General features: G+C 50.9%; 114 protein-coding genes (2 of these 114 cut by a window edge). 61 read left to right on the forward strand and 53 right to left on the reverse strand.

Going from position 1 to position 114,566, the window contains the following annotated elements; translation table 11 throughout:
• A protein-coding gene (locus Ga0123461_RS05470) for a putative bifunctional diguanylate cyclase/phosphodiesterase (RefSeq protein WP_157819246.1) crosses the window boundary here: on the reverse strand, window positions 1-277 show its beginning. 1,466 nt of this gene lie to the left of the window's left edge; 277 of the gene's 1,743 nt are visible here — the first part of the coding sequence; its start codon is at window positions 275-277; its stop codon lies beyond the left edge, outside the window.
• Here Ga0123461_RS05470 and Ga0123461_RS12335 point away from each other — a divergent pair.
• From Ga0123461_RS12335 to Ga0123461_RS05490, 5 genes are read left to right on the forward strand one after another with little or no spacing between them, the layout of a single operon-like run.
• On the forward strand, window positions 270-560 hold the full coding sequence (locus Ga0123461_RS12335) for a hypothetical protein (RefSeq protein ID WP_157819247.1): 291 nt from the start codon (window positions 270-272) through the stop codon (window positions 558-560). The two genes, Ga0123461_RS05470 and Ga0123461_RS12335, sit on opposite strands and share 8 nt — an antisense overlap.
• Entirely contained in the window at window positions 557-1,150 is a 594-nt protein-coding gene (locus Ga0123461_RS05475; protein ID WP_100277408.1) for a response regulator, read from the forward strand. Before Ga0123461_RS12335 ends, Ga0123461_RS05475 begins: the two co-directional genes overlap by 4 nt.
• 8 nt (window positions 1,151-1,158) lie before the next feature.
• Window positions 1,159-2,580, forward strand: coding sequence for a PAS domain-containing protein (locus tag Ga0123461_RS05480; protein ID WP_198507139.1), 1,422 nt, complete (start codon window positions 1,159-1,161; stop codon window positions 2,578-2,580).
• A 16-nt stretch (window positions 2,581-2,596) separates the two neighbouring features.
• Window positions 2,597-3,508: a sensor histidine kinase gene (locus Ga0123461_RS05485; RefSeq protein ID WP_198507140.1), complete on the forward strand. Its 912-nt coding sequence runs from the start codon at window positions 2,597-2,599 to the stop codon at window positions 3,506-3,508.
• Window positions 3,508-4,128: a cysteine hydrolase family protein gene (locus Ga0123461_RS05490; protein WP_100277411.1), complete on the forward strand. Its 621-nt coding sequence runs from the start codon at window positions 3,508-3,510 to the stop codon at window positions 4,126-4,128. Before Ga0123461_RS05485 ends, Ga0123461_RS05490 begins: the two co-directional genes overlap by 1 nt.
• A 53-nt stretch (window positions 4,129-4,181) precedes the next feature.
• On the opposite strand, the gene Ga0123461_RS05495 is transcribed toward Ga0123461_RS05490, so the two are convergent.
• The gene (locus Ga0123461_RS05495) at window positions 4,182-7,070 is read right to left on the reverse strand and encodes a PAS domain S-box protein (RefSeq protein ID WP_100277412.1); all 2,889 of its coding nucleotides are present in this window, start codon (window positions 7,068-7,070) and stop codon (window positions 4,182-4,184) included.
• 780 nt (window positions 7,071-7,850) lie between these two features.
• Here Ga0123461_RS05495 and Ga0123461_RS05500 point away from each other — a divergent pair.
• The gene (locus Ga0123461_RS05500; protein WP_100277413.1) at window positions 7,851-9,230 is read left to right on the forward strand and encodes a MobA/MobL family protein; all 1,380 of its coding nucleotides are present in this window, start codon (window positions 7,851-7,853) and stop codon (window positions 9,228-9,230) included.
• A gap of 244 nt (window positions 9,231-9,474) precedes the next feature.
• Here Ga0123461_RS05500 and Ga0123461_RS05510 read toward each other — a convergent pair whose 3' ends face one another.
• The 4 genes from Ga0123461_RS05510 to Ga0123461_RS05525 form a co-directional block, all read right to left on the reverse strand.
• Window positions 9,475-9,801 (reverse strand): hypothetical protein, encoded by a 327-nt coding sequence (locus Ga0123461_RS05510; protein ID WP_100277415.1) that lies wholly within the window; start codon window positions 9,799-9,801, stop codon window positions 9,475-9,477.
• Window positions 9,802-9,958: 157 nt separating this feature from the next.
• Window positions 9,959-10,699, reverse strand: coding sequence for a metallophosphoesterase family protein (locus Ga0123461_RS05515; RefSeq protein WP_100277416.1), 741 nt, complete (start codon window positions 10,697-10,699; stop codon window positions 9,959-9,961).
• The gene (locus Ga0123461_RS05520) at window positions 10,699-11,913 is read right to left on the reverse strand and encodes an AAA family ATPase (protein ID WP_157819249.1); all 1,215 of its coding nucleotides are present in this window, start codon (window positions 11,911-11,913) and stop codon (window positions 10,699-10,701) included. Before Ga0123461_RS05520 ends, Ga0123461_RS05515 begins: the two co-directional genes overlap by 1 nt.
• Before the next feature lie 535 nt (window positions 11,914-12,448).
• Entirely contained in the window at window positions 12,449-14,077 is a 1,629-nt protein-coding gene (locus Ga0123461_RS05525; protein ID WP_100277418.1) for a recombinase family protein, read from the reverse strand.
• A gap of 85 nt (window positions 14,078-14,162) precedes the next feature.
• Here Ga0123461_RS05525 and Ga0123461_RS05530 point away from each other — a divergent pair, with 85 nt between their 5' ends.
• Window positions 14,163-15,221: an ATP-binding protein gene (locus Ga0123461_RS05530; protein WP_100277419.1), complete on the forward strand. Its 1,059-nt coding sequence runs from the start codon at window positions 14,163-14,165 to the stop codon at window positions 15,219-15,221.
• Between the two features lie 57 nt (window positions 15,222-15,278).
• On the opposite strand, the gene arfB is transcribed toward Ga0123461_RS05530, so the two are convergent.
• Window positions 15,279-15,692, reverse strand: coding sequence for an alternative ribosome rescue aminoacyl-tRNA hydrolase ArfB (gene arfB, locus Ga0123461_RS05535; protein WP_100277420.1), 414 nt, complete (start codon window positions 15,690-15,692; stop codon window positions 15,279-15,281).
• On the reverse strand, window positions 15,692-16,609 hold the full coding sequence (locus Ga0123461_RS05540) for a 3'-5' exonuclease (RefSeq protein ID WP_100277421.1): 918 nt from the start codon (window positions 16,607-16,609) through the stop codon (window positions 15,692-15,694). The genes arfB and Ga0123461_RS05540 overlap by 1 nt, the downstream gene beginning before the upstream one ends.
• A gap of 142 nt (window positions 16,610-16,751) precedes the next feature.
• Between Ga0123461_RS05540 and Ga0123461_RS05545 the strand changes: the two genes are divergently transcribed.
• The 5 genes from Ga0123461_RS05545 (at window position 16,752) to Ga0123461_RS05565 (ending at window position 20,427) form a co-directional block, all read left to right on the forward strand.
• Window positions 16,752-17,531, forward strand: coding sequence for a PhzF family phenazine biosynthesis protein (locus Ga0123461_RS05545; protein WP_100277422.1), 780 nt, complete (start codon window positions 16,752-16,754; stop codon window positions 17,529-17,531).
• Window positions 17,532-17,549: 18 nt separating this feature from the next.
• On the forward strand, window positions 17,550-18,146 hold the full coding sequence (locus Ga0123461_RS05550; RefSeq protein ID WP_472436457.1) for a DsbA family protein: 597 nt from the start codon (window positions 17,550-17,552) through the stop codon (window positions 18,144-18,146).
• Window positions 18,147-18,235: 89 nt separating this feature from the next.
• Window positions 18,236-18,646 (forward strand): glutaredoxin family protein, encoded by a 411-nt coding sequence (locus Ga0123461_RS05555; protein WP_100277423.1) that lies wholly within the window; start codon window positions 18,236-18,238, stop codon window positions 18,644-18,646.
• 88 nt (window positions 18,647-18,734) lie between these two features.
• Window positions 18,735-19,634, forward strand: a complete 900-nt coding sequence (locus Ga0123461_RS05560; RefSeq protein ID WP_100277424.1) for a D-hexose-6-phosphate mutarotase — start codon at window positions 18,735-18,737, stop codon at window positions 19,632-19,634.
• A 7-nt stretch (window positions 19,635-19,641) separates the two neighbouring features.
• Window positions 19,642-20,427 carry a dienelactone hydrolase family protein gene (locus tag Ga0123461_RS05565; RefSeq protein ID WP_100277425.1) on the forward strand — a complete coding sequence of 262 codons (786 nt, stop codon included), beginning with the start codon at window positions 19,642-19,644 and terminating at the stop codon, window positions 20,425-20,427.
• A 110-nt stretch (window positions 20,428-20,537) separates the two neighbouring features.
• Here Ga0123461_RS05565 and Ga0123461_RS05570 read toward each other — a convergent pair whose 3' ends face one another.
• Window positions 20,538-20,981: a glycine zipper domain-containing protein gene (locus tag Ga0123461_RS05570; protein WP_100277426.1), complete on the reverse strand. Its 444-nt coding sequence runs from the start codon at window positions 20,979-20,981 to the stop codon at window positions 20,538-20,540.
• Between the two features lie 186 nt (window positions 20,982-21,167).
• Here Ga0123461_RS05570 and tmk point away from each other — a divergent pair, with 186 nt between their 5' ends.
• The 5 genes from tmk to Ga0123461_RS05595 all read left to right on the forward strand — a co-directional run bounded on the left by tmk (window position 21,168) and on the right by Ga0123461_RS05595 (window position 25,796).
• The gene (gene tmk, locus Ga0123461_RS05575; RefSeq protein WP_100277427.1) at window positions 21,168-21,800 is read left to right on the forward strand and encodes a dTMP kinase; all 633 of its coding nucleotides are present in this window, start codon (window positions 21,168-21,170) and stop codon (window positions 21,798-21,800) included.
• Window positions 21,797-22,723, forward strand: a complete 927-nt coding sequence (gene holB, locus Ga0123461_RS05580; protein WP_232710387.1) for a DNA polymerase III subunit delta' — start codon at window positions 21,797-21,799, stop codon at window positions 22,721-22,723. The genes tmk and holB overlap by 4 nt, the downstream gene beginning before the upstream one ends.
• A gap of 58 nt (window positions 22,724-22,781) precedes the next feature.
• On the forward strand, window positions 22,782-24,320 hold the full coding sequence (metG, locus tag Ga0123461_RS05585; protein ID WP_100277428.1) for a methionine--tRNA ligase: 1,539 nt from the start codon (window positions 22,782-22,784) through the stop codon (window positions 24,318-24,320).
• Between the two features lie 74 nt (window positions 24,321-24,394).
• Window positions 24,395-24,919 carry a DUF2062 domain-containing protein gene (locus Ga0123461_RS05590; protein ID WP_100277429.1) on the forward strand — a complete coding sequence of 175 codons (525 nt, stop codon included), beginning with the start codon at window positions 24,395-24,397 and terminating at the stop codon, window positions 24,917-24,919.
• Complete coding sequence (locus tag Ga0123461_RS05595) at window positions 24,903-25,796, forward strand: fructosamine kinase family protein (RefSeq protein WP_232710389.1); 894 nt, start codon at window positions 24,903-24,905, stop codon at window positions 25,794-25,796. The genes Ga0123461_RS05590 and Ga0123461_RS05595 overlap by 17 nt, the downstream gene beginning before the upstream one ends.
• 118 nt (window positions 25,797-25,914) lie before the next feature.
• On the opposite strand, the gene Ga0123461_RS05600 is transcribed toward Ga0123461_RS05595, so the two are convergent.
• Genes Ga0123461_RS05600 through tldD form a run of 3 tightly spaced genes read right to left on the reverse strand, consistent with a single transcriptional unit; the run spans window position 25,915 to window position 29,154 of the window.
• Window positions 25,915-26,289 (reverse strand): hypothetical protein, encoded by a 375-nt coding sequence (locus Ga0123461_RS05600; RefSeq protein ID WP_100277430.1) that lies wholly within the window; start codon window positions 26,287-26,289, stop codon window positions 25,915-25,917.
• Between the two features lie 34 nt (window positions 26,290-26,323).
• The gene (locus tag Ga0123461_RS05605) at window positions 26,324-27,718 is read right to left on the reverse strand and encodes a TldD/PmbA family protein (protein WP_100277431.1); all 1,395 of its coding nucleotides are present in this window, start codon (window positions 27,716-27,718) and stop codon (window positions 26,324-26,326) included.
• Window positions 27,715-29,154 (reverse strand): metalloprotease TldD, encoded by a 1,440-nt coding sequence (gene tldD, locus Ga0123461_RS05610; protein ID WP_100278701.1) that lies wholly within the window; start codon window positions 29,152-29,154, stop codon window positions 27,715-27,717. The genes Ga0123461_RS05605 and tldD overlap by 4 nt, the downstream gene beginning before the upstream one ends.
• Before the next feature lie 58 nt (window positions 29,155-29,212).
• Here tldD and Ga0123461_RS05615 point away from each other — a divergent pair, with 58 nt between their 5' ends.
• The 5 genes from Ga0123461_RS05615 to Ga0123461_RS05635 all read left to right on the forward strand — a co-directional run bounded on the left by Ga0123461_RS05615 (window position 29,213) and on the right by Ga0123461_RS05635 (window position 32,437).
• Entirely contained in the window at window positions 29,213-29,416 is a 204-nt protein-coding gene (locus Ga0123461_RS05615; protein ID WP_100277432.1) for a putative signal transducing protein, read from the forward strand.
• A gap of 3 nt (window positions 29,417-29,419) precedes the next feature.
• Window positions 29,420-30,124: an EI24 domain-containing protein gene (locus tag Ga0123461_RS05620; RefSeq protein ID WP_100277433.1), complete on the forward strand. Its 705-nt coding sequence runs from the start codon at window positions 29,420-29,422 to the stop codon at window positions 30,122-30,124.
• A 120-nt stretch (window positions 30,125-30,244) separates the two neighbouring features.
• Entirely contained in the window at window positions 30,245-31,354 is a 1,110-nt protein-coding gene (hflK, locus tag Ga0123461_RS05625) for an FtsH protease activity modulator HflK (protein ID WP_100277434.1), read from the forward strand.
• Window positions 31,351-32,223 carry a protease modulator HflC gene (hflC, locus tag Ga0123461_RS05630; protein ID WP_100277435.1) on the forward strand — a complete coding sequence of 291 codons (873 nt, stop codon included), beginning with the start codon at window positions 31,351-31,353 and terminating at the stop codon, window positions 32,221-32,223. Before hflK ends, hflC begins: the two co-directional genes overlap by 4 nt.
• Window positions 32,224-32,251: 28 nt before the next feature.
• On the forward strand, window positions 32,252-32,437 hold the full coding sequence (locus Ga0123461_RS05635) for a DUF2065 domain-containing protein (RefSeq protein ID WP_100277436.1): 186 nt from the start codon (window positions 32,252-32,254) through the stop codon (window positions 32,435-32,437).
• Between the two features lie 54 nt (window positions 32,438-32,491).
• Here Ga0123461_RS05635 and Ga0123461_RS05640 read toward each other — a convergent pair whose 3' ends face one another.
• Complete coding sequence (locus Ga0123461_RS05640) at window positions 32,492-33,535, reverse strand: Crp/Fnr family transcriptional regulator (RefSeq protein WP_100277437.1); 1,044 nt, start codon at window positions 33,533-33,535, stop codon at window positions 32,492-32,494.
• Between the two features lie 138 nt (window positions 33,536-33,673).
• Here Ga0123461_RS05640 and Ga0123461_RS05645 point away from each other — a divergent pair, with 138 nt between their 5' ends.
• The 5 genes from Ga0123461_RS05645 to Ga0123461_RS05665 all read left to right on the forward strand — a co-directional run bounded on the left by Ga0123461_RS05645 (window position 33,674) and on the right by Ga0123461_RS05665 (window position 37,472).
• The gene (locus Ga0123461_RS05645) at window positions 33,674-33,928 is read left to right on the forward strand and encodes a YfhL family 4Fe-4S dicluster ferredoxin (protein ID WP_100277438.1); all 255 of its coding nucleotides are present in this window, start codon (window positions 33,674-33,676) and stop codon (window positions 33,926-33,928) included.
• A complete protein-coding gene (gene gmk, locus Ga0123461_RS05650) occupies window positions 33,925-34,473 on the forward strand; it encodes a guanylate kinase (protein ID WP_100277439.1) in 549 nt (182 codons plus the stop codon). Before Ga0123461_RS05645 ends, gmk begins: the two co-directional genes overlap by 4 nt.
• A 147-nt stretch (window positions 34,474-34,620) precedes the next feature.
• Window positions 34,621-34,878 (forward strand): DNA-directed RNA polymerase subunit omega, encoded by a 258-nt coding sequence (rpoZ, locus tag Ga0123461_RS05655; protein WP_100277440.1) that lies wholly within the window; start codon window positions 34,621-34,623, stop codon window positions 34,876-34,878.
• Between the two features lie 47 nt (window positions 34,879-34,925).
• Window positions 34,926-37,070 (forward strand): RelA/SpoT family protein, encoded by a 2,145-nt coding sequence (locus Ga0123461_RS05660; protein ID WP_100277441.1) that lies wholly within the window; start codon window positions 34,926-34,928, stop codon window positions 37,068-37,070.
• A gap of 15 nt (window positions 37,071-37,085) precedes the next feature.
• Window positions 37,086-37,472, forward strand: a complete 387-nt coding sequence (locus Ga0123461_RS05665) for a RidA family protein (protein WP_100277442.1) — start codon at window positions 37,086-37,088, stop codon at window positions 37,470-37,472.
• Window positions 37,473-37,560: 88 nt separating this feature from the next.
• On the opposite strand, the gene rpmB is transcribed toward Ga0123461_RS05665, so the two are convergent.
• Window positions 37,561-37,752 (reverse strand): 50S ribosomal protein L28, encoded by a 192-nt coding sequence (rpmB, locus tag Ga0123461_RS05670; protein WP_100277443.1) that lies wholly within the window; start codon window positions 37,750-37,752, stop codon window positions 37,561-37,563.
• Window positions 37,753-37,996: 244 nt separating this feature from the next.
• On the opposite strand from rpmB, the gene Ga0123461_RS05675 reads away from it, so the two are divergent.
• The 10 genes from Ga0123461_RS05675 to Ga0123461_RS05720 all read left to right on the forward strand — a co-directional run bounded on the left by Ga0123461_RS05675 (window position 37,997) and on the right by Ga0123461_RS05720 (window position 50,376).
• On the forward strand, window positions 37,997-40,015 hold the full coding sequence (locus tag Ga0123461_RS05675; protein ID WP_100277444.1) for an ATP-dependent DNA helicase RecG: 2,019 nt from the start codon (window positions 37,997-37,999) through the stop codon (window positions 40,013-40,015).
• Window positions 40,016-40,616: 601 nt separating this feature from the next.
• Window positions 40,617-41,621: an ABC transporter substrate-binding protein gene (locus Ga0123461_RS05680; RefSeq protein ID WP_100277445.1), complete on the forward strand. Its 1,005-nt coding sequence runs from the start codon at window positions 40,617-40,619 to the stop codon at window positions 41,619-41,621.
• A gap of 9 nt (window positions 41,622-41,630) precedes the next feature.
• Window positions 41,631-43,928 carry an ATP-binding protein gene (locus tag Ga0123461_RS05685; protein ID WP_100277446.1) on the forward strand — a complete coding sequence of 766 codons (2,298 nt, stop codon included), beginning with the start codon at window positions 41,631-41,633 and terminating at the stop codon, window positions 43,926-43,928.
• Window positions 43,929-44,084: 156 nt separating this feature from the next.
• Window positions 44,085-44,711, forward strand: coding sequence for an MEDS domain-containing protein (locus tag Ga0123461_RS05690; RefSeq protein WP_100277447.1), 627 nt, complete (start codon window positions 44,085-44,087; stop codon window positions 44,709-44,711).
• Between the two features lie 156 nt (window positions 44,712-44,867).
• The gene (gene arsS, locus Ga0123461_RS05695) at window positions 44,868-45,833 is read left to right on the forward strand and encodes an arsenosugar biosynthesis radical SAM (seleno)protein ArsS (RefSeq protein WP_100277448.1); all 966 of its coding nucleotides are present in this window, start codon (window positions 44,868-44,870) and stop codon (window positions 45,831-45,833) included.
• 18 nt (window positions 45,834-45,851) lie between these two features.
• Window positions 45,852-46,673, forward strand: coding sequence for an arsenite methyltransferase (locus tag Ga0123461_RS05700; protein WP_100277449.1), 822 nt, complete (start codon window positions 45,852-45,854; stop codon window positions 46,671-46,673).
• A gap of 57 nt (window positions 46,674-46,730) precedes the next feature.
• On the forward strand, window positions 46,731-47,936 hold the full coding sequence (locus Ga0123461_RS05705; RefSeq protein WP_100277450.1) for a transcription antitermination factor NusB: 1,206 nt from the start codon (window positions 46,731-46,733) through the stop codon (window positions 47,934-47,936).
• Between the two features lie 34 nt (window positions 47,937-47,970).
• Entirely contained in the window at window positions 47,971-48,900 is a 930-nt protein-coding gene (gene thiL, locus Ga0123461_RS05710) for a thiamine-phosphate kinase (protein ID WP_100277451.1), read from the forward strand.
• Window positions 48,893-49,378 carry a phosphatidylglycerophosphatase A family protein gene (locus tag Ga0123461_RS05715; protein WP_232710393.1) on the forward strand — a complete coding sequence of 162 codons (486 nt, stop codon included), beginning with the start codon at window positions 48,893-48,895 and terminating at the stop codon, window positions 49,376-49,378. The genes thiL and Ga0123461_RS05715 overlap by 8 nt, the downstream gene beginning before the upstream one ends.
• The gene (locus Ga0123461_RS05720; RefSeq protein WP_100277452.1) at window positions 49,375-50,376 is read left to right on the forward strand and encodes a CinA family protein; all 1,002 of its coding nucleotides are present in this window, start codon (window positions 49,375-49,377) and stop codon (window positions 50,374-50,376) included. The genes Ga0123461_RS05715 and Ga0123461_RS05720 overlap by 4 nt, the downstream gene beginning before the upstream one ends.
• On the opposite strand, the gene Ga0123461_RS05725 is transcribed toward Ga0123461_RS05720, so the two are convergent.
• Window positions 50,373-51,155, reverse strand: coding sequence for a TIGR01458 family HAD-type hydrolase (locus Ga0123461_RS05725; protein WP_100277453.1), 783 nt, complete (start codon window positions 51,153-51,155; stop codon window positions 50,373-50,375). The genes Ga0123461_RS05720 and Ga0123461_RS05725 overlap by 4 nt on opposite strands.
• Window positions 51,156-51,251: 96 nt before the next feature.
• Window positions 51,252-51,872 (reverse strand): hypothetical protein, encoded by a 621-nt coding sequence (locus Ga0123461_RS05730; RefSeq protein WP_100277454.1) that lies wholly within the window; start codon window positions 51,870-51,872, stop codon window positions 51,252-51,254.
• A 316-nt stretch (window positions 51,873-52,188) separates the two neighbouring features.
• Between Ga0123461_RS05730 and Ga0123461_RS05735 the strand changes: the two genes are divergently transcribed.
• The gene (locus Ga0123461_RS05735; protein ID WP_157819250.1) at window positions 52,189-52,899 is read left to right on the forward strand and encodes a class I SAM-dependent methyltransferase; all 711 of its coding nucleotides are present in this window, start codon (window positions 52,189-52,191) and stop codon (window positions 52,897-52,899) included.
• A gap of 141 nt (window positions 52,900-53,040) precedes the next feature.
• On the opposite strand, the gene kdsB is transcribed toward Ga0123461_RS05735, so the two are convergent.
• The 8 genes from kdsB to Ga0123461_RS05775 all read right to left on the reverse strand — a co-directional run bounded on the left by kdsB (window position 53,041) and on the right by Ga0123461_RS05775 (window position 60,485).
• Window positions 53,041-53,760, reverse strand: coding sequence for a 3-deoxy-manno-octulosonate cytidylyltransferase (kdsB, locus tag Ga0123461_RS05740; RefSeq protein WP_100277456.1), 720 nt, complete (start codon window positions 53,758-53,760; stop codon window positions 53,041-53,043).
• A gap of 1 nt (window position 53,761) precedes the next feature.
• The gene (gene rfaE1, locus Ga0123461_RS05745) at window positions 53,762-54,682 is read right to left on the reverse strand and encodes a D-glycero-beta-D-manno-heptose-7-phosphate kinase (RefSeq protein WP_100277457.1); all 921 of its coding nucleotides are present in this window, start codon (window positions 54,680-54,682) and stop codon (window positions 53,762-53,764) included.
• Between the two features lie 87 nt (window positions 54,683-54,769).
• Window positions 54,770-55,915, reverse strand: a complete 1,146-nt coding sequence (gene rffA / locus Ga0123461_RS05750) for a dTDP-4-amino-4,6-dideoxygalactose transaminase (protein ID WP_232710395.1) — start codon at window positions 55,913-55,915, stop codon at window positions 54,770-54,772.
• A 5-nt stretch (window positions 55,916-55,920) separates the two neighbouring features.
• Window positions 55,921-57,309 (reverse strand): ArnT family glycosyltransferase, encoded by a 1,389-nt coding sequence (locus Ga0123461_RS05755; protein ID WP_100277458.1) that lies wholly within the window; start codon window positions 57,307-57,309, stop codon window positions 55,921-55,923.
• 6 nt (window positions 57,310-57,315) lie between these two features.
• On the reverse strand, window positions 57,316-57,987 hold the full coding sequence (locus Ga0123461_RS05760) for a GNAT family N-acetyltransferase (protein WP_100277459.1): 672 nt from the start codon (window positions 57,985-57,987) through the stop codon (window positions 57,316-57,318).
• Complete coding sequence (locus Ga0123461_RS05765; protein WP_100277460.1) at window positions 57,980-58,909, reverse strand: glycosyltransferase family 2 protein; 930 nt, start codon at window positions 58,907-58,909, stop codon at window positions 57,980-57,982. The genes Ga0123461_RS05760 and Ga0123461_RS05765 overlap by 8 nt, the downstream gene beginning before the upstream one ends.
• 47 nt (window positions 58,910-58,956) lie before the next feature.
• A complete protein-coding gene (locus Ga0123461_RS05770) occupies window positions 58,957-59,580 on the reverse strand; it encodes a class I SAM-dependent methyltransferase (protein ID WP_100277461.1) in 624 nt (207 codons plus the stop codon).
• Entirely contained in the window at window positions 59,580-60,485 is a 906-nt protein-coding gene (locus tag Ga0123461_RS05775) for a class I SAM-dependent methyltransferase (protein ID WP_232710396.1), read from the reverse strand. The genes Ga0123461_RS05770 and Ga0123461_RS05775 overlap by 1 nt, the downstream gene beginning before the upstream one ends.
• A gap of 95 nt (window positions 60,486-60,580) precedes the next feature.
• On the opposite strand from Ga0123461_RS05775, the gene Ga0123461_RS05780 reads away from it, so the two are divergent.
• Window positions 60,581-61,741: an LptF/LptG family permease gene (locus Ga0123461_RS05780; RefSeq protein ID WP_100277462.1), complete on the forward strand. Its 1,161-nt coding sequence runs from the start codon at window positions 60,581-60,583 to the stop codon at window positions 61,739-61,741.
• A gap of 7 nt (window positions 61,742-61,748) precedes the next feature.
• Here the strand turns inward: Ga0123461_RS05780 and Ga0123461_RS05785 are convergent, their stop codons facing one another.
• The 13 genes from Ga0123461_RS05785 to Ga0123461_RS05845 form a co-directional block, all read right to left on the reverse strand.
• A complete protein-coding gene (locus tag Ga0123461_RS05785; RefSeq protein WP_100277463.1) occupies window positions 61,749-62,798 on the reverse strand; it encodes a glycosyltransferase family 4 protein in 1,050 nt (349 codons plus the stop codon).
• Window positions 62,795-63,568, reverse strand: a complete 774-nt coding sequence (locus Ga0123461_RS05790; protein ID WP_100277464.1) for a glycosyltransferase family 2 protein — start codon at window positions 63,566-63,568, stop codon at window positions 62,795-62,797. Before Ga0123461_RS05790 ends, Ga0123461_RS05785 begins: the two co-directional genes overlap by 4 nt.
• Window positions 63,565-65,259: a carbamoyltransferase family protein gene (locus tag Ga0123461_RS05795; protein WP_100277465.1), complete on the reverse strand. Its 1,695-nt coding sequence runs from the start codon at window positions 65,257-65,259 to the stop codon at window positions 63,565-63,567. Before Ga0123461_RS05795 ends, Ga0123461_RS05790 begins: the two co-directional genes overlap by 4 nt.
• A 38-nt stretch (window positions 65,260-65,297) precedes the next feature.
• Complete coding sequence (locus Ga0123461_RS05800) at window positions 65,298-65,897, reverse strand: methyltransferase domain-containing protein (RefSeq protein WP_100277466.1); 600 nt, start codon at window positions 65,895-65,897, stop codon at window positions 65,298-65,300.
• Between the two features lie 61 nt (window positions 65,898-65,958).
• Window positions 65,959-66,528 (reverse strand): methyltransferase family protein, encoded by a 570-nt coding sequence (locus tag Ga0123461_RS05805; protein WP_100277467.1) that lies wholly within the window; start codon window positions 66,526-66,528, stop codon window positions 65,959-65,961.
• Window positions 66,529-66,539: 11 nt separating this feature from the next.
• The gene (locus Ga0123461_RS05810; RefSeq protein WP_232710397.1) at window positions 66,540-67,310 is read right to left on the reverse strand and encodes a DUF3108 domain-containing protein; all 771 of its coding nucleotides are present in this window, start codon (window positions 67,308-67,310) and stop codon (window positions 66,540-66,542) included.
• 42 nt (window positions 67,311-67,352) lie between these two features.
• Window positions 67,353-68,387: a glycosyltransferase family 9 protein gene (locus Ga0123461_RS05815; protein WP_100277468.1), complete on the reverse strand. Its 1,035-nt coding sequence runs from the start codon at window positions 68,385-68,387 to the stop codon at window positions 67,353-67,355.
• A 9-nt stretch (window positions 68,388-68,396) separates the two neighbouring features.
• The gene (gene waaF / locus Ga0123461_RS05820) at window positions 68,397-69,377 is read right to left on the reverse strand and encodes a lipopolysaccharide heptosyltransferase II (protein ID WP_100277469.1); all 981 of its coding nucleotides are present in this window, start codon (window positions 69,375-69,377) and stop codon (window positions 68,397-68,399) included.
• Window positions 69,374-70,072 (reverse strand): class I SAM-dependent methyltransferase, encoded by a 699-nt coding sequence (locus Ga0123461_RS05825; protein WP_100277470.1) that lies wholly within the window; start codon window positions 70,070-70,072, stop codon window positions 69,374-69,376. Before Ga0123461_RS05825 ends, waaF begins: the two co-directional genes overlap by 4 nt.
• Window positions 70,069-70,956, reverse strand: a complete 888-nt coding sequence (locus tag Ga0123461_RS05830; RefSeq protein WP_100277471.1) for a lysophospholipid acyltransferase family protein — start codon at window positions 70,954-70,956, stop codon at window positions 70,069-70,071. Before Ga0123461_RS05830 ends, Ga0123461_RS05825 begins: the two co-directional genes overlap by 4 nt.
• Window positions 70,957-70,981: 25 nt before the next feature.
• A complete protein-coding gene (locus tag Ga0123461_RS05835) occupies window positions 70,982-71,152 on the reverse strand; it encodes a Trm112 family protein (protein ID WP_100277472.1) in 171 nt (56 codons plus the stop codon).
• Window positions 71,153-71,283: 131 nt separating this feature from the next.
• Window positions 71,284-71,946 carry a Bax inhibitor-1/YccA family protein gene (locus Ga0123461_RS05840; protein WP_100277473.1) on the reverse strand — a complete coding sequence of 221 codons (663 nt, stop codon included), beginning with the start codon at window positions 71,944-71,946 and terminating at the stop codon, window positions 71,284-71,286.
• A gap of 57 nt (window positions 71,947-72,003) precedes the next feature.
• Entirely contained in the window at window positions 72,004-72,456 is a 453-nt protein-coding gene (locus Ga0123461_RS05845) for an FxsA family protein (protein WP_100277474.1), read from the reverse strand.
• Window positions 72,457-72,741: 285 nt separating this feature from the next.
• Here Ga0123461_RS05845 and Ga0123461_RS12460 point away from each other — a divergent pair, with 285 nt between their 5' ends.
• The 5 genes from Ga0123461_RS12460 to Ga0123461_RS05870 all read left to right on the forward strand — a co-directional run bounded on the left by Ga0123461_RS12460 (window position 72,742) and on the right by Ga0123461_RS05870 (window position 79,141).
• Entirely contained in the window at window positions 72,742-73,983 is a 1,242-nt protein-coding gene (locus tag Ga0123461_RS12460; RefSeq protein ID WP_232710398.1) for an HD domain-containing phosphohydrolase, read from the forward strand.
• 440 nt (window positions 73,984-74,423) lie between these two features.
• Window positions 74,424-76,676, forward strand: coding sequence for a formate C-acetyltransferase (pflB, locus tag Ga0123461_RS05855; RefSeq protein WP_100277476.1), 2,253 nt, complete (start codon window positions 74,424-74,426; stop codon window positions 76,674-76,676).
• Between the two features lie 71 nt (window positions 76,677-76,747).
• Complete coding sequence (pflA, locus tag Ga0123461_RS05860; protein WP_100277477.1) at window positions 76,748-77,542, forward strand: pyruvate formate-lyase-activating protein; 795 nt, start codon at window positions 76,748-76,750, stop codon at window positions 77,540-77,542.
• 160 nt (window positions 77,543-77,702) lie between these two features.
• Window positions 77,703-78,761, forward strand: a complete 1,059-nt coding sequence (gene rsgA / locus Ga0123461_RS05865; RefSeq protein ID WP_100277478.1) for a ribosome small subunit-dependent GTPase A — start codon at window positions 77,703-77,705, stop codon at window positions 78,759-78,761.
• Window positions 78,762-78,895: 134 nt separating this feature from the next.
• Window positions 78,896-79,141 carry a hypothetical protein gene (locus Ga0123461_RS05870; RefSeq protein ID WP_100277479.1) on the forward strand — a complete coding sequence of 82 codons (246 nt, stop codon included), beginning with the start codon at window positions 78,896-78,898 and terminating at the stop codon, window positions 79,139-79,141.
• 48 nt (window positions 79,142-79,189) lie between these two features.
• Here the strand turns inward: Ga0123461_RS05870 and Ga0123461_RS05875 are convergent, their stop codons facing one another.
• Both Ga0123461_RS05875 and Ga0123461_RS05880 read right to left on the reverse strand, forming a co-directional pair.
• Complete coding sequence (locus tag Ga0123461_RS05875) at window positions 79,190-80,011, reverse strand: formate/nitrite transporter family protein (protein ID WP_100277480.1); 822 nt, start codon at window positions 80,009-80,011, stop codon at window positions 79,190-79,192.
• A 108-nt stretch (window positions 80,012-80,119) separates the two neighbouring features.
• Window positions 80,120-81,361 carry a DEAD/DEAH box helicase gene (locus tag Ga0123461_RS05880; protein WP_100277481.1) on the reverse strand — a complete coding sequence of 414 codons (1,242 nt, stop codon included), beginning with the start codon at window positions 81,359-81,361 and terminating at the stop codon, window positions 80,120-80,122.
• 175 nt (window positions 81,362-81,536) lie between these two features.
• On the opposite strand from Ga0123461_RS05880, the gene Ga0123461_RS05885 reads away from it, so the two are divergent.
• Complete coding sequence (locus Ga0123461_RS05885) at window positions 81,537-82,073, forward strand: GNAT family N-acetyltransferase (RefSeq protein ID WP_100277482.1); 537 nt, start codon at window positions 81,537-81,539, stop codon at window positions 82,071-82,073.
• On the opposite strand, the gene Ga0123461_RS05890 is transcribed toward Ga0123461_RS05885, so the two are convergent.
• Window positions 82,067-83,245 (reverse strand): M20 metallopeptidase family protein, encoded by a 1,179-nt coding sequence (locus tag Ga0123461_RS05890; RefSeq protein ID WP_100277483.1) that lies wholly within the window; start codon window positions 83,243-83,245, stop codon window positions 82,067-82,069. The two genes, Ga0123461_RS05885 and Ga0123461_RS05890, sit on opposite strands and share 7 nt — an antisense overlap.
• The gene (locus Ga0123461_RS05895) at window positions 83,242-84,369 is read right to left on the reverse strand and encodes a carboxylate-amine ligase (RefSeq protein ID WP_100278706.1); all 1,128 of its coding nucleotides are present in this window, start codon (window positions 84,367-84,369) and stop codon (window positions 83,242-83,244) included. Before Ga0123461_RS05895 ends, Ga0123461_RS05890 begins: the two co-directional genes overlap by 4 nt.
• A 152-nt stretch (window positions 84,370-84,521) precedes the next feature.
• On the opposite strand from Ga0123461_RS05895, the gene Ga0123461_RS05900 reads away from it, so the two are divergent.
• On the forward strand, window positions 84,522-85,421 hold the full coding sequence (locus tag Ga0123461_RS05900) for a recombination-associated protein RdgC (RefSeq protein ID WP_100277484.1): 900 nt from the start codon (window positions 84,522-84,524) through the stop codon (window positions 85,419-85,421).
• Window positions 85,422-85,430: 9 nt separating this feature from the next.
• Window positions 85,431-86,243, forward strand: a complete 813-nt coding sequence (locus Ga0123461_RS05905) for a symmetrical bis(5'-nucleosyl)-tetraphosphatase (RefSeq protein WP_100277485.1) — start codon at window positions 85,431-85,433, stop codon at window positions 86,241-86,243.
• Here Ga0123461_RS05905 and Ga0123461_RS05910 read toward each other — a convergent pair.
• Window positions 86,231-87,712, reverse strand: a complete 1,482-nt coding sequence (locus Ga0123461_RS05910) for a diguanylate cyclase (RefSeq protein ID WP_100277486.1) — start codon at window positions 87,710-87,712, stop codon at window positions 86,231-86,233. The two genes, Ga0123461_RS05905 and Ga0123461_RS05910, sit on opposite strands and share 13 nt — an antisense overlap.
• 277 nt (window positions 87,713-87,989) lie before the next feature.
• Here Ga0123461_RS05910 and serC point away from each other — a divergent pair, with 277 nt between their 5' ends.
• On the forward strand, window positions 87,990-89,072 hold the full coding sequence (gene serC, locus Ga0123461_RS05915) for a 3-phosphoserine/phosphohydroxythreonine transaminase (RefSeq protein ID WP_100277487.1): 1,083 nt from the start codon (window positions 87,990-87,992) through the stop codon (window positions 89,070-89,072).
• A 79-nt stretch (window positions 89,073-89,151) separates the two neighbouring features.
• Window positions 89,152-90,726 (forward strand): flavin-containing monooxygenase, encoded by a 1,575-nt coding sequence (locus Ga0123461_RS05920; protein ID WP_100277488.1) that lies wholly within the window; start codon window positions 89,152-89,154, stop codon window positions 90,724-90,726.
• Between the two features lie 112 nt (window positions 90,727-90,838).
• On the opposite strand, the gene Ga0123461_RS05925 is transcribed toward Ga0123461_RS05920, so the two are convergent.
• Window positions 90,839-91,348: a hypothetical protein gene (locus tag Ga0123461_RS05925; RefSeq protein WP_157819251.1), complete on the reverse strand. Its 510-nt coding sequence runs from the start codon at window positions 91,346-91,348 to the stop codon at window positions 90,839-90,841.
• A gap of 70 nt (window positions 91,349-91,418) precedes the next feature.
• Here Ga0123461_RS05925 and Ga0123461_RS12340 point away from each other — a divergent pair, with 70 nt between their 5' ends.
• Window positions 91,419-91,592, forward strand: coding sequence for a hypothetical protein (locus Ga0123461_RS12340; RefSeq protein WP_157819252.1), 174 nt, complete (start codon window positions 91,419-91,421; stop codon window positions 91,590-91,592).
• Between the two features lie 248 nt (window positions 91,593-91,840).
• On the opposite strand, the gene Ga0123461_RS05930 is transcribed toward Ga0123461_RS12340, so the two are convergent.
• Window positions 91,841-92,821, reverse strand: coding sequence for an NAD(P)-dependent alcohol dehydrogenase (locus tag Ga0123461_RS05930; RefSeq protein ID WP_100277490.1), 981 nt, complete (start codon window positions 92,819-92,821; stop codon window positions 91,841-91,843).
• Entirely contained in the window at window positions 92,818-93,807 is a 990-nt protein-coding gene (locus Ga0123461_RS05935; protein WP_418289132.1) for an NAD(P)-dependent alcohol dehydrogenase, read from the reverse strand. Before Ga0123461_RS05935 ends, Ga0123461_RS05930 begins: the two co-directional genes overlap by 4 nt.
• A 486-nt stretch (window positions 93,808-94,293) precedes the next feature.
• On the opposite strand from Ga0123461_RS05935, the gene Ga0123461_RS05940 reads away from it, so the two are divergent.
• From Ga0123461_RS05940 to hrpB, 8 genes are all read left to right on the forward strand, one after another.
• Window positions 94,294-95,466: a N(5)-(carboxyethyl)ornithine synthase gene (locus Ga0123461_RS05940; protein WP_100277492.1), complete on the forward strand. Its 1,173-nt coding sequence runs from the start codon at window positions 94,294-94,296 to the stop codon at window positions 95,464-95,466.
• Window positions 95,467-95,477: 11 nt separating this feature from the next.
• Entirely contained in the window at window positions 95,478-96,113 is a 636-nt protein-coding gene (locus Ga0123461_RS05945) for a MarC family protein (RefSeq protein WP_100277493.1), read from the forward strand.
• 220 nt (window positions 96,114-96,333) lie between these two features.
• Window positions 96,334-96,579 carry an RNA recognition motif domain-containing protein gene (locus Ga0123461_RS05950; protein ID WP_100277494.1) on the forward strand — a complete coding sequence of 82 codons (246 nt, stop codon included), beginning with the start codon at window positions 96,334-96,336 and terminating at the stop codon, window positions 96,577-96,579.
• Window positions 96,580-96,732: 153 nt separating this feature from the next.
• Window positions 96,733-96,987 (forward strand): type II toxin-antitoxin system Phd/YefM family antitoxin, encoded by a 255-nt coding sequence (locus Ga0123461_RS05955; protein WP_100277495.1) that lies wholly within the window; start codon window positions 96,733-96,735, stop codon window positions 96,985-96,987.
• A complete protein-coding gene (locus Ga0123461_RS05960; protein ID WP_100277496.1) occupies window positions 96,980-97,240 on the forward strand; it encodes a Txe/YoeB family addiction module toxin in 261 nt (86 codons plus the stop codon). Before Ga0123461_RS05955 ends, Ga0123461_RS05960 begins: the two co-directional genes overlap by 8 nt.
• Window positions 97,241-97,320: 80 nt before the next feature.
• Window positions 97,321-97,812: an asparaginase domain-containing protein gene (locus Ga0123461_RS05965; RefSeq protein ID WP_100277497.1), complete on the forward strand. Its 492-nt coding sequence runs from the start codon at window positions 97,321-97,323 to the stop codon at window positions 97,810-97,812.
• A 177-nt stretch (window positions 97,813-97,989) separates the two neighbouring features.
• Window positions 97,990-98,451, forward strand: a complete 462-nt coding sequence (locus Ga0123461_RS05970) for a VF530 family protein (RefSeq protein ID WP_100277498.1) — start codon at window positions 97,990-97,992, stop codon at window positions 98,449-98,451.
• A gap of 53 nt (window positions 98,452-98,504) precedes the next feature.
• A complete protein-coding gene (gene hrpB, locus Ga0123461_RS05975) occupies window positions 98,505-101,099 on the forward strand; it encodes an ATP-dependent helicase HrpB (RefSeq protein ID WP_100277499.1) in 2,595 nt (864 codons plus the stop codon).
• 93 nt (window positions 101,100-101,192) lie between these two features.
• On the opposite strand, the gene Ga0123461_RS05980 is transcribed toward hrpB, so the two are convergent.
• Together Ga0123461_RS05980 and Ga0123461_RS05985 are read right to left on the reverse strand one after the other, a co-directional pair.
• The gene (locus tag Ga0123461_RS05980) at window positions 101,193-102,113 is read right to left on the reverse strand and encodes a phosphatidylserine decarboxylase (protein WP_100277500.1); all 921 of its coding nucleotides are present in this window, start codon (window positions 102,111-102,113) and stop codon (window positions 101,193-101,195) included.
• A gap of 23 nt (window positions 102,114-102,136) precedes the next feature.
• Window positions 102,137-103,009, reverse strand: coding sequence for an MYG1 family protein (locus tag Ga0123461_RS05985; protein ID WP_100277501.1), 873 nt, complete (start codon window positions 103,007-103,009; stop codon window positions 102,137-102,139).
• A gap of 348 nt (window positions 103,010-103,357) precedes the next feature.
• Between Ga0123461_RS05985 and parC the strand changes: the two genes are divergently transcribed.
• Window positions 103,358-107,656: a DNA topoisomerase IV subunit A gene (parC, locus tag Ga0123461_RS05990; protein ID WP_100277502.1), complete on the forward strand. Its 4,299-nt coding sequence runs from the start codon at window positions 103,358-103,360 to the stop codon at window positions 107,654-107,656.
• Between the two features lie 111 nt (window positions 107,657-107,767).
• On the opposite strand, the gene Ga0123461_RS05995 is transcribed toward parC, so the two are convergent.
• The 6 genes from Ga0123461_RS05995 to rnd all read right to left on the reverse strand — a co-directional run bounded on the left by Ga0123461_RS05995 (window position 107,768) and on the right by rnd (window position 112,050).
• Window positions 107,768-108,256: an AraC family transcriptional regulator gene (locus tag Ga0123461_RS05995; RefSeq protein ID WP_100277503.1), complete on the reverse strand. Its 489-nt coding sequence runs from the start codon at window positions 108,254-108,256 to the stop codon at window positions 107,768-107,770.
• A gap of 35 nt (window positions 108,257-108,291) precedes the next feature.
• Window positions 108,292-108,936 carry a 2OG-Fe(II) oxygenase gene (locus Ga0123461_RS06000; RefSeq protein ID WP_100277504.1) on the reverse strand — a complete coding sequence of 215 codons (645 nt, stop codon included), beginning with the start codon at window positions 108,934-108,936 and terminating at the stop codon, window positions 108,292-108,294.
• 170 nt (window positions 108,937-109,106) lie between these two features.
• Window positions 109,107-109,454, reverse strand: a complete 348-nt coding sequence (locus tag Ga0123461_RS06005; protein ID WP_232710400.1) for a hypothetical protein — start codon at window positions 109,452-109,454, stop codon at window positions 109,107-109,109.
• Between the two features lie 261 nt (window positions 109,455-109,715).
• Window positions 109,716-110,225 carry a lipocalin family protein gene (locus Ga0123461_RS06010; protein ID WP_100278707.1) on the reverse strand — a complete coding sequence of 170 codons (510 nt, stop codon included), beginning with the start codon at window positions 110,223-110,225 and terminating at the stop codon, window positions 109,716-109,718.
• A complete protein-coding gene (locus Ga0123461_RS06015) occupies window positions 110,213-110,851 on the reverse strand; it encodes a hypothetical protein (protein ID WP_100277506.1) in 639 nt (212 codons plus the stop codon). The genes Ga0123461_RS06010 and Ga0123461_RS06015 overlap by 13 nt, the downstream gene beginning before the upstream one ends.
• Window positions 110,848-112,050 (reverse strand): ribonuclease D, encoded by a 1,203-nt coding sequence (gene rnd, locus Ga0123461_RS06020; RefSeq protein WP_100277507.1) that lies wholly within the window; start codon window positions 112,048-112,050, stop codon window positions 110,848-110,850. The genes Ga0123461_RS06015 and rnd overlap by 4 nt, the downstream gene beginning before the upstream one ends.
• Before the next feature lie 257 nt (window positions 112,051-112,307).
• Here rnd and serA point away from each other — a divergent pair, with 257 nt between their 5' ends.
• Entirely contained in the window at window positions 112,308-113,897 is a 1,590-nt protein-coding gene (serA, locus tag Ga0123461_RS06025; protein ID WP_100277508.1) for a phosphoglycerate dehydrogenase, read from the forward strand.
• Window positions 113,894-114,566, forward strand: the 5' portion of a protein-coding gene (locus Ga0123461_RS06030; RefSeq protein WP_100277509.1) for an ATP phosphoribosyltransferase regulatory subunit. 284 nt of this gene lie beyond the right edge of the window; only the first 673 of its 957 coding nucleotides appear in the window; its start codon is at window positions 113,894-113,896; its stop codon lies beyond the right edge, outside the window. Before serA ends, Ga0123461_RS06030 begins: the two co-directional genes overlap by 4 nt.

The raw sequence follows: 114,566 nt of genomic DNA on the forward strand, positions 1-114,566 counted from the left end.
AGCTTTTTGATAAAGAGAGGTTCTCTTTTATGTCCCGCAACACTGAGTGGGTTTTAAGCAGATCCTTGATTGAGAAGGTCGCGGTGTCATCGTTAATATCACACATGATATCAAAGGCAGAGTTGTGGAATACGGTGTTCCATTCATCGTCCACCACAATAAAAGCCTGTGAGCTGTGTTTATAAATATCCTGGCTGAGCATGTACTCTGGGCGTTCTGATATATACTTTTTACCGTACTCCTCAATTGGCTTTATGTAGTATTTTTTGATGATCATTGTGGCAAACAAGGAAATAATTAATGCATCAACCGCCGCCGCCCAGATTTCATTGTCGATGAATATGGCAATTTCGCTGAATTGCCACATGATCATCATCTCCATTGAGAATATGGCTGTGAATAGTGCGATTGCGCTATTTGTCGAGCTGAGATATTTGGCCGCCATCTATAATAACCATCCATATAGTGATAAAACTGATATCCGATTTGTAGGTATTGTTTTTATCACTGTCAACAATATTCTTGATTACTGTGTTAAAATGATAAAAATAGCACCATGAATAGAGATGAGTATTTAACAACCAAGCAGGTAGCCGAGATGATGGATGTCACCATCAGGACGGTTCAGCTCTGGGCGGATGCGGGTCAGCTGGAGTGCTGGGTCTCTCCCGGAGGGCATCGCCGGATCAGGCGGGACTCTGCGATGCAGATGCTTGAGCTTCGAGGCGTGGAAGGGGCCGGCATTGATCCCGGGATAAAGAGTGTGCTGATCGTCGAGGATGACCGCGACCTCATCCTGCTCTATCAGATGCATTTCAAACGATGGGGATTGCCATTGGATGTTCGTTATGCTGCCAATGGTTTTATTGGACTGATGGAAATTGGGCGGCGGCGGCCTGACCTGCTGGTAACAGATCTGTTTATGCCCTATATGGATGGTTTTCAGATGCTCAGGTCTCTTAATCAGGAGGGGCTTCATATTCCTACCATTGTGATTACTGGGGCTCCTGCAGGGAAGGTGGAGGCACTTCAGGCGGAGGATGAGGATGTGCTGGTGCTTTCGAAGCCGGTGGATTTTAACCTGTTGCGCCGACTTATCTCTGTTACGCTGGATGTTCGCAAGGCGGAGTACGAAGAAGTCGTTAAGTGATGAGTTCCATGAGAAAATTGCCTGAAGAGCAACTGATTCAGAAGCAGGTGGACCTGCTCGAGAAGGTCAATGCCAGCAGAATGAGGCTGGATCGGATTCTTTCCAATCTTTCAAGCGTGGTGTTCGAAACAGATGCCGAAGGCCGTTGGACGTTTCTGAACGAGGCCTGGGAGGAATTTGTCGGATTTACGCGGGCTGAATCGATCGGGGAGAATTTTATCGACTATGTCCATCCGGATGACCGCGAAGAAAATTCAGCGCTGTTTGCTCCCCTGATTGAACGCAAGAAAAGTGAATGTCGGCATCAGGTTCGCTATCTCTGCAAGGGAGGAGGCTTTGTCTGGGTTGAAGTACATGCGCAGCTTCTTCTGGATGGTGTTGATCGTATTGTCGGTACGACTGGCACCCTGTCTAATGTGCATCAGGAACGATTGCTGATGGAGGAGAAGGAGCGGCAGGATCAGCTACTGGCGGTGACACAAAAGGCCGGAATAATGTTTGCGAATGGGCACGATTTGATCTCCAAGGAGGATGAGCTGCTCCAGGCGTTGATAGAACCGGCCCGATTGACTCGGGCTGCCATTTGCAACTGCTCATCTGTTTCCGGAAGGGTGGTGCTCGACTCATGCAGGGAGATGTGGCTGGAACATGGAAATGGCTCTATTCTCATGCTTTCCCAGCAAGCTTTGTTGGATCGTTATCCAGCGTTTACATGTGTTTTGGATAGTCTGGATGTATTGCTACGGGCAAGGTTGGCCACCTGGGACTCTGGCGAGGAGTATTTCCTGCTGCTTCCTGTTTTTGCAGGTGAAGTTGCTTGCAGGTTTATTCTGCTTGTCAGTGACTCTCCATGGACGGCTCATAACATCAATGCATTGACGCTTCTCGCTCAGGGTTATGGCCTCACTCTGCACAGGAATATGATGCTGCATGCGATCTCAGAGAGTGAATCCCGGATGAAGTCGGCTCTTGAGAACAGTAATGAAGGCGTTTGGGACTGGAATATCCCTACGGGTTCCGTCTATTTCTCCCCCGTGTGGCTCGGGATGCTGGGTTATCATGAGGGCGATTTGAAGCCGGATGTCAGCACATGGGAGGAGTTGCTTCATCCTGATGATTTGTCTGTCGTAATGGAGGCGCTGAATGAGCATCTGCTGGGAAGAGTGGCCCACTATCAAACAACGCACCGGCTGAAACACAAGGATGGCTCCTGGCGGTGGATACTGGATCGCGGCAAGGTCGTCGAATGGGATGAGGGGGGGCAGCCATTGCGTGCAATTGGTACTCACCTTGATGTGACCGAGACCAAACTGATGGAAGAGAAATTGGCGCGGCGCAGTTTGGAGTTGGCCAGTGCCAACGATGAAATTGATGCGGTGCTGATGGTGAGTCCGGTTGGTTTTGTCGGTTTTGGCGATGATGGATGTTGACGATAAAATAATCGGTATGACTCTAGCAGGGCTCAAAGAGCATATGACCGAGCAGCATAAGGTGCTGGATGAAATTCATACTGAAGGGATTGATGAGTGCATTGTGGAGAATGCATCCAGAGAGTTGGTGATTAAGCTCCGCTTTATGCAGGAAGAATATTCCACTGTAGGGTTTCGTAAGCTTGTCTCTGCTATCGATATTACCCGTGAATACAATCTGGATAAGATGAAGAGCTACTTCATGTCTGTTGCCTCGCATGAGTTGAGGACACCGCTTTCCAGTATCTGTGGCTTCAGTGAACTACTGTTGGAATGCCCGGATAGCTTTACGGCTGATGAACAGAAGCAGATGATGTTAAGTATTCACTCGCAATCAAATGTTTTGGCATCGATTGTATCCCAGCTTTTGGATGTTTCTCGAATTGAATCAGGTGAACCCATGCAATCAGATATGCAGGTGAGAAAGCTGGATCTCGCGCACTTTCTTGAGGGGGTTGTAAGCTGTTTACCTTCTGCTGAAAGAGAGGCGAGAGAAATCAATCTGGATGTCATCGATAGCTGCGCTGTTCTGGGTGATGAAGGTTTTCTTACAAGGGTGTTTTCTAACCTGTTATCCAATGCCTGCAAATATTCATCCATTGATTCAGTTGTCTCAGTGCGGGTTTCTTCCGTTAGAAAAGGAGGGCGCAGTATGGGGCTGGTCGAAGTGATCGATCAAGGTATCGGGATGAGTCCAGGAGAGGTGGCCAAGGCATTCGAAAAATTCTATCGGGCGGATGCCTCTGGCAAAATAAAGGGGATGGGATTAGGGCTTCATATTGTAAAGGAACTGGTTCAGGCGATGGGAGGGAGTATTGAGATGTCTAGTCAGAAGCATATTGGAACAACTGTCAGGGTATACCTTCCTGATGGTAAGGGAGAGTTATAATGAGTAATCCGGGAGTGCAAGATTCAGCAGTCATTTTGATTGGTTTTCAAAATGATTATTTTTCTTCAGACGGTATTCTACGTGGGGTTATTGAGGAGTCAGCGGTTGCGAATAATGTGTTGAATCATACCCTGAAGTTCATCAAAACAGTGATAGATAGTGGCTTGCCGATAGTGCATACCCCTATCCGGTTTACCACCGAATATCGTGAGCTGGATAATCCCGTTGGCATTCTTGCGGCCATAAAGGAGAGCAAAGCGTTTCAGGCTGGAATGCCCGGGGCCGAGACGATTAATGAGATCAAGGCGTTCGGAGATCGGATTGTCGAGATTCCGGGGAAGCGGGGCTTGAATGCCTTTTCCAATACGGAGCTGGATCTTTTCCTGAGAAACAGAGAGGTGCGAAATATCATTCTTGCCGGCGCGGTTACTTCAGTCTGTATAGACTCAACTGGCAGGGCTGCTTTTGAAAAGGGTTATGATGTATTTGTTCTCGAGGATTGTACCTGTGGGCGTACCAATTTTGAGCAGAAGTTCTATTGCGATGAGGTCTTTCCAATTTACGCGCAGGTGATCAGCAGCGGGGTGTTATCCGAACAGTTGTTGAGTTCGGCTGCCTGATTTGAGTTATTAAGGACGGGCAGAGCCCGGCTTTGCTGTTATTTCCATTTTGATCAGGCATGTAGTTTTTGTGCGACTGCGATGTTTAGGTCCTTGGCACTAAATGGCTTCCTTAACACCACTTCATCATTTTGTTCTAGAGCATTTGGTAAATCATAGCCACTGATATATAGGACCTTAACATCACTGCCTTGATCCGAACGGATGGATTTAATGGCATCAGGACCATTCATTTCCGGCATCACAATATCTGAAATGATAAGCTTAATCTCATCGCAATGGTCGTGATAAAGCTGAATGGCTTCTTTGCCTGATTTGGCTAACAATACATTATATCCAAAGACTTCTAACATCCCCTTAGTTGCTTCCCGAATGGCCTCATTGTCCTCAACTAATAGGATGATTTCACCACTTCCATCGAGGAGGTTAGTTTGTTCTAAATCAATTTCGCTTATCTCCTCTGATAAAATTGGGAAATAGATCTTGAATGTGGTTCCATGGCCAAGCTTGCTGCTTACGCCTATGCAGCCCCCGTGAGATTTAATAGCACCATAGGCCATGGCTAGCCCAAGGCCTGTGCCATGTTCTGCGGGCTTAGTCGTAAAGAAGGGTTCAAAAATATGGTCAAGATGCTCTGGTTTAATGCCAGTGCCATTGTCAGAAATGCAAATGCAAACGGCACGCTTCAATGAGCATTGTTCATTAACATATAGTTGAATTGAGACGTCAGGCTCAGCTGCCTCCAACCTAACTGTTATCTTTGGGTTTTCTACTGAAGACACAGCATCTCTGGCATTGTTTAATAGGTTCATGAGAACCTGTTGAAGTAGATTAACATCTCCGTTGATGTTTAGTTCATCCGGAGAAATTTCTTGGATTAACTTGATGTTTTCAGTAAGAGCAACCTCATAAAACTTGATGATCTCCTTAACAAAGGTGGACATTTTCAACGGATGCAATTCACCAGCATCAACTCGTGAAAAGGTCAGTAGCTGGCGTATCATGCCAGATGCCTGATCTGACAGCTTTTGAATCATTGATGCTTTCTCTTTGACTTTTGGTAAGTCTTTAACAGCACGTTCAATCAAATAGGCATTACCCATTATGCCAGCCAAAGTGTTGTTGAAATCATGGGCCACGCCTCCAACGAGGGTTCCTAAGGCTTCCATCTTTTGAGACTGTTGAAACATGCGTTCAATATCATTGAACTCGGTAAGATCCTCCTGAACTCCAACATAATGCGTAATGTTTCTATCATTATCTATGATAGGGGATATCGTGAGTTTCGCGGGATAGAGAGTGCCGTCCTTTTTTTTGTCGATAATGCTTCCTTTCCACACTCTGCCACTGCTAATTGTGTTCCAAAGATGCTGGTAAAATGCTTTATCTTGCTTGCCGCTATTTAGGATTGCGGGCGATTTACCAATTAATTCAGCTTCCTTATAACCTGAGAGACGCTCAAGGGCAGGGTTGACATATTCAATGATGCCATGGTTATCCGTTAGGATAACTGCCTCGTTAGCGCTTTCTATAGCTTTAGATAACTTAACCTGCTCTTCCTCAAGTTTTTTTCGCGCACCAATGTTGTGTAGGAATACAGTGAACCCATCAAAAATCGGGGTCTTGAAGTTAGATACGGATGCCTCAACAGCAAACGTTGAACCATCAAAACCTTTGGCTCTTAGCTCTTTGAATCGAATTGCCTCAAGGTAGTCAGTAGTAAACTCGGAAAGTTGAAGAATGTCTGTGATGTGCTTGCCCATCATGCCAACAGAGTTGGTGTTCCACTGATTTAACGCGGCTGGATTTGCATCGGTAATATATCCAGTTTTATTGCATGTGATAATGCTTTCAAGGGCGGAATTTTGAATCAACCCTTTTATATTTGCCTCGGATAGCTTTTGGTCCGCTTTATCGAATCGGGCTTTTATTATTAATAATCCACCAGCCAATAAAAGGGCAAAGAAATATTGTGCTAAAATTTTAGTGGCGAGCGTACTCTTTTCGGCTTGAAACTGACTCCGTGGAATATGGGCAACTGTAATCCAGTCAGCCCCCCCATGGCTTTCGTGCCTAAGCATAGAAGTTAGTTCATGAAATGGCTCAATATATTCATAAATAAACAATCCGTTTTCGGTTTCTAGTTGGGCATGAGCATCGGATGCATTCTTAATAATCAACCATTCATCTGGAAAGTCATTGGCAAAGTTGAACTCTTTACCTTCATCAAACATAAAGCCCCAAAGCTTTGCGCTGTCATTTTGATGGAGGTAAAATCCATCCTGATTCAGAATCATGATATTTCCAATCGATGCTTCATCAGAGGTCATATTATGAGCCTGCTCATAAGCGTTCAGTAGCTCTTGTGCTAGATAGTTGATGACCAGAACACTAGAAATTTTTCCTCTTGAATTGAAAATTGGCGTGGAAAACCTGATCATAGGCTTAAGAGGATATTCAACCTCTCCATGTTCAATATTGAGATCTAAAGGGGAGATATAAAATTCATTCTTGGCGAGTTTCAGGGCTTCAGAAAAGTAGTATCTGTCTCTCTTGTTTTGGAGTTCATGCGTCGGGACGATCACAGCACCATCTTCCGTCTTGTTGATGCGAACGATTTCCTGACCAGATAAATCAATTAGCCTGATTTGGTCATAGCGTGATTTCTCGGTTAAAATGATTTTAAATTGCTGGGCGATGGTGGGGATATCTCTTCCCTTATTGACTTCGTATAGAGAGGAGAGGATTTTCAAATCGCTGATAATAGATTGGAATCGTCCAGATATCGTGAATTCGCTGCGTTCCATGTTCAACAGCTCATCGTCAAGCATCACGGTTTTATGGGCTTCATATTCTGATCTGTAATACTCGTAAAAGGCCCAGCCCATAACTGAGGCCATGGCTAGGAAAATTAATACGGCTTTCTTATATGATTTGCCCATTCACTTAAATGCCTTCAAATTAGATGGATTAGATTCCCTTCGAGCTTATTGGGAAGGTACTTTGGGGGAGATTCGTTGTCTAGTACACTTGATGGATAAGCCATATCTCAAAACATACCGTATATGGCGAGGCCCCTCTGATTTATCCAACGCCAGGAAGTATTTCTATGGATGTGAAGGCACTTTGGGGGAGATTCATTGTCTAGTACACTTGATAGATAAGCCTATCTCAAAACATACTATATATGGCGAGGTTTCTCTGATTTATCCAACGCTAGGAAGTAGTTCTATGGATGGAAAAGAGCACCTTCGACATACTTCAAATTCCTTATTGATATTGATGGTTTTCAATCTTCAATATTTGTTGGTACATATGCTTTTCTTACGAATTACTTGTGTCGAATTTCAGGACTCCCTTATAATTAGGCCCCTCTGGCCAGAAGAGCGCGCTTAGGCGTTTCTCTGTCGAGAAACGCTCGCTTGCGTCAGGGGATGACCCCTGAACCCCATTACCCACGATAGTTCAGAATACTCATTTCCTCTTTTGCTCTGCCAACTCTCATCTGGCTGGCGAACATTATCTGAATTCATTTCTCATTTTTCGTTGTGAAATATGAATATTCTTGGCATCGCTTGCTTATTTTTTCTGCTATATCGTATAATTACCCGCTGATTTATTGATTGGGGCTCTTGTAGGTTTTAGCCCCATGACTTCCGCCTTCGGGCGGCTTTTATGACGTTACTTATTTTTATTCTGGAAACAGAAGGAGTAAGTACGCCATGTCTGAATTTCATCTGTCGCTCAATATCGGAGCAAAAGGCAAGGCCGGCCCACACTTTCATTATATCAGTGCGTCGGAGAAATATGCGAAGAAGCACGGTGTTGTTCATATTGAGAGTGGTAACATGCCGATTTGGGCAACGGCAGAGCCAGCTCTGTTCTGGGAAGCATCTGATAAGTTTGAGAGAGCTAACGGCACGACATACCGAGAATTGGAAGTTGCCCTTCCCAGAGAGTTGCCATTCTCAATACAGCTCGACCTTGCCCGTCAGCTTGCTGAAGAGGTGTGCGACACTCGACACGCCTACAGCTTTGCTATCCATCACACCAAGGCCAGTGATGGCGGCTTGAATCCACATGTGCACCTGCAATTCTCCGAACGCATTCAGGACGGCATTGAGCGTGATGCGGCCACATTCTTCAAGCGGGCAAATAAAGCAGCTCCCGAAAAAGGGGGATGCGTCAAAGACAGAAGCTGGCAAGCCAGCAAGCGAGGGAAGCAGAAACATGCTGAATCCAGCACTCGCCTACTGGAAATCAGAGAACAGTGGGCAGATATGTGTAATCAGGCACTTTCCTCGCATGGCTCAGATGCCCGAGTTGACCACCGTAGTAATGTAGCCCGAGGTATTTATCTGCTTCCACAACCTAAAGTAGGGGCGAAATCGTGGCATTTGCAAAGGCGAACTGAAAAACGGGAGCTCGACCCAGTCACCAATAAAATGGGCCCTATGCCATTTACTGGAGTTAAAAATGAGAGGTTTAAACATTGGGAAGAAGTAATTTCCTGTAACAAGGCTATTATAGCTGAGCAATCAAATCATGCCCCAGAAATACAGCGACGTTTGGCTGATGCTGAACGAGAACTGGCTGCTTTGGTACCTATAAATCGTCCTGACAGACAAGAAATCTTGCGAAATATCGCCGAAGGTCAACAGTCTGCTCGCCGACTTGCGCAAGAGATATGGAAACTTGAACATGTCACTCGCCGTTCAATTTATAATTCCATGATGCGAGTCAAACAGAAGTATGATGCTGGTGGAAATTGGCTGGTACGTGCCTTCAACCAATTCCGCCACCGCAGCACTCTGAATCAACTTAAGAAAAAGCATGATGCAGTTTTATTCGCCAAGTCCTCGAAAATAAAAAAACGAGAGCGATTCATAGAGCGCCTTTGCCTGCACCCTTATGCCATTAAGGAAGCCTCTGAAATGTACACAAAACAAGCAGTGCAACATAGTAACTACCTAGCCAGCAAAAGAGACCTAGAGCTGGAAATTGAGTCAATTAAGGCTTCACTTTCATGCCAGAAGTCAACATCGCAGCCATTGGTTTATCACTGCATTAGGCCTATTGGCTCCAATTCTGTCATTAACTAAAAATGGTTCTGGAACAGCATGATATTGTACAGATTAATTACAATAAGGATTACCTACGGTGTCACCTTTTCAGTGCCATTTTATGGACTGTAAAAAGTATAATCGGGTCAGGTTATTACGAGTGTTTCTCAGCTATCCCGATGATACTTTTTACCGCCATGGCATGGACACAGAAAAGTCGACTGAAAGTCGTGACAAATCCACTTTTTCCTGTCGGAGACAAGAAAAAGTAGATTTCAACTACTTATCCATCAAGACCATCTACCCAGTCTGAAAAATCTACATCAAGCCAGGCATCAGAATCAGCGAAATTCTCAGAGAGTTTCAGATGTGCTTCATGTAAGTCGCTTCGTGCTCTTTCTAATCGAGCCTCCATGATAGGGTCAACCAAATCTATAAGGGCAAGCTCAATCATTACTATAACATTTTCGATGCCTTCGATAACAGTCGTATTATCAGCCTGCACTTGCATATAGTCCTGATCTAGAAAACCTCTTTTTTTGCTTGGGTCATCATAAAGTTCTTCTGCTAATGGCTCCATTACATCTTCAACAGTTAAATTCAAACTCATGCTTTTACTCCTGATATGCTCTACACCCACCACTGAACGGGCAGGTATCCTGCCGCTCTGCAAACCCGCGCATCGCCCTTGCTGGTGAAGGCGATGCGCGGCTCCGCAGAACGGCAGGTTTAATCGCACTGTTTTACAAAATCCGCAATTCATGCGGTTAAACCTCAACAACCAGCATTGAATCAAATGCTGGATTCTCCCAGCCACCCAGTGGGAGAGGATATCCTCTGGGGTTGCATATCACTCTTGTTGAGCCGAGTTGGTAATCAAAACTGCTATGTGTGTGGCCATGCACCCAGAGATTGACCCCCGGCATTAGTGACTGCAAATTACTCATGAAACAAGGGTTCCAGGGGTTGCCGACATACTGAGGGTGTAAACTCTTCAGGCTGGGAGCATGATGTGTCACTACTACTGTTTTGCCTTGAAATGGTTTGCTCAACTCGGTGCACAACCATTTTAGATTACGATCAAACCGCATCTGTTGTTGCTCAACTGAGAAATGAATCGGTGCTCTACCGTGCTCATGCTCAACGACAATATTGTCGTAGTCACAATAAAGAACCGCCCCAAAGTTACTCAAATCCGTCCACATGGTGCTGCCCAAAAAACGAACGCCTCCAATCACTGTGGTCTCGTTATCCAACAGAATTACATTCGATCCTGCAGTAGCATTCCTCATGGCTTCCATATGCCCTGCCATTGAAAAACTGGGATCGTGATATTCGTGGTTGCCGGAGACATAAATCACCGGTGATTGAAAAGTATCTCTGGCCCATAAAATCCCTTCAGCACTTTCTGAGATATCACCAGCCAATATCACGACATCCGCACTCCCTTGGATTACATGACAGGGAGCATGCTCAATATGAAGGTCAGATAAAATTTGCAGCCTCATCAATGGATGAACCCGATTTTCCGGCTATTCGTTTGATCCTGATTATCCACTGGCACATCTTCCGGCGTAAGCAACAGCGGTGCAGGTGAGTGATCAGCTCGAATGGAAGCATGGGCCATGGCACTTTCAAGCTGCGCCTTGAGCCGCCTAATAGACAGGTCACTCTGTAGCATTTTCTCAATCACCTCCGATGGCAATTTGTTGGAAAAGACATCCTGTAGGCCATGGTTGTCCACTTGCTGTTCATAGATTTGTGGCAGAATCTGGCGTAGTTCATCCTTGCTTGGCGGATTGACCGAGATCACTTCGAAGCGATCTCGAATTGGTGCACTGAGTGAAGATATTTCATTTGCGCTGGCAAACCAGTTGATTCGACTGGCATCAATGGAGACGGCAACAAACTCATCCTTGAATTCACGAGCATTGTTTTTCTCCAATAAGGTATACAGAGCTGAGACGAACAAGTGTGAGCCTTCAGACTGGCTCTTATCCACCTCATCAAGCAATATGATCGGGTTTGCGCACCCCTGTTGTACCAGTTCATCGAAGATCATGCCTGGATGGCCGGTACTCCAGCCGACTGATAAACCTGTAAGATCACCCGCCATCGACATTGATGCACATGAGATAGAAGAGAATCTTGTATCGAGTGATTCTCCCAATTCATACAGGAAAGAGCTCTTACCACACCCCGGTGCTCCAAGCAGCAGAATGTTCGCCCCAAAATCGACAACAGGATATTTCTTCAAGGCGTTCAATCGCATACGGGCACGCAGTGTTTCTATCACAGCATGGAAATGTGGGTAGCGCTTGCTGAGTCCATCGAGAATGTCATTGTAATTTTTCGGTTGGGGAGTCAATGCTCGCCAAGACTGAGCAGCACGCATACGGTGCAGAACTGATCTCAGTAGCTCCATATCTTTTTGTCGCTCTGCAAACTTTGATCGCTCAGAAACTTCTGAAAGACTGTACATATCCAACATGTACGCACGCGCTTCCTTAGTAGCTTCATCCTGTGCTGACTTGAGCTCATTAAATCGTCTTTTAATGTTACGCTCCTGCTCTGGCGTCATGGGGGAAAACGGATCAAAAGAAGAATCGTTAGTAGCTTGATCTTCTTTAGAGGGGGGCGAATGTATCTCATCATCCGAGATGATCTCGATCGGATATGTATCTGATATATTTTGCTTATGTGCTTCCAGCTTACAGTCCATTAAGCCTCCTGTTAGGCAATAGATAGCTGTACCGCGGTGTTGCGGCACAATCAGTAGTTCTGTTTTCATCAGGCAGCAGCCCGATTTACGTTACATTCGTAAATTTATGTGATTTCCATGCAGATTCTGAATTCTGCAGGAATAGCTCTACAGAAAGTTATGTCAGTCCAAGCATGATTCCACTCCTGCGTCATCCCATAATAAAAAAGCAATTACCGCGAAAATATCCGCAGATTCAAAGTTGTTGTGAGAAAGTAAAATCGGATTGAACGTTAATTGTGAGTTTTCATGAATTTGCCACCTCGAAGTCGGAGCTTGCATTCTTAATAGAATGGCTCTGTAGATAGCTATTGCACTATAGCAAATATTTTCACTTTGTCAACAACTGATTGATTTAAAAGGAGAATTGTTGCATATAAGCAACAAAATAAGCCATTGAGCGGAAATCGGCATGAGATGACCGCTCTTATTGTTGTGTATATGCAACAATAAGAGGAATCATAGCAATTTTACCATCCACGATAGCCCGCACGCCCTATTGATCTTGCATTGATTGAACGTGAAGAAGTTTCTCTTTCAATCCCTTCAAGCCAAGGTTGGCAATCTCAGCTCTGGCTAGCAGTGCCAGCTCAGTTCTTTGCGCTTCGGTGATCACCACACCGGCTTCGCCGGTGCCGGTGATTTCATAGATAACCCCAAGATCAAAAAAGTGCAGCACCAGACCAGCTTCCCGCATAGTGCTATTGATATGGGCGCGGAGTTGATACAGTTCATCGGCGGGCAACTTACTGAACCTGAGATCAAAGATTGCACTGGATAGGCGATCAACCTTCTCCTGCACTGGAGAGAAAATTTTCAGTTCCGCCTCTTTCTCATCAATTTCCTGCTGGATTTCATCGGCTTGATGCATAGCCTTGGTGTACCTCGCCCGAGCATCGGCAAACATAGAGCCTTCGGCAGTTGCCACCAATTCACCAAATCTCTCAACCTGTTTCATGCACTCGGCAAGTTTTCCGCTCAGAGACTTGATCTCAGATTCCAGCTTTTGGCGACTGGAAACATGGCCGCCAAGGGCTGAATACCAATCCACCTTTTCACTGAGCGCGACAAGGGCAGCATCCTCAACTTCACGGTATGGCCAACGCTTGGTGCAGTCACAGCCGCTGGCCATATAGTTGCTGTTACAGCGAAACTGATGCGTATGCCCATTCTTGATCATTCGGAAAGTTGAACCACAAGACATACACTTACACATGCCGGTAAACAGGTTGCTGTAGCTTTCACCCTTCCTCCCTGCCGACGATGAATCGGTGCGCCTCTGCTTCTGGGCTGCCTTGGCCTTGTAATAAAGCTCTTCAGATATGATAGGCGGATAGTAATCAGGAATAGGATCACCAATCTGTTCTTTATCCTTCATTGGCTGAAATTCGCCTAGAACCACTTTGCTGTTCAGTACCTTGCGGATATAGGAGGCATGCCACATGTCGCCCCTGGCAAAAGGCTTAATGCCTTCCTTGTTGAATTGCTCTGCAATCTTGCGCTGGCCGGTTCCGGCAATGCTCATATCAAAGATGCGTCGGATTATCGAAGCTCTTTCTTCGATCACCTCGAATCGCTGCCTGTCTTCCGACACCGCCAACCATTTTGGACATTGCTTCGTCATGGGCTTGCCTGACTCGACAGCATTCTGGCGCTTGTTTTCCCATGAGGCAGAGAGTCTCTTTGATTTCATTGCCGATTCTTCATGGGAGCGGGAAAGCGACATCAGCGAATACATCAGTTGACCGACCTCATTGATGGAGTCGGCAGTGTAATGTTGGCCATCGGCAAGGGTAACAATCTCGACTCCTGCCGAGAGAATGGATGAAAATAATCCGAGGGCTGCAAATACCTGCTGCCGTGAAAGTCTGTCCAGACTCTCAAGAATCAGAATCGAGCCTTTCTCAATGCGTCCAGCCTCGACCAATTCAATGAAACGCCTAAGTGCCCCTTCGGTGGCGTTCTTACCTTTGAACGCCGACACGCCAATATCCCGAAGTGACTCATCCAGCACTAGATTATATTGTTTCGCATAGGCACGGCTTGCCTCCAACTGTCTTCGCAAACTATCCCCCTTCAACTGTTGCGGGGTGGAAAATCGAACATATGAATAGGCTTTCTGCATGGCTACGGCTCCTCAATCATCGAATTATACATATCGCGGAAAATAAATACTAATGTAGCCGAAAACTAACAACAAGCTGGCGGGTATGACAGGCAACCTTTATCTGGCTAAGAGAAAAGCTGCAGCGCTCCCCGATGTGGTGAGTAACCTGGAGGTGGTGGAGACACTGAGTTTCCGAGCTGCAGAGATCATTAAACACCTGTTGGTTTTTGCCCGCAGGGATATCGTTCAGAAGGAACCTTTCGGGCTGGTTTCATATATTAAGGAGATCACCAAGCTTAATAGAGCAGCAATTCCTTCAAGTATCACTTTCAATCAACAGTTCTGTGAGCAGGAACTGGTAATCAATGGAGATGCCCCACAGTTGCAGCAGGTTTTATTAAACCTTTTGAGCAATGCACGTGATGCGGTTGCTATGGTTGAAGAGCCTGAGATCAGACTGACAGTGGAACTATTCAGTGCCGATGCCGCTTTTTCAGAGCAGTACCCTGATCAGGAGGCGAAAGCCTTTGCTCACCTCATAGTAGAAGATAACGGTTGCGGTATTAGCAACGAAGCTAGAACTCATATTTTTGAACCTTTCTTCACAACCAAGAAGGTAGGAGTAGGTACAGGCCTGGGGCTGGCGATGGCCTATGGGGCCATTCAGCAGCATGACGGAATGATTGAGGTTGATAACAATACCGGGCCGGGGGTTTCAGTTCACATCTATCTGCCAATTGTTGCCGAGGAAGCCTCACCTATAGATGAGAAGCCAGAGCCCGTAGCCGCAGGGAAAGGGGAGACGATCCTTATCGCAGATGATGATGCTGATGTCCGATCTGCCTCGAAAAAAGTTCTGGAAAGCCTGGGTTATAAGGTGCTGGAGGCTGTAGACGGAATTGACGCTTTTGATAAGTTCAATGAAAATTGTGAGGCCATCTCCCTGATCATCATGGATATAGTGATGCCAAGGCTTAGTGGAGTGAAAGTTGCTGAGCGGATAAGGGCTGCTCATCCAGAGGTGAAAATCATTTTCGCATCAGGCTATGACCGTGATGAACTTAACAAGGGGGCGATGCCTCCGGCTGAATATATTATCCTGAGCAAACCCTACCCGGTTGAGGCGGTTAACAGCCTGATTCGAGAGCTGCTGGACTCCTGAGTCAGGGATCAGATGGTCAAGGACTGGAGTACCAGATTCGAGTCCAATAAGACCGGGTTATTCGACCACCTTTTTTCTCAGTGATTTCAGCTTTCCACGGTCAGTTTTACTGTTCAAACGTCGTTTCACCGAGTTGAGCGATTTTCGCGTCGGTCGCCTCTTTTTCTGCACGACGATGGCACCTTTGATCAACTCCTGTAACCGGCTGAGTGCATCACCCCGGTTTTTCTCCTGACTTCGGAACTGTTGTGCCTTGATGATGATCACGCCATCACTGCTTATGCGCCTATCCCTCAGTTGCAGGAGGCGCTGCTTGTAAGAATCCGGAAGCGAGGATGAATTGATATCGAAGCGCAGGTGAACTGCAGTTGAGACCTTGTTGACGTTCTGTCCGCCTGCCCCCTGGGCACGGATGGCAGACATTTCTATCTCATTATCGGGGATGGAGACCGAAGCCGAAATCTCCAGCATCACTCTGTCTTGAACTCCCTGACTGAGTAGCGGTCTTTTGCAGTGATATCCTTAAAGGTGAATCCCGCTATTTTGCCGTTATAGACCGTTTCAGTCAGCCACTGCTGTTCTACTTCAATATCCGCTTCAGCAACAGATCTGCTCCAGACACCCTTCTTCTGTTTGCCGTGATCACTATAAACGAAATCAGCCATCCAGCGGTAACCGCGAGCCTTCAGATCATCCTTTCTGTCAAACGGGGCAGCTACAGCAAAGAAGCGCCGGCTTTTCTCGCGTGCATGGCTAAGCAGGGCGCTCATCGCCAGCTTGCCGGAGCAGGGCAGGGGTTTGGTCAGCAGGTGCAGTGTCGCCTGGGCATCATTCACAGCCCGGTGCCCGTCGAAGAAATAACCCATCTTATAGGCGATGTAATCAAGCTTGAGACTGGCGATATCTTCATCCTGCCAGTCGATATCATTGAACGTGCAGGCCCAGTTGGCCTTGGAAGTAATAGGCAACCGGCGCTCAAGCATCTGGCGGTCAAAGGCTGAGTTGTGGGCAATGATCAGATCCGCTTTTTCCAGCCACGGGTTGATCTCATCATCAGCAAGTTCCTGGCCTTTTAACATCTCATCGTTGATACCGGTGATCTTTATGATGATATCCTGCAACGGTTCACAGGGGTCTTCAAAGCCGCCATAGCTGTGCAGGACACGGTAAATCAGGCCGCTGTGAGCATCATATTCAAAGACGATAAAGCCCAGCTCGATGATTTTATCATTGGCGGTATCCAGTCCTGTTGCCTCCACATCGATCACGATGCCGATCCGTGGTGTGGTTGGATTTCCCTGCGCATAGGCGTTGGGAGCATTCAGTCTTTCAATGACCCTGTACTGGCCAGATTTTTCCAGCTGCTCAATTGCCTCGTGCTCATTCATTTGTTCGCCCCATTAACCTCTGAATATATGCAGAACACTGCACGCGGCATGGTAAAAATAAAACGTTGCGGGAGAGTTGGTGGTCACAATGGTAGAGATCAGTGTTACACTTCTATGACTGGCTATGACAACGGGAGAGGGAATGAAACTACCTATTTATCAGATTGATGCATTCGCTTCAAAACCATTTGGTGGGAACCCTGCTGCGGTTTGTCCTCTGGATGAGTGGCTTCCCGATGCTTTGATGCAGTTGATTGCAGAGGAGAACAACCTCTCGGAAACAGCCTTTTTTGTCGCAACAGATGAGGGATTTCATATCCGCTGGTTTACCCCAACCAGTGAGGTTGATCTCTGCGGGCATGCCACGCTGGCAGCAGCCTATGTACTGTTTGAGTGTCTCGGTTCTGAACTGGATAACATTATCTTTGATTCACGATCCGGTTATCTGCAGGTAACAAAAGAAGGGGAGTTGCTGGTGCTCGATTTCCCGGCTCAGCCAGCTGTGCCTTGTGAAACACCCATCCAGATTCAACACGCCTTTGGCATCGAGCCTGTTGAGTGCCTTAAAGCTGAAGATTATCTGGTGGTCTTTGAGCTGGAGGAGGATCTTCTTTTAGCTGATCCGAATCTGGAACTGCTCAGGGAGCTTGATGGGCGAGGGGTGATTCTCACTGCGCCATCAGACGCCTATGACTTTGTGTCACGCTTTTTTGCACCCAAGTTTGGTATCGATGAAGACCCGGTCACAGGCTCCTCCTTTACTCAGCTGGCTCCCTATTGGGCTGCCCGTTTGGGGCGCTCAAAGCTTCTTGCCAAACAGCTCTCCAGTCGTGGCGGGGAGGTGATCTGTGAGCTCAAAGGCGAGCGTGTGGCCATAGCCGGATCAGCCGTTAAATATCTGCAGGGTGAGATCGAGGTTTAAGTGGTAAGCCTCTACTATGTGCATGACCCGATGTGCAGCTGGTGTTGGGCGTTTCGCCCTGTCTGGCAGATAGTAAAGGAACAACTTCCAGAGCATGTGAGTGTGAAGTGCTTGTTGGGAGGGCTAGCCCCCGACTCTCTGCGACCTATGGAGCCCGAGCTTCAGCAGCATATTCAGAAGAACTGGCGCACGATTCAGAAACGAGTTCCCGGCACTCCGTTTAATTTTGAATTCTGGCAGGTTTGCGCTCCCAGACGTTCAACCTATCCGGCCTGCAGGGCCGTGATTGCTGCCAGAGCTCAGGATGCCTTAAGAGAGGATGCCATGATCCTGGCTATTCAGCAGGCCTACTATCTACAGGCCCGTAACCCATCAGATTATGAAGTTCTCATAGCTTGTGCCCAATCTCTAGACCTGGATCTGAAGCGATTCGCCTCTGATTATAATGGTTCTGATACTGAGCGGCAGTTGATGCACGAGATTAGGCTGAGTCAAAACATCGGGGTGCATGGTTTCCCCAGTCTTGTCTTGGAAGTTGATGGGAGCTTTCACTCTGTGGCCGTGGATTACAGGGATGCTGAGAGAATGTTGAGCCGGATTCATCATCTGCTTTAGAAGGTTAATAGGCCCTAATTTATAAAGGGGTATGCTCAATCTCACCACTGTTATCGTTAGCGTCGTTTTTAAATGATAGGAGTGTTCTGATGATCAAAGCTGTGCTGTTAAAGATTTTCCGTGAAGGTGTGGGTGGCTTGATGGCGTTTGTCAGCTTTTTAACCAGTCCCCGCAAAATCAAACGGACGCCTGAAACACAGCTGCTAGCAGACAAAAAAGTGGAGTCCATGTCACTTTATCAATATTTTGCCTGCCCGTTTTGTATCAAAACCCGTCGTGCTGTTCATCGTCTGAATATTCCGATGGAGTATCGTGACGCACAGCATCGTGATAGCGAACATCGCAACACACTTGAGCAGGAAGGTGGCCAGATTAAAGTGCCATGCCTGCGCATTGATCATGGCGATGAGACGACCTGGCTCTATGAATCCAATGATATTATTGCCTATCTGAACCAGCAGTTTGACCCCTCACTGGAGGCTGCACTGCAGCAGTCATAATACCCGAAGGCTGAAGAAACTGCCCTAAAATCACCTTGCTGAAACAGTCATAAAACCTCACACTGTGTTTGCTTATCCGGGAGGGGTTATGAATGCAAAGGGAACTACACTGAACGATGATTTTGGCATAGAGGGGCAGCTTGCTTTTCGCGATGCCGGCGATGGCTTCATCGTTATCGATATCGATAACAGCCACTGTACAGCCAGTATCGCCATGCAGGGGGCGCATCTGATGACCTGGACACCGAAAGGTGAGCAGCCGGTGATCTGGATGTCACCTGTGGCCAAGCTGGGGCATGGCAACTCCATCCGTGGCGGAGTGCCGATCTGCTGGCCCTGGTTTGGTGCCCATGCCACAGAACCTTCTTTCTCCGGTCACGGATTTGCCCGTACGGTTCCATGGGAGGTTACCAGTACTTCCGCTCTTGAAGACGGTTGTACCTTGATCAGTTTCCGTATCGGGGATGTGAAAAAGGATCAATGGCCGCATCAGGCTCCCGCCGAAATGCAGATGATTATCGGCCACTACCTTGAGATGCAGCTATCCACGGAAAACCAGGGTGACGAAACGATCACCGTTGGCGATGCACTGCATACCTATTTCAGCGTCAGTGATGTGAGCAAGATTGCCATCAATGGCCTGGATGGTTGCGATTACCTAGACAAGGTGGGTCCTGCTGCCCGCAGGAACCAGCAGGGTGATATCACCATAGGCTCCGAGGTTGATCGCATCTATTTCGACCAGGGACAGGATGTGGTGATTAAAGATCCGGGCCTGGATCGTGAAATCCGCATCGAAAAACTGGGCAGTCACTCAACCATTGTTTGGAATCCGTGGATTGAGAAGTGTCTGAAGATGGGCGATTTCGGTTCGGATGACGGCTACCTCGGCATGGTCTGCGTTGAAAGCGCCAATGCCGCTGAAGATGTGGTGCAACTGGCCCCTGGCCAAACCCATAATTTGTGGGTGCGCTACACCGTTGAGTAGTCTCAACATGCTCAGGTTTCTTCTGCCCCTGCTGTTATCGCTGATCACCCTGACTGCGCATGCTGAGGTGCAGACCAGAGAGATAACCTACCGTGTCGACAGCACAGAGTTCACCGGTTACCTGGCTTTTGATGACGCCATATCCGGCAAACGACCGGGTGTTCTTGTGGTGCATGAGTGGTGGGGACACAACGCTTATGCGCGCAAGCGGGCTGAGATGCTGGCAGCTTTAGGGTACACGGCATTTGCACTGGATATGTATGGCACAGGCAAGCTGGCTGATCACCCTGAGGATGCGAAAGCCTTCATGATGGCTGTTACCGGCGATATGCCTGAAATGAAAAAGCGGTTTCAGGCCGGCTTGAATATGCTGATAAACCATCCGAGTGTGAGTCCCGGCAAGACAGCTGCTATCGGTTACTGCATGGGTGGCGGCATTTCGCTGAATATGGCCCGAGCCGGGGCTGACCTGGATGGGGTGGTGGTCTTTCACGGCTCTCTGGGAACCAGTGAACCGGTGAAGCCAGGCGCGGTTAAAGCCGAGATTATGGTATTCACCGGTGCTGCAGATCCATTTGTTCCACAAGAGCAGGTGCTGGCCTTTGAGCAGGAGATGGAATCAGCAGGCGTGAGCTACACGCTGACAAGTTATCCGGGCGCCAAACACAGCTTCACCAACCCTGATGCCGACGGTTTTGCCCAGCGGTTTAATATGCCACTGGCTTACAACGAGGCCGCTGATGATGACTCATGGCGGCAGATGCAGAAGTTTTTCATAAGGATTTTCAGATAAGCTGGAAGGCTGCTGGTGGATTTAACTCTCTCCAGATTATCATTAAAAAAGGTGCCTCCCAACATTGGGAGACACCTTCCGGACTGATCAGCTATATGGAGCTGTAGCTCTCAGTGCCTGTCACCACGGTCGTGGCGATAGCTGCGAGAATCGACATGGCGGTTATGACCATAACTGCGTGAATCAGCATAACGGTAATGGTTGCGGCTGTTGGAACGGGAGTAAGCTACCTTCTGCGTACGATGCTCATATTTATGGGCGACCGGCTTGTAATGTGGACGAGGCTGATGCTGAATAACATGAACAGGCTGATGCTGAATAACATGAACAGGCTGATGCTGGCTGGTGATGACTGCTCCGGCAATTGTGCCCAGAACCGCTCCAAAGATGGCGCCTTGAACTGCTTGGTTGTGGCTTGAGCCTACAACGGCACCCGTTGTTGCGCCGACTACAGCACCGGTAGCCATGGAGCGATCCTGATATGATGCGGCCTGTGCAACAGGTGCGGCAAGCAGGGCTGAGGTCAGTAGTGCTGTGGTAATAATTCGTTTCATGATTCTTCTCCTGTGGGGTGGTCTCCCTCATGTGGAGAACGCTAGCTGTGTAAATGTGTGTGAGTGCATCTGTTGTGTAAAATGAGTGCAAAGAAATTGTAAAATCCCAAAACAGGAATTCACGGGTTTACGAAGTGGCTGCTATTCAGCAGCGTTAAGCATTCAGGTGGAAAGAGGGGTTGCTCAGTGAATAGATTAATCACATTTGAGGGTGTTGATGGTTGCGGTAAAAGTACGCAGCTGAAACTTGCTGCGCAGTGGCTTCAAGCGCGGGGTGAAGAGGTGGTCACTACTTTCGAGCCGGGTGATACGTCGCTGGGCAAAGAGATTCGCAAGCTGCTTCTGACTGGCGAATTCGTGCCGGTTCCTGAGGCTGAGTTGCTGCTGTTTCTGGCAGATCGTGCCCAGCATGTGTGCGAGGTGATTCAGCCAGCTCTTGCCTCTGGTGCATGGGTACTTTGCGACCGCTACTCCGACTCTACGCTGGCCTACCAGTTGGCGGCACGGAAACTTGGTGCCAGAACTGTCAATATTATAGAGATGCTCACCTTTGCCGAATGCAGGGTAATCCCTGCCATGACCCTCTGGTTTGATGTGCCGGTCTCTGTGGCTGCGGAGCGAATGAAAAAACGCATGCAAGCGGGCGAGAAGAGTACGCGCTTGGATGATGAGGCTATCTCTTTTCACGAGCGGGTCGCAGCAGCATTTACCAGCCAGTTTGAGAAAGATGACGGGCGAATCGTTCGTATCGATGCGAGCCTGAATATTGAAGGCGTGCAGGCAGAGGTGGAATCTGCATTGCAGAAGCGGTTCTCTTGAAACAGTTATTAGGCCACCAGCCCATTGAAGGGCGTTTCCGCGATGCCATGCAGCGAGGGCGCATGCATCACGCGTGGCTGCTGCATGGGGTTCGCGGTATCGGCAAGTTTGCACTGGCTGAGAAGCTGGCTGGCATGCTGCTGTGTGAATCGGGTTCGGCATGCGGTGAATGCCACGCCTGCCAGATGTTGAAAGCAGAATCGCATCCCGATGTTCACAGGGTGGGTTTGCTGGAGAAAAAGCGCGATATCAGTATTGACCAGGTGAGGGAGGTGCTCGACTTTCTCTCCCTGAGTGGAGCTGAGGGTGAGCGGCGCGTGGTGATTCTAGATCAGGCTGAGCGGCTTAATAATCAGGCGGCCAATGCGCTGCTGAAAGGGCTGGAAGAGCCATCAGCGGGCAGTGTGCTGATCATGGTCTGTGCCGATGCGATGAAACTTCCGGCGACGGTGCGTTCACGCTGCCTGATGCAGCACTGCTCGCCGCTCACGGAAAACGATGTGCGCACGGTGCTGGAGTCGAAACTGGACGCCAATATAATTGATCTGGCTGTGAAGCTGGCGGATGGCTGTCCGGGAAGTGTGAGCTGCCTTGAGGATGATTCCGTAGCAAAGGCACTGGCAGAGTGGCAGAGGCTGGTTGAGGATGTGACCAGGGCTGATATCGGCAAGGTCGAGAACTGGTGCAGGGCTCACGTGGTTTCAGTGCCGCATGAGCTGATTGTCCGGGCGCTGCTGCAGCCGGTTTATCCAAGGTTGCAAGATTATCAGGGAACAGGTTTTGAGGCTCTGGAGGCGACACACAAAGCAGTGAAGGATTGCCTGCGCTGGCCGGGTGAAGTGATACGCCAGAGCCTGCGCGCATCACCGACGCTTCTCTCCTGTGTGCTCGAGCTCAGAACAGCGCTGAAAAGTACGGACTAGGATTCACCGCCAAGCAAGTTAGAGTGCGGCTGAACCAGTCAGGAGAGCTATCCACAGTATGGGCAAATACTACGTCACCACCCCGATCTATTATGTGAATGATGAGCCGCATCTCGGCCATATCTATACCACGATTGCAGCCGATGTGCTTGCCCGTAATAAGCGGCTCTGCGGTGAGGATGTCTTCTTTTTGACCGGTGTGGATGAACATGGTCAGAAGGTAGAGCAGGCGGCACAGGCACGTGGTATAGAGCCGATCGAGCTGGCCAACCAGGTAGTAGCGCGTTACGAGAGCCTCTGGCCTGAACTCTCCATCTCCAATAATGATTTCATCCGTACCAGTTCCGAGCGCCATAAGAAGGGTGTGCAGGCGATGTGGCGCCGCTTGGAAAATGCAGGTTCGATCTACAAGGATTTCTACGAAGATTGGTACTGCGTACCGTGCGAAAGCTACTGGACTGAGACGCAGCTGAAGGATGCAGAGTGCTGGGATGACAAACATTGTCCCGACTGCAAACGTGCTGTTGAGAAGATTCAGGAGGAGTCCTATTTCTTCCGCCTGAGCGCCTTCCAGGATCTCCTGGCTGAACATATCAAAGCCAACCCCGACTTCATCATGCCTGCCTCGCGCCGTAATGAGGTACTGAGTTTTGTGGAGGGTGGGTTAAGAGACCTCTCTGTTTCCCGTACCACCTTTTCATGGGGTGTACCGGTGCCGGGTGATGAGAAGCATGTGATCTATGTCTGGATCGATGCATTGACCAACTACCTCTCTGGCCTTGGCTTCCCTGACCAGGAGCTGCCGGAGCATTGGCCTGCTGATGTTCATCTGATTGGTAAGGATATTCTCCGCTTCCATGCCGTTTACTGGCCTGCCATGCTGATGGCAGCCAACCTGCCACTGCCTAAACGGATCTATGCACATGGCTGGTGGACTGTTGAAGGCGAGAAGATGAGTAAGTCCAAGGGCAATGCCCTGCGTCCTGCCGATCTTCTGGCTGAGTATGATGCTGATGTGCTGCGCTACTTCCTGTTGCGTGAAGTACCCTTTGGTCACGATGGTGATTTCTCATTTACTGCCCTTAAGCAGCGCTACAACTCTGAACTGGCCAATGATGTCGGCAACCTGCTAAACCGCTCGCTGGCGATGCTCAACAAATACCGTGACGGTGTGCTGGGTGAAATGGGCGAGGAGACGGAATCCGATCGCGCCCTGATTGCTGACGTAAAAGCGATGCAGTCCGAGGTGGCTGAAGCGCTGGATAGACAGGCATTCCATCTGGCTATTGAGCGGATCAGTGTTGTGGTGCGGCATGGCAACCGCTATGTGGAAGAGAACGCACCCTGGGCACTGGCCAAGCAGGGTGATGACGCGCGTCTGAACTCGGTTCTCTATCACCTTGTGGAGACGCTGCGTCTGGTGGCGCTGCAGTTGCTGCCTTTCATGCCGACCAAGATGCAGCAGATGCTCTCACAGATTTATAACCAAGAGGTTGCCACCGAAAACTTCCTGTATGCAGAACAGGGCGGCTGGGGGCTGCTCAAGACTGGACATCAGTGTGCCAAGCCGACTCCGATTTTTCCACGCATGGAGTAGTAAGCAGGGGCTCTTATGGATAATCTGACCTGTTCAGAGCATCCTTAACCCCAATATTGGCGAAGGAGGATAGGGTGCCAAGAAGGTTACTGAAAAAGATTATGCCGGATCACAATACGATCCGAAATCATAAGCATCTACGTTTTTTCGGTACACTTCTGCATAACCGGGCCCTGTGGCACATGAATCACGACTCCGTCGCCAAAGCTTTTGCCGTCGGGCTCTTCTTTGCCTGGGTTCCGGTCCCATTCCAGATGGTGTTGGCTGCTGGCGGTGCCATCCTTTTCAATGCCAACCTGCCGCTCTCCGTGGCGCTGGTCTGGCTTACCAACCCGCTCACCATGCCGCCGATGTTCTACGGCGCTTACAAGCTGGGTGCATTCGTGCTCGGGGAAGAGCTACAGCACTTCGAGATGGAACTCTCTTATGAGTGGATTGAGCACGAGATGTCCCTGATCTGGGAGCCTTTCCTGCTCGGCTGTTTTATTATCGGGGTGTCCAGCTCTCTACTCGGCTACATTGGCATTAAGCTTCTGTGGCGAAGGACGGTGATCAAACGCTGGCGTAAAAGGCATATTCGGCGTGACCGGCTCACCTGAGGTCTGGAGTCTGATCTCCAAATCACTCGACGGTGCTGTCGGTTGCGGAAAAATCACAACTTCTCACTCACTTTCAGGTGGTAGTATCAATTCGGCTTACCGGGTTACCACGGAATCCGAAGTCTCCTTTTTTGTCAAACTTAACAGGGAGTCAGGCCTTGAGATGTTTGAGGCCGAGTGTGATGGACTTTATGAACTGATCGCTGCCAATGCGATTCGTGTGCCGTTAGCGGTGACCACCGGAAGCGGGGCAGGGCACGCGTGGCTGGTTACAGAATATATCAATCTTGGACGGGGAAGCGGCGATTCGGATCGTCTGCTCGGCATGCAACTGGCCGCACTTCACAGGCAAGCTGAAGAGAGTTATGGCTGGTTTCGCGATAACACCATCGGTTCGACGGTTCAGCACAACAGGCGGTCGGGAAACTGGATCGATTTTTATCGACATCAGCGGCTGAAATTTCAGCTCGATCTTGCTGCCAGCAACGGATTCAGAGGTTCACTGCAGGAGAAGGGGGAGCGGTTGCTTGCTGACCTCGGCACTTTTTTTGTTGGTTATACACCGCAGCCATCACTGTTGCATGGCGATCTATGGGGCGGCAACTGCGCCTTTGATGAAAAGGGGCAGCCAGTCATGTTTGATCCGGCCGTCTATTACGGTGACCGCGAGGCCGATATCGCCATGACCGAACTCTTCGGTGGTTTTGGCGCCGATTTTTACGACGCCTACAACGAGGAATGGCCTTTGGATAGTGGCTACGCAGTGCGCAAAACACTCTACAACCTCTATCACATCCTCAACCACGCCAACCTCTTCGGCGGCGGTTACGCCTCGCAGGCCGAAGCCATGGTCGACAGGCTTCTCTCAGAAATTTGATACCAGCGGACTCAACTACCTTCAGAGCACTTGTTCGAGTCCTGTGCAGGGCTCGATATCAACTCGAATTGATTTAGACGAATGATACTTTCGGCAAAAGTGGACATTCAGTAAACAATCAGGTTTTGCTGCCAACCCAATTCCGAGCACCATCAATTGTCTGGAAGGTGGCATATTCAAACAACTTGTTTTTCGTTAGTTCACATAGACTGTTTGCGAGGCCAACATAGGCATCCTGAGGTACAATCAGGGCGATTTTAAATTCGTGCTTCAGCTGAGAAATCATTTCATCTGTTGATGCAAATATTGGCAAATGAGAGGCCTCTATTGCGTGGCCTGATATTTCTGTGAAATCATTAATAATATATCTGGCGCTTTTGAAGCGAACATCATCATACAAATCAATATTAGATTCCAAAACTTCCTCTCCGTTGACCATGCCTGAGAATATTCTATATATACCTTCAGACTCCCAAATTATTGAATACGGCACGAAACACTCCTCATGGAATTAATAAAAATGCCCTCTATTGCCCGGCGACCGTCATGCCGGAGATGGCAATGCTTGGCACGGCACTGGAGCCAAACCATGTGAGGTCGGAGCCGACCATCTTAATGCTGGCGAACATCTCTTTCAGGTTGCCGGCAATGGTGATGCCCTGCACCGGACGCACAATTTTACCGTTCTTGATCAGGAAGCCGGCCGCGCCGCGCGAGTAGTCGCCGGTAACACCGTTGACACCAAAACCGATCATCTCAGTCACCAGCAGGCCGTTGCCGATCTCTGCGATCATCTTCTCCTGGGTTTGAGATCCCGGATGCCAGATCAGGTTGGAGGAGCCGATGCCGATATCCCCGGTAAGGCCACGCACGGCACTGCCGGTCTCCGGTTGTTTCAACCGTTTGGCCGTGTACCGGTCGGTTAAAAAGCAGTTCAGCCTGCCGCTATCAATAATGTTACGACCCACGCAGCGGGTGCCCTCTCCATCGAACAGACGATTGCCCATGCCGTCGGGGTGGTCGGGATTATCCTCAATGGTTATAAACTCGGGGAAGATCTCCGCGTTGAGTGAGTCGGCAAGAAAGGTGCGCTCCTGCAGTACCGCACGCCCATTAATGCCACCGATCAGGTGACCTAGCAAAGAGGAGGCAGTGCGCGGTTCGAAAACCACCGTGGTCCGTCCACTCTCCATGCTGCCGGGATTGAGCATGGCTATGGCACGCTTGGCTGCTTCATGAGCGATGGTCTCTGGTGTTCTCAGGTCGGAGGCGTGAAAGGCACGATGCCATGCGTAATCGCGCTGCATACCTTCACCCGTTCCGGCAATGACTGAAACACTGAGCGAGGCTGATGATTTGGCATATTCAGCGGAGAAGCCATCACTGGAAGCGTAGGCAATATGGCTGCTGCCGAAGCTTGCATCTGCGCCCTCTGAGTTGCTGATCTCAGGCGAATAGTTGCGGGCAATCTCTTCGCACTGCATCGCTGCATCACGGGCTTTTTCGATGTTCCAGCCATGATCCCGGTCGGGATAACGCGCATTCCATGCGGCCAGCTCATTGCTGCTCGGATGTATTGCACCTGTTGGCGGTACGGCATCGGGATCGGGCTCCGATATTCTGGCCATGGCTACGACCTGTGCGGCAAGCTGATTCAGCCCTGATTCAGAGAGATCGGAGCTAGAGGCGGTGGCAAAGGCCAGTCCGCGACCGGTATCGAAAAAAGCGCGCAGACCCATTCCCTGCGCATCCTCGCGCTCAACCGATTCAATGGCGCCGTTACGGACAGTGATTGAGTCGCCGGTATTGCTGATAGCCATCGCATCGACATGGATCGCGCCGGCTTTTTTGGCAGAGTCGATTAACCGTTCAGCATGGCCGCTGATACTATCTTTTTGTGGTTTGATGTTGGAGTGGCTCATGCTTCGGTTCCTCCGACGGTCAATTCATCAATGCGCAGGGTGGGTAACCCGACACCGACTGGCACGGACTGCCCGCCTTTGCCGCAGGTGCCAACACCGGGGTCAAGCTCAAGATCATTACCGATCATCGATACCTTCTGCAGTACCTCGTGCCCCACACCGATCAGGGTTGCTCCCTTGACCGGATACTGAATTTTACCGTTCTCCACGTAGTAGGCTTCGGAGGTAGTGAAAACAAACTTGCCTGAGGTGATATCGACCTGTCCGCCACCAAAATTGACTGCGTAGATACCGCGATCAAGAGAGGCGAGGATATCATCCGGCGAATCGTTACCCGGTAGCATGAATGTGTTGGTCATGCGAGGCAGAACCTGATGGGCATAGGACTCACGCCTGCCGTTTCCGGTTGATTCCTTGCCCATCAAGCGGGCATTCTGGCGATCCAGCAGGTAGCCGGTGAGGATGCCGTCTTCGATCACTGTATTGCGCTTGGTTGCCATGCCTTCATCGTCGACATTAAGTGAGCCGCGCCGCTCGGCGATGGTGCCGTCATCAACCACTGTAATGCCCTTGGCAGCCACCCGTTCGCCCAGTTTATTCGAAAACACAGAGGTTCCCTTGCGGTTGAAGTCGCCTTCAAGCCCGTGACCAATCGCTTCGTGCAGTAGAATGCCGGGCCAGCCGGGTCCAAGCACAACCGGCATGGTGCCAGCCGGGGCATCATGGGCATCGAGATTTAAGAGTGCGAGGCGGACTGCTGTGCGCACCAGCTCCTCAGCCTTGTCCTGTTCAGCAAATCTGAGCAGCGAAAATCGGCCACCACCACCGGCGCTGCCGGTTTCGCGTTTGCCATTTTGCTCGACCACCACAGATACATTCAGCCGGACAAGTGGTCGGGCATCGTGAATGAAAGCGCCATCCATGCGTACGATATGAATGTCGGAGAAAGAGGATGATACATTGGCAAAGACCTGCTTGACGCGTGGATCAAGACTGCGGGCAAGCCGGTCTAGTCGCTCAAGCAGCTCTTTACGCATGGTGAAATCCAGTCCCAGGGCCGGGTTGCTGCCACTGTAGAGTGTTGGTGCAGTGGCTTGGCTGTGAATGGCGACTGGGGGGCGATCTTGGTGGCTAGTGGCGATGGCCCGAGCTGAACCAGCCGCCTGCATCAGGGATGCCGTGTCGAGCCGATCGGTAAAGGCATGGCCAGCTGATTCCCCCTTGATAACGCGCGCACCAAGCCCCTGATGGGTTGATGCGGAAACATGTTTGACGCGACCCTCTTCAAGGGCGATCGACTCCATGCTGCTGTGCTCAAGGTAGAGGTCACCATCATCAGCACCGGCAGGAAGCATGTGCGAGAGCACGGACTGGAGGGTTTCGATAGAAACTGGGGGGGTATCTGGCAGTTTAAGGGTCATGGTGGCAATCGTCATGGCTGGCTTGCATCTGGTCAAGCGTGACGGACGAGCATGATGCACATAGGTTGCTGGCATGGTTGAGTTGATAAAGATTTCCGATCTGGTGCTGCTGCAGGTGATTATCGATGCGCTGGAATCCAGGGCGATCCGTTTCAGGGTCGATAATGCCGGCATGCATGCGCTGATGCCGCTGCCGGGTTTGATGGATTCACGAATCCTCGTTGATGAGGATGATCTCCCCGCTGCCAGAATGATTCTGAATGATTTGGAGCTTTGAGGGATGATTAAAGGTGCACTGGCGTTTCTGGCGGGGTTGAAGCTGCTGTTTGTCCGCACTGAGTTGCGCAGCCTTTTGTGGCGTATGCTTGGCCTGCTGCTGCTTCTGATGGTTGTTCTTTCCACAGCTGCTTACTGGCTCGTTGATTATGTTGCCGCTCTCTGGATTCCTGAAGGGGATGCCTGGTACTGGCAAATAGTATCATGGATCGTGTGGCTGCTGGCGCTGTTGTTGGCGCTGATCACGGCTGCAGTTGCTTATGTGGCGCTTGGTTCAGCCGCTGTGGCACCATGGCTTGATCAGCTGGCAGAGCGTGCGGAAACCCTCTCTGGGAAGTCTGTTGAGCCTACATCCCAGTCATCGATGGCACTGATACTGCAGAGCCTCTCCCATTCACTGCGCCCGCTACTTGGTTTGATGGTGTGGGGTGGGGCGGCACTGCTCTTCTTCTGGTTGCCTCCAGTTGCCGCAGCGATATGGACGTACGGCAGTATTCGTTTTCTGACGTTTGAACTGATTGATACATCGGCATCACGGCGTGGCTGGAATTTCAGCCAGCGCAAACAGAAACTAAATGAAAACCGCTGGTTTTTTCTCGGTTTTTCTGCCCTGGCTGCAGTGATGATCATGGTTCCAGTTCTTAATCTGGCCGTTATTCCAGCGGCTGTGGTCGGATTATCGGTTCACTTCATGCAAGATCAGGCCTGAATCTATTAATGAATTATCATGGCTAATTATATTCGCGGATAAAAACCTGGAAAACGTAGGGGATGCAATGGCCGAACCAGTTGGCTACACTGCTGCGCTCTACGTCCTTGGAGGTCAGGCATGCCCTGGAGCAACAACGATAATAATCAGAATCAGAACCCGTGGGGCCAGCGTCCCGGTGGTGGAGGTGGAAACCAAACCCCTCCCGATCTCGATGAGGTGATTCGTCGCCTGCAGGAGCGCTTTGGCGGCTTCTTCGGTGGTGGCAGTGGTGGAGCCGGTGGAACCGCTGGTCCAGGTCTAAGCAAAGGCATGCTCTCCGGTGTGCTGGCAGCAATTCTTCTGTTCTGGGGGCTGACCGGTTTTTATATGGTGGCTGCCGATGAGGAGGCCGTAGTTCTCCGTTTTGGTAAACATGTGGCGACCAAAGGCCCTGGCCTGAACTGGGCGATCCCATATCCGGTTGAAACCGTTGAAAAACTTCCGGTGACGCGTGTTCAGCGTCTGGAGATCGGTTTCCGTCAGTTCGCTGATGGCGCGATCCGCAAGCGTGCCAATGAGTCACTGATGCTGACCAAGGACGAAAACATCGTCGATATCTCTTTCATTATTCAATATAAGATTAAGAGTGTTGAGGATTTCCTCTTCAATATCGACAGCGCTACCAAAACTGTGCGCGATGTGGGTGAGTCCGCAATTCGTGAAGTGATCGGTCGCACCTTGATTGATGATGTGCTGACTACCAAGAAAGCGGAAGTTGAAGTCGAGACCCAGACTCTGATTCAGCAGATTCTCGATGGTTATCAGGCCGGTATCTCGGTTAGCACAGTGAAGCTGCAGGATGTGCAGCCACCTGAACGTGTGATCAAAGAGTTCAAGGACGTGGCTTCTGCACGTGAGGATCGCGAGCGTGCCAAGAATGAGGCTCAGGCCTATGCCAACGATATTATTCCTAACGCCCGTGGTGAAGGTAAGAAGATGGTTCTTGATGCCGAAGCCTATGGCAAGGCTGTGGTTGAGCGTGCCAAGGGTGAAGCTGATCGTTTTGAAAGCATCCTGACTGCATACAAGCTGGCACCTGAAGTGACCCGCAAACGTCTCTACATGGATACCATGGAAGATGTGTTGAGCCGTGCTGACAAAATCATTATTGATGGCGCTGTAGCAGGCAAGGTGTTGCCGTATCTTCCACTCGACCGAGTGAGTAACAAGGTGGAGGTGAAGAAATGAGCCCGAAACAGACCCTGATTGCAATTGTAGCGGTGGCAGTGGCCACCATCATCGGCATGAGTGCATTTGTTGTGGATCAGCGTGAACAGGCGCTGGTGCTGCAGTTTGGTAACCCCAAGGATGTTGTGAAGGAAGCAGGCCTGCATTTCAAACTGCCATGGCAGAGTGTGGAGACTTTCGATTCCCGCCTGCTGGAAAGCGATGTGCCGCCCAACGAAGTGATCACCAAGGATAAGAAATCGATCCTAGTGGATAACTATGCCCGCTGGCGCATTACCGATCCGCTGAAGGTTTATCAGGTAGCGCGTACCCAGACAGGCGTAGCTGCCCGTATGGATGACGTGGTTCGTGGTAAGGTGCGTGAGGTGCTGGGCCAGCATACGCTGCATGAGATTGTTTCAGGTGGTGATAAAGAGAACCTTCGTGTTGAGCTGATGCAGTCGATTCGAGATCGTGCCGATGAGGGCGTGAAAGATTACGGCATTACCATTATCGATGTGCGCATCAAACGCGCTGATCTGCCGCAGGAGAACTCGGAAGCTGTATTCCAGCGTATGAAGGCTGAGCGTAACCGTATTGCCAAGGAGTATCGCTCCGAGGGTGAAGAGGCTGCCAAAGAGATTCGTGCAACGGCTGAAAAGACTCAGAAGACTATTCTGGCTGAGGCCTATAAGCAGTCCGAAATTCTCCGTGGTAAAGCCGATGCTCTGACTACGGCGATCTATGCGAAGGCTTATAACAGGGATCCTAAGTTCTACGCATTTACCCGTTCGCTTGAGGGGTATCGCAACTCCATTGATGAGAATACGCGTCTGGTGATTTCACCTGACTCCGAGTTCTTCAACTTCTTCCAGCAGTCACGACAGTAAATAGATTCGGATAGCAGGAGCCTGCTTCATGGATGATCTCTGGGCCGCTTTAGGTCTGGTGCTGGTGATAGAGGGGGCGTTTTACGCCCTCTTTCCTCAGGGTATGATCGATATGATGCGCCGGCTTCCAGAGATCTCACCGCGTACACTTCGCGTTACAGGTCTCATTGCCATTACCATCGGATGGCTGGTGGTTCGCCTCGTTCGGAGTTGAGGGTGCCACCTCTGCTGGTGTTGTCATCGACAAGGCTATGCCTGATTGATAGACCTATAACTCGTTTAGTTTACTCATGATCTGCAGCTGGTTCTTCTCAGCATAGGCGATAAGGGTGTTGCGCAGTGGGGGATGGGCCTCAACAACATTCCTGAATGCGTTATAGGGGATTCTGACGACAGTAACGTTGCTATTGGCAATCATGTCGGCTGGGCAGCCCTGTATATGGACAGCTTCGGATTCGCCGATCAGGGAGCCCGGACCCAAGGTCTTCAACTCCTTAAATATTCCCTTTCCCAGCAGCTGGAAATGGGCACTCCCTTTTGCCACGAGATCGACGTGATCAAGCTTTTCACCCGCCTTGTGAATCGTCTCACCAGCGGCGTATTGCCGGGTGTGACTCTGTTCAGCCAGATCTTTGCGCATATTCAGCGGCACATTCTGGAGCAGAGGTGATGATGATATTCTGGCATTGATAAGGCGCGAAGCGGACTTTTGCTGCAGGGCAATTTTCAGGCTCGGGTTTTTCTCCAGTGCGGCCAGTATTTTTTTGCGCGGCAGCTTGGCAACTATGGAGTCCTTGTTGGCAACGATATCCGACTTGTGAGGCCCGGGATTGAAGAGATAGCTCTCACCGACCACGTTACCTAAGGTGATAAGATTCAGCAGTACGGGTTTGCCATCGCTACTCCAGATGAACTCGGCAAGCTCGCCTTCACAAACGAGGTAAATGGTCTCCTCATGCTCTCCGCGTTGAATCAGGTGGTGCCCCTCTTTGACCTTGTGCTGGTGCAGGCGCAACCACAGGCTGTTTTGCATCGTGGTCGGCAGCAGTTTGTCAATCCTGTCATCATTAGGATCAATGCCGTTGCGAATACGTCCGATTTGCGGGAATGTAGTGGCCAGGGTGTTGGCCTGTTTGTGTTCCCCCCTGTTAACCAGAAGGGTATGCAGGTGGCGTAGAACCTCGGCAGCAGTTGTCTGCTTGTTCTCTATAAGCAGCAGTTCTGCATATTTCCTCAGATATGCCTCATTATCCGGGTAGAGTTTTACCAGATCGGCATATGCGTTGAGTTGATTGTTCTGATCGATAGACATCTCTGGCTGACACTCCCTGAACTGCCTTTATTCTAGCTCGTATTTTTCATGAGATCACGGCCGGATTACAAATCTGAGGAAAAGGCTTCGCATTTGGGAGGCTGGATAATTAGTGTTACGAGCCTGTGGAGGATTTGCATGGCCCTGATGATTACCGATGACTGTATCAACTGTGCGGTTTGCGAGCCGGAGTGCCCAAATCTGGCTATTTTTGAAGGTGAGGAGATTTTCGAGATCGATCCGGATCGCTGCACCGAGTGTGTGGGCCATTTCAATGAGCCGCAGTGCCAGCTCGTCTGTCCTGTCGACTGCATTCCAGAGGATCCGGACCGTGTCGAATCACAGGAGGCTTTGCAGGTGAAATACGAGAAATGGATCGGAGAGAGTGCGTGAGCGGCCGTCTGTTTATTGTTTCGGGACCATCGGGTGCAGGAAAATCGAGCCTTTGCGCAGCTCTACTGGAGCGCTGCCCGCAACTCCAGCTCTCAATATCTTGCACGACAAGGAGTCCGCGCCCGGGCGAAGAGAATGGACGCGAATACCACTTCCTCTCCACATCTGAGTTTAAGGTGCAGTGTGATGCGGAAGGATTCCTGGAGTGGGCAAATGTGCATGGCAATATGTACGGAACTCGCCAGTCCGATGTTGAGGCCATCATGCAGGCAGGTCGTGATGTGCTGCTTGAGATAGATTGGCAAGGGGCGGCACAGGTGGCCAAAAAGATACCTTCCGCCATTCGCGTGTTTATTTTACCACCTTCTCTGGAGGCGCTGAGAAATCGCCTGACCTCGCGTGGGCAGGATGATATGGCAATCATAGAGCGCCGCATTGCAGCTGCAGAAGAGGAGATGGAGCATGCGCCAGAAGCGCAATTCCAGGTCGTCAATGATGATTTCGACCTTTCGTTGCAGCGTTTGCAGGAAATTTTTCAGGACTGATTACTGCTGTCAGCGGCACTGCATGCGGAATATTGCATCACACTAGTCAAGGATTCATAAAGCTGTCTCAATTTAAACAGACCGCGATGGTTGCAATTTGTGCGGTCACTTCTAGGTTTGTGACATTGTTTGTTTGGAGGTAGCCGTATGGCCCGCGTAACAGTAGAAGATTGCATTCGTTATTATCCGAATCGCTTTGAAATGGTTCATCTTGCAGGTAGGCGCGCAAGGCAGTTGCTTAACGGTATGCCTTCAATGCTGGAGGTTGAAGAGAACGACAAACCTTCCGTCCAGGCGCTGCGCGAGATGGGTGATGGTTATGTCTCCTGGGAAGTTCTCTTTGAACAGGATGATGTGGAACGTCGTCGTCTGGATCAGTTTGACGATGAAGAGGTTGAAGGCTGATTTATGCTTCGGTTTGCGATCTCCTGAACTCTTTTCATCATTAAGTTGTGAGTCGCATATTTGAAATTACAGAACAAGTTGCATCGTATGCTCCGAAGGCCGATCTTGATCTAATCAATCGCGCCTATGTTTTTGCTGCCCATGCCCATGCCGGGCAGGTGCGCAATTCCGGTGAACCATATATTGTCCACCCACTTGCCGTAGCCGATATTCTTGCCAGCCTTGGCATGGATGAATCGACTATAATCACAGCACTGCTTCATGATACCGTCGAGGATACCAGTGTATCGCTGGAGGAGGTGGCACATCATTTCGGTGAGGATGTGGCACGGCTGGTTGATGGTGTCACCAAGATCGGCCAGATCCACTTCAACTCAAAGGAACACAAGCAGGCTGAAAATTTCCGTAAAATGATCCTGGCTACGGCCAAGGATCTACGTGTGCTGATCGTGAAGCTTGCCGACCGGTTGCACAACATGCGCACGCTTGGCTTTATGCGTGATGAGAAACGCAAGGCGATTGCTGCGGAGACGATCGAGATTTATGCGCCGCTGGCACACCGTCTCGGTATCCACTGGATCAAGCAGGAGATGGAAGACCTCGGTTTCTCCTACCTTGAGAGCGATGCCTATAAGTCACTGCTAGGTGAGATGGCTGGGCGACTTGAGGGACTCAACCATACCCGTGAAAGGCTTGAGAGCATTATTCAGGAGGCGTTGCAACGGCAGGGGTTAAAAGCCCGTGTTCAGGGCCGTATGAAACATCTCTACAGCATCTATGAGAAGATGCAGCGCAAGCATGTTGATTTTGATGAGATTTTCGATCTGGTGGCGTTCCGCGTCATTGTGGATGATATGCAGACCTGTTATCAGGCGCTGGGCGTTGTGCACAGCCTCTATCGCCCGGTTCCGGGCCGCTTCAAGGATTACATCGCTCTGCCCAAACCCAATGGTTATCAGTCACTGCATACGACCGTGATCGGGCCTGAGAATTTTCGTATTGAGGTGCAGGTTCGCACCGAGGCGATGCACTCCTATGCCGAGGATGGCGTTGCCGCTCACTGGGCCTATAAAGAGGGGGCTAATAAGGCAAGCGGAGAGGGCGAGAGCTTCAAGTGGCTCAAGCAGTTGACCGAGCTGTTGCAGGATGCTGAGAACCCGAGTGAATTTCTGGAGAATGTGCGCCTCGACCTGTTTGTGCAGGAGGTGTACGTATTCAGTCGCGATGGCGATATCTTCCCGTTGCCGCGTGGGGCAAGGCCGCTCGACTTCGCCTATTCGGTACATACCGATATTGGTCACCACTGCATCGGCGTACGCATTAACGGTGAAATGGCAGATTTCTCGACCCGCCTTAGAAATGGCGATTCGATCGAGATTATGACCAGCCCTGACCAGACTCCAAGCCGACAGTGGCTACAGTATGTCAAAACGCCACGTGCGCGCCATTCGATCCGGCAGTGGTTCAGAAGGCAGGAGCGTGGAACCTGCATCCGCATGGGCGAAAAGATTCTTAAGGAGTCGATTGGCAAAAAAGATTTAGGCAAGGATGTTCTGAAACGTCTGGAATGTGCTGATATGGAGGTCTTGAAAGTTCATCTTGGCCGTGGCGATATTCCGATTCATACACTGCTGGATGCAGTGGATCAGGAGCAACGCAAGCTTCCATTAAAGTTGAAGGGCTTCAAGCGTTCACAGATGCAGCCTGCCGAATGCTGTCATCCAATTCCAGGCGATCCGGTACTCGGGCAGTTCAGCTCTGGTTCAGGTATGATTCTGCATCATCGGAAGTGCACTGAAGTTTCCGATATGGAAAACAAGGACTGGCTCGAAGTGGAGTGGGCGGCACAACCGGGCCAGCTGTTTCAGACTGGCATAGAGGTGCGTGCCCATAATGAACGCGGCATGCTGGCAATGGTGACCAAGAGTATTGCTGATGCCTCCTCGGGTATTGAAGACATGAGGTTGAAACAGCGCGGCGGTGAGATGACGGAGCTCCTGCTTCTTGTTGAGGTGGAGGACCGTAAGCATCTGGCAGCAGTGCTGCGCTCACTCCGATCGATAGAAGGGGTCGCTAGCGTAAGTCGTCGCAATCAGGTGGGGCTGGGTGAAAATAAGAAGAGTTCATCACGTGCCCTTGGTGAAACGCTGCGTGACTTCTTCAGCAGAAAATCATCTACAACAAACAGATAAAAAGGAAAATTAGATATGAGTTCAATCGAAATTATCCAATCGGACAGCGCTCCAAAAGCAGTGGGCCCTTATTCACAGGCTGTACTCTTCGGTGGGGTGCTCTATGCATCAGGCCAGATCGGGCTTGATCCTGAGGCAGGAAAACTGGTGAGTGACGATGTCGAGTCACAGGCGAGACAGGTAACTAAAAACCTGTCTGCAGTGTTGAGTGAGGCGGGAGCATCACTCAGTGATATTCTCAAGGTGAATATCTTCCTTACCGATATGGGAGATTTCCCGAGGGTAAATGAGATTTATGCAGCTTGGCTTGGTGAGCATCGTCCGGCCCGGGCTACTGTGGCGGTTGCTGCATTGCCGCTGGGGGCGAAAGTGGAGATGGATCTGATTGCTAGAATCGGTTGAGAAGCCGGATCTGCCGATTTAACGCGCAATAACAAAACAAAAAGGGCGCCCATTCGGGCGCCCTTTTTATAATTGAAAGAGTGGTAAATCAGGCGGCTTTTTCGATCTTGCCGGAGCGCAGGCAGCTTGCGCAAACCTTAACCCTGCGGGGCTGACCTTCTACAACAGCACGTACCTGCATCAGGTTAGGCAGAAAACGACGACGAGTCGCATTATGCGCATGACTGACATTATTGCCGGCCATTGGACCTTTTCCACATACTTCACAACGCTTTGCCATAACTAATACCTCCGAAAACGGGGCGCACTTTAGGTGAATGCATCCCGGCATTCAAGTAAAAAATGGAAGTTTTTTCAAAGCATTGAAATATCCCGCTATTTACCGTCCAGAACGCCAATCCTATAGCACACCGACAGCGTAAGCGAGACTGTCGGCGTAAGAGTGCCAACACCTTCAGCAGTGTGACTGTTTTCAATGAAGCCTTCCGGTTGAGCTAACCTCTTTGATCGTTCAAGATAAGGGCATGTACGAAATTCTGGCCCAGCCGCTGACGCGCATCAATGGTGTAGGTGCCACACTTGAAAAGCGCCTAATGGCTCGTGGCATCACCTGTCTTGGCGATCTGCTACTGCATCTGCCCAAGGAGTATGTCGATGATCGCCATGTCGCTCTCATTGCCCAGTTGCAGGAGGGGGTGAGTTCGCGAATTGTCGGTCGTGTTGTCAGTAAACAGGCGCGTGGGTTTGGTCGCAACCGGCAGGTAATCATCAGGCTGGCGGATGAATCCGGCCAGATTTCCCTGAACTATTTCCATTCCGGTTATATGATGACCGATGCTCGCCTCTCTGAAGGGCGTGAGATATCCGTGCGCGGTGTGGCTGAGCGCTGGAATGGCTATTGGCAGATGAGTCATCCCGAATGGTGTGTGAGCGAATCATTTCATCCGGGCTTTCAGCCGGTTTATGCGAGCCTTGCAGGACTTGGTGGCAAACGGCTCGGCACCATGATCCGGCAGCTGCTCTCGATATTGCCTGCTTCGGCATGCAGTCCACTTGATGGACTTCTATCTGAGCAGTTTCATCTCCCCTCACTTTTGCAGGTATTCAAGCAGATTCACCATCCGGACGAACTCGGGCGCGACGCCCTGGAGCAGGCGGTGGGGCGGCTGAAGAGCGAAGAGATTATTGTTTACCTGCATCTGATGCGGCAGAAGAAACAGGCTGCGGTCTGTCCGGCTGTTGCCTTGGACAACGAGGATAAGAGCAGGGCGCTGCTGAACGCTTTGCCTTTTCCGCTTACCGATGCGCAAACCTCCGCCTGCCACGATATCGCTATCGATCTTGAGTCTGGAAACCGCATGCACCGCCTGTTGCAGGGTGATGTGGGGTCGGGAAAGACCTGGGTTGCGGCACTTGCCATGGCTAGGGCCGCAGGAAACGGGGCACAGGCTGCACTTCTGGCCCCAACTGAGGTGTTGGCCAATCAGCATGCCGAAACGCTGCAGGAGCTGTTTGAGCCGCTTGGGCTGGAGGTCGCGCTGCTTACCGGCAGCACCAGAGCCAAAGCACGCCGGGAGATGCTCAAGAGGCTGGCAAGTGGAGAGCTGAAGCTGATTGTCGGCACCCATGCGCTGCTGACTGAGGATGTGCAGTTTGAACATCTGGCGCTGGCGCTGGTGGATGAACAGCACCGCTTCGGTGTGCGTCAGCGTTGGGCTCTGACCGAAAAGAAGAATGAGAACAATGGTGCAGTTCACCTGCTTGGTATGACTGCTACACCGATTCCACGCTCCCTTGCATTGGCGCTCTACGGCGATATGGACCTCTCCATCATGCGTGGTATGCCGCCGGGCAGACTTCCTGTTGAGACGCGTGTGATCTCAGCAGAGAAGATGAAGCCGCTGGCTGATGGCATGCAGCGCATTCTCGATGTCGAGGGGCGCATCTACTGGATTGTACCACGTATCGATGAAGATGAAGATGGTGTGTCGGTTGATCAGCGTGTTGAGCTGCTAAAAGGGTATTTCCCCGCAGCCAATGTAATCGGCTTGCATGGCCGGATGAAATCAAAAGATAAAAACAGTGCACTGGATGCATTTAGTTCGGGAGCATGCAAAATACTTGTCTCCACCACCGTGGTGGAGGTGGGTGTGAATGTGCCTGAAGCGCGCCTGATCGTGATCGAGCAGTCCGAATCCTACGGACTGGCGCAGCTGCATCAGCTCAGGGGGCGGGTAGGGCGCTCTGAGAAGCAGGGTTACTGCATGCTGGTTGCAGGGGAGAAGGCTAGCGAGGCCTCGATGGTGCGATTGAAGAAGATGGTGAACACCCACGATGGTCTGGAGCTGGCAGAGGCCGACCTGGCTATTCGTGGTGGTGGAGATGCAGTTGGTACCCGCCAACACGGTGAAGCCGGCTTCCGTCTTCTGGATATCTCCGAAGATGCAGTGCTGATTCGCCAGTGGCATGAGAGCCTGCCCGATTTCACCCCGGATGAAGCCATGCAACGCTTCTGGCGACCCTTCGCAGAATCAACTGATTAAGATCTTTTCTGTAGTCCTGAATTCGGGTTTATTCACACCCTTGTTTTGCTGTATCTGTTGAAACAGAAGGGATTGTAGTAGCTATCCACAATTTCTGTGGATAACTTTGTGGATGAAATAGTGCATGGTGCTGTATTTCAATGATGATGGCTTCCGTGCGCCTTGTGCCTGAATTTTACGCACTTAATTAAATCGTTTTATTTCAATGTCTTATGAAGATCATGAGAGAAAAAGGTTTGTTGGCGCAATGCCTTCTAATAATACTGATGAGAATATCCTGTCGGTGGATAATAAGTTGTTAATTCACTGGTTTTACCGGCTTCAGGGCATAAATGAGAGCAATCGAACATACCGATGAGTAGATCACCAACACTATCCTGGTATTGGCTCTCCCAGCGCGGTTTTGCTTTCTATGAATTTGGGTGATCACCTCGAGCAGCGGACATTTGTGCGTGCCCAGTGATGTTGGTGGTGTGAATTCCTGCCTTCAGCTAAAAGTGAACATTTAGCACCATACTTTGCTATACTAATGTATAAGGAACGTAGAATGCCTTAATCGCTGGCTTGCCCCCTGATGATCGGGAGCAATTAGAGGTATGCCATGAATATGAAACCAGTTCAGATTGGTCTGTTCGTTGTTGCGCTTGTGATAGCAGCCTATGCACTGTTATCAGGAGACATGCTTGAAAAGGAAAAAGCTGCAGAAAGAACACCGCTGTCGATTGGAACCAATATCTGGCCCGGTTATGAACCCCTCTATCTGGCCCGCGAGCTTGGTTATTATGATAATAAGGGCATTCATCTGGTTGAATTTGCATCAGCGACCCAGGTTGTACATGCCTTTCGCAACCGAGTGATTTTAGCAGCGGCACTGACGCTGGATGAGGTGCTTTTGCTGAAGGATTATGGACTCGACCCTAAGCTCATTCTTGTTTTTGATATCTCAGAAGGGGCTGATGTAATTATGGCCAAAAAAGAGATCACCAGTATGGCTGCGCTTAAAGGTAAACGCATTGGCGTTGAAAACACGGCCCTGGGTGCTTTTGTTCTCATGCGGGCGCTTCAACTCAACGGCCTGAACATTTCTGATATCACCATCGTCTCTCTTCCAGTCAATGAACATGACAGCGCATTCGATGCAGGCAAGGTCGATGCACTGATTACATTTGAACCGGTTCGCAGCCGGTTGCTGAGCAAGGGGTATCATGAAATCTTCACCAGCAAAGATATGCCGGGTGAAGTCGTCGATGTTCTGGTGGTTAATAAAGAGGCCTTGATATCACATGAAACTCAAATTGATTCACTGCTGCAAGGGTGGTTTGACGCTGTCAGGTACTTCGAAGTGAGACCGGATAAGGCCGCCAGGGTTATGGCTGGACGTCAGAAAATATCAGTTGACGAGGTTCTGGATTCTTTTAACGGACTGCACATCCCTGATATAAGTGACAACATGAAGATGATGGGTAGACCTGACGCACTACTGTTGGGCACTGCAGAGCGTATGGCTGAGGTGATGCTTGAGTCGAAATTACTAAAGAACAAGCTAGATCTGGAGTCAATGATTGTCCCAGATCCACTTAAACGCGCAGAGAATCCAAAGCAATAACTGGTTCTGATGCGCTACTCATTACGCTGGCTTCTGCCCCTTGTTCTCATCACTTTTACAGTGGCTGTGGCTGCATGGAGCTACCAGACCAATGGTAAGATTGCAGAAGATGAGGTGGAGCAAGATCAACTCCTACATATGTCTCTGGAGATGGACCAGCTGCAACGGCACATCGAACTTGAACTAAGGGAAGGGATGATGGCATCGGTACAGGAGGAGATCAGCACCCTAGGTGTTAATCCGGAGGTTGAAATCGCCTTTCTCAGTGATCATCACGATATTGTCATCGCTTCCATTTTCTTCGCCTCTGTCGGCAATTCAGTCGAAGGTATGATCGACAAATACCTCAGCAACAGCTCCGGGATAAGGCTTGAGCAGTTCCAGCAGGTCAAGCAGTCCTTAAGTAGCAGGGTTTTTTTGGAGGGTGAAGGAGAAAATCAAAAGGTGATTGGTATCTACCCTGTGGTTACCGGACGTCAGGTCGGTGAGTTGAGGCCTACCCTCATCGGTCTGTTGTATGCACAGCGTAGCCTGGCAAAGCTCAAAGCAGTTGCACTGCAAAATGTAGTCCGTCAAATCAGCCAGTTTTCCCTTGTATTGGCTCTACTGACGGTCTTTCTCTGCATGTTTTTACATTTTCAGGTCACCGAAAGAATTCGGAAAATAGTATCGGCAGCCCGCTTGGTTTCAGAGGGTGATTTGAGCGTCAGAACAGGCATTTCTGGCAACGATGAGTTGGGAGAGGTTGCATCGACCATGGATCAGATGGTATCGCGCTGGGCTGAAGCTGAAGCCAAGCTCACCAAGCTCTCGCAAGGGGTTGAGCAGTCCGGAGAGTCCATGGTCATCATGGATTTTCAGGGGGTCGTAGAGTATGTGAATCCTGCATTCAGCCGTCTTTCGGGATACTCAATTGATGAAGTGATAGGAAATTTAGCCCTCTGGTTTAAAAACAGCAATGACCCGGTCGGTAGAGATCTGTGGGGCTCAATGATACTTGGCAATCCCTGGCATGGGCGGATCATTAACGAGAAGAAGGATGGCTCCACTTATCCATCCATGCTGACCGTATCACCCATAAGAAACGATGCCGGCGACCTCATCAACTATGTTGCGGTTCAGCAGGATCTGAGCGAACACGAAAATCTTGAAGAGCAGTTTCGGCAAGCACAGAAGATGGAGGCGCTGGGCACACTGGTCGGAGGTATTGCCCATGAATTTAATAACTCACTGGCAGGCATGACCGGCAATCTTTACCTAGCCAAACAAGGTGCATCACAACTCCCTGAGGTGGTTGCAAGGCTGGAGGTAGTGGAAAAACTCTCATTCAGAAGTGCCGAGCTAATCAAAAACCTACTCTCCTTTGCTCGCAAAGGGATCATTCAGAAAACAGACATTGTGCTCAGCACTCTTTTAAAAGAGGTCATTAAAATTTATCAGGCTTCACTGCCGGAACACATCAAGCTGAATACGGATATTGAAGCAACCTCGGTGGTGGTTCATGGGGATCAGAACCTTCTCCAGCAGTCACTGATGAATATCATCAACAATGCATGCGATGCACTGCACGGGGTTGATGACCCTTCAATCTCTATAAAGTTGGATGTTTTTGCCGCCGATGGCGATTTCCGCGTGGCTCACCCTGAATGCAAGCCTGGCAATTACGCATCTATCTCCATACGTGACAATGGTGTTGGCATCAAAGCAGATGATCTTCCACATATTTTCGAGCCATTCTATACAACCAAAACGGTGGAGCAGGGGGCGGGGCTCGGCTTATCCATGGTGTATGGCGCACTGCAGTCGCATGGGGGAGCCATAGAGATCGACTCTGCGAAAGATGTTGGAAGCCTTGTTCGGATTTATCTGCCGCTTGTTGACGTGAGTGCTGAAGAAGGCGCTGGTAGTGAGTCGAGCATAGTCACTCAGGGTCAAGGCGAACGCATTTTACTGGTTGATGACAACATCACTCTTCTCTCTTCTGAAAAGGCTATTCTGGAGAGCCTTAACTACAAAGTTTTGACTGCATCAAACGGCCAGGAGGCCATCGACCTGTTTAATGCCAATATGAACAGTGTGGATCTGGTTCTCATGGACGTGGTTATGCCGGTCATGGGTGGTGTCGAGGCTGTGCGGAAACTCCGCGAACTAAAACCTGAACTAAAAGTAGTATTTAGTTCTGGTTATGACCGTGAGAATATACATAAATCAGATGGACTAGGTTCAGAAACCATTATCTCCAAACCGTTCAAGGTAGAGGCGTTGAGTGCTGCTCTGAGAACAGAACTGGATGGGCATTTAAATTGACCCACTTTTTGTGGTTTGTCTCGTTCACAAAAAGAGGGCTAAAGCGGCAATCGGATACGGATCAATGAGCAAGGGGCGGTTTAATGTAGTGGTAGAACAACAGCTGTAAAAATGGTCTATAATTCAAGTGGTAGCTTAGCTTGAAGGAGGGTTCAGATGTGTGGCGAACAACTCAAGGTTAATCTCGGCTTTACAAGTGAAGGCTTTCCTGCGGGAACGCATATGTGCCTGATCTATAGTAGCGAAGAGGAGCGGCGTGAGGTGGTTTCACAGTTTCTCGACAGTGGGCTGACCGGCGGTGAACAGGTCGGATATTTTGCCGATGAAATGACTCCTGATGAGGTGCGGGAGTGGCTTGCAAGCATTGATCTGGACCTGGAGGATCAGGAGAAGCGCGGCCAGTTCATCTGCACGAAGGCACTGGATATCTACTGCCCGAAAGGCGAATTCGAGCCGGATGATATGATTCATACGCTAAAAACCAGTTACAGTTCATCACAAGACGATGGTTATCCGGGTCTAAGGGTAAGTGGTGAGATGAGTTGGGCGCTGAGAGGGGTGCCAGGCTCCGATCGATTGATGGAGTATGAGGCTAAGGTAAACATAGCCTTTCGGACCCACCCTGTGATTGCGATCTGCCAATACGACGCACGCAAGTTTGACGGCTCAATGATTCTGGATGTGCTCAGGGTGCATCCGATGATGGTCGTGCGGGGACGAGTAGTGCGCAACCCATACTATATCCAACCGGAGGAGTTCCTCGCATCCATTGCTAAAGCCTGAGAGAGCAGCAATTCCTTAATTCAATAGTCATGCATCTCTCAAGATGCTCTTAGTGGGAGTATGCGTGATTCCACATAAATACCATTTGTTTGTAATGAAATCGATTTCAGTTCGACCTATGATCCGTTCGTGATATTAAGCCGAAGGAAGAAATGAATGCATGCAACGCTGCCATTGTTGAAAGAGAGCGACTTTCCGGCGCTCAGCCGGGGCAGGGTGGAAACCCTGCAGGTGAACCTTGGCTATCTCTGTAATCAGACCTGCCTGCACTGCCATGTGAATGCTGGGCCAAAGCGTACGGAGCTGATGGACGAGGCAACGGTGCAGACCGTGCTCGATTACCTTAAAGTACATAAAATAAAAACACTCGACCTTACCGGTGGTGCACCGGAGATGAATCAGCACTTTCGTCATCTTGTTAATGAGGCGAGGGCGCTGAGTGTCCGGATTATCAATCGCTGCAACCTGACCATCCTCGAAGAGGAAGGGTACACATGGCTGGGAGAGTTCCTGGCTGATAACGGGGTTGAGGTGGTGGCATCTCTTCCCTGCTACCTGAGTGACAATGTCGATGCCCAGCGCGGTAAGGGTGTATTTGAAAAAAGTATCCGGGCGCTGAAACGGCTCAATGAACTGGGTTACGGTTTCGAGGGTTCGGGGCTGACTTTAACGTTGGTTTATAATCCGCAGGGGGCAAACCTACCGCCATCACAAGTTGAGCTTGAAGCAGCCTACAAACGCGAGTTGCATATCCGTTATGGCATACTGTTTAACCAGTTGTTCACGATCACCAATATGCCGATTCATAGATTTGGAAGCACACTTATTTCTCAAGGTAAATTCGCTAGTTACATGCAGATTCTTAAAGAGGCTTATAGTGAAAATAACCTTGCCGGTGTGATGTGCAGAAGTCTGGTCAGTATCGACTGGCAGGGTTATGTTTACGATTGCGATTTTAATCAGATGCTGGATCTGCCAATGCGTGATAATGATGGAGAGCGAACTCACCTTTCCGAGTTGATGCAGAAGGATATTAGCGGCCTTCCCATCGTTGTGATGGACCACTGCTACGGCTGTACTGCTGGGCAGGGATCCAGCTGCGGCGGGGCGTTGGATGAATAAATTAATGGAGACAGTTCAATGAGTGTAAAGGCCGATAGCGTGCGTCAGCATGTTCGAAAATCCTATGCGGAGGTGGCGGAAGCCAGTAATGATGGCGGTTGCTGTGGTGAAGCATCAAGCTGCTGCGGCGTATCCGATGATGCAGCGATCAATACGCTGATCTCAACACGTCTTGGTTACTCCGAGGATGATCTGGCTAAGGTTCCTGATGGTGCTGACATGGGATTAGGTTGCGGTAACCCGCGAGCGATTGCCAGCCTTAAAGCGGGTGAAGTGGTGGTTGACCTGGGGAGCGGTGGTGGATTTGATGCCTTTCTGGCCGCCCACGAGGTCGGTGAGGGCGGTCATGTGATCGGGATAGATATGACCCCCACGATGCTCTCCAAAGCGCGTCAAAATGCCGAGAAAGGTGAATTCACGAATGTAGAGTTCAGGCTTGGTGAGATTGAGTTTCTGCCCATTGCCGATAACACTGCCGACATCATTATCTCCAACTGCGTGATCAACCTCTCTCCGCATAAGGAGCTGGTGTTTGCCGATGCCTTCCGGGTGCTTAAACCGGGCGGCCGCCTGGCGATCTCTGATGTGGTGGCAACAGCTGAGATGCCGGAGGAGATGAAAAATGATCCGATGCTGCATGCCGGCTGCATGGCCGGAGCATCTATGATTGATGAACTCGAAGGTATGATGGTGGATGCTGGCTTTGAGATGATTCGCATTGTACCCAAGGATGAGTCGCGGGAATTTATTCGTGACTGGGCACCGGGTCGTGGAGTGGAGGCGTACGTGGTCTCTGCTTATATTGAAGCGGTAAAGCCGGGTGGTTGCTGCTCTGGTTGATTGCATGCTTTGACTTCTCAGGTAGCAAATCCAGCTGCCGGATGTAGCTTGTCGATCATGTCCGTACGCCAAGCTGCCATCGAAATTCTCAACAAGGTTTTTGCCACACAGGCCAAGGCAGGTGAGGCACTTGAAATTGCCAGCGCTTCCTTTGACGATCGTGATCGCAGATTGCTGCATGAATTAGTTTATGGTGTGTTGCGCCGTTTCTATTCGCTGGAGGCCGATTTCTCCCGCTTCTGCAAGATCAAACCTGATCCGGTTGCACATATAGCGTTGTTGATTGCGACCTATCAGATACGCCATATGCGTGTTCCAGCCCATGCCGCCGTTTCAGAAACGGTTACGGCAGTTTATAAGTTGAGCCCGAAAGCCGTGGGTTTTGTCAATGCGGTACTGCGCAGGGTGGCTGAGAGAGCGCCACCTAAAAAATTAAAGCCGCATCAGCGCGCCGAGCTTCCGAAATGGATCTATGCCTCATGGCGCGATGCCTTTGGTGCTGATGTCGTGCACCAGTTCTGCCAAACGCTGAAAAGCCCACCGAAACTGGCGCTGGCTCTGTTTGTCGATCGCAATAGCTGGATTGAAGAAGCGCACGCCATGGGTGTTGAAGCGATCCCCGGAGCGCTTTCGCCCTGTGCCGTGCTGCTGGATTCTGGAACTGATGTGACGGCTCTGCCCGGTTTTGAAGCAGGGCAGTTCACTGTTATGGATCAGGCAGCACAGGCAGCTGTATGGGCACTTGAGCCCACAAAGAGCGATGGTCTGATTCTTGATCTCTGCGCCGCCCCCGGTGGCAAGACGGCGCTGCTGTCCCACCGTTTTCCTAAAGCGAGGATTCTTGCAGTAGAGTTCAATGCACGGCGTATTCCGCGCCTGTCTGAAAACCTGAGCCGTTTGAGGTGCGGGAATGTCACAATTCTTCAGGCTGACGGTCTTGACCTGCCACTGGAAAAGAGCAGTGCTGATGCGATTATGCTTGATGCCCCCTGTTCGGCCTCCGGCATATTGCGGCGCCATCCCGATGCCAAATTCCTGCACGATAGTCAGGAAGTTGAAAAGCTGGCAGAACTACAGCAGGCACTGTTGGGCGAAGCACTCAGGGTGCTCAAGGTAGATGGTGAGATGGTCTATGCCGTCTGTTCAATTCATGCGCAGGAGAATGAGTGCGTGGTTGATTCAGCTCCCGGTTTGAAGTCCAGGCAGCGCCTTTTGCCCTCAGAGGATCATGACGGCTTTTTCTTTGCCCGCATAGGTAAGTGAGAGAAGACCAACAAGAGTCGGAGTGTAAACGATCATGAGCGAGAATGAGTTCTCGATAATCAATAACTACTTCAAGGGAAAAGGTGGCCATTCAAGCACCTTTACCCGTTTCGCCATCGGCGATGATGCTTCAATTCATTGCCCCCGTACCGGCATGGATCTGGTCGTCAGCAGTGATACATCAGTGGAGAATGTCCACTGGCCTGATGATTTTTCACGCGTTAAGGCGGCGGACCGGGCGATATGTTCGGCACTCTCCGATCTTGCAGCCATGGGGGCGAATCCTGTTGCAGTCTGGGCCAATGTAATGGCCCGGGATGAGAAGTCAGTCAAGAAGATGGCCAAAGGGGTGAGCAATGCCTTAAGGCGATATAATGTGGAGTTGGTGGGCGGTGATACCTGTCGATCTGCAGTGAATGCACTTGCTGTCACCGTTGCAGGTGAATTGCCGGAAGGTAGCGCCATGCGCCGGGATCTGGCCAAATCAACAGACAATGTCTGGCTTGCCGGAAGATTGGGGTTCCATGCATTAGGGTTGCAGCAGTGGATGCGTTACCAGCGGGATGGAGAGTATATCCACTGCATGGAGGAAATTACGCCTCTGCTTTCAGCAGGGATGCACCTGCGAGAAATGGGCGTTAAATGCTGCATCGATGTCAGTGACGGCCTGCTACAGGATGCCGGACATCTGGCTGTTGCGTCGCGGATCGGAATCGATATCGAGGTGACACATGTGCCGAATTGGCTGCATATGTGTCGTTCGGTGGGAGCGGAGAACTTTTTCGATGCAGTCCTGCATGGTGGAGAGGATTACGCGCTACTTTTTACCGCACCTGCTGAAATTAAGATTCCCAATGCCCTTGCAGTGCAAATTGGCTGTTGCCGCGTGGGTGAAGGGGTGAACCTCTATCGCAACGGCAAGCTCTGCGAGGTTGAGAGTAAAGGGTTTCTTCATTTTGGCTGAGACACGAACCATCCACCACTGGCTGGCAGCCGGTTTGGGAAGTGGCTGGCTGCCTAAAGCCCCAGGCACATGGGGAAGCCTCGCTTCACTGCTGCCGGCGTGGCTCATTATCGAACAGGCCGGTGTTTTGGCCCTGCTGCTGGGATCGCTGCTGCTACTGCTGATCGGCTGCTGGAACTGTTATGTCGTCCTTCCTACGCTTAAAGATAAGGACCCGGGATGGATCGTGATCGATGAGTGGGCAGGCCAGTGGCTCTGTCTGGGGCTGATCCTCCTTGTTCTCGATGATTCAGTAATGGTTGCGATTGCTCTCTCATTTATTGGCTTCAGGGGCTTTGACATCCTTAAGCCGTGGCCGATCTCCCGAATTGAAACGATGGGGCCTCCCTGGTGGTCAATCATGGCCGATGATATCGCTGCTGGCTTGATGGGAGCAGCCGTAGTAATCGGCGGCAGCCTGCTGCTGGGGCTGTCGTGATCCGGGCGCAGTGGATCATCAGTGAGGCGGGGCTGCAGAGCCTGAATGGTGCAGGTGTATCGACCGGCTGGTTGAAGGCGTGGGTTCGTTCGGCAGGGGCGGATAGTGTTTCGATTCATCTGCTGGAGTCACATGGCTGGCAACATGAAGATGCCGAGTGGCGCATCTTTTTTGCCGATGAATCCGAACTGTTAAAGGCTGCCGTCGCGCTTGGGCTAAAGGCCGAATCCGATCAATCCGGTCACTTTGAGATTCCAGACGCCTCCAGATTTATGCTCGATAATCCGCAGCGCACCTGCTGGAGTTTCCAGAAAGATGGTTCATTAATAATCTTTATATCTCAAGGTGATATAGCCTATCAACGATGGTTATACCTTAATGTAATTAATGGAGGAAAGTCGCTGATTCCTCTCGCGATCTATCCCGATAACAGTGGAGCGTTTGAGTTGGAGTCGGGTTTAAGCGGATCGCTGCTTTCCAGAGGAGAGTCGCTTCCCGGACATGCATTAAACGGTAACGGCATGCTGATCGAAGAGCAGGTGGTTGAAGTGCTGCGCGATCGTGGATTGACCTTGCGGACCGTAGAGTCCTGTACGGCAGGTGCGATTGCCGGGCGAATAGGGCGGGTGCCGGGAGCATCAGATGTGTTGGATAGGTCTTGGGTGACTTACAGTAATGCGGCAAAATCGGAAGAGGTTGGAGTGGCGTTCAAGACCATCGAATCATTCGGTGCTGTGAGCAGAGAGGTGGTTTCGGCGATGGCCGAGGGTGGGTGTGATGGACACTCCGCCTGCATCGCTGTCAGTGGTATTGCAGGCCCTGGTGGCGGTTCTTATGATAAGCCGGTCGGAACGGTGTGGATTGCCGTAGCCATACCCGGAGAAAACGCAGAGGCGCGTCTTTTGAACCTTTCCGGAAGTCGTCACGAAATACAGTGGCGTACAGTCAATGCTGCGCTGAGCCTGTTACTTGTAGCGTTGGAAAATAGACGCAGCTAAAGAAGCTTCAGGCCATCATACAGGTCGGCAATTGAGGGAAGAAGAAGATCGGCCTTGATGCCAGTGGTTTTTACGAATTCGGCCCGATATTTTCCTGTCTGTACCAGTGCGGTTTTCAGTCCGGCCTGCTGTGCACCGCCGATATCCGATTCGATATCATCACCAATCATTAAGGCGTTTTCAGGTTCAATGCTCAGTGATCGGCAGACACCGTTAAAAAAGTCCTTTGATGGTTTACCCAGAATCACTGCATTCTTGCCGGTCGCATATTCAATGGCAGCCACAAATGGTCCGATATCAAGGTGCAGGCCGTCCGGCTTCTGCCAGAATCGGTTTTTGTGCAGTGCCAGAACCTTTGTACCGTTCATCACGTGGGTAAATATCTCAAGCAGTGAGTCAGGGGAGTAGCCTTCACCGCCAACATCGCCCATGACAATATAGTCAGGGTTGGCATTACAGACTCGAATACCCTGAAACTCCTCAAGCAGTGATTCCCGCACATAAAGTTTGGCACTGCCTGTGGCTACGGCCTGTACGGCTAACGCAGTCGGTGTATAGATCTCGGATTCATAAATCGGGATGCCGAAGGTGGCCAGTTTTTCGGCGATGATACGTTTTGGCTGGGTCGTGGTGTTGGTGACTCCAGCAATAGCGAGGCCTGTTGCGCGAATGGAACGTATGCACTCCTCAGCTCCGTCAATCTTTCGGTCACCTACATAGAGTACGCCATCCAGATCGAACAGCACCGCCTTGATATATCCCATTCTTCGAACCTTCATATGGTAAGTTTAGCACTGTTACAGGCACCATGCTTAATATGGCCGATGAGGGGGCAGCAGCACGCATTGGCTGGAGTTGGCTTTATTCAAATGAGATTAAAATGCCTGCCTCTGGTTCTCCTCTTCCCGACGGGGTTCAATCAGGATCGGTGTGCCGTAGGTGATAGGCCCGAAAATCGTATCGATAGTAGGGCGGATCTTCAGCGCCACGCCTTTTGGAACAGCACCATTTTCACCTGCAAAGGCGAGCGCCAGATCGAGCATGTCCATGGCATTTTTTTCATTGAAGAATTCGAACATGTTAAGGCTGAGTTTGAGTGGAATATCGCGCGCCTCGCCTGCAGGCAGGGTGACATCCTCTTCCAGCGTACCACTTACCGTTTCGCGCCCATCTAGCATCAGCGTCCACTCCATGCGAATAAGCGTTGCAGCAACCTGGTTGACCAGCGGATTTTCGGTTTTCATGTGCAGGGTGATGTCGAGAGGAAGGTTTTCTCGAGACATGGCCAGCGTTACGCGACCAACCTGGAACATGTTGAGTTGATCCAGTGCTTCGATGTTCATCAGGTCGATACCAGCAACCCGGACTGCGGATACGCGATCAAGCGTAAACTTCACCTTTGATAACTCCGAGACCTGTTGCAATGTTGCGCAGGCTCCCAGGAACAGTGCAGCAGCCATAGCTATAATCAATGAAAGTCGACGATGTGGGTTCATTTCAAGCCCTCCTCAGGATGAGACAAAGCTGAGTATAGTGGCAAGGCGAGAAAAAGGTGTGTTATAAATTACATCTTATGGCGTAATGTCAGGAGCCAGTGAACAGGCGTATTGTAACTGTGTGAAGTATCATCCGAGAAACTTTTCTTTGTCGGATTGCTTCGGTAGGGGATGTATTTATAGTTGCGATGTTTTCATTGAGTTTGAGTCAGGGTGGTGAAAATGAGCAGTCTTTTTTATACAGTAATATTTTCTACTTTGCTCATGTAACCAATGTATTGAACTCTGAAATTGGTTTGGAAATGGTGATAATATAGTGGAAGATCAATCAACAACATCTTGGCCTGCCCATGCTGCAGCAGTAGGAACACATGATGCTGTTATGAAGGTCATTGACCTGCACACTGCCTCCTTGAAAGGTAAGCGTGTTTGCGACCTGCCTTGTGGAGCTGGCTTGTTTTCCAAACAACTTCAAGATAGAGGTGCTGAAGTCTATGCGTTCGACATAGAGAATGTTCAGCCCTATTGCGGCCCGAAGGAAAAGAGGGTACTTGCTGACGCCAATGACTCCTTACCTGTTGCCTCTAATACTTTTGACCTGATTGTTAGTATTGAGGGTATAGAACATGTGGAAAATGGCTCCCATCTATTACGGGAGATGTCCCGTTGCCTGCGTGATAATAACAGCACCATCGTTATAAGCACCCCCAATGTCGATAGTTTTCGTTCGCGCATCGTCACCATTTGGAAAGGATACCCGAAATACTTCAATCCGGTTGATATGGAAAATAAAACGTCGGGGCATTTACAGCCTGTTGACATGGTTTTTATGCATGGTGCAGCAAAACGTGCCGGGCTTGAAATCGTTGATATTCAAACTGTTCCGAATAACCGGGACAAGGGATTGATGCTCTGGTTTCAAGAGCTTGTACGCCCATGGGTAACGAAGTCATTGCCAGGTAAAATGCAGGATAAAATACCGTTTTATGGCGATGTGATTATCTACGTCTTGAAAAAAAGCGGATGAATGATTGTGAAGCACCGCTGAAATTGAGCAGTAGCTGTTTTTGATATAGGTTATAGAGATATTCACCAATGTTTATCGTTGAAATTTTCACATTAGATGCGGATATTAATCACACCAGATCTCGGAATCTTCTCAGGAATATCAGCCTTTTAGCAGTAATTTTTCAGCCTTGATGAGATCCATGGGCGTATCCACACCGATACAGTGAAAGTCACCAACAGTAACGGCAATATCGTAACCGTGGTGAAGCACACGTAGCTGCTCAAGCTGCTCACTCTCTTCGGCCGCGCATGCTTCAAGCGATGGATAGATCAGCAGGAACTCCTTGCGATAGGCATAGAGGCCAACGTGCTGCAATGCATTTGATGCTCCTGAACGCGGGAAGGGGATCGGAGCGCGGCTGAAGTAGAGGGCGCGTCCTTTGGCATTACATACCACTTTAACCACATTGGCATCATGCAGATCGGTCTCTTCCCTGACCGGGTGAGCCAGTGTTGCCATGGGCAGATATGCATCATCATGAAATGGTTCTATCACAGCGCGAATGGCAAGCGGGTCGATCAGCGGCTCATCTCCCTGAACATTAACGACTACATCACAGTCTATATCACGAACTGCTTCGGCAAGGCGGTTGCTGCCGTTAGGGTGGTCAGGACTGGTAATGCAGGCGATAACACCAGCGTTTCGAGCAACCTCTGCAATAGCATCATCATCAGTGGCTACAAAGACAGGGCCAAGATCGGCAGCCAGAGCCTTTTCGATTACATGCTGAATCATCGGTTTTCCAGCAAGCTGTGCCAGCGGTTTTCCGGGGAAACGGGTGGAGCCCATGCGGGCGGGAATACCAATGGCGATTTTCATATTAATGCGTCTCGATTTCGGCCCAGTCTGCCGTTGCCGTGCCGACCTTGCCGACCACAACTCCAGCGGCACGGTTGGCGATTTTCGCAGCTGTCAGGGCATCATCGCCGCGGGCCAGGCATGCAGTGAACACAGCAATGACCGTGTCGCCTGCACCGGTTACATCAAACACATCACGTGCTGCAGTTGGGATATGGTGATTCTGTTTTCCATCAAAAAGGGTCATGCCGCGCTCGGAACGGGTGAGCAGTACATATTCGAGGTCAAGATCAGCATGTAGCTTTTCTGCAATCGCCTCGGCGTTGGCATCCTCGTTGATTGCTTTCATGCCTGCCATGGCGGCGGCTTCGGAGAGGTTCGGGGTGATGAAGGTTGCACCGCGATAGGCGTCGGTATGCTCAGGCTTTGGATCGACACCGATAATGCTACCTTGAAGCTGCTGAATCAGCTGTCGGATAAAGTCTGGGGTGAGCACGCCTTTACCGTAGTCGGAGAGAATGGCTGCTGTTGATTGTGACTGCAGCTTCTGCAGGGAATCCAGCAGTCGCTGCTGGCTATCCGGCCGCGCAGCTTGTGTCCATTCACGGTCATAACGCACCACCTGCTGGTGGCGGGCAATAATGCGGGTTTTGATGGCGGTAGGTCGATCATTAAGTTTCTTTGTGATGACACCGCTGTTATCCGAATGCAGCTCTGCCAACCGGAGCTTTACCCAGTAGCCAGCCTCATCATCGCCGACCAGGCCAAGCATGGCAGATGGCGTGTTCAAAGAATGCAGGTTGCGTACAACGTTTGCTGATCCGCCAAGGCGTCGATCGATGCGATCTACATTTACTACCGGAACAGGTGCTTCTGGTGAGATGCGTGATACATCACCCCAGATAAATTCATCAACAATGATATCGCCGATAACCAGAATCAAAATGCTACTCCTAACCCTATTTACTCAATACGTAAGCGCCAGTATAGGTGCTTTAGCAGCTGCTGGGTAGTTGCGTAAGTTGTTGTTTTAACGCTCAAGGTGGAAGCTGACGCGGTCAATGATGTGCTTCTGCTGCTCTTCCATGCCGGGCCAGAGAGGCAAGCGGAGAAGGCGATCGGACAGTGTCTCAGTCACTGACATCGAACCAGAAGTACGACAATGTTTTTCTCCAGCCGGAGCCATATGCAGGGGTACATAGTGAAACACGCTCATGATACCGTCATTTTTCAGGTTTGAGATGAGCTCAGAGCGCTCCTCAATTGAGTCGAGCAGAAGATAGTACATATGCGCATTGTGTGTGCATTCATCCGGAATGATCGGTCTTCTCACTATGCCTGCAGCCTCTAGGGCGGCAAAAGCATGGTGGTATGTTTCCCAGATTTGCAGGCGGCGGTCGGTGATGTCATCGGCATGTTCCAGCTGTGCCCAGAGGAATGCTGCGATCAGTTCACCCGGTAGGAATGAAGAACCGACATCCACCCATGTGTACTTGTCGACCTCACCTCTGAAAAAGCTGCTGCGGTTGGTTCCTTTCTCCCAGATGATCTCGGCGCGTTCTGCAAAGCGATCGTCATTCACCAGCAGAGCGCCGCCTTCACCTGAAATGACATTTTTCGTCTCATGGAAGCTGTAGGCGGCCAGATGACCAATGCCACCCAATGGCCTTCCTTTGTATTCAGACATGACTCCCTGTGCTGCATCCTCAATGACAAAAAGACCGTGTTTTTCTGCAAGCGCCATAATGGCATCCATCTCACAGGCTACACCGGCATAGTGAACCACTGCGATGGCTTTAGTGTGCGCTGTAATGGCATTCTCAATCAGGGTTTCATCAATATTGAGCGTATCCTCACGAATATCGATAAATACTGGAACTGCACCGCGAAGCACGAATGCGTTGGCGGTAGAGACGAAGGTGTAGGAGGGCATGATCACTTCATCACCGGGTTTCAGGTCGATGAGCAGTGCAGCCATCTCAAGAGCTGCAGTGCAGGAGTGGGTGAGCAGTGCTTTTTTGCAGCCTGTTTTTTGTTCCAGCCAACCTTGGCATCGCTGCGTGAACGGGCCGTTTCCAGCCAGCTGTCCATTGCTATGGGCTTCCAGAATATAGGTAACTTCGTCACCGGCCATAAATGGCTTGTTAAACGGAATAATCACTTTGTTTTCACACATATTTATTAATCCGCTTTCCAGTAGAGGTAGACGTAGTCACCGCGCAGTCTCCATGTTTTTATCAGCTGGCCGAGAGAGGGGGCTTCAACCTCTGTGAGGATATAGACGCCGCGCTCTTTGTTACGGTACCAGGTGACCGGTGGTCGATCCTGTCTCCAGATATCAATATAGGCGGCAATGGCCAGACCTGTTGATACATCGTTTTGGCTTCGCAGAGGCGCATTTTCGGTGAGTTTCATGACCTCTTCAGCGACGACTTTAACATCCCGTTCCGGGCGCCAGTCTTTGATATAGGGAAGGACAACAACGCTGTAGGGGATTTTAAGAAGAATAAACAGCGCAATCAGGGTGATGCCCTGACGAAGATGCTGAGGGTTTAATTGCAGCGTAAGACCTGTCAGAAGTAAGGCAATAAGGCCATAGAAGGGAACGAGGTAGCGGGGGCTTGCATGGGCTGAGATCCAGAACGGAAGCAGGCAGACGAGAATAATTAGTATCAGTGTGGTCAGATTATGATCAAGATGAAACTGATGTTTGCGACGCAACCATAACCAGATAATAAAGAGGCTTACCGGCAGTGCCCGTAAGGCAAACAGCAATGGATAGGTCGTCCAGTGCTTAAGGTAGTCGAGCATGCCATAACCTACAAAGTTACGAAGAACATCATTTACGGTTGTAGTAGCTGTATTTGCCTGTGGGGGAACTACAAACGTTTGCCAGAGCAATGGCAGTGATAGTGCAGTAATGCCCATCAGCAGAAACAATGGTGATTTCAGAATGTGCCAGCATTTATGACGCCAGAGCACCACAAATCCGACCAGACCGAACAGAACATAGGCAGTAATGTTTTTGGTCAGAAATGCAAGGGAAACAAAGAGCAGGGAGATGAAAAACCACTTCAGGTTCTCATTGGCTATCGCTCTCCAGAGAATGATAATGGAGGAGAAGAGGAACAGGCCGAAGGTAGCATCGAGATAACCCAGCCAGCCATACCAGAATGCAACCTCTCCCATGCTCAGGTAGATCAGGGCTCCAAGCCAGCCAGCTTGTGGTTTGTCCTTAAAAATCCAGTTGGCACTGAATGCAACGACACATGCACTTAGCCATGATGCGATAACGGAGACCAGCCGAATGGCGATATCGATATGTTCCCAGCCGATCAGGGTGCTGATGCCGATCACCGGCCAGTGCCAGAGCGGGGAGTGTGGCCAAATAATGCCTAGGATGGAGGGGTGCATGAGGTCACCGCGCACAAACATCTCATAGGACTTGATGGCCATCAGCCCCTCTTCACCGACGTATTGCATAATCGGCAGTGGCAACAGCATGAGTAGCCCTGCAACAATCGTCAGGAATTTATAAAGTTTGAGTGATGGTTCGATAGAAAAGGACATATGAAGTTATTCGGTCACTCTGTGATAGATGTCCACGGCTTTTCTGAAGCGAAAACCCAGTGAACAGTAGAGGTTGAGAACGGGTAGGTTACCTGCTGATATCGAACTTCGAATCTCCTGAACACCATCATCGGCCAGCTTTTTGCAGGTCGTTGACCAGAAATATTTGGCAAGCCCCTGACCACGAAACTTTGCATCAATGGCGTGCAGTAGCAAACTGCCTTTGTTATGGGCAATAAAACCTGCCAATTCATCGCGATAAAACAGTCCCAGCACGTTACATTCACTTGACAGCTGTTTCAGCCACTGCTTGTAGCGCAGGTCGGCTTTGCTACTTGTCAGATTGAAATCGCGGTGAAAGCGGCCATGCAGAAAACTTTCGTCACACATAGGCAGCAACAGGTCGATATCCACTGAGCTGTTGATAGTGATATCCGGGTTTTTGAATTCAACCACATCACTGCTCTTGCAGAATGGCTCAATCAGGGTGTCGGTGTAGTAGAAGCCGTATTTGTGCAGTAGTGCCTTAGAGGTAAGCGGATCGACTTTGACGCTGTAGTGACCGGGAGTGGTTGCTGCATGCGCAAGAACAGCCTCACTGGCTTCAATAATATCAAAGCAGCTCATGCCAAAGGCTGCTGTATCCCAGGGGGTAGGGCGTATAGCAGAATTATTCATTGTTGAAGGTGGTGTGATTGATGATATAGAGCGGCCTTTTCTTCGTTTCATCAAAGGTTTTGCCGAGATAAATGCCGATAATGCCGAGGTTGGCGATGATAATGCCGCCCAGGAAGTAGAGTGATATAATCAGGCTGCTCCAGCCCGATACCGCAAGATCGTTGAACATTGAATAGGTTAGCAGTGAGAGACCCGCGATCATGGAGATGGTGGCAATACTGAATCCGAATCGGACCGACATGCGCAGCGGTTTGTCGGAGTAGGCGATGATGGTATCGGTAGCCAGACTCAGTAGCTTGCGGAATGTGTAAGAGGACTCGCCAGCAAAGCGGCTGCAGTGTTCAACCTCAATCTTGGCCGCCGGAAACCCCATCCAGTCAATCATGCCGGGGAGAAAACGAAGCCCCTCGCGCATATTCCTGCAGTTCTCCACTACCTTGGCCGACATGATGCGGAAGTTGCCTACCGAAGGGTCGTAATCCATGCCAGTCAGATAATTGAAAAGCTTGTAGAACAGTTTGGATGAGAGCGTCTTTGTTGAGTCGTCTTTGCGGTTCAAGCGCTGAGCAAGTACGACATCGAAACCCTCATTCGCTTTGGCATAGAGGTTGGGGATCTCTTCCGGAGCATCCTGGAGGTCGCAGTCCATCACCACTACCCAGTCCCCACTGCAGTGGTCCAACCCAGCTGTAATGCCGTAGTGCTGACCGAAATTTCGGCTGAACTGCATGCCTTTGATGCGAGAGTCAGATGCGGCAAGTTCTTGAATAATCCCCCATGAGCGATCACCACCACAGTCTTCGACCAGAATGCATTCAAAATCTGCGGTGATTTTCTCAAGTGAAGAGACAAGTCTGCTGTATAACTCGTGCAAGCAGCCTTCAGCTTTATAGACCGGGATAACGATGGATAGATGAGCCATGTAGCAACCTTATCACATGAGCTGTTGATATCTAAAAGAATTAGATATCACTGTTTTTTGCACGTCATAATCAGGTGGGAGTAGGGTATATGTAGCATATCATGGCGTACGATTGCCGTGATGTCGGTAAACTGTGCTGAGGCAAGCTCTCGATACCCCTCGGGGACACGGATATTCTGCCCGCGATCCTTGCTGATCATCCAGTGCGCCAAAGCCGACTGTTCGGGCACATAAACAGGATCGATCGTAATCACCAGTCCACCGGGCTTAAGGGCCTTTCGGGCCAGTGCAAACAATGTTTTTCCTTCATCGTCATCGAGATGATGCAGCAGGCCGAAGGCGAGCACCAGATCAAATGGCTCCATATCTTCCAGGGTAGCCTCCCTGACTAACTCCGCTTTGAAGGTGCCGCGTGTTGAAAACCTGTTACGCGCTTCGGCGATGTAGGGGTCGGATGCATCAAAGCCGAAATAATCAATGTCATCAGGCAGGTGGCGAAGGATCTCTGCCGTTCCGCAGCCGATGTCGAGCATGCGATAGCCGCCGGTTTCGGGGAAATAGTCCTGCACCAGTGCACGGCGTGCCTTTTCAGCGCCCACCAGGCGCTGGGCCAGATTGTAGATCGAGGGGTGTGAGAAGACGGCGCGAAAGCCGCTTACGATCTGTGCCATCAGTTCTTTCCTCTGTCGTGGCTGATTTCGACAATCATCGGCGTGGAAAGCGTGGGCGGGATGCGTCTGATTAGAGCCCCGAGCCCTGATTTCATGATGAAGGATGCAAGTGTCGCAACCATACCCTGATGGCGTTTCTTGAATACCTCATCATCATTGATTCGCTTGATTGCGCTGTAAAGCAATTCACTTCTAAATCGGCAATTTAGGGTTCTTCTGTTACAGTGATTTTTAATCTCTTTGCAGGTGATGAAATTGAGAGAGTCCCAGATTTCCGCATCGCTTCCAGCAGGCAAAAACAGTTTGCGGCTTAGTTCTGGAAAATGACGGAAGACCGGCACACCATAATGCGGTTCATAGGGGATCGTATAGTTGGGGCAGGCGTGAACCATCAAGCCCTTCAGGCTCAATACCGCTGTCATTGCCTCCAGCGCGACAGGCCACTGAGGAATGTGCTCAATGACATTGTTGCTGAAGATGAGATCAAAGGGACCGTCTATTGAGGCGTCCAGTGCTTGTGCTGGTTTGTCGAGCACAGGTAGGTCAATCTGGCTAAAGTGCTTCAGTATCGCTGTTTTTAGCTGCTCAAACAGGCCGAAGCCCCCCAGCGCAGGCTCCAGTGCAATATTCCTGAAGCCCTCTTGTCTGAGAAACAGGCTCAGAAGGCAGAGACCGGCACCGACCTCAAGTATCTGTTGCTCACGATCGAGTTGTTTGATGATCAGTTTAAGGGTTACACGACTCTCATTGGCAAATGTTTGAATCAAGTTAAGCACTTCGGATTCTGGTTTGCCCGACTGCACAGTTACCGATTCAGCAATTCTGACAATGGGGAGTTGCTCGAGAAAGTTCTCAAGTGATGCTTCCAGTGCCGATTGTTCTTTTACGTTAAGAATTGTTTTCACCCCTGAAGTTTTATGCACTGAATGTTACTCTTATCAAATGTGGTGCGGATGCTATCATCGCACATGTTCCAAATCCAAAGCAATGACGGATAGATATGATACTTGACCGTTACATCCTGCGCCTGTGGCTGGGCCCATTTATGGGTGGTCTTATCCTTGTGCTAAGTGTTTTGTTGCTTGGACGAGCCTTAAAGCTGCTGGGAACTGTCAGCGATAGTGGGCAGGCGTGGCTTCTGATTGGAGAGCTTCTGGTACTTACCATGCCATATTTTCTGCTTCTTACCGTGCCGATGGCCTTTTTTCTCTCCATGCAGAATACCATTGCTTCACTTCAACAGAGCAGCGAAATGGACGCGCTGCGCGCCTCTGGCGTTTCCTACACACGCATGTTTCGCAGTTTCTTTCTGGTGGTTGCGCTGCTCTGGCTTGGCTTGACCTTCACCTCCATGGTGCTACTGCCGCAGGGTCAGCTTGGTTTTAATAATATTCTGGCCAAGGTGTATGCCTTGAAAGGTGCGATCACCTTTTCCCCCCAGCGTTTTACGCAGGGCTTTGATGGTGTCACGGTCTATGTTGATGGTGAGGATCAAGAGGGAATCTACCATGGGGTGATCCTTGAGGATCACCGTGATGGTGTTTCTGTGATCTACACGGCCAAATCGGCTCAATTTATTATGAGCGGGGATTATCTGGAACTGCAGATGAACAGTGGAGTTCGCCTTGAAGGGAAGGGCGCGGATCAACGTATGCTGACCTTTGACCACTACCAGGTAACGATCCCTGTCTCTGAGGGCAAGTGGAGGGAGCGGAAATCAACGGACCATGTGACGATGATGACCGTGTCCGAGCTGTGGCAAAGTGTACAAGCCTTAGCCAAACCTGATGCTGTTGCCGAATGGAACCGACGGGCATTATTGCCCTCGACTGTGTTGATTCTCTTTTTCTTTGCCCTGCCTTTATCGCTGACGCAGAAGCGTTCAGGTAAGGCGGGGTCTCTGATTGCAGGTATTGCAGTGCTGGTGCTGATCTACAATGTGCAGTTGCTGTTGCACAGGCAAGTCAGTCAGGGAGCTTTTTCCGGCTGGACGATGTGGGCGGCACAGGCTGCGATGCTGGCGCTTGGCGCTTTCCTCTGGAAACGGGTGGAGGCAGATCGCATGCCGAGGGTATTCTCACTGTTGAGTGAGTGGATCTATCTTCTGCATCAGGCATTCATACATCGTGTGGCCCATCGCTGGGTGAAAAAAGAGGGTTGAAGGTTAACTATTTCAACGTTATAGAAGCATAAACATCAAGGTATTCACGTGCTACATCTTGCCAGCTATGCTTGTAGATGGGCGGTGGTGAAGTACGGTTTAGCAACTCGTCACATGCTGTAACCCAGTTATCCGTTGTACTGTTTTCATCCAATACACGACCCAGGCCCTCTGTAATCTCTGTTGCTGCACCGCACTGGTTGGAAATGACGACGGGTACCTGCGTGGCTAGAGCTTCAGTAATAACCATGCCGAATGGCTCCCGCCGGGCCGGGTGTAGCAACAGATCAAACTGCGGTAGAATTTCACGTGATTCGGCCAGCCCCAGCAGGCGATAGCCGCCCTGCCAATGCTTGAAGAGGTGGGAAACCTTTTCCGGATCCGGGCCCAGCACCCATAGTTCACAGTCGGGTCGCTGCAGGCGCAGTTGTTCAACGATGCTTGCCGCACGATCAAGCCCTTTGCGTTTCCACTCTTTGCCGATGAAGCCGATGACTCCACCCTTGGCCGGGATATCCCGGTTTGGACGCACTTCTCCAGACTCCACCCCCGGCACCACCGGAGGGGTTAAGCGCGGTGCAATAACCGGATAGGCATCAATCAACTCCCCGGCAATCAGCTCCGAGTTGGGTGTGACTCTCTGTACCTGCTCTCCGCATAACTCACGCTCTTCCAGCCAGAGGTTTGCATAGACTCGCAATGAGGCGCGTTTCCACCATGGTGATTGACGGATGCGGGCAAAGGGTGGTCCGTGAAATGTTGTGATGTGGTGTACGCCGGTAGTTTCATGGCTGTGAATGATCGTGTTCTTCTGCGGGTGCTGCTTGATCCAGGCTGTGACCTTGCGGGAGAAGAGCAGGGCGGATAACCAGCGCGGTTTACGTAGCCCCTGACCAAGCAAGTGAACCTGAATATTTTCAGAAGGATTCAGATGGCAATGCTCACAAAGCACCTGCACATCTGCACCGAGTTCAGCCTGAGCCCGGCTTACCTCCCACGCATAACGTTCCATGCCGCCGACAGGACCGTACTGGCGAACAATGTGCAGTACCTTCATTCCTGATCTTTTTTCTGTAGCTCGTAGGCTTTGGCATATTTCAGGTAGGAGGTCAGCGTGGATGTCATGCTGTGTGTCAGCCCCGCAATGCCGTCGAGAAAGCCTAGTCTGAAAATGTAGCCGCGCAGGAAACGCCACAGCGAGCGGAAGAAGAGTTGGCTGAAGGTTACCTGTTTTCCTGATTCAACGATGATCTCCGCCTGCAGCTCGGTGTAACGATTGATTTTCTCAATGTACTCGGCAAGCGATTCAACCGTTTTGTGCCGAATGCTGCCCTCAAGTTTTCCGGTAGAGCCACTGATTTCGATATGTTCGTGGATCTGGCGGCTGTTCCAGTCGCCTGCCTGTCGATTGAACAGGCGAATATGCGGGTCTGGGTAGGCTTCGCCATGGCGCAGCCAGCGACCCATCAGGAAATGCTCAAAGTTACATTCAAATGCAATAATGGATTCTGGTAAGTTTTGGAATGTGTTTCTAATGCTTGTAGCCAGTTGATCGGTAACATGCTCATCAGCATCGAGATTGAGTATCCAGTCGTACCTGGCCTGGCTCGTTGCAAACTGCTTCTGTGCGCCATATCCCGGCCAGGTATGATGAATGACCCTTGCACCATGTGCTTCTGCGATCGCAACCGTTTTATCGCTGCTGCCGGAGTCCACTACCACGATGTCGTCCGCCCACTGAACGCTATTCAGGCACTCTCCAATGCGTTTCTCCTCATTGCAGGCAATGATAGTGACGCTGATGGGGAGCTTGCCGGAGTGACTCATTCAGGCAGATATATCAGGAAAGGTCCGAGAATCAGTGCATCGAGCTTTGCATCGAGAAATGCACGAATGGCATCCGATGCTGTGCAGACGATGGGCTCTTCATGCATATTGAAACTGGTGTTGATGACACTCGGCACGCCGGTCAGGGCATGGAACTCTCTGAGGATATCATAATAGCCTTCATTATCTTCTCGCAGAATCACCTGAGGTCGGGCGGTCTGATCGACATGCACAGCTGCCGGAATGTTCTCTTTAGCGATATCCGCAGCATCGTAGGTAAGTGTCATAAAGCGTGCTGCTTTATGATCAGGCTTCCAGCCAGGGAAATAGTCCGTGCAGTAATCTTCCAGAATCACCGGTGCGAACGGCATGAACTCTGTGCGCTGGAACTTCTTGTTCAGCCAGTCGTTGATCTCCGGGTCAGAGCAGGGGGCCATGACGGTTCTATTGCCGAGCGCACGCGGTCCATACTCCATGCCGCCACAGGCGCGGGCTACAACCTTGCCACTGGCCAGAAGTTCGGCCGCAGCCTTTGCCATGTTCTCAGGTCGCTGATAGCTGATACCAGCCTCATTCAGCGCCTCTTCAGCACTCTCATCGGTGATGGCAGTTCCGAGGTAAATATTGTTCATGAAACGCGGCAGTTCACCGGGGTTGAGATCAGCATAGGCCTGCAGGGCGGCACCGGCAGCAAGACCACCATCGCCCATGTTGGGATGAATGTAGATATTGTCGATTCCCGGCAGCTCAAGAATACGCTGATTCAGTTTTACATTGGCAAAGATGCCACCAGCCAGTGCCAGATAGGAGACATCCATTTCAGCTGCATAGGCAGCTACCTTGTCGCAAACCAGCTTTTCGGTGAAAGCCTGAAGCCCAGCGGCAATGTCTTCCTTGCTCAAGCCCTCAGTGAGTTCAGCAATACTGTTTTGCGCCATATCGCCATGCTGCCTGAGTGTGCACTTGGCAAGCTTGGCATGAAGCAGGTGGTTCCAGTCATCGGGGTTCGCAAGCTCCATAAGGCGGCTATAGAGCGGATCAGGCTTACCAAAGGCAGCCAATCCAAGCACCTTGCCTTCATGGCGGGTGGCTTTAAAGCCCAGGAAGATGGTGAAGGCGGAGTAGAGCAGGGCAAGGCTGTTGAGGGCATGCAGATGTTCAACGTGCTGCATTTTACCATGCTCACCGATCCAGGCTGAACCCCAGGAGAAATCACCTGATCCATCCATGGATATAACACCAACCTTTTCACCCTTAAATGGTGATGAAAAATAGGCGGATGCAGCATGTGCCTGATGATGTTCAATAATGCTTAAGGGTTTGGAGGTGAACGCCTCAGGCATTTTAGGACGCGACCGGAACACTCGTGTATACCGGTTTAACTGCTGTTTGCGGTAGAAGCTTCGGATGTCGTCATCTTCCTTGGCCAGTTCTGCAATATGTTTATACAGGCGATCCAGAGCAGGGCGCTGATGCGCATGATCAAGACCCGAGAGTGCTACGTGGTCAATCTGGTTTGCCGAGACGCCGGCAATTTTGAGCACCTCATTAATGGCAGCGTGCGGGTAGCTGTTATCCAGTTTGACTCGTGACAGGCGCTCCTCTTCAATGGCAGCAATCACTTCGCCACCCCTGATCAGGGCGGCAGAGGTGTTGTGATGGGAGATGTCGTTAATGCCAAGTACAATCATGATTGTCCTCTGCCTGAGAAAGGGTGGTTCACTTCAGATTAATCCTTGATCGCTTCCAGTTCAAAGTAGACGCTGGAGGCAGGAAAAACCCATGAGAGGCGGCGCTCAAACTGCCAGGAGAAGGCATTGGCTACCAGACTGATACCAAGGGCAGTGCTAAGGTCATCAAAGAAGATTTTACTGTCAGTCAGCTTGAAACGGCAGTTGTAAAACTCCCACTCATGCGAATCTTCACAGAAGTAGTCAAATGATCCGCGTGAGAAGAAGTGGCAGTGCTGCCAGTGGCGGTAAGCCTCAACACTTGAGAAGTGAGGCGTGTTGATGATCAGTTTTCCACCCGGTTTCAGCAGGCGGTAAAATTCATCCATGATCTTGGGCAGGTCCTGGAAATGCTCAAGGAAATGGAAACACCAGATCATGTCAAAGCTGCTGTCTTCAAAGGGGTATGGGAACTCGTTCAGGTTATAAACGACATCAGCCTGTAACTCCTTTGATTCGTAGGAGCGGACATTATAGTCGAGTCCCGTAGCGCCCTTGAACTTGACGCAGCCGCAGGCAACATCCAGCACTTTTTTGTCTGCATACTCAGCTTCATAGCGAGCTTTCCGCTTCAGCGGGTGATCAAATAATCGCGCCATACCGGTTCATTCCTCGATTAATGGGGTCTTCAAACCACAATGATTTATGTGCCAGCGGATACTACCAGCTGCCGTGCAATAGGCCCAATGTAGCGAACATGAGAAGTCCGGCAATGAGGCCCAGGATGTTGTTAAGTTCACGGTGCTGGGTTACCAAGGCAGGGTTGAAGTTTCCTGCGCTTCCTTTTGCACTCCAGCGGGGAATGATGCGAGGCGTGGTCTGCATGTATGTTTTATACTCATCACCAAACATCTCGCTCAACTGAGCTTCCTCTCTCTGCATGGTCGGTATGAAGATCAGCCAGAATACTACAATACCCATAACTGCCACCCATAACTCAGCGCCTGCAATCATGTAACCAATCATGATGAGGAAGTGGCCTAGGTATAGCGGATGCCGGCAGAGCGCATATGGGCCTGTTTGCGTGACCTCTTTGAACTTATGAATGTGACCGGAAGCCCACACGCGAACCAGTTCTCCGGCTACGATAAACGGGAGTCCCCACAACATGGCCTCAAAACTCGGGCGGATGAAAACCAGAACCAGAACCGCAAATGCGTAGGTAAGTTTGATGCGGTGCTCGATTACCAGGCGGTGCCAGGTGGATTTGTCTGCGATGTCAGTGCTCATTAAATGTGATCCTATGGTGTAGGCGTTGCTTTTCGGTAGGCGTTCAGGTGCGCAAAGATACGGCCAAATTTAATTTTTGCAGCCATTTTGATTGGAATGTGGCGTTCGTCGTTGCTCAGCCAGAGTGTCATTTCCCCCTTGTTGGTGAAAATTCCTTCTGTTTTCAACTTCGGGCGAACAAGGATGCACTCCACCTTTTCGCCCCAGGGTGCCTTCAATGTCTCTTTCTCACTCAGTACTATCACCTCAATTTCGTACCGTTTTCGGGAATCGAAGACGGGAACCTTTAGCGTTTGTCCAGGTATCAACTTCAGATTGCGCACGGCGAAAAAAGCATCGATAACACTCAGGTGACCTGCATCAACATCGAAAAACTCTGTGACCTTGTTCTGGGTGTGGGAGACCTTGTTCTCTTTCCAGAGAAACTCCGTACGTTTTTTTGCCGTGTATTTGCGTTCATGCAGGTCAGCGTTGAACAGCGTACTCTGCATGCGTCCATCTACACATACCCCTTCGGCCGTAATGTAGTCACGCACTTTTCTGAAGATGTCGAGTGCTTTATTGGTTTTGGCAACTGTATTGATCTGCCAGCCGTTGCCCTTGGGCTTTATATCCATGGTGGCGGAGCCAGCATTGATGAACTCCCAGTTAACATCAAATGCCAGATGCTCACCGATATAGGGCATGCAGTGGGGGGCTCTTACCTCAAGGGGTTCAGCATGGGCGGTAAAGGCTGAGATACAGCCTACCATCAGGGAGATGAGAAGAGTTTTAATGTTCACTGTTTTACCCCCTGACAAAAAGCCCTGACAGGCAACTCAGGCTCAAATGATATCAATGGCGTCGAGAATCCTGCTGGCCTGAATAGCATCCATACAGATAAAGTTGTCGCACTTGCGTTTGAAGCAGGGGCCACATGCCGGGTTTGATTCGATATGCCAGTGTAAACGTTTATCCTGTTCATTCTCTGTGCACTCCAGCGGGGCTGATCTCCATGAAGCCGAGGGTCCCCAGAATGTTATTGTCGGCTTGCCTAATGCCGCAGTCAGATGAAGCAGGCCCGTATCTGCACCAACAGCAACACGGGCATGCCTGATCAACGTGGATAATTGTGACATGTTTAAACGTTCAGGTAAGGCGAAGCCGTTGCTCCGCGAGGCGTAACTTTCCGCCTGTACCTTTTCACGCTCATTGCCCCAGCTGAAAAGTGGAACGATATTTCGCGCCTTCAACCCTTCGGCAACAGCCAGCCAGGTGGCTGAAGGAAGCTGTTTTGTCTCCCAGCCGCCAGCGGCGTGCAGGATTACATAGCTGTTCTCCTCAAGTCCAAGGTGGGAGATCAGCCCTTTCTCTTCAACACAGCGGCTCTCTTCGATGTTGATGGCAGGTGGTGCATAGGGGATCGACTCTGCCGCTGTGCCATTGATGAAAGGGGCTGCTGCAATGCGGCGATAGTACTGTACGACATGGCGTTCATCATTATGGAAACTGACATTGCAAATCAACAGGCTGGCCGGTTTCTCACGCAGGAAATTCCTGTCAAAACCGAACACGGGGCTCCCGCAAAGCCGTGAGAGAAGGGCTGACTTCATCAACCCCTGCAGGTCGAGAATGGCATCAAACCCGATAGCTCGCAGCTTACGTGTGACCTTCCATGCTGATCTAATGGGGTGATCACCCTTCAGGGCAACTGCATGCACCTGTACCTGTTTTGGAAGGATGTCGGTAACAAAGCGGTAGCGTTCATCAACCAGCCAGTGAACCTCTTCCACCTCGGGGCGTGCAAGCAGATCATCCAGAGCCGGCAGGCAGTGAATGATATCGCCAAAGGCGGAGAGACGGACAATCAGAACCTTCATGATGCCTGGTCAGCCATTGAGCATGGTCAGGCAGGCGCTTGTCAGCATCTGGGGCGTAATGTTGGCCATGCAGGGGTGGCCGGGAACCGTGCACTCGCGTTGAAGGCAAGGGCTACACTCAGCCGGTTGGTAGATAATTGTAACCTTGGGCCCGCTGGGCGATGTGCGGGCAGGGTCAGTTGCGCCAAAGGGCACCACGGTGGGGATGCCTAGCCCTGCGGCCACATGCATCAGTCCGGAATCATTACAGAGCATCAGCTTTGAGGCGGCAATCAACTGTAGCGCCTGTGCCAGTGTCGTCTCACCTGCGGCATTCCAGAGGGGGATATCAATGCCTTTGAGTATCTCTTCGGCAACAGCGCGATCCTCACTCATGCCGAGAATCAGTGGTTGCCAGCCATCACTTGCCAGTCCAGTGACGACCGCAGCAAACCCGTCAGCAGGGTAACACTTGGCAGCGCCGAACTGTGCGCCGGGTGCAATGCAGATGGTTCGTTCCGGATCGAGTCCATGCTCCTGCATCTGAATTTTACCGCGCTCTAAATCACCCTCGGGCACACTCAGTTCAACCTCATCATTGTCAGAATCAATACCTGTCTGCTTTGCAAGGTCGAGGTGGAAACCTCTATGGTGCTCTACGCTGATGTCGATACGGTGTGGCAGAGCATGACTCAGCAAAAGGCTGCGCCACTGGCCGCGATAGCCAATGATTGTTTTAACGCCTGACTTCCTGCACTGCCAGGCAGACCTGAAGCTGTTGGGGAAGAGGTAAGCGGTATCGGCAGCTGGAATGGTATCGGCATATTCCGCACCCTTGATGTTCAGCCAAGGGAGAAGCTCCTTAAGCCAGCCGCGTCCGCACAGGGTGATCTGGCAGTTCTCATGCTGTTTCCGGTAGTGGCTGGCAATGGCAGCCATGGCAGGTTGGGCCATGATGACATCGCCGATCCAGTTCGGTGGCATCAACAGCAGGTGGTGGTCACTGCTCATGAAGGAGTGACCGTATCCCTGTGTCCGTCGTTGCGGCTGCAGATAAAGACCATCTGCTCACGCTTGAAAAAAGGGATCCAGATTTTCAGCTTTCGCTGCTTGATCTCCTCTTTGATCCTGAAATGGCGGGATAGTGTGCGCCGGATACCCGTGAGAGAATAGTAATAGGGGCGTGTCTTTCCACACAGGTAGGGGGAGATCTGCTCCGCTAGGTAGTGCAGTCGCGCCTCAAGTGGGCTATGGGTTCGCATATCGACAATTAGCGTGCCACTAGGTTTCAGTATGCGCTCTATCTCATGCATGATCAGTTCAGGGTTCAGGGAGAATGAGATCGTATTCAGGCAGATTACCATATCGAAACTTTCAGCAGGTTTGTTGATGCGCTCAGCTGTCGAAGCAATCATCTCGCCATCCGGAAGCATCCCTGGAAACTGGCGACGAAAATCATCGATCAGGGGGTCGAGGTAGGTCTTGTTCTTCTGAGGCAGGTATTGGCTCAGGCAGATCGGCCCGCAGCCGATCTCAAGAATCGAGCCCTCCTCAGGGTACTGTGCAGCATAACGCTGAAGGATGGGCAGCAGATTGCGCTCCTGCTCATCCCGATCGACATTGGGGCTGTGTTTTTTCCACCGCTCAATGGTTTTGTTTTGGGAGTTATTCCAGCGATTACGGGAGATCGGCTTATGTTTGCTCATGATGCCTGCTCGCTGTTCTGCTCAAGCTCATCGAGATAGAGCCAGCGGCGGTGAATCCAGAGCCACAGCTCAGGGCGATGATGGATAGTCGGTGTAAACGAATCACATATGGCCTGCATGGTTGCGACCTCATTGCGTTTCTCTCCATCTGAAGCTGCAGGGGGCTCAATAGGCCAAAAACGCAGTTTAAAACGAAATGATCTGCCGATTCGATCAAGCCGAACGCCGAATAGCGGGGTGTTATACTTGGAGGCGAAGGTAGCTGGCAGGGTGGTCGTATTGGCCATCTGTCCAAGAAATGGAACGGGTGTTCCGTTGGAGAGGTGCTGGTCGATCATGACAGCGATAGTGTGCCCGTTTTTCAGTGCCCGGGGAAGCCAGCGTAACCCTTCGAACCTTGATTGAAGGTGTGCCCCGAAACGCCCGCGTGCACTCTGGATGAACCGGTCTGCCGATGCCTGCCTGAGAGGGCGGTAAATGATATCCGATTCGTAGCCGAGCATTGAGATAGCGAGGCCACCGAGCTCCCAGTTGCTGTGATGCATGGCGGTCAGGATTACACCGTCGCCTTTTTCTACAGCTGCCCTGAATTCCTCTTCACCCTCGATCTCTATGCGCGAAAGCAGAAACTCTCGGGAACGTATGAATACATGCGGAATCTCGAGCATGGTGCGTCCCAGTTCGGCAAAGGATTCATGGGCCATGCGTATTTTCCAGGCATCGTCTTTTTCGGGGTAGATTCGATTCAGGTTTCGCAGGGCAATATGGCGGTGGCGACTATCGATCAGGTAGAAAAGCCGACCAAACCCCGCACCCACTGCGCCGAGAAGGCGTACCGGTAGCAACTGCACCAGAAAAAAGAGGGTTTTGATGAGAAAGACCAATGTGGTGATCCAATAAGGCTTCAGATCAGTCAGTAAGTTCTTTTGCCTCTTCGATCAGCATGACGGGGATGTCATCGCGGATCGGGTACTCCAGTTTGCACGCGTCGCACACCAGTCCATTTTTACTGTCGTTGTAGCGGATATCGCCCTTGCATTTCGGGCAGGCGAGAATTTCCATCAGTGCTTTATCCAACATTGTTCACTCCATCGATACGGTTACAAAGCCAAAGGCGGTATCATAACGAAAATGCGGCCTGAAAACAGGCCGCATTGTTAATCGTTTAAAGGATGCCCTGAAAAGTCAGCTCATCCGCTAAATTACTACAGTTATTCGTCACCGAGCATGCCGAACATGGCAAGCAGGTGCTGAAAGAGCAGGAAGACGTCCAGATAGAGCGTCAATGCTGCTGAGATATACTCATCATTCGGATAATCACGCAGGATGTTTGATGTGTCATAGAGGATAAATGCCGAGAAGAGCAGTACTCCCACACCAGAGAGGGTGAGTGCAAGCATTGGCGATTCAAAGAAGAAGTAGTTAGAGAGTCCGAGCACGATCATGGCGATCAGGCCAGTCCAGACAAAACCCTTCAGGAATGAGAAGTCGCGTTTGGAGATAAAGGTGTAGGCGGTGAGTGAAACAAAAGCCACTGCTGTGGTCATATAGGCCTGCATCACCAGTGAACCTGATTTAGCTGCAACCATGCCAACCAGCGGTGCAATGGCCATGCCTGTGATGGCGCCAAAAACAATCAATGCAACAAAGTTCAGGCCTGGAACGTGGCGAACCTTCTGTACGGCGAAAATGCCACCGATCATGATAAAGAGCATCATCCATGGATGTTCATAAGGGAATGCCATGCCGAGTGACATGTAAGCGCCAACACTGCCTGCAGCGATGCAGAGAGCCAGCATGCCATAGGTTTTGCCCAGGAAGCTGATGCGTGCGTCAGCCAGATGTGCGGATGATGCGATTGTTGCTGAATTCATTGATACCTCCGAAATAAGAAACGTAATGTAGGGCTTAGAATAAACGGGTCAAGCGCGTTAGGGATGAAACTTCTCTTCCGAAATCACCTCGGCATCGATGATATGCGGACTCTCCTTGCGGCTGGCCCCGTGAGATGCGCCTCCATGAGGAGTGCCGATCTGCTGAATCGGCATCAGCTTATTGATGATCAACTGACGAAGCTGAGGGATTAGCAGCAGAAACCCGATGCTGTCGGTAATAAATCCCGGTGTGAACAGCATCAGTCCGGAAACAGCCAGCATCAATCCGTGGAATCCATGATCGGCAGGCAGTTCGCCATGCGCCATGCGCTGCTGTGCCTTAAGGAGCGTGCTGATACCCTGAACGCGGATCAACCATCCGCCGAGTGCCGCAGTAAGCAGGCAGAGTGCAATGGTGGATAGTCCGCCAATGCCACTGCCAACCTCAATCAGCAGCCACAGTTCCAGCAGCGGAACAGTGATAAATAATAGAAATACAAATCTTAGCATAGGCTATGTATAGGGGCAGGGCGACGCGAGTTCAAGAGGCAAGCTTAATTGAGCGTGCTGGCAGGGAAGCATGAAGCACATTCGATTCATCTCTGCTAATATAGTATTGCAACATTCAAATAATTTAGACTGGTTGATACTCTTATGAAAATGGATAAACAATCAGACCTTATTGAACGCAGGACTGGGCCAAGAAGGGGCGAATTCCCTCCCAGAACATGGTTCTGGATATTGCTCGCCGGCTGGTCCCTGGCTGTTCTATCCTCACTTGGGTGGAGTCTCTTCTTGGAGGGCGAAACAGTAAGAGAACATGCACTTCATGATGCGGATGTTCATATTGAGAAGACCATATCATTTCGAAAGTGGGCCGCTGAGCATGGAGGCGTTTATGTGCCGGCAACAAAGCGCACCCCACCCAATCCACATTTATCCATGATTCCGGATCGGGATATCGAAACACCGGGCGGCAAGAAGCTGACACTGATGAATCCGTCTTACATGACCAGGCAACTGTTTGAATTGGAGGATAGGGTCCTGAATGTTCGGGGCCATTTGACCAGCCTCAAGCCACTTCGCCCTGAAAATGCTGCCGATGCCTGGGAGACTGAGGCATTGAAAGCATTTGAGCGCGGTGAAAAAGAGAGAGCCGAACTTAATAACATCGATGGAGAGGATTACATGCGTGTGATGCGCCCCCTGTATGTGGAAAAGCCCTGCCTTAAATGTCATGCGCAACAAGGATACGAGGAGGGGCAGGTTCGCGGCGGTATCAGCGTATCGCTACCCATGGCTCCACTCATAGGTTCGGCAGAACCTGTTGTCGCTACGATGGTTTTTTCCCATGGTCTGATATGGTTTATTGGCTTAATAGGATTGGTCTTCAGTGTAAGAACCGTGCAGGGCCATACCGTTGAACTCGACAATACCGCACGCCTGTTACGAGAAAGTCGAGATCAATTGAACCGGGCTTTAACCAACAGCATTCAGGCGGTTGAAAAAACAGTTGAGGCACGCGATCCTTATACCGCCGGTCACCAGCAGCGTGTTGCCGAGCTCTCCGTTCTGATTGCCCAAGAGATGGGGCTTGAAAAAGAGCGTGTTGATATGATCTATCTGGGTGCCTCCATTCATGATATTGGCAAAATCAGGGTGCCTGTCGAAATATTATCCAAGCCGACCCGTCTTACGGAGCACGAGTACACTCTGATTCAAAGCCATCCTCAAAGCGGTTTTGATATTATCGAAGATATTGATTTCCCTGTTACAGTGAAAAACATTGTTCTGCAGCATCATGAGCGGGTAGATGGGCTGGGGTACCCCCAGGGGCTAAAGGGTGATGAGATTGATCTGGAGGCAAGGATTGTGGCTGTGGCCGATATTTTAGAGGCGATGTCTTCAGACCGTCCCTATCGTCCGGGTAAGGGTATGGATGCGGCTTTGGATGAAGTTCGGAGACAGCGTGGTGTAAGTCTTGATGCCGATGTTGTTGATGCCAGCCTGAAAGTTGTACTCCCACTGAAGTCGTAGATATCAGTCAGGGTAGAGTCAGAAATAACGATGGTTCCCTGTACTTTTCCGGGACGAATTTTTTTATCACTTTTGATGTTGCCACTCAAAAATAATTGGCTGTTTATATGTTGACCGTGCACGGTTCATCTTTAGTATGCGCTTCAAGTTACTACGTGCTCCAACAAGAGAGTGAAAAATAGATGTCTTCCGCGCAAGTATGCCGCCAAGTTTTAAAGATGAGTCTGAGTATCAGGGTCGTCTCTCACCGCCCGCCAAGGGCGCTGGTTGAGGCCTTTTTTCTCGAGTCCTGTCCCTGTCCCTGTCCCTCTCAATCCTGATTGTCGACTTGAAAGCCCGATGGGCTTTTCCATCCTCCATGAATACCTGTTAAAGCGGCTTTGCCGCAATAGCTCGCTGCCTGTGGCAGTTGAAGCTCACCCACAAACAAAGGAATTATCGTGAATTCACCAGAAGCAACTTTAGATCTGAAACCATGGCTCAACTTTAAGGGCAGTGAATGGAAAGAACGGATTGATGTCCGCGATTTCATTCAGCAAAACTATTTGCCATTTGAAGGCGATGACAGCTTTCTGGCTCCTGCTACTGAGCGCACCAAACAGCTGTGGGTGGAGATTTCAGTTCTGATCGAGCAGGAACGACTCAAGGGTGTCTTGGATGTGTCCAGTGATATCGGCTCTTCCATTACAGCCCATAAACCGGGTTACATCAATAAGAAGATGGAGCTGATCGTAGGGTTGCAAACCGATGCACCGCTTAAGCGTGCCATCATACCCAACGGCGGCCTGCGTATGGTGGAAGCCGGTCTTCAGGCTTATGGCTATGAGCTTGATGCATCCGTTAAAGAGGCCTTTCAGCGTTACCGTAAAGACCACAACCAGGGCGTGTTTGATGTCTATAGCCCCGATATCCTTGCCTGCCGCCGCTCCGGTATTATCACTGGTCTGCCTGATGCCTATGGCCGTGGCCGCATCGTAGGTGATTATCGCCGCGTGGCACTTTATGGCGTCGATTTCCTGGCGACTGAGAAGGGGCGCGAAAAGGCTGAGCTCAATGATGTCGCATTCAGCGAAGAGGTACTGCGCAGCCGCGAAGAGATGTCTGAACAGATCAGGGCACTGGAAGAGCTCAAGCAGATGGCTGCCAGCTACGGTTTTGATATCGGTCGCGCGGCAACCACGGCACAAGAGGCCGTGCAATGGACATACTTTGGCTACCTGGCTGCGATCAAGGAGCAGAATGGCGCGGCCATGTCGATTGGCCGAATCTCAACATTTCTGGATATCTACATCCAGCGCGATATTGATGCGGGCCTTCTCGATGAGTCAGGCGCACAGGAGTTGATTGATGATCTGGTGATCAAGCTGCGTATCGTGCGTTTCTTGCGTACCCCTGAATATGATCAGCTCTTCTCGGGTGACCCGGCTTGGGTGACTGAAACCATCGGTGGTATGGGCGAAGATGGACGCACGTTGGTAACCAGAAACAGTTATAGATTCCTGCATACCCTCTACAACCTCGGTCCTGCACCTGAGCCTAATCTCACCGTACTCTGGTCGAATGCGATGCCTAAGGGGTTTAAGGATTTCTGCTCCCGTGTTTCTATTGAGACCAGTGCTATCCAGTATGAATCTGATGACCTGATGCGTCAGCATTGGGGCGATGATTACGCTATTGCCTGCTGTGTTTCAGCCATGCGTATCGGCAAGCAGATGCAGTTCTTCGGCGCTCGCTGCAACTTGGCGAAAACCATGCTCTATGCGATCAATGGTGGGGTAGACGAAAAGAGCGGCGTGAAGGTTGTCGACGGTTTTGAGCCGATCACTGCCGAATACCTCGATTATGATGAGGTTGTTGCGAAATTCGAGAAGATGATGGATTGGCTTGCCACGACCTATATCAAGGCACTCAACGCCATCCACTTCATGCATGATAAATACCATTATGAGCGTATTGAGATGGCGCTGCATGACCGCGATATCCTGCGCACCATGGCATGCGGTATTGCCGGTCTCTCCGTGACTGCCGACTCACTCTCTGCCATCAAATTCGCCAAGGTACGTGTGATCCGCGATGAGAAGGGTTTAGCCACCGACTTTGCCATTGAAGGTGAGTTCCCGGCATATGGTAACAACGATGACCGGGTGGATAACATTGCCGTATGGCTGGTTGAGACGTTCATGGAGAAGATCCGTAAACACAAGACCTACCGCGACAGTGTGCCTACCCAGTCTGTTCTGACTATCACCTCTAATGTGGTCTACGGCATGAAGACCGGCAACACACCTGATGGTCGCCGTGCCGGTGAGCCATTTGCACCCGGTGCAAATGCGATGAACGGACGCGACACCAAAGGCTTTATCGCTTCCGGAGCTTCGGTTGCCAAACTGCCATATGATGCAGCACTCGACGGTATTTCATGGACGGCAACGTGCACAGAAGGCGCATTGGGGCAGACTCTCACGGATCGGGTCAACAACCTGAGCAACTGTGTTGACGTGTTCTGTAACGCCAGCGGTTTTCACGTGAATGTGAATGTGCTGAATCGGGATACATTGCTTGATGCGATGGAGCACCCTGAGAACTATCCTCAGCTCACACTGCGCGTTTCCGGTTATGCGGTGAATTTCATCAAACTGACCCGGGAGCAGCAGTTGGACGTGATCAATCGTACCTTCCACCTCAGTTTTTAGAGCAGTTGTAATACAACGACGCTGCCTTGCCATTTTGGCAAGGCAGCCATCTATAGGGCAGACTCACAGACATGAATCAGAACAACGAGGTTAAACCCCCGGGCTCTATTACGCCTGCCTGTGTCGATGAACAGGGCAGGCTTTCAGGGTTTGTGCACTCCTTTGAGATGGGGAGTGCTGTTGATGGCCCCGGCATGCGTTTTGTGGTGTTTGTTTCCGGCTGTCAGTTTCGTTGTCTCTATTGCCACAATCCAGATACCATAAAAATACATAATGGCACGGTCATGACGGTGGATCATATCATCGAAGAGATAGCCGAATTCGCCTCGTTCCTGCGCTTTGCAGGTGGCTTGACGATCTCTGGAGGCGAGCCGCTGATGCAGGCGGATTTTGTCCGCGAGATCTTTTATCTCGCCAAGCACGATTATAATCTGCACACAGCACTCGATACTCAGGGTTTTCTGGCCGCTCACCTTGAAGACGAATATTTTGATGATATCGATCTGGTACTGCTTGATATCAAGCATATTGATCCGGATAAATACCTGGCATTAACCTCCAAGCCGCTGCAGCCGACGCTAGATTTTGCCCGGCGCCTCTCTGATATGGGTAAGAAAATGCGCATACGTTATGTGCTGGTGCCGGGTTACACCGATGATTTCGATGACGTGGAAAAACTGGCTGCGTTTATTTCGACGCTACAGGGCGTTGAACGCGTAGAAGTGCTGCCATTTCACAAGATGGGTGAGCATAAGTGGGAAGAGCTGGGTTTTAAATACCATTTGAAAGATGTTCAAACACCTACCACTGAACTATTGAAGCGCGTCATTGATCAGTTCCGTAACCATGGTCTGACAGCCTGCTAAGAGCATACAGCGCGCATCGCGCTGATATAGGCACTCCTTCATTTTTAGCGCCACAGTGGATAGGTTTGATCCTCTAGGCGTTGTGGGAAATCAGGAGATGGGAAAATTCTAGAAATTAATCAAATTTACCTTAGGCAATATTACAGAGTCGTGTCCCTGCATGAGTAAAATCGACTTTGGTTTGGACAGTTGGTTTGAGGAGCGTGCCAGTGATCTGTGTGGTTCAGAATATGAACTTGCCCGGGTGATCGCGGTCGACCGGGAACGCTTTGTCGTTCATGACGGTGAGTCTGAAATCTATGCTGTGCTGACACGCAAGTTTGTCCAAGCCACTGAATCACCTGCTGACTTTCCGGTAGTGGGGGACTGGGTCTCTATTGAGCACCATGAGGCGGATGATTTCACCAGCATCAATACCGTACTGCCAAGAAAAACACTGTTGCGTCGCAAGATGGCAGGCACTGAGATTGAGTTCCAGATGCTGGCGGCAAACATTGATACAGCCTTAATCGCCCAATCATGCCACCTCGATTTCAATATCCGCCGCCTTGAACGCTATCTGGTGATGGTCAATCAGGATCGTATTGAGCCGGTTCTGCTGCTGACTAAAACCGATCTAGTCACGCCTGAAGAATTGACGCAGGTGATTGCCAGGATTCGCAAGGCAGGCATTGATCATGATATCATCACACTAAGTAATGTGACCGGTGAAGGCTTGGGTCTGGTTCGTAAGAGGCTCGTTGCGGGAAAAACCTGCTGCCTGCTTGGTTCCTCTGGAGCCGGTAAAACCTCGCTGATGAATCACATTGCCAGCACCAGCTTTAAAACAAAATCCGTGAGTGTCTCCGGTGCAGGCAGGCACACCACGGTTCGTCGCAGGCTCATGATGCTCGATAACGGTGCAATGTTGATTGATATGCCGGGTGTTCGGGAGTTGGGCGTAATGAGTGGGCGAGAGGGTATTGATGAGCGCTTCTCCGATATAGTGGCGCTTGGAGAAACCTGTCGATTCAATGATTGTGGTCATAGCAATGAACCCGGTTGTGCAATTTTAGAGGCACTAGCCAGCAAGAAACTTGATCAGGATCACTATACTAACTACTTGAAAATAAAAGAAGAGTCAGAATCCTATGAGAAGGCTCATGCCGAGAAGCTTAAAAAGGGAAGGGGTTCCAGACGTCCTGTTTTCTCCAAAACAAAGCATAAGAAAAGGCATTAACAGCCTACACTTTCTTGCCAATTCCCTCAGGATGCCATTGATCACGTCTGCACCATTCCAATAACTGATACCGCCCGATCTAAAACCTAAACAACCTGTTATAGTGTGTTTTTATTTGGGTTACAGGGGGCGGTATGATTATCAAAGAATTCAGCAGAATGGCTACGGCATTAAACGAGGAGGTCAATGTGTTCCAGCGCATTAATGGGTACGTTGCTCTGTTTATGGGGCAAGGCTGTGTTATTAACCAGCTCAGTACGAAGGATGGAAAGATTCAGTATTTCGATGCCAAACTGGATCTGGAAAAACTACTTAAAGACAACTCTTTTAGAGGCACAGTGCATTACTATGAGTCTCAAAGCTTCACCACCATTCAATAATTTCACCCCTGACGGAGCCGGATATGCCCCCTGAAAGCGGGCGTTGCGTCAGCTTGATGGTGATTCAGCAGCTAGAACTGTTTTTCTTCTTGCTGTGAAATAGAGAGCAAACCCTGTAAGTATCATGCCGCCAAGAATATTGCCCAATAGAACCGGGATTTCATTCAACAGCCACCAATCAGAAATGGTGACATCGGCACCCAGCATGATTCCGGCAGGAATCACAAACATATTGACGATGGCATGCTCAAAACCCAGGGAAAAGAAAGTCATGATCGGCAGCCACATGGCTGCAATTTTGCCAATGGTTGTTGTTGCGGTTAATGCCATGACGGTGCCAAGTGTCACCATCCAGTTACAGAGTATGCCGCTGGTAAATGCGGAGATCGTGCCATCAAAACCATAAGGGGCGTATGCAATAGTTTTATGCTCAGCAATGGCTATGATCTTTTGCGCTGCCGCAATGGTTGCGGGGTCAACATGGCCCATCTTGGTAATGACGATGTAATAAAGAACAGCGTAGAAAAGGCTGCCGAGCAGGTTGCCCATGAGTACCCATGTCCAGTTATAAGCCAGTTGAGCAAGTGAGGCCCGGCCATCTTTGATGGCAATCGGCAACAGGGCAAAGTTGCTCGTTCCCAATTCAAGGCCAAGCAGAATGATCATCACAAAGCCAACAGGGAAAAGGACCGCACCCAGAATATCAACCCCGGTCTGTGTCGAAGCAGTTGCCGCCATGGTTGTGGCGTAACCCAGAAACACACCTGACAGGATGCCACGTATCAGCATATACTTTACCGGCAAGCCAGCTTTCTTGGCTCCTGCCTGCAACATACTCTCTACAACATCTTCCGGTTTAACGTATGACATTCTTCAACTCCGCTCTGTTCTCACGGCTAAAGGGAATGTGACCCTTTATCCTTTATTGGATTCGGTGTGATTCTGATCAGCGCGAGGGCGTTGACAGCAGGTGTTGAGTTACTTCTTTTTTCGTTTCTTCGGTTTCTTTTGGTTCAGCCAGGCATCGTGTTCGTTGACCAGTGATTTAAGGTCAACGGCTTCAGGTGAGAGGGCGAGGGTGGCTGCATAATCCTCTTTGTTGATGTTGAGTATTTCGATCGATTTGTTGAGAAACGCCTGAATCTCTTCAAGAAGCGGCCGCTCTTCCAGGCTACAGAATGAGATGGCGATACCCTTGTTCATGCCACGTCCTGTGCGGCCAACGCGGTGCACGTAGTTCTCCACCTTTTCCGGCAGATCGTAATTGATCACATGAGTGACATCAGCGATGTCGATACCGCGGGCGCTGACATCGGTGGCTACCATGATGCGGCATTCACCCTCCCGGAATTGACGCATTGCCTCTGTACGCTCTTTTTGATCCTTATCGCCATGGATGTTTATCGCATCGATGCCAACGCGGCCCATGGCCTTTACAACGCGCTCAGCACGCACTTTGGTGCGTACGAAGACAATTATCTTGCTCTCAGGGTTCTCATTGATGAAACGCTCAAGGAAAAAGCGCTTGTCATCCTGATCGACAAACATCACGGAGTGGGCGATGTTTTTAGAGACCTTGTCCTGAGGTGAAACCTGAATGCGGATTGCCTCACTCTTCACCTGCGAGTAGGCAAGCTTCCTGATCTCATCGTTAATGGTGGCCGAGAAGAAGAGGGTCTGATGGTGGCGTGGAAGCATTTTTTTAACGTATTTGATATCTTCAATAAAGCCGAGATCAAGCATGTGGTCGGCTTCATCAAGGACGAGAGTGTTGACGATGTTCAGGTTAATCACTTTCTGATTGATTAGGTCGAACATTCGTCCCGGCGTAGTAACCAGAATATCTATGCCATCCTGAAGTTTGGCGATCTGGCGCTCCTGCTCAACTCCGCCGTAGAGGGCAAAGGTTTTCACCTTGGTGTGGGCGGAGAGGGTGTCAAAGACCTTGCCGATCTGCATGGTGAGTTCACGCGTTGGCGCCATAACCACGCAGCTGATGCCACGGGTTCGCTTGCTGGTTTTTGCGCGGTGAATTTTATCAATCACCGGAATGGCAAACGCGGCTGTTTTACCTGTGCCTGTCTGGGCAATGGCCAGCACATCTTCACCATTCTGAATCGAGGGGATCGCTTTATACTGGATATCAGTCGGGCGTATAAACCCGAGTTTCTTCAGGTTCTTTTTGATGTCTTGGGAGATGTAATATTGATCAAACTTCATGGTGCCTCAGTTTACTGAACAGATATGGATTGCCGCAAGACTCAGGGATTCAGAGGATCAAAGCAACGAAGCAGGGGGAGTAGCGTTAAGACGGGCTGGTACAGCTTAGGCGGGCAGCTATAATGTGGAATAATATCACCAACCTGTCAGTAAAGAGGAAGTAAGAGAAAGAACTATGGATTTTGAAACCCGATTGGCGAGGCCAGAGGATGTGGCTGCTATTGTTGAATTAGGGCGCAGGACATTTGCACTAGCTTACGGGGATATCGTTCTGCCGAGCGATATGGACTCCTATCTGGCGAAGTTTTTTGATCCTGAGCTACTGAAGTCGGAAATCCTTGCCAAAGCCGCGACCTATTTTATTACAGAAACTGAGCAGGGTGTTGTGGGCTACGCAAAACTGGCCGAAACAGAAAGACCTGATCAACTCGCGGATAAGAGGGTAATCGAGTTGATTCGCCTCTATGTGAGACCCGAAAACTATGGCATGGGTATCGGTAACGGGTTGCTTAAAGCAGTGAAGCAGCAAGCACTTGCTGCCGGGTTTAAAGGGCTCTGGCTTCGTGTCTGGGAGAAGAACAATGGTGCTATCCGCCTCTATGAAAGGGATGGTTTTAAGCGACTCGGCATTGAACCCTATTTCATTGGCACCACGGCGAACCCTGTTGTATTGATGTTTGAAGGGCTAACGACAGGGGAAGAGCTTTACTGATTCAGGGCCAAGGCGGCGAAGGCGGCGATGCCGGAGCGCATCGATGACTCATCAATATCGAAACTGGGGTGGTGCAGGGGGTAGCGTGTTTCAGGCCCGCCACCGGTGCCTAGGCGGAAAAGGCAGCCCGGAATATCGCGCATGAACTCTGCAAAATCCTCACCACCCATCGATGGGTCTGGAAGGTCAATTAGATCAATTCCAGATGTTGATTCAGTAATAATATCAACGGCTTGTGCAAGAAGACTCGAGTCATTGATTAAAACAGGCGTGGCCTGTTTTAGGGTGAATCGAGCTGTCGCTCCCCAGGCATCCGAGGTCTGGCGGATGATGCGATCCATCATGGCGCGAATCTCCTCGTGCGACTCCGGATGCAGGCTGCGAATAGTGCCTGTAAACTGAACCCTGTCCGGAATTACATTGCCTGCATAACCACCCTGAATCTGGCCGATGGTCAGTACAGCCGGATGCAGCGGATTAACCTTGCGGCTGACGATATGGTGCAGCGCCTGGATCACATGGCTAGCAATCAGAATCACGTCGATACACTCATGCGGCCGTGCCGCGTGTCCGCCGCGCCCCATGATTTCGACATCAAACATGTCAGCCGCCGCACACATCGCACCCCGCCTCATGCCGATGGAGCCGGCCGGCAGGTAGGGGAAGACATGCATAGCGTAGATCTGTTGAGGATTGAGCGTCCCAAAAAGATGCTCGCGCAGCATCGCCGCGGCGCCTTCGCAGGTCTCCTCGGCAGGCTGGAAAACAAAGGCGATATTGTAATTCAGATGTTCTTTTAGGCTGCAGATCACCTTTGCGGCACCGAGCAGTACGGCGGTATGCGCATCATGGCCACAGCTGTGTGAAACGCCTTCGACGCGGGAGCTGTAGGGGAGTTGTTTTCCATCTTTTATTGGCAGGGCATCCATGTCTGCACGGAAAGCCAGCCATGGTTTCTCTGCACCGATGTTCAGTGTGGCTAGCAGGCCAAAGCCACCGATGCCTTCTTTCACCTCAAGCCCCAGTTTGCGGCACTCGCCGGCTACCAGAAGGGCGGTCTGCTGCTCCGCTCCCGAGAGTTCAGGGTGTTCATGCAGATAGCGGCGGATGCGGATGGTCTCCGCTATCACGGACTCAACACTCCTGCTCAGTTGATCGCGGGTCACACTCATCGTCTCAGTTTACTCCATCCGTCCAGGTTGCGCATGGAACGTATCATGGCGGAAAAATCGTTGCTTGCATCAAACAGTTTTCGTTGCGATTCAGCCCCACCGCCATGTGCTCGCCAGTGGCAGATCTGCCCTGATACGAGTTCAAGCTCACTGCCGGCAATGCCTTGAGCGGCAAGCTGGTCCAGTCGTTTCTCCAGCCACTCCAGCACCGGGGAAAGCTGCTCGTTGAAGGGGTCAATAATTGTCGCATGAATTCCGTAACGGCAGGCCCGCCAACGGTTTTCTCGGATCAGCGAGGGATGAACCTTGGGTCGTTCTATATCCATTGCGGCTGCCATCGCCTCGGCACGCACATAGGCAATGTAGGCGGCACTGTCTGAAAATCGGGCCGGCATGTCGCCAACACGCACCTCCAGTGTACCGAAATCTGGGTGGGGGCGCATCTCCCACCAGATGTCACGAACCGACTCGATACTGCCTGTGGTGGTGAGCTTCGCGGTACAGTATTCGAAATCCTTCCAGTCGGCGAAATAGAAGGGCATGCCGCCCTGACTTAAACCCTCGAAGACCTTGATGCGGCTGGCGGCAAGGCCTGTCTTTTCCCCGTGCCAGAAGGGGGAGTTGGCCGAGATGGCGAGAAAGACCGGCATGATCGGCAGCAGGTTGTTCATGGCCCGGATGCAGCTGTCGCCATCAGGCATGCCGACATGGACATGGATGCCGCAGATATTGAAACGGCGCGCCACCCACTGCAGCCGTTTGAGTAGCTTATGGTAGCGCTCATCGTCGCTGATCACCTGGTCGCGCCAGTGGGAGACAGGATGCGTACCGGAGGAGAGCAGGGCGGCATTGTGATCTTTTAGAACACTGGCAACCTGAATGTAGAGGTCGGCCAGCTGTGACATGGCATCGGGTGTTTTGTTCTGGATGTCGGTATTGGTCTCTACGATTGAGGTAAAGAGTTCCGGCTTGATGCGTGGCGTGATTCCGAGGGCAGAGAAAACATGCGGTGCAGCAGGCACCTGTTCGCCCGAATCTGCATCCACACACATCCACTCCATCTCGACACCCAGCGTGCCAAGGCGGGAGCTGTTGAAGGGAATGTTCTCAACAGTGTCTTGCATGCATTCAGTATAGCGCATGAAAGGGGTTCTATGAAGATTTAAAGGAACAGGGAAGAGATATGTTGTGATGTTTGAAGCCTTTGGTACATTGCGCTCCGCACGCAAATACCGTGGCAGCAGAGAGCTGCTTCCGCAGACAGGATGGGCCTTCTATGTGGTTTAAAAACATGCACTTTTATCGATTCGAGGCGCCATTCAAGATGACCGCCGAGCAGCTTCACGAGTCGCTGCTGACGCGCAAGGCGCGCCGTTGTGGTCATATGGAGATGGATACCCAAGGGTGGTGCCCGCCATTGGGCCAGGGCAGTGAGATGCTGGTGTTTCAGAGTGGTGCCAACCTGATGCTCTGCCTGCGCCGTGAAGATAAGGTGCTGCCCGCCTCGCTGGTGCGTGAACAGGTTGAAGAGCGGGCGCTGGCTATCGAAGCTGAAGCGGGACGTCCGGTCGGTCGCAAGGAGCGCCGTGACCTCAAGGATCTCGTGCTGCAGGAGTTGATGCCCAGAGCGATGGTGCGCTCCAGCCAGACATTCGCCTGTATTCTGCCTGAATCGGGCTGGCTGATCGTCAATGCGGCCAGTGCCAAAAAGAGCGAAGAACTGATCGAAACGCTGAGGAAGACACTGGGCACGCTTAATGTTGTGCTGCCATCCACCTCGGAATCGCCTGAAGGCGCGATGACCCGCTGGCTGCTCAATGATTCGAACCTACCGCAGGGTTTTACCCTCGAGGATGCCTGTGAGATGCATGTTGCGACCGAGGCAGGCGGTGTGATCCGTTGCAGTAAAATTGATATTGCCCGTGATGAAGTTCGTGCCCATATATCGACCGGTTGCCGGGTTCGGCGCATGGCGATGAACTGGCAGGAGCGTTTGAGTTTTGTGCTGCATGAGGATCTCTCCGTGCATCGCATGCGCTTTGATTCGGCAGTGCTGGATGAAGCAGATGGAGGCGATGATGAGGCGAGCCGCTTTGATGCCGACTTTGTCATTATGACCTCTGAACTGACTGAGTTTATCCCGGCCCTGTTGGCTGCACTTAATTCAAACGAGTAGGCTTCCGGTATGGCAACATATGCAGTTGGTGACATTCAGGGCTGTTACAAACAGCTGAGAGTTCTCCTGAAGAAGGTGGGGTTCGATCCTGTAAAAGATGTGCTCTGGTGCGCCGGTGATCTGGTTAACCGTGGGCCTGATTCGCTTAAAACCTTACGCTTTCTCAAAAGCCTTGGCGATTCGGCTGTCTGTGTGCTGGGCAACCATGACCTTCACCTGCTTGAACTGGTTGCCGGAGGTGGATCATACCGCCGTGATACGCTGGATCAGGTGATAAATGCGCCAGATTGCGCTGAACTGATTGACTGGCTGCGGCATCGCCCCCTGTTGCATCATGATAGTGAGCTTCACTGGTGCATGGTACATGCGGGCCTGCACCCCGACTGGACACTCAAGAAAGCAAAAAAACGGGCACGGAAAATCGAGGTGATGTTGCAGGGTGACGAGTGGCAGGATTTCTGTAGGCAACTTCATCACAGGCAGTTCCCGCGCCGTGAACCCAAAAAAGGGTGCCCCGACAGGCGCCTGTTTTCAACTGCCGTTCTGACACGCGTCCGCTACTGCACCAGTGACGGGCGTTTTAACTGGGACACTCGGTCTGGTGAGAGTCGCGACACCAGAGACAGGCCTTGGTTTGCACATAAGCGGATAGCCTGGAAGAGGGACTGCAGCGTCGTATACGGGCACTGGGCAGCCATGGGGCTTGTCAAAGATCAGCCGCATGTGCTGGGGCTGGATTCAGGCTGCGTATGGGGTGAAGAGCTGACCTTGGCCAGATTGAAGCCGAGAGGTAAGTGGGCCATCGTTGCTCAGGCCGAATAAGTACTGCTCTGCTTTTTACTCTCCCTGTAGTGGAACTGTTCGTCGGCTTTAATACGCAGGCAACCTTTGCCACTCTTTTTTGCCTGATAGAGGGCATCGTCTGCCAGCTTCATCAGTGACACCGCATCGACAGTCTCGCTTGATTGGGTACAGATTCCAATCGAGACACTGGCCCTGATTTCAGGATGTTTTTCAAGGCGGAATCTGGATACCTTCTCCAGTATTCGCATGCCGATAAGCTCCAGTCCATCACCTTCAATCGCATCGTCGGCAGGGATGAGGATGACAAATTCATCGCCACCGTAGCGGGCACAGATATCGTAATCACGGAGGCTGCTCTCAATACATTGCGCGATATGTGTGAGCACCAGATCACCGACGCCATGGCCATAGGTGTCGTTGATCTGTTTAAAGTCATCCAGGTCTATAAAACCACAGGATAGGGTGCCGTTGCGGGTGCGTTTGATTCGACTGACTTCGTGGTGCAGTTGCATGTCAAATTTGCGGCGGTTAAACACGCCGGTTAGCGCATCGAAGATCGCCATCTCCTCCAGCTTGTGCAGGTGGTCCAGAGTCTTGAATGTCATATTCAGGTGGGCAGAGGCCATCTCCAGCGAGCTTACCTGCTCCTTGCTCAACTCTCCCTGAATATCGAACAGCAGTGCGCCCGCCAGATGTGCATCCTGCCATACCGGCAGGATGATATTGTATTCGGTATCCAGTTCAGAGCAGCCCAGTCGAATCGGAGGGGTGATTTTTTTGAAGCGGTCCACTTTGTTTACTGCGCTGCAGACCTTACGTATGGCACTGCAGGCAGAGAAGTCGCAGGTGGAACCTTCGCAGGCGGGTTTTTTGTCACCTATTGCGCCAATAAACTCCACGGCTCCATCCGCTTTATCAAACATCACAGCCAGCCCTTTTGTTGCTTGAATGTGGCCGTGGATATCCTCAAATGATCTGCAGGTTATATCGTTGAGTGGAGGCCTACTCTCCAGTAGCAGCGTTACCTCCAGCATGCTATCAAGCAGGCCCATGCGGGCAGACTGGCTCTGGATAGTCTGCTCATCGTGAAGCTGGTGGTTGGCAAGGTCAAAGAGCAGTTTGGCTGATTTGGCTGAGATCAATTCGATATGGTGAGGCGCACTGAAGGCGTCGAGTTTTTTATAAAGTTCGGGGTCGCCGGTGACATCGATGACGATGCCCTCCCTGAATGACGCCAGTACCTCATCGCACTGCGTGGAGGTTTTGATGCCCAAATGCCGGGCAAGTGCGAATGCAGGAGCATTCTCAGTAATATCGACGATGGCGGTGATATTGATACCGTTATAATCCTTCAGTGCCTCGAGCATCGCAAGGCCACCGGTACCGGCACCGAATATAAGAACATCAGCTTTTTTCGAGTTGTGGCAGACGCTTGCCAGCGATTCAGCAAGTTTTTGCAGATCCTCTGCGCTCCTGATTTGGTTCACGGAACACCTCCTGGTTTCACCGTGTATGTGGGGAATTATTAAATATATATCGGTAAATCTGCATGAGTCTTTAGCTTTTTTTTGAGATAACTTTTTTGCCGGTTGTAATCAGCTTCAGTTCTTTTGCTGGTTTTCAATATCCTTTAACGCATCCGCCGTTTTCTCTTTTTCGCGCATTGAGGAATCGCAATGACCGAGCTAGCCTCTTGGCGTTAACAAAACCGGAGGGGAAACAGTTCATCTTTCCTCGGACAACCTAACAAAAGGAAGCGAAACCATGGCAAGAAAGTTTAATTTCAGTGCAGGCCCGGCAATGTTGCCGACTGCCGTTATCGAGCGCGCGCAGCAGGAGATGCTGGATTGGAACGACTCAGGCATGTCCGTGATGGAGATGAGTCACCGCGGCAAGGAGTACATGTCCATTGCTGCAAAAGCAGAGAAAGATCTGCGCGAGGTGATGGCGATCCCTGATAATTACAAGGTGCTCTTTCTTCAGGGCGGTGCCTCTTCCCAGTTCGCCATGATTCCGCTGAATCTGATGGGCGATAAAACGAGCGCCGACTACATCAATACAGGCATGTGGTCGAAGAAGGCGATTGCCGAGGCAAAACGCTATATCACGGTAAATATTGCGGCTGATACTTCTGAGGGTGGCTTTACCTCAGTGCCGACGCAGGCAGAGCTGAAACTCAATTCTGACGCGGCTTATGTACACTATACGCCGAATGAGACCATCGGCGGCGTTGAGTTCGATTATATTCCCGAGACCAATGGCGTGCCTCTGATTGCAGACATGTCCTCAACGATTCTTTCACGTCCGATTGATGTCTCCAAATTCGGCATGATCTATGCCGGTGCACAGAAGAATATCGGTCCTGCGGGGCTCACTATCGTGATTATCCGCGATGACCTGCTGGGCACGGCATCGGCGAGCTGTCCGACCATGTTCAACTACAGCACTCACGCTGAGAACGACTCAATGTACAACACACCTGCGACCTACAGCTGGTATATGGCCGGTCTGGTCTTTGAGTGGATCAAGGAGCAGGGCGGTCTTGAAGGCATGGCCGAGGTGAACAAGCGCAAGGCTGACAAACTCTACGCCGCCATCGACGCCACTGACTTCTACGGTAGCCCTGTGGCAATCAATGGTCGTTCATGGATGAACGTACCATTCACACTGGCTGATGCCGGTCTGGATGCGGAATTCCTTAAAGGCGCTGCGGAGCGCGGCCTAGTAACCCTGAAGGGCCATCGCTCAGTCGGTGGTATGCGTGCCAGTATCTACAACGCCATGCCGGAAGAGGGCGTGGATGCGCTGGTGGCATTCATGCAGGAGTTCGCCAGCAAGCAGGGCTAAATCAAACCCCGCTGATCGAGAAATCAAAGCCCTCTGCGAAAGCAGGGGGCTAAATGGTGTTACACCTCAAGGATGAGTTATGCCAATTGAAGGTCCAAATGAATTCGCAGCAGAGCCATTAGTAGCAAAAGAGACAGCACAGGGCACCAGGGAGGAAGAGAAGGAGACTCAATACTTTGAGACCGTGATCATCGGTACAGGATTTTCAGGGCTGCTTGCTGCTCTGCGTTTGCAGAAAAAGGGATTTAATGATTTTCTCCTGCTGGAAAGAAGCCCTGAGTTAGGCGGAACCTGGCAGATCAACTCCTACCCGGGAGCCGAGGTGGATATCCCAACCAGCTTGTACTCCATCTCCTTTGTTCCCTTTCCGTTCAGGAAGACCTTTGCCCCGCAAAGCGAACTGCTCGCCTACACGAACCATATCATCGAGAAGTTCGGCCTGAGAAAAAAGGCGAAAACGAACTGTACAGTTTCAAGCCTCACCTTCGATGAGAGCGTATGCATATGGCATGTTGAGACCGAGTCGGGTGATAGGTATTCCGCCCGATTTGTGATCGACACCAGCGGTGTGCTGGCCAACCCGCATACGCCCAAGATTGATGGTGCAGAGAGCTTTAAGGGTGCGCAGTTCCACGCAGGCCACTGGGATCACTCTGTCACTTATAAGGGCAAACGTGTCGCGGTGATCGGCTCGGGATGTTCAGGGGCGCAGATTGTTCCGGCCATGGCTGAGAATGTAGGCCGCTTAACCCTTTTTATGGGCAAAGCGCAGTGGATTCTGCCTCGTTCTGATCGCGATTACAGTGCTCTTGAGGCTTATATTCGAACGCTGCCGGGTATTCGCCACCTTATCCGTTTATTCGTATTTATCTTTTATGATATCCGTTTTGTTGCCTTTCGCCGCTATCCGCTGATATCAAGGCTTGCGCCGTATATGAAAGCCCACTACCGCAGAAGGCTGGAAAAGCATCTTGATAAGTATATAAAGGATGAGAAGTTGCGCCAGCATATGATGCCCGATTACGAGTTGGGTAGTCGGCGCGTGATCCCGACCAACAGTTATCTGCCAGCACTGGCTCGGGATAATGTCGATGTGGATATCAGCGGCATTGATTGCATTACACCTGCAGGCATCAGAACAAAGGATGGCAAAGAGATCGATCTGGATATCATCGTCTATGCCACAGGATATTATGCCTATTCGGATATGAAGCGGGCGCTGACCTTTCAGGTCAATGGTAAGGGTGGCCGCAACCTCAACAGTGAATGGGAAACAGAGATTGCCTCTTATAAAGGCATAACCGTTTCCGGTTATCCCAATTATTTCAAAGTGAACGGCCCTAACACCGGCTCAGGCCATAGCTCTCAGATGTCCTATATGCAGGTGGCTACCGATTATATCGTGCAGGCGATCAGTGCGGTAAAACAGGATGCGAGCATTAAGGCGATCGAGCCTAAACAAGATCTTCAGGATCAGTATGTCGCTGGAATGAGAGCAAAGATGCAGAAGACGGTCTGGCAGAATGCCACGACTACCGCCTTTTACAGAAAGAATATGTCTGAAGAGGTCACCAGCCTCTCCCCGGAACCGGTGACCGGGTTTATCTTTTCACGCAAATGGTTCCGCTTGAGTGATTATCACCTGTTAAAGTGAAGAAGTAGCGTGCTGCTTGTCTGAAGGAGCTTGAAAGCAATCAAGGCTACACTCACTCGATACATAGCCCTCTGTGAAAGCAGGGGGCTTTTTCGATTCCCACCCGTGCTACTTACTTTATGGGAGAGCACTCCAGCCAGCCGGGCATGCGGAAAGAGGCAAAACCGACCTTGCCATCATCCAGGTTGATAAAAAGATAGCGTGCTGCTCGAATAACCTTCTCCTTGTCGTAGCCCCACAGTTCGTAAGGTGTGCCTTTGCCACTTTGTCTCAAGCAATTATATTTCTCAACAGGTTTTCCCTGAACTGCCTCCAACTCAGATCTCGTCATGCCCTGGTAAAGAAGAAGAGCCTTTTCTCGGTCTTCGGAATTTCTGTGCTCGTCGAGTCCCATCGAACTGAGCACGGGCCAAGTGACGACTGCAACTGGAATCAAGGGGGCATATATCAGCGTTTCACCGACTGCTTCCGCTGTGTTGCTTGGGGCACTTTGTACAGTTTGTTGCTTGAGATGATACACATGGTAAACCTCACTGATTTCCCCAATTGGCAGCCGGCTCACCGCTCCTTTTGCATTGGCGACGACCACGTGTTCATCGCCGTCCGACCGTTGAACGGTCAATGGTCCAGGGTACGGGGGCGCCTTGACGACGATGCTAACGCTGTCCGATCCCGATAACAGGAGTTTCCGCATGGCTGTCAGGGGAATTCGCTCAACCTCTGATTGTGAGTACCGTAACGCTTGCGACGAAGATGTTGTGCATCCACTTGCCACCAATGAGAGAAGCATGGCGACGATTATGATCGTCGTTGAAGCGTGTATAGATATTTGGGTGCTGCTGCCGTTCAACATAACGACAGCCTAGAGTGGCGGGGCAAAATCTGGAAGAGGGCGTGGATGAGAACTGGTTGCCTCAAGGAGTTGCTTGAAAGCAACCACAGGGTTAACAGCAGCTAATCGATAGATCAAAGCCCTCTTCTGATTCTGATTGGAAGGGTGTTTTCTTTGTTTTTCATATATTTATTTAATCCAACTTATAAGTCACATTCACTCTGTAGTGGGTGAGGTGCTTGGATATTGCATGCAAAATCTTCCCCGGATACACATCCGTGTTCATGCATCACCGATCCTGATGACAATGGTTCCAAGGCGCTGTTCGGTTTCAACCATGTGATGCGCTTCGGCGGCCTGATCCATCGGAAAAACGCGATCGAGTACCGGCCTTATCTTGCCCGCCTCGATCATCTCCTTGAGCTGTAGCAGCTCCTCCGGCTTCTCTCCGGCAAAGGCGAAGGTCGCCGTTTTGTCGCTGAACCTGCTGGTGATGAACGAGCGAACCATGTCGGAGAGTCTGGGGTTTACGATCAGGTAACGGCCACCGGGCTTGAGCATGCCGACAAAGCCGGAGTAGGGGCTTTGGGCGACCATCGTCATGATCACGTCAAAACGCTTACCGCTTTTCGTTACATCCTCACGCGTATAGTCGATCACATGATCGGCCCCGAGGGAGCGTAGCATCTCCTGCTTCTCAGTGCGGTCGACGGCGGTAACCTCAGTCCCCATTGTTTTGGCGATCATGATGGCGAAGCTGCCGATGCTTCCACCCGCACCGTTGATGAGCACGCTTCCACCCGGCTTGATGCTGGCGAGGGTCATAAAGTGAAGGGCATTGAGTCCGCCGAGCGGTACGGCGGCAGCCTCTTCGAAACTGATGTTCGCAGGCTTGGGTACAATGCTGTAACTCTCCGGCAGGCTGACGAACTCGCCGTATGCGCCCATGCGGAGCTTGGTGCAGCCGAACACCTCATCGCCTGGTTGCAGGCGGGTGACGGAGCTTCCAACCGACTCGATCGTGCCGGCAAAATACCACCCCAGCACACGGAGTCTGGGTTTGGTGATGCCCGTAAAAAGGCGCGTCGTAGGCCATAGCCATTTGACGGCGAACCTGCTCCTGCGGAATTCGCAGTCGGCCTTGGTGGCCTCAGCTGCATGTACGCGGATCAGCAGCTCATCATTTTTGGGCGCCGGTTTTGCCACCTCGCCGACATGAAGAACCTCAGGTGGCCCATAGGCATCGAACACGACAGCTTTCATGATGACTCCTGCGGCATGATGATGATCTTGCCTTTAACGTGCCGCGCATCGAAATAGCGGAGCGCATCTGGAACTTCGCTCAGGGAATATGTTTTTTCGATGACAGGCACTGCCTTACCAGCCTCAAACAGATCGATCAGTTCCTGCATCCCCTTGTTAGCCCTGTGCATGACGATGCCGAACTTTTTATTGCCGAATATGGAGAGGATCGGACCCAGCAGCATGATCTGCAAAACACTTGTTTCCGAGTCGCCGCCGATCATGGCATAAACCCCGCCACGCGTCAGCGCACGCCGGTAATCGAAAATGGAGTGTCGCGCTACGCAATCGAAGATGCGGTCGTACTGTTCATCGTTGTTGATGTAATCCTCTTGCGCGTAATCGATGACATGGTCGGCTCCACACTGCCGCATCGTCTCCAGCTTCTCCGCACTATCGACTGCGGTAACTTCAGCTCCGAACGATTTGGCGATCTGGATAGCGAAGGTTCCGGCACCGCCGCCTCCGCCATTGACCAGCACCTTCTGCTCATTCCTGCCATGCTTTTTGTAGGTGAGCCCTTGCAGGGCGAGGAGACCGGCCTGGGGCATCGCTGCCGCGTTCTCAAAGCTCATTCTTTCAGGTTTCAGCGTCAGCTCGGACTCTTTGGCACAGGTAAATTCGGCAAAGCCGCCCCAGCCGCCGCCTGAGAGATCTCCGAACACCGCATCGCCCGGCTTGAACTGCGTCACCTGGCTGCCGACGGCTGCAACGCATCCGGCGATGTCACAACCGAGTGCACGAATTTTTGTGGGCCTGAAAATTCCGAACATGACGCGGTTGATGAACGGTGTTCCCCTGAGAAGCTCCCAGTCCCACGAGTTGACGGAGACTGCATGCACCTTGACCAGCACCTCATTATCGTTCGGTATCGGTTTCTCCAGCTCATCCAGCCGAAGAACGTCCGGCGATCCGTATTCGCTAAAAAGAACTGCTTTCAAAAGCATCTCCCATATCTGTTTTTACTATAGGCGGCATTCCGGAGAATGACAAAAAACGGCGATTGATACGGTCACGAGGGTACGGAGCATCTCTTCTTCGAACATTGAGAAGTTCCGGGGAGAAAATAATAAATTATTTCCATACATAAACTGTGTTCCCGGAGCTCTCACGCAGTGACCAGCCGGGAACTGAAGGCGAATAGGCAAGGCTTGAGGTGATATTTAATCTGTTTTGTAAACGTTCATCGTGACCGCCGGTTAGGAGAACCGGTCATTTTCTGTTACTATCGTTTCATAAAGAGACTGAAAGCTTCTTCGAAAATACTCCTGATTAAGCCTTCCATCCTGTTTTCCACTCATTTAAACAGCATCACTTTCTTGAAACTCTGGAGCGCTTGCGACAGAGCAGAACACCTACAAGCAAGCTCATTTGCGGCACTGATCATTCGTTCATGAAATTCCAGGTATTGATTATACAAAAGAGGAAAGAGCATGAATAAATTATCAATGGGAGTCATTGGGACTTCAAAAAAAACGGATGAGCGACGCCTGCCGATCCATCCTGAGCATCTCTCACGTATTCCTGAGGAGCTGCGCAGCCAGCTGATATTTGAAGAGGGCTACGGCGCACCACTGGGCATTTCAGATGCGGAGATTGCTGCCCAGTGCGGTGGTTTGGCCACACGCCACGAACTGTTGGCCGACATCGGTTCAGTGATTGTTGCCAAGCCGGTACTGGCCGATCTGCAGGAACTAAAAGAAGGGGGCACCCTTTGGGGTTATGTCCATTGCGTCCAGCAAAGTGACATCACTCAGGAAGCCCTTGATCGCAAGCAGACGCTCATTGCTTTTGAGGATATGTTTGTCTGGGCACCCAACGGTCATATGGGGCGTCACACATTCTATAAAAACAACGAAATGGCCGGTTATTGTGCCGTTATCCATGCGCTGCAACTTAAAGGCATTGATGGCCACTACGGCAACCAGCGAAAGGTGATTATCTTCAGCTTTGGCGCGGTCAGTCGTGGCGCGATCTACGCGCTCAAGGCGCATGGTTTCAGGGATATCACCATCTGCACCCAGCGCCCTGATCATGAGGTGCGTGAAGAGGTTCTTGATTGTCACTACGTCAAGGTCAGGAAAGGCGTTGAGGGTGAGTCGCGCATGGTCGTGGTTGAACACGATGGCAGCATGCGACCGCTAACCGAGCTGATCCGTGAATCCGATATCATCGTTAACGGCATCTTTCAGGAGACAGAGAGCCCTACCGACTTTGTTCTTGAATCGGAAAGTGAGTGCCTCAAGCCCAACAGCCTGATTATTGATGTCAGTTGTGATGAGGGCATGGGATTCTTTTTTGCCAAACCCACCACATTCAAAAAACCGATGTTTAAGTTTGAAACCATCGATTACTACGCCGTAGACCATACCCCCAGCTATCTCTGGGAGAGTGCAACGCGCTCAATCTCTGCCGCACTGATTGTCTATTTGCCGAGTGTGCTGGCAGGGCGCGGTGGCTGGCAGAACAGTGAGACCATTCGGCAGGCCATCAACATTGATAGCGGTGTGATTCAGAATCCCTTGATCCTTTCGTTTCAAAATCGTGAGTCGCACTATCCCCATGCCCATGTTGTAGATGCTGTGGCTGATCAGGTCGCTGTTTAAGAGATTCTCTGATGGAGCACTGGACAGAATATACACGTCTGTTTACCGCGTTGTTTGTTATTTTGGATCCTTTTGGTGCCGTGCCTATCCTGCTGGCGCTAACTATAAAGTTTACAAATTACGAAAGGAGAAGGGCTGTAAATGTTGCGTCAGCAACGGTTTTTCTTGTTTTGGTTGTCTCATTGCTGTTGGGTGAATCGATGCTGCAGGCCATGGGCACCAGCCTGGCATCGTTTCGTGTTGGTGGTGGTATTGTGCTGCTGCTTATGGCGCTATCCATGCTTCAGGCAGAGACAGGTGCGTTGCGAAGCACCCCGTCGGAGGAGGCTGAAGCCGAAGAGAAAAGTAGTATTGGCGTAGTGCCTCTGGCTATCCCGCTACTAGCCGGACCGGGGGCGATCAGCACCGTGATTATCGAAATGCACCGCTCCGATGCCCAACTGCATGCTCTGCCTGTCGTGCTCGTAATCGGGCTGGTCTGCCTGTTGCTCTGGATTACTCTGCGCATGGCGGCAACCATAGGAAGGGTCCTCGGGCATACAGGGCTGAAAATCATCAACCGCCTGTTCGGCCTCATTCTGGCTGCCATTGCCATCGAAATTATGGCCAATGGCCTCAAAGAACTGTTTCCTGCACTTGCAGCTTAATAGTCCTTTGTTGGCATGTGAAATGAGCTTCTAAGCTCAGGAAACAGGTTCTGTTTCAATGTGAATGCTGAAGAGTGAATAGGTTGCCCTGTAGTAAATTGTAGAACCTGGTTAGCTTGCTCCGACCCTGTAACCTATGAGGGTGGGGGATGTGCGCCCAAAGCCAAACAGTAAAAGCCTGATCCCGTTGTGTAGGGTCAGATATTTTGAGGAACTAAGTATGAAAATTAATGTTGGAAATATGTCTTTTAGCACCAACGATGAAGAGTTGCGCGATCTTTTCTCTGCATTCGGCACTGTTGCGAGTGTAGAAGTGGTCACAGATAGTAATACCAATCGCAGCCGCGGTTTTGGTTTTGTCGTGATGCCTGATGAGAGCGAAGGGAATGCTGCAATCAGGTCACTTAACGGCTCTGAATTCGCTGGCCGCAAGCTGCGCGTCAACGAGATCAAACCATCTGAATAAAGGGAATCCGTTAAGGCGAGACCTTTGCCTCACTCTTGAGTGATTATAATCTGTTAAAGTAAGAGCATTAGGTCTGACTTGGTCAGTATATTGTACATGTTTTCATTGCGAGCTATACTTGTGCAATAAACAGTACATGTTGTGAGGTTGAATATGCAAGTTGTCAATTTTTCAGAAGCCAGAAACAATCTGAAACGCGTATTGGATGAGGTTGTTGAGGATGCCGATTACACAGTTATTAATCGACGAGATGCAGCCGATACGGTTGTGATGTCTCTGGATTCATTCAACAGTTTGATGGAAACAGTTCACCTGCTACGTTCTTCTGCCAATGTTGCCCATCTGGAAAAATCAATCTCCCAGTATAATCAGGGGAAAGCTTCTGAAAAGCCGTTGATTGATGCCTGAATTACTATGCTGGACAGATGAGGCATGGGCTGACTATCTCTGGTGGCAGAGTCAGGATCGCAAAACCCTGAAGCGAATCAACCGCCTGATTCAGGATTCAATGCGCTCTCCTTTTGAAGGTATTGGAAAGCCGGAAGCACTGCGTGAAAACCTCTCTGGTTTCTGGTCTCGTCGGATTGATGAATCTAATCGCCTGGTTTATGCCGTTGATGATAACCGATTAACCATCATCTCCTGCCGCTACCACTACTGATCAATGAATATATGCCCCCGTACTTCACTCTAAAGCTTAGCGTAAAAGCCTGAATTATATTCCCACAGGAGCCAGCACTTTTGAAAGTGAAATTTTTTATCACCGGTGGAACGATCTGTAAGCGCTATAATGAGATCAGCGGCGCACTTGAGTTCCGTGATTCGTTTATTCCTGGAATGCTGGAGCTGGGCAGGTGCAAACTGGACTACAGCACCGAGCAGCTGATGCTCAAGGATAGCCTGGAGATGAATGATGAGGATCGGGAAACCATTCTCGCCAGTTGTAGCGCTTGTGAAGAGTCAAAGATCATCATCTCCCATGGCACCGACACGATGGTTGATACCGCGCGGGTGCTGGGGCCGCAGCTGGAGAACAAAACGGTAGTGCTGGTTGGGGCGATGATCCCTTATTCGATCAGCAACTCCGATGCGACCTTCAACCTCGGCTGTGCGGTTACCGCTGTGCAGCTACTGGGTGCCGGTGTCTTTGTGGTGATGAATGGGCACATCTTCCGCTGGGATGACGTCAGCAAGAATCGCGGTGAGGGCATTTTTCAGCGGGCTGATCTTTGATGACTCTTTACAGTTGTCAGTGATGCACTTAAGGATGCAGAACTAATAGAAGCTTAGTGGGCTTGGAGTTATGGGGCAGGTAAGATGATTGACACTGCCCAATATTCTGTAGCTCTATATTTTATCTATGCTGTTACGGGTACAATATCGTTACTTACTCACTTTGGGATGACATTCATGAACAATGAGATCAATTATAGTAACAACCCCCTGCACGGCCTTGGTTTGAAAAACCTGCTGGTTGAAATAGTGGATCACTATGGTTTTGAGATACTCTTTGCCTATCTGAATATCAATTGTTTCAAAACCAATCCAAGCATTGATTCCAGTGTTAAATTTTTAAAGAAGACGGATTGGGCGCGTGAAAAAGTTGAAGCCTTCTATCTGTATGAATATAAAAACCTGCCCAGAGCATCTTATGATCAGTTTTCACTGCCTCCAAGGGAACGGGTTATTCCAGAGGATCAGGCGCCGGGTGAGCCTAAAGAGCTGAGTTTAGAAGATGCAGAGCGCTTGCGCGAAAAACGTGCAACCAAATCAGCTGAGAGGTTGCGTGAAAAGCGTGCAAATAGGTCATCTGAGCGAGAGCAGTGGGGCAAGAAGCCCTCTAAAAAGAAGATTGATCCATGGGCGCGGTAAAAGGTGGCTGACTCGCTGCTGCCCCCGCATATACCTTCAGCTATCATCGCCCCATGCCAAGCCTGCCAATCGATGATGTTCTGCCAGAGATCAAAGAGACATTAACCGCGCATAATCGTCTTGTACTGCAAGCCCCTCCGGGCGCAGGAAAAACCACCGCCGTACCCATCGCCTTGCTCGACCAGAGTTGGTTGGGTGATAAACAGATCATTATGCTCGAACCTCGCAGGCTGGCGGCACGCAATGCGGCGGCGCGCATGGCATTTCTACTCGGTGAAAAAGTCGGTGAAACCATCGGTTACCAGATTCGTCAGGACAGCTGCTTGTGCGACAGAACAAAGTTGCTGGTGGTCACTGAAGGCATATTAACGCGAAAGTTACAGGCTGACCCAGAGCTGAAAAACACGGCACTGGTTATTTTTGATGAATTTCACGAACGCAGCCTGCATGCCGATCTCTCACTGGCACTCTCTCTGCAGAGCCAGCAGATTCTACGCGAAGATCTGAAAATTCTGGTGATGTCGGCAACACTGCATACGGATGCTGTTGCGACTCTGCTGGATAACGCACCGATCATTGAGAGCGAAGGGCGCAGCTATCCTGTCGAGAACAGATATCTTGATAAGGTAAACCGGCAGCACAACATAAATCCACAGCAGCAGTTGATGATCAACCTGACCAACACCGTCAAAACATTCATTCATGAACACGAGGGCAACTGTCTGGTATTTCTACCCGGCGTCAAAGAGGTCAACCAGCTGGCCAGACAGATTAAACAGCTCCTTGATAACGAATCGATCAACAACATTGTGATTGCACCGCTACATGGAAGTTTAAGCAAACAGCAACAGGATCTGGCTATCGCAGCACCCGCTGATAAGGCCATGCGTAAAATTGTTCTGGCCACCAATATCGCAGAAACCAGTATCACCATTGAAGGCATCAGTTGTGTGATTGATTCGGGACTGGAGCGAGTGCTGGATTACAGTCCGGCCTCGGGCATGAACAGGCTTACAACCCAATCCATTTCACAAGACTCAGCCGTGCAACGCAGTGGCCGCGCCGGAAGGTTATCAGCCGGTGTCTGTTACCGTATGTGGGCAGCTGAGCAGCAGTCACGCCTGCTCAAACATGCATCGCCTGAAATTTTACACAGCGATCTCTCATCGTTGGTGCTGGAGCTGGCCAACTGGGGCGTGACTGACGTTGATGAATTGCAGTGGATGGACAGACCTCCTCACGGTGCCACCGAACAGGCAAAGGCTCTGCTGCAACAACTCAGCGCCATAGATGAGCGGGGCAACATTACGGCCCACGGTCGTGATATGCTGAAACTGGGTGCCCATCCACGCTTGGCGCATATGATGCTGGCAGCAGTTCAACTGGATCAGGCTTATCACGCCTGCCTGATTGCCAGCCTGCTCAGCGAGAGAGATATATTTCTGTCTAACGCAGATAAAAGTGCTGACATTCATGACAGGCTTAATGTTCTTCTACATGGAAGATCCAACCAGCACGGCATCGATAGCCAGCAATGTAAACGCATCATGCAAACAGCAGATGATTTTTTCAGGCGCGTTCAACAGTGCAGTAATTCGAGAGTAAATAGAGAGAGGCCGGACAATCACTATAGCGGTGTGCTTCTGGCCTACGCCTATCCCGACAGAATCGCCAAGCGACGTAACCCCAATCAGCCGCGTTATCTGCTCAGTAACGGTAAAGGCGCGGTTATTCCTCCCTTTCTACAGCATCACCTGCATGAGTATCTTGTGATCGCCAACCTTGATGCCAGAGAGGGCGAAGCCTGCATCTATCTGGCGGCAGATATCAGCGCTGAACAGTTGCAGGAGTTTTTTGTTGATAATATTCAGCAGGAAGAACGCGTGGAATGGAACGAGAGCGCACAACGCGTCGAAGCGAAACAGATCAGCCGCATAGGTAAAATCACGCTTGAAGAGTCCATCCTGCACGACCTAAGAAACAGAGAGACTCAGGATGCGATACAAGGCTGTCTGATGCAGGCAATCAGAAGCAAAGGAGTAGGGTGCCTGAACTGGAGTGCCAAGGCAGAGAGCCTGAAACAGCGCGCGCAATTTATTAACCACCACCTTGATAACAATCCGGCTGTGAACAAACAGTTTGCTGACCGGCCTTTGCCGGACTTTTCAGATCAGGCCCTGAGCGATACCCTGGAAGAGTGGTTGCAACCTCACTTAAACAGCTTGAATAGCCTCAAGCAGTGTCTCAAGCTGGATCTGTATAACCTGCTTTTAAACCGGCTCAGTTGGGAGCAGCAGCAACTGATCAAGCAGTTAGCTCCGGAGCGCATCAGTGTTCCCAGCGGCTCCTCTGTGAGCATTGATTACAGCGACCCGGAGCAACCGGTGCTTGCCGTCAGACTGCAGGAGTTGTTTGGTCTGTTTGATACGCCAACGCTGTTAAACGGGCAGTGCAAAGTGATGATGCATCTACTCTCACCAGCACGCAAACCGATGCAGGTCACACAGGACCTGAACAGCTTCTGGAGAACCACGTATCACGAAGTAAAAAAAGAGCTGCGTGGCAAATACAAACGCCACTACTGGCCAGACGATCCATTCACAGCACAGGCCACCAGCAAAACCAAGAAACAGATGAATCGTGAATAGGAAAACCGTAACGAGTGTATCAGGAAGAATCACTATCAGGTCATCAAGATATGGAAGCCTGACCTCTGAATTTTCTCGGTGCCTTAATAGTTATTAGTTGGTTTGAGCAACGACATCACCAAGTTGGATATAGGTCTCAATGCCTGCCTTGGTGTTCTCTAACATATCGCTGGAGGGAGCCCAGTTTCCTTTTTCTCCACACAGAACAACGGTGCTTCCGCCAAAGAGAAAGTAGCCTTTTTCATCGCCTTTTTTAAAAGGTTGAGATTCATCAAAGGATTGCACGATTTTACCCACACAGGTGGCGCCAACTTCAATATAGGCCAGCTTGCCAAAATGTTCAGTTTCCAAAATCGAAACACGGCGCTCATTTTTTATAAAAATATCATGCCTGTATTTCAGGGCCAATGGATTAACAGAGTGTAGATCGCCGGGGACAGTGAAAGATTGAAGGGTTTTGCCATGATCTGGATAGTGGTAGCGATGATAATCAACAGGGCATAACCGTGCGATCATCAGCGGGCCTCCGATAAACGCTTTGGCCAGTTCAGAATCACCAATCAGATCAACAGCGCGTAACATCGATCCCTTAACGGGGATAGTGAGATCATCGCTCATGCTTTCATGGCCAAAGTATCGTGCCTCAGCAAAGGCACCCATTTCATCATCCTTTTGGGTAAACGCTCTTTGACCTTCCTGAAACTCTCGAATAAAGAATTCATTGAATGATTTGTAAGATGTTTCAATAGGATTATCTTTGAAAGATCCTTTTTGATACTGATCAATATCAATATTAAAGTTTTTGAGAAAAGGTGCGACTTTTTGCGCTGACTTTAAACTATCCTGTGATTTCCCGTACAGTTGACTAAGGGTTTTACTTGCAATCACAGGTCCTAGGAGCCGCCCAATGGGGTTGCCATAGGCAAACTTAACCATGTTATCACCATAAACTTTTTCAATCTCCATCCTATTTTTATGACGGTTAAAAATTTGGATTTCAAAGCCTTGACTCATGGTAGGGAATCCTTTGTCCTCTTTTATATTTCTTCCAGCGCTAAAGCAGCCATCTTCATGGTGCTTGCAAATGATTCTGCACCTGCAATAAACAGACCATTATGGCAGAACATAGCATCGTCAATACCTGTCACCGCTTGCAGCGCTTCACCGGAGAGACCAGCCCATGCTTTAGGCAGCGATTTTCTGTCTTCGAATGAACCGAGTTCAGCAGGTACGGTTTGAATTCTCCACTCGCCAGTCTGGGATGGATAGACCACATACAACGCCTCTTCAGATAAATTGAAAACAGTTTTTTTCCATGGGGTATACTGCTCTAAGACAACCACCCTTGAGTCTTCTGCATCATCAATCGCTTTGGCTACAATGGCCTTGGCACTGATGCCACCGGAGGCAGCTGCAATGAATCGTGTTAAAACGCGCGATGCAAAATCGACCGCTTCATCAAAATAATCATCACAGTGACTATCTTCTTCCCAGGTCGGGTTAAACATACCTATCGTCTGGCTAAGGGTAATGCCTTTCATGACACCTTCGACATGACCACAATCGATGGCATCAATGTTGGATACCAGACCAGCATCAACAGCATTGGCTACATCCTGATTGCCCTGGCAAATTACTACGCCATATTTCTGCCAGATCAGACCAAACGAGGAGTAGGGGATGCCATTTTCGCGCTCACCGGCACCACCACGCTGATGATGATCAAAACGGTCTCTCTCCGGGTCATATTCACCGCCTACATCAACCACAATATCGGCTTCGTCGATAAGCTCTGCATCACGTGTGCGGATAAGCTTAAGGGAGGGGAAAATGATCTTAAGTGCAGCTACAGTGAAAACATCATCGGCATGAAAATTACCGTTGTGCGTTGCTATGATTTTATCGTTCATGTGTTGTATGCCTTGTTGGAAAGGGATGAGGGTGTCGCTTTACTGTTTTGGAGAAGCAGTATGAAAACTAATGCGCCGGACTTTATACGAAGAGGTCTAACAACAATAGATGATTTTTAAGGAGTCGGTGTGGGTAAACGGGGCTAATTGTTTAATGCAGGACCGAAAATCCTCTGAACTCTTTTGCATTAGGTGGCCACTCTGTTGTATGGTCGCTGTTGAGAACCATGCATCTTTTTCAGCCCTGTTATTTTACCCGCAATGCATGTGTAGAGTAGTGCCATAACTGTCCCGTCTGCCTTGACGGAGCATCGGCATAGCATATTCAAAGCAAAGGACTTGTTTAACATGAGTGCAGATTACGATATCGATTCAATTAAAGACCTCGATGGGATTTCTCATATCCAGCTGAGGCCGAATATGTACACCGATACAGGCACGGAACTCGGATGCCACCATATAGCCCAGGAAGTGCTCGATAACTGCGGCGATGAGGCAATCGGCGGTTACTGTTCCCGCATTATCGTAGAGCTTGAATCAGAGAATGTGGTCAGCATCAGTGATAACGGGCGCGGTATTCCTGTTAAGCAGAATCAGGATGGTATGTCCGGTGTTGAACTGGTGCTTACCAAGGACAAAGCCGGAGGCAAGTTCGATCATGATGCCTATAAGGTATCAGGTGGCCTGCACGGGGTAGGTATTACCGTTACCAACGCGCTCTCATCATGGCTTGAAGCGACTGTAAAACGCGATGGGGGTGAGTGGTTCATTCGCCTTGAAAACGGGCGCACAGTCGAGAAGCTCAGAAAGGTCGCTGAGTGCGGCCCGCGTACGCATGGCACAAAAATCCGGTTCTCTCCCAATCCCAAATATTATGAGCGTGCCAAGTTCCGCGTGCAGCAGTTGCGCCAGCAGGCGATGGATAAGGCGATCCTTATTCCGGGCCTGGAGGTGGTGTTCAAAGCACCCGGTCAGGCGGATGAGATCTTCTGCTTCAAGAACGGTCTCTCCGAGTTCATGACCTCACGCATGGAAGAGTCTCCGATGTTCGAGTTCTCAGGTCAGCTCGGGGATATGGAGAAGGTGCACTGGTATTTCGCATCCTTTGCTGAGACCACCCCGATCTATACCAAATCCTATGTAAATACCGTTCCAACCCCGCGCGGCGGCACCCATGAAAAGGGTTTTGAGTCGGGCCTGCTCAAGGCTGTGCGTGAATACATCGACATGCGCCCGGAGCTTAAAAAACTGCTCGGCAAAAAAACCAGGATCGCAGCATCGGATGTGATGACCAACAGCCAGCTTGGCCTTTCGGTTTACATCCAGGATATCTCATTTGAAGGACAGACCAAGCAGAAGCTTACCTCTGCCGAAGCCACCAAGTTTGTCGGTGGTGTGATTAATGATTCAGCAGCACTGTGGCTGAATCGTGACGGTGAGATCTCCGATGCCTGGATGAAGCTCATTATTGAGCGGGCAACAACGCGCACTGCTGCTGAGAGTGGCAAGGCCAAAAAGGTGGATCGAAAATCCTTTACCGGAAGGACGCCGTTGCCGGGCAAGCTGCTCGATTGCCGCAGCAATGATATTGAAGAGACAGAGCTGTACCTGGTGGAGGGTGACTCGGCAGGCGGTTCTGCAAAGCAGGCCAATGATCGCGACTTGCAGGCTGTATTTCCCCTGAAAGGTAAAATACTCAACTGTGAAGGGGTCACATCCACCGATGCCGGTAACAGCGAAGCAGTAGCCGACCTGATCACCGCCATTGGAACGGGCATCGGCGATGAGTGCGATATTGAGAAGCGCCGCTACGGAAAAATAGTGGTGATGACCGATGCGGATATCGACGGCAGCCACATCCAGACGCTGTTGTTCACCTTCTTCTGGCGACAGATGCGGCCAATGGTGGAGGCGGGACGTGTCTATATTGTTCAGCCGCCGCTTTACGGTGTCACCGTAGGCAAGCAGAAACACTATGCCCAGGATGAAGAGGAGCTCGATGGCCTCAGGGCAATGGCATTGGCAGAGAAGAAGAAGATCGAATACATCCGCTTCAAAGGTCTTGGTGAGATGAATCCACCGGAATTGAAAGAGACCTGTATGGATGTTGAAAACCGTGTGCTGGTACAGGTCAGCCCTGAAGATGCGCAGCGTATGGATGCGCTGGTGACGAAACTGATGGGTGATGATGCAGGCCAGCGCCGTGACCTGCTGATGGGCAAGGAGATTGAGGATGCCAAATATCTCAAGGGCCCACTCAGAGAGTTCCTTAATGATCCGGTCGATGACAAGGTCGATGACCCGTGTGATGTGACCGATGATCTTGATGACCTGAAGCCTTTCTTCACCCCCTACGATTCGGGCAATAACTCCATCGCTCCATTTGAAACGGTCTTCCGCGAACTCTACCGCAGTTACGGCCTTAAAGTGGTCGGTGATCGAGCCATCCCTGATGTGCGTGATGGCCTGAAACCGGTTCATCGCCGCATTCTCTATGCGATGGAAAAACTCGGACTAAAATCGAACACCAAAACGAAGAAATCCGCACGCGTTGTCGGTGACGTGATCGGTAAATACCACCCGCATGGTGATTCGGCTGTTTACGGGGCGATGGTGCGAATGGCACAGCCCTGGGCGATGCGTTATCCACTCGTGGATGGGCAGGGTAACTTCGGTTCCATTGATGGTGACTCCGCAGCCGCCATGCGTTACACCGAAGCCAGACTGACGCCGATTGCAGAGGCGATGCTGGGCAGCGACCTGAAGGAGGGGATTACCCCTTATCAACCCAACTACGATGATCAGGACAAGGAGCCGATGCTGCTGCCTGCGCCGTTCCCGTGGATTCTGATGAACTCAAGCACAGGCAATCCGGCTGTTGGTTTCAAGACTGAAATCCCGTCGCATAATCTCTCTGAACTACTTGGCGCATGCATTGCGCTGGCCAAGCGCAGAAGCAGGACTGGCTCAGGGCCATCGAACAAAGACTTTGCCCTTGTTCGCAAGCATATCACAGCGCCCGATTTTCCCGGTGGCGGTATTATCACCAGCAGTGAAGAGGAGCTGGAGAAGATGTATGCCAGCGGTTACGGAAAAATGCTGCTGCGCTCCAAGTGGCACAAAGAGGAGCTGGGCAAAGGCATGTGGCAGATCGTTGTCACAGAGATCCCGTACGGTATTGAGAAGTCACCACTGCTTATTGAGATGGGCGCGCGCATTTCGGACAAGACGATTGCCGAATCACGCCAGCTGCCGATGATCTCGGATCTTCGCGATGAATCATCAGCAGAAGGAATCCGCATTATCATCGAGCCAAAATCAAAAAATCTCGATGCCGAACAGATCATGCTGCACCTATTCTCGGCCACCAATCTGCAGGTCACCATCCAGTATGCCACCTATGCACTGGAGAAGTGGATTGATGCACCCGGTGGCGATCGCTATCGCCTGCCAAGTCTTTTCTCGCTCGATGCGATGCTCAACTCCTTCCTGGCTAACAGGGAGGAGCTGGTGATGCGCAGGGCAGCGGTGCGCCTTGGTGAGATCAACAGGCGCGCTAACATCCTTGAAGGTCTGTTTGTTGTCTATCCGAATGTCATGGAGATTGTGAAAACCATCTATGACAACGATAAACCGAAACCGATCCTGATGGCGAAATACGGCTTCAATGAGGAGCAGGTGGTTGCCATTCTCGACCTGCGCCTGGCACAGCTGCGCAAGCTCGATGAGATGAAACTGCAAAATGAGCATGCAAAGTTGCTGGAAGAGAAAGCAGAACTGGAACTGATCGTCGATGATCATGCTCACCGCTGGCGCCACATCACAGGTGAACTCAAGGATGCGCTGGCCAAATTCGGTGATGAACGTCGAACCGTGGTCGATGCCGAGGCACCCAAGGCGCGCACCATGAGTAAACAGCAGACCGTAAACCGTGAACCGATCACGGCGATTCTTTCGAGACAGGGATGGCTGAAGGGTATGCGTAGCGCCAATGTTGATCTGGAGGGGCTAAAATTCAGGGAAGGGGACAGGCTTCTCGATGCGGCAGCAGGCCATACCACGGACATGCTTGTGCTTATCGGACGCAAGGGGCGGGCATTCAGTATGCTTGCAGCCGATCTTGCAGGCGGGCGAGGTAACGGAGAACCGATCTCTAAATCGTTCATGTTCAGTATCAATGAAGCACCGACGCGCATGGTGATGGTGAAAGCCGACGCTGAATATCTGATCGCCACCACGGCAGGCCACGCCTTCCGCGCCAAAGGCGAGTCGATGCTATCGGCCAACAAGAAGGGTAAGGCCTTCATCAACTTCCCTGCCGGCTCGAAGCTGCTCTCTATCCGTGAGATCGATGATTCACATGATGCGTTCGCTTTCATCGATTGCGAAGGGCGCCTAGGGGTCATTGCAAAAGATGAGTTCCCTCTGCTCGCTAAAGGTAAGGGGGTCACTGCGATATCCTTGAAAAGGGGATCAAAGGGCTTGCGGGATGTTGCTCCGGTGACGCTGAAAGAGGGGGTAAGGGTAGGTACAGAGAAACGTGCCACGACCATCGACACGGAGGAGCTGGAGGAGGTCTATCTCATTGCCAGGGCGAAAGCACCGAGGGGGCTGCCGATGGCTGCTGTGAACGGGATGGTAGTTTAGGGGCCTGCTTTCATAGGGGATTGAAAGCAGGCATGTGTTATTGCGTCGCTTGATGCAATAAACGGGAGCCAGTCGGTGTTGCCAATAAGCAATGCCGTGAACAGTGGTGAGCTATCTCAGAGGGAAATAGATGTCTGTCATCAGTTCACTATCCGGAACTGCAGGGCTGACATTCAGGTATTCAAAAAAGATGGGGGACTCGCGCCTGGACTCTTGCGTCGTGGGTAGCCAGTTCCGATAGAGGGCATTCACTTTCAGGTTGATGGTTTCAAGCGACCCCTTATGGCGCAGCCTGGCATAGCGACCGGCAGGAATTTCACTGTTTATCACGCCATAGGCATTGTCGGGAATATCATCATCTACTTCGCCACAAATATCGAAGCGAAACTTTTCAGCAACCCTTGCTTCCGGATTGCTGTGAGCAACGCCAAATGATCGCTTTTCAGTGACGGGTGAGCAGCCGCTCTCCTGTCGCCAGGCCCTGAATGCTTCAATGGAGTGCTCCACTGTTTTCGGCTCATCCAGATGAGCCAATGCTGCCACTTGAATGGGCTCTATATTCACAATGCTGATAATCATATGCGCATCATCCTCTTTCATTTACTTAATAATAGATAGCCGGCGAGGCCGGGGTCTCAGGGGCGGATGCGAAACCAGCCGGTCAGGCTCAAGCGGTCGCGGTTGGCGGCCAGAACCTCATGCGGGAAGGCTTCGCTTAGAAAACAGACCAGTCGTCCACCCTGCGGTAACACCTGCATAGGCAGTGACAGAGAAGAGGCCGCTGTACCTTCATGCAGCTGCAGTGCGCCACCGTCTTCAGCCGTCCATTCGTGATTAAGGTAGATAATGCAGGTGACCATTCGCTCAAGGGCACCGATAAAACGGTCGTAATGGATGTTGTAGAAACTACCCTGTGGATAGAGGGCGAAATGGCCCTCAAATTCAAACAGGCCCAGAAACAGCTTGCTGTTAATGTGGTGCCTTAATATCTCAAGATCATTGAAGTAGGGGCGCTGTATGGCCGTCAGGTTCTCCGGATCAAGCCAGCAGATGTTGTCATTACGTATCTCGGGCCGAACCTGAAGTGAACTGCCTCTGCCGACACGGGCATGGCGAAACGCACCCTGCTGCCACAGGGATCTGGCCTCATGGGCCATGCTGTTGACCAGCAGTGGTGAGATGAAGTCATCACAGATTGAAAGCCCTGTTTCTGTCAACTCCGCTACGATGCGGTCAAATTTGCTTGGCGAACCGATTTCGGCGACTAGAGGATGAACCATGATACCACCTGTATTCAGACTCTGGTTTCGAGTCTGAATATGTTTGAGCGTTAGTTAGAAGGAAGGGTGCTGCATGCACCAGTGTTGCCAAACCGGATTGTGGAGATCAACGGGGAAATGATTTGCTGGTTTGCCTCAGGGCAGGGAGCTCCTGCCCTCGAAGCAGGAGTCTACAGTTCCGGGTAACCTTCAGGATCAGTGTCCAGCTCGCCGAGAAGTATGATGGAGTGAATCTTGTCGCTGGCGATTCTGGCAGTTTGGTTGTTCGCGGCCAGTACAAATGAGATCGTCAGGGTCTGAACAAGTTTGCCTTTGATATCATCGCCATGAATGGTCTTGATCTCATCGGTGGCCGGGAAGCCTGTTTCATCTGAGCGCGCAAATAGTATATGGGCAATGTTCTCTTTTTTTACCAGGAGAACGCCATGTGACGTTTTGATTTTGAAATCATTTTTAAGAACCTTGCCGGCCAGGGTCTGCCCGTTCCGTAATATTAGCTGGTCTTCTGCGTATGCCATCTGCTGCTCCATTGTTGCCAGGAACCAACCCGGCTAAATCGTATTACCCTCGCACCCATATCTCACTGGATAGAGGGCACAAAAAAGAGGAGACAAGCAACTTGAAGCGCTCATCAGCCGGACATCATACACTATTTCTGCAACTTATGGCGGTTTCAGGTGTTTGTTATTTGAGTTTGGGGTTTCGCGAACCTGAAGATTAATTGTTGATAGCCACGCATAACCCTCCAGACAGTTTCTGACTATGGCTTTTTTCTAAGGTTATCGCTGTTTCGGGAAGATGAGTTGATCGGTCGCAAAACCTAGTGATTTCGACTTTTCAATGAAGCTGTTAACTACCTCTCTTGAAACGGTGGGCGTTCTGGCCAGTAGCCAGAGATAGGAGAGGTCCGGTCCCGAGACGAATGCATAGCGGTAATCCCTATCCAGCTCGAAAACGATATAGGAGCCGTAAAAGGGGCCGAAGAAGGAGACCTTCAGGTAACCTTCACTGGCAGAGCGGACAAAGAAGGCTTTGCCAACCGCCTCACTCCACGCACTGTTTTCAGGGGAGAAGCCGCGGTTGATGACTTTGAGGCCGCCATCATCCCGTTTGCTGTATTCCGCAGTAATCTGTTCCAGCCCACGCTCGAAGGAGTGGTCGAGCCTGGCAATTTCATACCACTTACCAAGATAACGGTCGCTGTCGAACCCTGATACAGGGGTGATGCCTTCGGGCAGGCCGGTGCAGCCTGAAAGCAGTAGCGTGAGCAGGAAGGTTAAGCGGCCGATTCGCACTGCCAGTTTCGGATGGCTTCAATGTAGTCAGCTTCATCTTTCAGCTTCTCAGCATCGGGAACAAAGACATTCATGTTCGATGAGTTGAGATGATCCAGCCAGCCGGCGAGAAACTGCCGGTAGAGTTCATCCATCATCTTCTCATCGCGGCTCGCCCGTGGGCCGATATAGTCGCCACTGGAGGCGATCTCGCCGCGTACGGCAATATCGAGGTTGGAGATCATCGGGGTACTGCTCGAATCCAGTGCGGTGAAGTGGCCGGCGACCGTGAGGTAGAGCAGCCATGGTGTGCCGGGGTTGAGTGCTGCGATGCACTCCAGCATCTGCGTCTTGTCAGGAAGCGGGGCAGAGGAGTCGCGGTGCAGTACGGCATGGGCAAAGGTGCCGCGCATGAGGAAATCGAATGTGCCGGCTTTTTTCTTCGGAACTAGAACCAGCTCCTTGTCCCTCTCCAGGCGGCGGCCGCTCCAATCCTCGGCTGTTTTTTTATCCGTGACGCGTGCATCTCCATCCTTTAACGGTTCGCTGTAGATGCATTCACGCCAGCGCTGGTTCTCCAGCAGTCGCCACGCCCTGGCACCGGAGGCGGAGAGGGCATCAATGGAGAAGCAGAGTTTCATGATGCTTCGTTAGCCGAGAAGTCAGTAATCACAGGCAGGCCTGTGTTTGGATTGAGGTGCAGGCAGATTTCACCACGCAGCAGACGCAGCAGGTCGTGGCCGACCAGTTCATGGCGCCAGCCGTGCAGGCAGGCCACCTCGGGTGGTTCGCCCTTGCAGCGGTAACCCCATGAGGCGAGTTCGGAAAGGTCCGATTTGCTTGCCAGGATGGTCGAAGCGATTTCACCCTCTTCAGCCTTCAGGCGCACCAGAGTGTCGAGCATCTCAAGCCTGAGCTCGGTGCCCTTGGTGTTGTGCCGGCGAGAGGGCAGTTTTGGCCAGCTCTCTTCAGGCGCATCCACGCCTGCCTGCCATACATTGAGAATGGTTTCACCATGGCGCTTAACGAAACCGGGGTTTACACCGCGCATTCTGCTCATGCCATCGAGGGTAAGCTTGTCCCGGCGCGCTATCTCGAGAAGCTGTTCATCGCCAATCATGCGGCGGCGTGGAATATTGTTGCGTTGAGCCTGCTGCTCCCGCCATGCCGAAAGGCTTCTCAGGACTGCCAGCTGCCTGCCTTTGAGACGATTGGAACCTTTAACACGCCAGAACACATTATCTTCATCAATCTCGTAGGTGGAGGGATCACAGAGCGTGGCCTGCTCCTCATCCAGCCACTTCAGTCGACCCAGTGCCTCAAGGCGCTCTTTCAGGTGCTGGTAAATCGGCATCAGCCAGATGACATCATCAGCGGCATATTCTAGCTGCTTGGCTCGAAGGGGTCGCGCTTTCCAGTCGCTGAACGACTCGCCCTTGGCCAGCTCCCGCTTGGTGATGCGCTGGACGAGGTTGCCAAAACCAACCTGCTGCCCATAACCGAGCAGGGCGGCTGCAACCTGGGTGTCGAAAATGGGCAGCGGCATGATTCCCGACTCTTTAACGACAATCTCTACATCCTGTCGCCCGGCATGGAATACCTTCAGAATATCCGGGTTTGCCATGATATCCCAGAAGGGGGCGAGGTCAGGTAGCTCGATTGGATCGATAATCCAGCACTGGTTGTTACCGTAGACCTGCAGCAGAGCGAACTCGGCATAATAGGTCGATTCACGATGGAACTCAGTGTCAATGCAGAGCACCCGGCATTTGCTGATCTCGATGCAGGCTTTCTCAAGCTGAGATGGGGTATTGATGAATTGAAAGGTTGATTCGGACATGGCAGCAGCCTAGCCCGTGTTTTTCATAAAAACAGTATCTAAATGGTACTTCCGTGGTTCATTCGAAGCAGGCAGGTGCCAGTACCATATTCAGCTTTGAAAGTTGACCCTTTTGCCTTCCGCTATAGAGTGCCCACGCACTCCGGTTCACATTCGTCTTGATAGCCCGAAAACGGGCCTCTCACCCATTCGACCCACTGACGTGCAAAAGAAGAGGCAGGAAACAGTATGATGCTTTTCTGCATAGGAGTTTAACAGTGCCCAAGGTCTGGATTGCTGACAAAATGTCTGCCCGTGCGATAGAGGTATTTAAAGCACGCGGTATCGAAGTTGATTACAAACCAGGCCTTTCTGATGAGGAGAAGCTGGCCATTGCAGGTGATTATGATGCCATTGCAGTGCGTTCTTCGACCACACTGAAGGGTGAGCTTCTTGAGGCTGCCAAGCGGGTGAAGGTGATAGGACGCGCCGGTATCGGTGTGGACAATGTCGATGTTGAGGGCTGTTCTCGTCGCGGTATCGTGGTGATGAATACGCCATTTGGTAACACCATCACCACCGCAGAGCTGGCTGTAGCCCATATTGTAGCTGCGGCGCGTATGATTCCGCAGGCATCAGAATCCACCAAAGCCGGCAAGTGGGAAAAGTCCCGTTTCATGGGTATGGAGCTGACCGGCAAGAAGGCCGGTGTGATCGGTGCGGGTAATATCGGTGCCATCGTCTGTGACCGCCTTAAAGGGCTGCACATGTCCGTGTTTGTTTACGATCCGTTTATCTCTGATGAACGTGCATCTGCCATGGGTGTGACCAAGGTGGAAACGGTGGCTGAACTGGCTGAAATCGTGGATGTGCTGACCATTCATGTGCCACTTCTGGCTGCAACACGTAACCTGATCAATGCCGATATCATTGCTCGCATGAAAAAGGGTTCGATCATCGTTAACTGTGCCCGTGGCGGCATTGTTGATGAGGCCGCACTCTATGATGCCTGCAAGTCAGGGCACCTGCGCGCTGCTGCACTGGATGTGTATGAGCAAGAGCCGGCGCGCGAGAATCGCCTGTTTGAACTCGATAACATCAGTTTTACACCGCATATCGGTGCCTCCACCAATGAGGCGCAGGAAAATGTGGCAGTTCAGGTGGCTGAACAGATGGCCGACTACCTGCTTTCCGGCGTGGTCTCCAACGCGGTGAATGTACCTTCGCTGACCGAAGAGGAGCAGCGTCTGCTTGCACCATACCTGCTGCTGGCAGAGCGCATGGGCCGCTTTATCGGCCAGACCATGAAACCGGGTTACTCCAAGGTGAGCGTCTGCTTTGAAGGCAAGGCTTCCACCATTAACCGCAAACCTCTGATCAATGTGATGCTGCAGGGGCTTCTTTCCCAGAGCATGGAGGAGGTCAATGCAGTGAATGCCGGCATGCTTGCCAAGGATCGCGGTATCGAGCTGATGGAGTCGGGCTGCGAATCATCCGATCACTTTTCCACGCTTCTCAAGCTTGAGGTGGAAGGGGATGAGGGCGTGCGTACGGTTTCCGGCACACTGTTTGATGAATCCCGTCCGCGTCTGGTGAGTATCGACACCTGTGAGGTGGAGATTGCACCTGAGGGCAACCTGATCTTCTTCCAGAACGAGGATAAACCGGGCGTGATTGCTGCCATTGGCGCCGTGCTGGCTGATGCCGGTATCAATATCGGCGATTTCCGTCTTGGTCGTCGCGAGGATACGGGCAGTGCTGTTGCCCTGATTCAGGTTGATACAGCACCGGGTCAGGATATTCTCGATCAGATGGCTGAACTGGAGCATGTACAGACCGTTCGCTATGCAGAACTGGGGGCGATGTGAAACATAAACCAATCATAGGGTTGGATGATGCATTCGGCTCACGCGCAAAAGCACTACGCACGATGCAGGGGAAAATTCTCGAACTATTTGATGCGGCTGGCTATGAAGAGGTGATTCCACCTATCCTGGAACGTCCGGATGCCCTGAAGTCGGGCGCTGGTCGTTTTCTTGCTGACCAGACCGTGGTGTTCTCTGATCCCGCAGGGGCGGGAACGCTTGCGATCCGCTCTGATATGACTCCGCAGATTGCCCGTATTGCTGCCACTCGCCTGCAGTCTGAAGATGTGTTGAAGCTCAGTTATTCCGGTACAGTGATGCTGGCACGCCCTGATGTGCGTGGTGGCTCCCGCCAGCAGTGGCAGACAGGTGTAGAGTGCCTGGGTGTGGCAGGCGCGGCAGGGGATATTGAGGTGATGCATCTGGCTGCCCGCTCCATGCTGGTTGCCGGCTTTAGAAAACCTGTGTTGCAGGTAGGCCACATTGGCCTGCTTAAGGCGCTGGTGGTCGGAGCCAAAACTCCACTGGAGACGTGGACCGCATTGCTGGCGCGCCGTTCACCTGACGACATTTTTGAGGCAGCCAACCGGGAATCGATACCACAGGATCGTGTTAATGCGCTGCTAGCACTGGCAAAAGGCAAGGGCGATCAGCAGTGGATTGCCGATAGCA

The organism is Mariprofundus aestuarium (assembly GCF_002795805.1).
Lineage (GTDB): Bacteria > Pseudomonadota > Zetaproteobacteria > Mariprofundales > Mariprofundaceae > Mariprofundus > Mariprofundus aestuarium.

Coding starts and splice junctions, on each gene's coding strand:
- Ga0123461_RS05800 (WP_100277466.1), bottom strand. CDS start 65,897: ATGGCGCGATTATTTGATCACCCGCTGAAGCGGAAAGCTCGCTATGAA.
- Ga0123461_RS05495 (WP_100277412.1), bottom strand. CDS start 7,070: ATGGGCAAATCATATAAGAAAGCCGTATTAATTTTCCTAGCCATGGCC.
- Ga0123461_RS05985 (WP_100277501.1), bottom strand. CDS start 103,009: ATGAACGATAAAATCATAGCAACGCACAACGGTAATTTTCATGCCGAT.
- Ga0123461_RS06005 (WP_232710400.1), bottom strand. CDS start 109,454: ATGGCATACGCAGAAGACCAGCTAATATTACGGAACGGGCAGACCCTG.
- Ga0123461_RS05490 (WP_100277411.1), top strand. CDS start 3,508: ATGAGTAATCCGGGAGTGCAAGATTCAGCAGTCATTTTGATTGGTTTT.
- Ga0123461_RS05725 (WP_100277453.1), bottom strand. CDS start 51,155: ATGAAGGTTCGAAGAATGGGATATATCAAGGCGGTGCTGTTCGATCTG.
- Ga0123461_RS05685 (WP_100277446.1), top strand. CDS start 41,631: ATGCGCTACTCATTACGCTGGCTTCTGCCCCTTGTTCTCATCACTTTT.
- pflA (WP_100277477.1), top strand. CDS start 76,748: ATGAATCAGAACAACGAGGTTAAACCCCCGGGCTCTATTACGCCTGCC.
- Ga0123461_RS05540 (WP_100277421.1), bottom strand. CDS start 16,609: ATGAATGAGCACGAGGCAATTGAGCAGCTGGAAAAATCTGGCCAGTAC.
- Ga0123461_RS05700 (WP_100277449.1), top strand. CDS start 45,852: ATGAGTGTAAAGGCCGATAGCGTGCGTCAGCATGTTCGAAAATCCTAT.
- Ga0123461_RS12340 (WP_157819252.1), top strand. CDS start 91,419: ATGGCTGTCAGGGGAATTCGCTCAACCTCTGATTGTGAGTACCGTAAC.
- Ga0123461_RS05970 (WP_100277498.1), top strand. CDS start 97,990: ATGAACAATGAGATCAATTATAGTAACAACCCCCTGCACGGCCTTGGT.
- Ga0123461_RS05780 (WP_100277462.1), top strand. CDS start 60,581: ATGATACTTGACCGTTACATCCTGCGCCTGTGGCTGGGCCCATTTATG.
- Ga0123461_RS05645 (WP_100277438.1), top strand. CDS start 33,674: ATGGCCCTGATGATTACCGATGACTGTATCAACTGTGCGGTTTGCGAG.
- Ga0123461_RS05555 (WP_100277423.1), top strand. CDS start 18,236: ATGATCAAAGCTGTGCTGTTAAAGATTTTCCGTGAAGGTGTGGGTGGC.
- arfB (WP_100277420.1), bottom strand. CDS start 15,692: ATGCTGGAGATTTCGGCTTCGGTCTCCATCCCCGATAATGAGATAGAA.
- Ga0123461_RS05640 (WP_100277437.1), bottom strand. CDS start 33,535: ATGTCTATCGATCAGAACAATCAACTCAACGCATATGCCGATCTGGTA.
- Ga0123461_RS05755 (WP_100277458.1), bottom strand. CDS start 57,309: ATGTCCTTTTCTATCGAACCATCACTCAAACTTTATAAATTCCTGACG.
- tldD (WP_100278701.1), bottom strand. CDS start 29,154: ATGACGATTGCCACCATGACCCTTAAACTGCCAGATACCCCCCCAGTT.
- Ga0123461_RS05520 (WP_157819249.1), bottom strand. CDS start 11,913: ATGGACTGTAAGCTGGAAGCACATAAGCAAAATATATCAGATACATAT.
- Ga0123461_RS05480 (WP_198507139.1), top strand. CDS start 1,159: ATGAGAAAATTGCCTGAAGAGCAACTGATTCAGAAGCAGGTGGACCTG.
- Ga0123461_RS05530 (WP_100277419.1), top strand. CDS start 14,163: ATGACAGGCAACCTTTATCTGGCTAAGAGAAAAGCTGCAGCGCTCCCC.
- Ga0123461_RS05870 (WP_100277479.1), top strand. CDS start 78,896: ATGATTATCAAAGAATTCAGCAGAATGGCTACGGCATTAAACGAGGAG.
- Ga0123461_RS05560 (WP_100277424.1), top strand. CDS start 18,735: ATGAATGCAAAGGGAACTACACTGAACGATGATTTTGGCATAGAGGGG.
- kdsB (WP_100277456.1), bottom strand. CDS start 53,760: ATGAAAATCGCCATTGGTATTCCCGCCCGCATGGGCTCCACCCGTTTC.
- Ga0123461_RS05605 (WP_100277431.1), bottom strand. CDS start 27,718: ATGAGCCACTCCAACATCAAACCACAAAAAGATAGTATCAGCGGCCAT.
- Ga0123461_RS05760 (WP_100277459.1), bottom strand. CDS start 57,987: ATGAATAATTCTGCTATACGCCCTACCCCCTGGGATACAGCAGCCTTT.
- arsS (WP_100277448.1), top strand. CDS start 44,868: ATGCATGCAACGCTGCCATTGTTGAAAGAGAGCGACTTTCCGGCGCTC.
- Ga0123461_RS05635 (WP_100277436.1), top strand. CDS start 32,252: ATGGATGATCTCTGGGCCGCTTTAGGTCTGGTGCTGGTGATAGAGGGG.
- Ga0123461_RS05620 (WP_100277433.1), top strand. CDS start 29,420: ATGATTAAAGGTGCACTGGCGTTTCTGGCGGGGTTGAAGCTGCTGTTT.
- Ga0123461_RS05980 (WP_100277500.1), bottom strand. CDS start 102,113: ATGAGTCAAGGCTTTGAAATCCAAATTTTTAACCGTCATAAAAATAGG.
- rpmB (WP_100277443.1), bottom strand. CDS start 37,752: ATGGCAAAGCGTTGTGAAGTATGTGGAAAAGGTCCAATGGCCGGCAAT.
- Ga0123461_RS12335 (WP_157819247.1), top strand. CDS start 270: ATGATCATTGTGGCAAACAAGGAAATAATTAATGCATCAACCGCCGCC.
- Ga0123461_RS05765 (WP_100277460.1), bottom strand. CDS start 58,909: ATGGCTCATCTATCCATCGTTATCCCGGTCTATAAAGCTGAAGGCTGC.
- Ga0123461_RS05930 (WP_100277490.1), bottom strand. CDS start 92,821: ATGAAAGCTGTCGTGTTCGATGCCTATGGGCCACCTGAGGTTCTTCAT.
- Ga0123461_RS05940 (WP_100277492.1), top strand. CDS start 94,294: ATGAATAAATTATCAATGGGAGTCATTGGGACTTCAAAAAAAACGGAT.
- Ga0123461_RS05705 (WP_100277450.1), top strand. CDS start 46,731: ATGTCCGTACGCCAAGCTGCCATCGAAATTCTCAACAAGGTTTTTGCC.
- Ga0123461_RS05500 (WP_100277413.1), top strand. CDS start 7,851: ATGTCTGAATTTCATCTGTCGCTCAATATCGGAGCAAAAGGCAAGGCC.
- Ga0123461_RS05950 (WP_100277494.1), top strand. CDS start 96,334: ATGAAAATTAATGTTGGAAATATGTCTTTTAGCACCAACGATGAAGAG.
- Ga0123461_RS05880 (WP_100277481.1), bottom strand. CDS start 81,361: ATGAAGTTTGATCAATATTACATCTCCCAAGACATCAAAAAGAACCTG.
- Ga0123461_RS05835 (WP_100277472.1), bottom strand. CDS start 71,152: ATGTTGGATAAAGCACTGATGGAAATTCTCGCCTGCCCGAAATGCAAG.
- Ga0123461_RS05730 (WP_100277454.1), bottom strand. CDS start 51,872: ATGAACCCACATCGTCGACTTTCATTGATTATAGCTATGGCTGCTGCA.
- Ga0123461_RS05570 (WP_100277426.1), bottom strand. CDS start 20,981: ATGAAACGAATTATTACCACAGCACTACTGACCTCAGCCCTGCTTGCC.
- Ga0123461_RS05770 (WP_100277461.1), bottom strand. CDS start 59,580: ATGGCACAGATCGTAAGCGGCTTTCGCGCCGTCTTCTCACACCCCTCG.
- Ga0123461_RS05690 (WP_100277447.1), top strand. CDS start 44,085: ATGTGTGGCGAACAACTCAAGGTTAATCTCGGCTTTACAAGTGAAGGC.
- Ga0123461_RS05890 (WP_100277483.1), bottom strand. CDS start 83,245: ATGAGTGTGACCCGCGATCAACTGAGCAGGAGTGTTGAGTCCGTGATA.
- parC (WP_100277502.1), top strand. CDS start 103,358: ATGAGTGCAGATTACGATATCGATTCAATTAAAGACCTCGATGGGATT.
- hflC (WP_100277435.1), top strand. CDS start 31,351: ATGAGCCCGAAACAGACCCTGATTGCAATTGTAGCGGTGGCAGTGGCC.
- Ga0123461_RS05995 (WP_100277503.1), bottom strand. CDS start 108,256: ATGAAAGAGGATGATGCGCATATGATTATCAGCATTGTGAATATAGAG.
- Ga0123461_RS05790 (WP_100277464.1), bottom strand. CDS start 63,568: ATGAGTCACTCCGGCAAGCTCCCCATCAGCGTCACTATCATTGCCTGC.
- Ga0123461_RS05945 (WP_100277493.1), top strand. CDS start 95,478: ATGGAGCACTGGACAGAATATACACGTCTGTTTACCGCGTTGTTTGTT.
- Ga0123461_RS06015 (WP_100277506.1), bottom strand. CDS start 110,851: ATGAAACTCTGCTTCTCCATTGATGCCCTCTCCGCCTCCGGTGCCAGG.
- hflK (WP_100277434.1), top strand. CDS start 30,245: ATGCCCTGGAGCAACAACGATAATAATCAGAATCAGAACCCGTGGGGC.
- waaF (WP_100277469.1), bottom strand. CDS start 69,377: ATGAGCAGTGACCACCACCTGCTGTTGATGCCACCGAACTGGATCGGC.
- Ga0123461_RS05840 (WP_100277473.1), bottom strand. CDS start 71,946: ATGAATTCAGCAACAATCGCATCATCCGCACATCTGGCTGACGCACGC.
- Ga0123461_RS05795 (WP_100277465.1), bottom strand. CDS start 65,259: ATGATTGTACTTGGCATTAACGACATCTCCCATCACAACACCTCTGCC.
- Ga0123461_RS05525 (WP_100277418.1), bottom strand. CDS start 14,077: ATGCAGAAAGCCTATTCATATGTTCGATTTTCCACCCCGCAACAGTTG.
- Ga0123461_RS05895 (WP_100278706.1), bottom strand. CDS start 84,369: ATGCAAGACACTGTTGAGAACATTCCCTTCAACAGCTCCCGCCTTGGC.
- Ga0123461_RS05875 (WP_100277480.1), bottom strand. CDS start 80,011: ATGTCATACGTTAAACCGGAAGATGTTGTAGAGAGTATGTTGCAGGCA.
- Ga0123461_RS05680 (WP_100277445.1), top strand. CDS start 40,617: ATGAATATGAAACCAGTTCAGATTGGTCTGTTCGTTGTTGCGCTTGTG.
- hrpB (WP_100277499.1), top strand. CDS start 98,505: ATGCCAAGCCTGCCAATCGATGATGTTCTGCCAGAGATCAAAGAGACA.
- rsgA (WP_100277478.1), top strand. CDS start 77,703: ATGAGTAAAATCGACTTTGGTTTGGACAGTTGGTTTGAGGAGCGTGCC.
- Ga0123461_RS05900 (WP_100277484.1), top strand. CDS start 84,522: ATGTGGTTTAAAAACATGCACTTTTATCGATTCGAGGCGCCATTCAAG.
- rpoZ (WP_100277440.1), top strand. CDS start 34,621: ATGGCCCGCGTAACAGTAGAAGATTGCATTCGTTATTATCCGAATCGC.
- Ga0123461_RS05815 (WP_100277468.1), bottom strand. CDS start 68,387: ATGAAGGTTCTGATTGTCCGTCTCTCCGCCTTTGGCGATATCATTCAC.
- thiL (WP_100277451.1), top strand. CDS start 47,971: ATGAGCGAGAATGAGTTCTCGATAATCAATAACTACTTCAAGGGAAAA.
- Ga0123461_RS05615 (WP_100277432.1), top strand. CDS start 29,213: ATGGTTGAGTTGATAAAGATTTCCGATCTGGTGCTGCTGCAGGTGATT.
- Ga0123461_RS05920 (WP_100277488.1), top strand. CDS start 89,152: ATGCCAATTGAAGGTCCAAATGAATTCGCAGCAGAGCCATTAGTAGCA.
- Ga0123461_RS05960 (WP_100277496.1), top strand. CDS start 96,980: ATGCCTGAATTACTATGCTGGACAGATGAGGCATGGGCTGACTATCTC.
- Ga0123461_RS05785 (WP_100277463.1), bottom strand. CDS start 62,798: ATGAAGGTACTGCACATTGTTCGCCAGTACGGTCCTGTCGGCGGCATG.
- Ga0123461_RS05475 (WP_100277408.1), top strand. CDS start 557: ATGAATAGAGATGAGTATTTAACAACCAAGCAGGTAGCCGAGATGATG.
- Ga0123461_RS05905 (WP_100277485.1), top strand. CDS start 85,431: ATGGCAACATATGCAGTTGGTGACATTCAGGGCTGTTACAAACAGCTG.
- Ga0123461_RS05485 (WP_198507140.1), top strand. CDS start 2,597: ATGACTCTAGCAGGGCTCAAAGAGCATATGACCGAGCAGCATAAGGTG.
- Ga0123461_RS05665 (WP_100277442.1), top strand. CDS start 37,086: ATGAGTTCAATCGAAATTATCCAATCGGACAGCGCTCCAAAAGCAGTG.
- Ga0123461_RS06000 (WP_100277504.1), bottom strand. CDS start 108,936: ATGGTTCATCCTCTAGTCGCCGAAATCGGTTCGCCAAGCAAATTTGAC.
- Ga0123461_RS05885 (WP_100277482.1), top strand. CDS start 81,537: ATGGATTTTGAAACCCGATTGGCGAGGCCAGAGGATGTGGCTGCTATT.
- Ga0123461_RS05545 (WP_100277422.1), top strand. CDS start 16,752: ATGAAACTACCTATTTATCAGATTGATGCATTCGCTTCAAAACCATTT.
- Ga0123461_RS05515 (WP_100277416.1), bottom strand. CDS start 10,699: ATGAGGCTGCAAATTTTATCTGACCTTCATATTGAGCATGCTCCCTGT.
- Ga0123461_RS05955 (WP_100277495.1), top strand. CDS start 96,733: ATGCAAGTTGTCAATTTTTCAGAAGCCAGAAACAATCTGAAACGCGTA.
- Ga0123461_RS05825 (WP_100277470.1), bottom strand. CDS start 70,072: ATGAGCAAACATAAGCCGATCTCCCGTAATCGCTGGAATAACTCCCAA.
- Ga0123461_RS05675 (WP_100277444.1), top strand. CDS start 37,997: ATGTACGAAATTCTGGCCCAGCCGCTGACGCGCATCAATGGTGTAGGT.
- rnd (WP_100277507.1), bottom strand. CDS start 112,050: ATGTCCGAATCAACCTTTCAATTCATCAATACCCCATCTCAGCTTGAG.
- serC (WP_100277487.1), top strand. CDS start 87,990: ATGGCAAGAAAGTTTAATTTCAGTGCAGGCCCGGCAATGTTGCCGACT.
- metG (WP_100277428.1), top strand. CDS start 22,782: ATGGGCAAATACTACGTCACCACCCCGATCTATTATGTGAATGATGAG.
- Ga0123461_RS05565 (WP_100277425.1), top strand. CDS start 19,642: ATGCTCAGGTTTCTTCTGCCCCTGCTGTTATCGCTGATCACCCTGACT.
- Ga0123461_RS05845 (WP_100277474.1), bottom strand. CDS start 72,456: ATGCTAAGATTTGTATTTCTATTATTTATCACTGTTCCGCTGCTGGAA.
- Ga0123461_RS05510 (WP_100277415.1), bottom strand. CDS start 9,801: ATGAGTTTGAATTTAACTGTTGAAGATGTAATGGAGCCATTAGCAGAA.
- rffA (WP_232710395.1), bottom strand. CDS start 55,915: ATGTGTGAAAACAAAGTGATTATTCCGTTTAACAAGCCATTTATGGCC.
- Ga0123461_RS05935 (WP_418289132.1), bottom strand. CDS start 93,807: ATGCTTTTGAAAGCAGTTCTTTTTAGCGAATACGGATCGCCGGACGTT.
- Ga0123461_RS05805 (WP_100277467.1), bottom strand. CDS start 66,528: ATGAGCACTGACATCGCAGACAAATCCACCTGGCACCGCCTGGTAATC.